At 61.0% G+C, this 96,305-nt stretch carries 76 protein-coding genes and 2 tRNA genes; 48 read left to right on the forward strand and 30 right to left on the reverse strand.

The window, feature by feature from the left end; genetic code table 11:
- Positions 1 to 439: 439 nt before the first annotated feature.
- The 6 genes from ACILSR_RS28355 to purB all read right to left on the reverse strand — a co-directional run bounded on the left by ACILSR_RS28355 (position 440) and on the right by purB (position 5,108).
- On the reverse strand, positions 440 to 688 hold the full coding sequence (locus ACILSR_RS28355; protein ID WP_395753191.1) for a hypothetical protein: 249 nt from the start codon (positions 686 to 688) through the stop codon (positions 440 to 442).
- A gap of 81 nt (positions 689 to 769) precedes the next feature.
- Positions 770 to 1,459 carry a hypothetical protein gene (locus ACILSR_RS28360; RefSeq protein ID WP_395753192.1) on the reverse strand — a complete coding sequence of 230 codons (690 nt, stop codon included), beginning with the start codon at positions 1,457 to 1,459 and terminating at the stop codon, positions 770 to 772.
- An 86-nt stretch (positions 1,460 to 1,545) separates the two neighbouring features.
- Positions 1,546 to 1,908, reverse strand: coding sequence for a hypothetical protein (locus ACILSR_RS28365; protein ID WP_395753193.1), 363 nt, complete (start codon positions 1,906 to 1,908; stop codon positions 1,546 to 1,548).
- Between the two features lie 187 nt (positions 1,909 to 2,095).
- The gene (locus ACILSR_RS28370) at positions 2,096 to 2,629 is read right to left on the reverse strand and encodes a TIGR03067 domain-containing protein (RefSeq protein WP_395753194.1); all 534 of its coding nucleotides are present in this window, start codon (positions 2,627 to 2,629) and stop codon (positions 2,096 to 2,098) included.
- 433 nt (positions 2,630 to 3,062) lie between these two features.
- On the reverse strand, positions 3,063 to 3,599 hold the full coding sequence (locus tag ACILSR_RS28375; RefSeq protein ID WP_395753195.1) for a hypothetical protein: 537 nt from the start codon (positions 3,597 to 3,599) through the stop codon (positions 3,063 to 3,065).
- An 81-nt stretch (positions 3,600 to 3,680) separates the two neighbouring features.
- On the reverse strand, positions 3,681 to 5,108 hold the full coding sequence (gene purB, locus ACILSR_RS28380) for an adenylosuccinate lyase (RefSeq protein WP_395753196.1): 1,428 nt from the start codon (positions 5,106 to 5,108) through the stop codon (positions 3,681 to 3,683).
- A 508-nt stretch (positions 5,109 to 5,616) separates the two neighbouring features.
- Between purB and ACILSR_RS28385 the strand changes: the two genes are divergently transcribed.
- Entirely contained in the window at positions 5,617 to 6,183 is a 567-nt protein-coding gene (locus ACILSR_RS28385; RefSeq protein WP_395753197.1) for a response regulator, read from the forward strand.
- A 267-nt stretch (positions 6,184 to 6,450) separates the two neighbouring features.
- On the opposite strand, the gene sufT is transcribed toward ACILSR_RS28385, so the two are convergent.
- From sufT to ACILSR_RS28405, 4 genes are all read right to left on the reverse strand, one after another.
- Positions 6,451 to 7,008 carry a putative Fe-S cluster assembly protein SufT gene (gene sufT / locus ACILSR_RS28390; RefSeq protein ID WP_395753198.1) on the reverse strand — a complete coding sequence of 186 codons (558 nt, stop codon included), beginning with the start codon at positions 7,006 to 7,008 and terminating at the stop codon, positions 6,451 to 6,453.
- A gap of 48 nt (positions 7,009 to 7,056) precedes the next feature.
- The gene (locus ACILSR_RS28395; protein WP_395753199.1) at positions 7,057 to 7,548 is read right to left on the reverse strand and encodes an iron-sulfur cluster assembly scaffold protein; all 492 of its coding nucleotides are present in this window, start codon (positions 7,546 to 7,548) and stop codon (positions 7,057 to 7,059) included.
- A gap of 9 nt (positions 7,549 to 7,557) precedes the next feature.
- Positions 7,558 to 8,121, reverse strand: a complete 564-nt coding sequence (locus ACILSR_RS28400; protein WP_395753200.1) for a rhodanese-like domain-containing protein — start codon at positions 8,119 to 8,121, stop codon at positions 7,558 to 7,560.
- 96 nt (positions 8,122 to 8,217) lie between these two features.
- Positions 8,218 to 9,786, reverse strand: coding sequence for a hypothetical protein (locus tag ACILSR_RS28405; protein ID WP_395753201.1), 1,569 nt, complete (start codon positions 9,784 to 9,786; stop codon positions 8,218 to 8,220).
- A 132-nt stretch (positions 9,787 to 9,918) separates the two neighbouring features.
- Here ACILSR_RS28405 and ACILSR_RS28410 point away from each other — a divergent pair, with 132 nt between their 5' ends.
- From ACILSR_RS28410 to ACILSR_RS28450, 9 genes are all read left to right on the forward strand, one after another.
- Positions 9,919 to 10,929: a BPSS1187 family protein gene (locus ACILSR_RS28410; protein ID WP_395753202.1), complete on the forward strand. Its 1,011-nt coding sequence runs from the start codon at positions 9,919 to 9,921 to the stop codon at positions 10,927 to 10,929.
- 213 nt (positions 10,930 to 11,142) lie between these two features.
- Entirely contained in the window at positions 11,143 to 12,060 is a 918-nt protein-coding gene (pssA, locus tag ACILSR_RS28415) for a CDP-diacylglycerol--serine O-phosphatidyltransferase (protein ID WP_395753203.1), read from the forward strand.
- A gap of 53 nt (positions 12,061 to 12,113) precedes the next feature.
- Positions 12,114 to 13,337 (forward strand): hypothetical protein, encoded by a 1,224-nt coding sequence (locus tag ACILSR_RS28420; RefSeq protein WP_395753204.1) that lies wholly within the window; start codon positions 12,114 to 12,116, stop codon positions 13,335 to 13,337.
- A 68-nt stretch (positions 13,338 to 13,405) separates the two neighbouring features.
- Positions 13,406 to 16,405: a PAS domain S-box protein gene (locus tag ACILSR_RS28425; RefSeq protein WP_395753205.1), complete on the forward strand. Its 3,000-nt coding sequence runs from the start codon at positions 13,406 to 13,408 to the stop codon at positions 16,403 to 16,405.
- A 75-nt stretch (positions 16,406 to 16,480) separates the two neighbouring features.
- Positions 16,481 to 17,488, forward strand: coding sequence for a succinylglutamate desuccinylase/aspartoacylase family protein (locus ACILSR_RS28430; RefSeq protein WP_395753206.1), 1,008 nt, complete (start codon positions 16,481 to 16,483; stop codon positions 17,486 to 17,488).
- Positions 17,485 to 18,756, forward strand: coding sequence for an MFS transporter (locus ACILSR_RS28435; RefSeq protein WP_395753207.1), 1,272 nt, complete (start codon positions 17,485 to 17,487; stop codon positions 18,754 to 18,756). The genes ACILSR_RS28430 and ACILSR_RS28435 overlap by 4 nt, the downstream gene beginning before the upstream one ends.
- Positions 18,757 to 18,768: 12 nt before the next feature.
- The gene (locus ACILSR_RS28440) at positions 18,769 to 21,405 is read left to right on the forward strand and encodes an alpha/beta fold hydrolase (protein WP_395753208.1); all 2,637 of its coding nucleotides are present in this window, start codon (positions 18,769 to 18,771) and stop codon (positions 21,403 to 21,405) included.
- Between the two features lie 12 nt (positions 21,406 to 21,417).
- Positions 21,418 to 22,917, forward strand: a complete 1,500-nt coding sequence (locus ACILSR_RS28445; protein ID WP_395753209.1) for a M81 family metallopeptidase — start codon at positions 21,418 to 21,420, stop codon at positions 22,915 to 22,917.
- A complete protein-coding gene (locus tag ACILSR_RS28450) occupies positions 22,914 to 24,047 on the forward strand; it encodes a mandelate racemase/muconate lactonizing enzyme family protein (protein WP_395753210.1) in 1,134 nt (377 codons plus the stop codon). Before ACILSR_RS28445 ends, ACILSR_RS28450 begins: the two co-directional genes overlap by 4 nt.
- Before the next feature lie 372 nt (positions 24,048 to 24,419).
- Here the strand turns inward: ACILSR_RS28450 and ACILSR_RS28455 are convergent, their stop codons facing one another.
- From ACILSR_RS28455 to ACILSR_RS28470, 4 genes are all read right to left on the reverse strand, one after another.
- Positions 24,420 to 24,719, reverse strand: a complete 300-nt coding sequence (locus ACILSR_RS28455; protein WP_395753211.1) for a hypothetical protein — start codon at positions 24,717 to 24,719, stop codon at positions 24,420 to 24,422.
- Positions 24,688 to 24,873: a hypothetical protein gene (locus ACILSR_RS28460; RefSeq protein ID WP_395753212.1), complete on the reverse strand. Its 186-nt coding sequence runs from the start codon at positions 24,871 to 24,873 to the stop codon at positions 24,688 to 24,690. The genes ACILSR_RS28455 and ACILSR_RS28460 overlap by 32 nt, the downstream gene beginning before the upstream one ends.
- 116 nt (positions 24,874 to 24,989) lie before the next feature.
- Positions 24,990 to 25,062: transfer RNA gene (locus ACILSR_RS28465), tRNA-Phe, on the reverse strand.
- A gap of 84 nt (positions 25,063 to 25,146) precedes the next feature.
- On the reverse strand, positions 25,147 to 25,518 hold the full coding sequence (locus tag ACILSR_RS28470) for a DUF423 domain-containing protein (RefSeq protein WP_395753213.1): 372 nt from the start codon (positions 25,516 to 25,518) through the stop codon (positions 25,147 to 25,149).
- 119 nt (positions 25,519 to 25,637) lie between these two features.
- On the opposite strand from ACILSR_RS28470, the gene ACILSR_RS28475 reads away from it, so the two are divergent.
- Positions 25,638 to 26,774 (forward strand): right-handed parallel beta-helix repeat-containing protein, encoded by a 1,137-nt coding sequence (locus ACILSR_RS28475; RefSeq protein WP_395753214.1) that lies wholly within the window; start codon positions 25,638 to 25,640, stop codon positions 26,772 to 26,774.
- Between the two features lie 963 nt (positions 26,775 to 27,737).
- Here ACILSR_RS28475 and ACILSR_RS28480 read toward each other — a convergent pair.
- Genes ACILSR_RS28480 through ACILSR_RS28490 form a run of 3 tightly spaced genes read right to left on the reverse strand, consistent with a single transcriptional unit; the run spans position 27,738 to position 29,554 of the window.
- Positions 27,738 to 28,403 carry an N-(5'-phosphoribosyl)anthranilate isomerase gene (locus tag ACILSR_RS28480; protein ID WP_395753215.1) on the reverse strand — a complete coding sequence of 222 codons (666 nt, stop codon included), beginning with the start codon at positions 28,401 to 28,403 and terminating at the stop codon, positions 27,738 to 27,740.
- Positions 28,393 to 29,007 carry a hypothetical protein gene (locus tag ACILSR_RS28485; protein WP_395753216.1) on the reverse strand — a complete coding sequence of 205 codons (615 nt, stop codon included), beginning with the start codon at positions 29,005 to 29,007 and terminating at the stop codon, positions 28,393 to 28,395. Before ACILSR_RS28485 ends, ACILSR_RS28480 begins: the two co-directional genes overlap by 11 nt.
- 10 nt (positions 29,008 to 29,017) lie before the next feature.
- Entirely contained in the window at positions 29,018 to 29,554 is a 537-nt protein-coding gene (locus ACILSR_RS28490; protein WP_395753217.1) for a hypothetical protein, read from the reverse strand.
- Positions 29,555 to 29,744: 190 nt separating this feature from the next.
- Between ACILSR_RS28490 and ACILSR_RS28495 the strand changes: the two genes are divergently transcribed.
- From ACILSR_RS28495 to ACILSR_RS28515, 5 genes are all read left to right on the forward strand, one after another.
- Positions 29,745 to 30,353 carry a hypothetical protein gene (locus ACILSR_RS28495; protein WP_395753218.1) on the forward strand — a complete coding sequence of 203 codons (609 nt, stop codon included), beginning with the start codon at positions 29,745 to 29,747 and terminating at the stop codon, positions 30,351 to 30,353.
- Positions 30,350 to 31,558: a serpin family protein gene (locus tag ACILSR_RS28500; RefSeq protein ID WP_395753219.1), complete on the forward strand. Its 1,209-nt coding sequence runs from the start codon at positions 30,350 to 30,352 to the stop codon at positions 31,556 to 31,558. Before ACILSR_RS28495 ends, ACILSR_RS28500 begins: the two co-directional genes overlap by 4 nt.
- A gap of 566 nt (positions 31,559 to 32,124) precedes the next feature.
- Entirely contained in the window at positions 32,125 to 32,250 is a 126-nt protein-coding gene (locus tag ACILSR_RS28505) for a hypothetical protein (protein ID WP_395753220.1), read from the forward strand.
- A gap of 9 nt (positions 32,251 to 32,259) precedes the next feature.
- Positions 32,260 to 32,880 carry a hypothetical protein gene (locus ACILSR_RS28510; RefSeq protein ID WP_395753221.1) on the forward strand — a complete coding sequence of 207 codons (621 nt, stop codon included), beginning with the start codon at positions 32,260 to 32,262 and terminating at the stop codon, positions 32,878 to 32,880.
- Entirely contained in the window at positions 32,877 to 34,361 is a 1,485-nt protein-coding gene (locus tag ACILSR_RS28515; protein WP_395753222.1) for an amidase, read from the forward strand. Before ACILSR_RS28510 ends, ACILSR_RS28515 begins: the two co-directional genes overlap by 4 nt.
- A gap of 445 nt (positions 34,362 to 34,806) precedes the next feature.
- Here ACILSR_RS28515 and ACILSR_RS28520 read toward each other — a convergent pair whose 3' ends face one another.
- The 3 genes from ACILSR_RS28520 to ACILSR_RS28530 all read right to left on the reverse strand — a co-directional run bounded on the left by ACILSR_RS28520 (position 34,807) and on the right by ACILSR_RS28530 (position 36,924).
- Entirely contained in the window at positions 34,807 to 35,229 is a 423-nt protein-coding gene (locus ACILSR_RS28520; protein WP_395753223.1) for a sigma-70 family RNA polymerase sigma factor, read from the reverse strand.
- A 368-nt stretch (positions 35,230 to 35,597) separates the two neighbouring features.
- On the reverse strand, positions 35,598 to 36,005 hold the full coding sequence (locus ACILSR_RS28525; RefSeq protein WP_395753224.1) for a sigma-70 family RNA polymerase sigma factor: 408 nt from the start codon (positions 36,003 to 36,005) through the stop codon (positions 35,598 to 35,600).
- Between the two features lie 157 nt (positions 36,006 to 36,162).
- On the reverse strand, positions 36,163 to 36,924 hold the full coding sequence (locus ACILSR_RS28530; RefSeq protein ID WP_395753225.1) for a helix-turn-helix domain-containing protein: 762 nt from the start codon (positions 36,922 to 36,924) through the stop codon (positions 36,163 to 36,165).
- A 72-nt stretch (positions 36,925 to 36,996) separates the two neighbouring features.
- Between ACILSR_RS28530 and ACILSR_RS28535 the strand changes: the two genes are divergently transcribed.
- From ACILSR_RS28535 to ACILSR_RS28555, 5 genes are all read left to right on the forward strand, one after another.
- Entirely contained in the window at positions 36,997 to 37,365 is a 369-nt protein-coding gene (locus ACILSR_RS28535) for a hypothetical protein (RefSeq protein WP_395753226.1), read from the forward strand.
- Between the two features lie 185 nt (positions 37,366 to 37,550).
- Positions 37,551 to 37,928, forward strand: a complete 378-nt coding sequence (locus ACILSR_RS28540; RefSeq protein ID WP_395753227.1) for a hypothetical protein — start codon at positions 37,551 to 37,553, stop codon at positions 37,926 to 37,928.
- A 171-nt stretch (positions 37,929 to 38,099) separates the two neighbouring features.
- Positions 38,100 to 41,255: a DUF1553 domain-containing protein gene (locus tag ACILSR_RS28545; protein WP_395753228.1), complete on the forward strand. Its 3,156-nt coding sequence runs from the start codon at positions 38,100 to 38,102 to the stop codon at positions 41,253 to 41,255.
- A 151-nt stretch (positions 41,256 to 41,406) separates the two neighbouring features.
- The gene (locus ACILSR_RS28550; protein WP_395753229.1) at positions 41,407 to 41,820 is read left to right on the forward strand and encodes a four helix bundle protein; all 414 of its coding nucleotides are present in this window, start codon (positions 41,407 to 41,409) and stop codon (positions 41,818 to 41,820) included.
- Positions 41,821 to 41,893: 73 nt separating this feature from the next.
- Positions 41,894 to 43,342, forward strand: a complete 1,449-nt coding sequence (locus tag ACILSR_RS28555; RefSeq protein WP_395753230.1) for a DUF1501 domain-containing protein — start codon at positions 41,894 to 41,896, stop codon at positions 43,340 to 43,342.
- Between the two features lie 24 nt (positions 43,343 to 43,366).
- Here ACILSR_RS28555 and ACILSR_RS28560 read toward each other — a convergent pair whose 3' ends face one another.
- The 5 genes from ACILSR_RS28560 to ACILSR_RS28580 all read right to left on the reverse strand — a co-directional run bounded on the left by ACILSR_RS28560 (position 43,367) and on the right by ACILSR_RS28580 (position 49,088).
- Positions 43,367 to 44,566: a hypothetical protein gene (locus ACILSR_RS28560; RefSeq protein WP_395753231.1), complete on the reverse strand. Its 1,200-nt coding sequence runs from the start codon at positions 44,564 to 44,566 to the stop codon at positions 43,367 to 43,369.
- A 123-nt stretch (positions 44,567 to 44,689) separates the two neighbouring features.
- The gene (locus ACILSR_RS28565; protein ID WP_395753232.1) at positions 44,690 to 45,952 is read right to left on the reverse strand and encodes an FHA domain-containing protein; all 1,263 of its coding nucleotides are present in this window, start codon (positions 45,950 to 45,952) and stop codon (positions 44,690 to 44,692) included.
- A gap of 9 nt (positions 45,953 to 45,961) precedes the next feature.
- A complete protein-coding gene (locus ACILSR_RS28570) occupies positions 45,962 to 46,225 on the reverse strand; it encodes a helix-turn-helix domain-containing protein (protein WP_395753266.1) in 264 nt (87 codons plus the stop codon).
- 50 nt (positions 46,226 to 46,275) lie between these two features.
- On the reverse strand, positions 46,276 to 47,700 hold the full coding sequence (locus ACILSR_RS28575; RefSeq protein WP_395753233.1) for a hypothetical protein: 1,425 nt from the start codon (positions 47,698 to 47,700) through the stop codon (positions 46,276 to 46,278).
- 662 nt (positions 47,701 to 48,362) lie between these two features.
- A complete protein-coding gene (locus tag ACILSR_RS28580) occupies positions 48,363 to 49,088 on the reverse strand; it encodes a helix-turn-helix domain-containing protein (protein WP_395753234.1) in 726 nt (241 codons plus the stop codon).
- A 157-nt stretch (positions 49,089 to 49,245) separates the two neighbouring features.
- Between ACILSR_RS28580 and ACILSR_RS28585 the strand changes: the two genes are divergently transcribed.
- The 8 genes from ACILSR_RS28585 (at position 49,246) to ACILSR_RS28620 (ending at position 60,973) form a co-directional block, all read left to right on the forward strand.
- Positions 49,246 to 50,151 (forward strand): dihydrodipicolinate synthase family protein, encoded by a 906-nt coding sequence (locus tag ACILSR_RS28585; protein WP_395753235.1) that lies wholly within the window; start codon positions 49,246 to 49,248, stop codon positions 50,149 to 50,151.
- 36 nt (positions 50,152 to 50,187) lie between these two features.
- Positions 50,188 to 51,999 (forward strand): sulfatase-like hydrolase/transferase, encoded by a 1,812-nt coding sequence (locus ACILSR_RS28590; protein ID WP_395753236.1) that lies wholly within the window; start codon positions 50,188 to 50,190, stop codon positions 51,997 to 51,999.
- An 11-nt stretch (positions 52,000 to 52,010) separates the two neighbouring features.
- Entirely contained in the window at positions 52,011 to 53,774 is a 1,764-nt protein-coding gene (locus tag ACILSR_RS28595; RefSeq protein ID WP_395753237.1) for a DUF885 domain-containing protein, read from the forward strand.
- A 117-nt stretch (positions 53,775 to 53,891) separates the two neighbouring features.
- Positions 53,892 to 54,755, forward strand: a complete 864-nt coding sequence (locus tag ACILSR_RS28600; RefSeq protein ID WP_395753238.1) for a proline racemase family protein — start codon at positions 53,892 to 53,894, stop codon at positions 54,753 to 54,755.
- Between the two features lie 103 nt (positions 54,756 to 54,858).
- Positions 54,859 to 56,655, forward strand: coding sequence for a hypothetical protein (locus tag ACILSR_RS28605; protein WP_395753239.1), 1,797 nt, complete (start codon positions 54,859 to 54,861; stop codon positions 56,653 to 56,655).
- An 11-nt stretch (positions 56,656 to 56,666) separates the two neighbouring features.
- A complete protein-coding gene (locus tag ACILSR_RS28610) occupies positions 56,667 to 57,242 on the forward strand; it encodes a hypothetical protein (protein ID WP_395753240.1) in 576 nt (191 codons plus the stop codon).
- Positions 57,243 to 57,436: 194 nt separating this feature from the next.
- Complete coding sequence (locus tag ACILSR_RS28615) at positions 57,437 to 59,740, forward strand: prolyl oligopeptidase family serine peptidase (RefSeq protein WP_395753241.1); 2,304 nt, start codon at positions 57,437 to 57,439, stop codon at positions 59,738 to 59,740.
- A 129-nt stretch (positions 59,741 to 59,869) separates the two neighbouring features.
- On the forward strand, positions 59,870 to 60,973 hold the full coding sequence (locus tag ACILSR_RS28620; protein WP_395753242.1) for a WD40/YVTN/BNR-like repeat-containing protein: 1,104 nt from the start codon (positions 59,870 to 59,872) through the stop codon (positions 60,971 to 60,973).
- Positions 60,974 to 61,236: 263 nt separating this feature from the next.
- Here ACILSR_RS28620 and ACILSR_RS28625 read toward each other — a convergent pair whose 3' ends face one another.
- Complete coding sequence (locus tag ACILSR_RS28625) at positions 61,237 to 63,051, reverse strand: NPCBM/NEW2 domain-containing protein (RefSeq protein ID WP_395753243.1); 1,815 nt, start codon at positions 63,049 to 63,051, stop codon at positions 61,237 to 61,239.
- 125 nt (positions 63,052 to 63,176) lie between these two features.
- On the opposite strand from ACILSR_RS28625, the gene ACILSR_RS28630 reads away from it, so the two are divergent.
- The 3 genes from ACILSR_RS28630 to ACILSR_RS28640 are packed head-to-tail and all read left to right on the forward strand — an operon-like array spanning position 63,177 to position 66,988.
- Complete coding sequence (locus tag ACILSR_RS28630) at positions 63,177 to 64,418, forward strand: NAD(P)/FAD-dependent oxidoreductase (RefSeq protein ID WP_395753244.1); 1,242 nt, start codon at positions 63,177 to 63,179, stop codon at positions 64,416 to 64,418.
- Positions 64,415 to 65,221, forward strand: coding sequence for a hypothetical protein (locus tag ACILSR_RS28635; protein ID WP_395753245.1), 807 nt, complete (start codon positions 64,415 to 64,417; stop codon positions 65,219 to 65,221). Before ACILSR_RS28630 ends, ACILSR_RS28635 begins: the two co-directional genes overlap by 4 nt.
- 30 nt (positions 65,222 to 65,251) lie before the next feature.
- Complete coding sequence (locus ACILSR_RS28640) at positions 65,252 to 66,988, forward strand: hypothetical protein (protein WP_395753246.1); 1,737 nt, start codon at positions 65,252 to 65,254, stop codon at positions 66,986 to 66,988.
- Between the two features lies 1 nt (position 66,989).
- On the opposite strand, the gene ACILSR_RS28645 is transcribed toward ACILSR_RS28640, so the two are convergent.
- Positions 66,990 to 67,751, reverse strand: coding sequence for a helix-turn-helix domain-containing protein (locus ACILSR_RS28645; RefSeq protein ID WP_395753247.1), 762 nt, complete (start codon positions 67,749 to 67,751; stop codon positions 66,990 to 66,992).
- Positions 67,752 to 67,874: 123 nt separating this feature from the next.
- Here ACILSR_RS28645 and ACILSR_RS28650 point away from each other — a divergent pair, with 123 nt between their 5' ends.
- The 8 genes from ACILSR_RS28650 to ACILSR_RS28685 all read left to right on the forward strand — a co-directional run bounded on the left by ACILSR_RS28650 (position 67,875) and on the right by ACILSR_RS28685 (position 82,785).
- Positions 67,875 to 69,158: a hypothetical protein gene (locus ACILSR_RS28650; RefSeq protein WP_395753248.1), complete on the forward strand. Its 1,284-nt coding sequence runs from the start codon at positions 67,875 to 67,877 to the stop codon at positions 69,156 to 69,158.
- A 7-nt stretch (positions 69,159 to 69,165) separates the two neighbouring features.
- Positions 69,166 to 70,782, forward strand: a complete 1,617-nt coding sequence (locus ACILSR_RS28655) for an arylsulfatase (RefSeq protein ID WP_395753249.1) — start codon at positions 69,166 to 69,168, stop codon at positions 70,780 to 70,782.
- Positions 70,783 to 70,790: 8 nt separating this feature from the next.
- Positions 70,791 to 74,063, forward strand: coding sequence for a DUF6797 domain-containing protein (locus tag ACILSR_RS28660; protein ID WP_395753250.1), 3,273 nt, complete (start codon positions 70,791 to 70,793; stop codon positions 74,061 to 74,063).
- Positions 74,060 to 75,289 carry a sialate O-acetylesterase gene (locus ACILSR_RS28665; RefSeq protein ID WP_395753251.1) on the forward strand — a complete coding sequence of 410 codons (1,230 nt, stop codon included), beginning with the start codon at positions 74,060 to 74,062 and terminating at the stop codon, positions 75,287 to 75,289. Before ACILSR_RS28660 ends, ACILSR_RS28665 begins: the two co-directional genes overlap by 4 nt.
- Before the next feature lie 29 nt (positions 75,290 to 75,318).
- Positions 75,319 to 76,935: a hypothetical protein gene (locus tag ACILSR_RS28670; protein WP_395753252.1), complete on the forward strand. Its 1,617-nt coding sequence runs from the start codon at positions 75,319 to 75,321 to the stop codon at positions 76,933 to 76,935.
- A gap of 15 nt (positions 76,936 to 76,950) precedes the next feature.
- On the forward strand, positions 76,951 to 78,486 hold the full coding sequence (locus tag ACILSR_RS28675; protein ID WP_395753253.1) for an arylsulfatase: 1,536 nt from the start codon (positions 76,951 to 76,953) through the stop codon (positions 78,484 to 78,486).
- A 1-nt stretch (position 78,487) separates the two neighbouring features.
- The gene (locus ACILSR_RS28680; protein WP_395753254.1) at positions 78,488 to 80,029 is read left to right on the forward strand and encodes an L-serine ammonia-lyase, iron-sulfur-dependent, subunit alpha; all 1,542 of its coding nucleotides are present in this window, start codon (positions 78,488 to 78,490) and stop codon (positions 80,027 to 80,029) included.
- Between the two features lie 398 nt (positions 80,030 to 80,427).
- Positions 80,428 to 82,785, forward strand: coding sequence for a DUF1592 domain-containing protein (locus ACILSR_RS28685; RefSeq protein WP_395753255.1), 2,358 nt, complete (start codon positions 80,428 to 80,430; stop codon positions 82,783 to 82,785).
- A 423-nt stretch (positions 82,786 to 83,208) separates the two neighbouring features.
- Here ACILSR_RS28685 and secA read toward each other — a convergent pair whose 3' ends face one another.
- Together secA and ACILSR_RS28695 are read right to left on the reverse strand one after the other, a co-directional pair.
- Complete coding sequence (gene secA / locus ACILSR_RS28690; RefSeq protein WP_395753256.1) at positions 83,209 to 86,421, reverse strand: preprotein translocase subunit SecA; 3,213 nt, start codon at positions 86,419 to 86,421, stop codon at positions 83,209 to 83,211.
- 80 nt (positions 86,422 to 86,501) lie between these two features.
- Positions 86,502 to 86,768 (reverse strand): hypothetical protein, encoded by a 267-nt coding sequence (locus tag ACILSR_RS28695; protein ID WP_395753257.1) that lies wholly within the window; start codon positions 86,766 to 86,768, stop codon positions 86,502 to 86,504.
- Positions 86,769 to 86,912: 144 nt separating this feature from the next.
- Here ACILSR_RS28695 and ACILSR_RS28700 point away from each other — a divergent pair, with 144 nt between their 5' ends.
- The 3 genes from ACILSR_RS28700 (at position 86,913) to ACILSR_RS28710 (ending at position 91,186) form a co-directional block, all read left to right on the forward strand.
- On the forward strand, positions 86,913 to 89,228 hold the full coding sequence (locus ACILSR_RS28700; RefSeq protein ID WP_395753258.1) for a hypothetical protein: 2,316 nt from the start codon (positions 86,913 to 86,915) through the stop codon (positions 89,226 to 89,228).
- The gene (locus ACILSR_RS28705; protein ID WP_395753259.1) at positions 89,225 to 90,226 is read left to right on the forward strand and encodes a hypothetical protein; all 1,002 of its coding nucleotides are present in this window, start codon (positions 89,225 to 89,227) and stop codon (positions 90,224 to 90,226) included. Before ACILSR_RS28700 ends, ACILSR_RS28705 begins: the two co-directional genes overlap by 4 nt.
- Positions 90,227 to 90,787: 561 nt before the next feature.
- On the forward strand, positions 90,788 to 91,186 hold the full coding sequence (locus ACILSR_RS28710) for a hypothetical protein (RefSeq protein ID WP_395753260.1): 399 nt from the start codon (positions 90,788 to 90,790) through the stop codon (positions 91,184 to 91,186).
- 15 nt (positions 91,187 to 91,201) lie between these two features.
- On the opposite strand, the gene ACILSR_RS28715 is transcribed toward ACILSR_RS28710, so the two are convergent.
- Positions 91,202 to 92,050: an aminotransferase class IV gene (locus ACILSR_RS28715; RefSeq protein WP_395753261.1), complete on the reverse strand. Its 849-nt coding sequence runs from the start codon at positions 92,048 to 92,050 to the stop codon at positions 91,202 to 91,204.
- Between the two features lie 97 nt (positions 92,051 to 92,147).
- Here ACILSR_RS28715 and ACILSR_RS28720 point away from each other — a divergent pair.
- The 5 genes from ACILSR_RS28720 to ACILSR_RS28740 all read left to right on the forward strand — a co-directional run bounded on the left by ACILSR_RS28720 (position 92,148) and on the right by ACILSR_RS28740 (position 95,833).
- A tRNA-Gly gene (locus ACILSR_RS28720) sits at positions 92,148 to 92,222 on the forward strand.
- A gap of 36 nt (positions 92,223 to 92,258) precedes the next feature.
- The gene (locus ACILSR_RS28725) at positions 92,259 to 93,110 is read left to right on the forward strand and encodes a 50S ribosomal protein L11 methyltransferase (protein WP_395753262.1); all 852 of its coding nucleotides are present in this window, start codon (positions 92,259 to 92,261) and stop codon (positions 93,108 to 93,110) included.
- A gap of 231 nt (positions 93,111 to 93,341) precedes the next feature.
- The gene (locus tag ACILSR_RS28730; protein WP_395753263.1) at positions 93,342 to 94,316 is read left to right on the forward strand and encodes an MBL fold metallo-hydrolase; all 975 of its coding nucleotides are present in this window, start codon (positions 93,342 to 93,344) and stop codon (positions 94,314 to 94,316) included.
- A 20-nt stretch (positions 94,317 to 94,336) separates the two neighbouring features.
- Positions 94,337 to 94,855 (forward strand): dihydrofolate reductase, encoded by a 519-nt coding sequence (locus ACILSR_RS28735; RefSeq protein WP_395753264.1) that lies wholly within the window; start codon positions 94,337 to 94,339, stop codon positions 94,853 to 94,855.
- Positions 94,856 to 94,921: 66 nt separating this feature from the next.
- Positions 94,922 to 95,833: a hypothetical protein gene (locus ACILSR_RS28740; RefSeq protein ID WP_395753265.1), complete on the forward strand. Its 912-nt coding sequence runs from the start codon at positions 94,922 to 94,924 to the stop codon at positions 95,831 to 95,833.
- The last annotated feature ends 472 nt before the right edge of the window (positions 95,834 to 96,305 follow it).

Raw genomic sequence — 96,305 nt, forward strand, 5'->3', positions numbered from 1 at the left:
GAGGCAGCGAGAAGCACAAACCCTTGATGGATAAAATATTGGAGTGGCAAAAACGAACTTCGCCGAAGCAGCCTCCCGACCAATTGCCCTCTCCAGACACAGATCTCAAAAACGCTGCTTAACTTCGGTATCCGGGTTAATCCACCTGCTTCAATTCGTCCTTTCGAGCCGCAATCAATTCAAAGGCTGCGTTTTCGATCTCCTGCTCGTGAGCATCTATCCATGCATCAAGGCCTGCTGCCCGATCCGGCCCATCCCAAGAAACGAGCGGCCATGAAAGCTCACTAGTTGATGAGAACCAACTGATTGGAAACCGCTAATAACACCAGGCTCGATGTCCTTGTCGAGGATGGACTCTACGAAGATCGTTCTGCGCGACAGACGCAAGCGGCCCAAGGCATTCAGCACGATTGGAACGAGCACAACAACGCTTCATTTTCTATACCCGGCGCTTCTTCCACGACATCCCCGCCGAAATCAGCAGGCCAAGAGCCAGACCGTTCAGGGCTGTTGCTGCCGCAATGTACAAAACAGGATACCCAATGTCGCAGAGAGGCGAGGACTTGAGCCACAATGAAAGAGGCAGGTTCAGCTTGAACCATACCATGCCCCACGTTTCACCGGCGACGGCATACGGCACAAGATTGATCGCCACCCAGGCGAGAATGAATCTCCACAACCATTTCATATTCGAATTCCAATGCTCGTCTCGGAGGTTCGTCAGCGGGTGAATGATGGCGGCAGGATGGCCGCCATCATTCACCCTCACTCACTTGCACTGCTTCTCCGATTTTCCCGGCACATCCACCCTCTCAATCTTCACGCTTCCCTCGGGCAGCACGATCATGATTCCCAGATGGATCTCGACCGGGATCAGCTTTTCACCGGAGCGCATCTGGGCCGAAAAATGCTCGAGTAAGAGCTCACCCTCCTTGTCCTTCTTGCCTTTGAGGAAGGTGTAGCGTGGATACACGCCATTGGGCCGGGGATTTTCGCGGGTTTGCTCAAAGGTAAACCGCTCGAAGCCGTCTTCCTTCTTTTGGGACACGAGCTTCCACACCGTCTTTCCCTGGCTGTTGTCCCGTGGGGTCGATTTCCCAAGAGGAGATTCCGCTACCTGGGAGAGCATCTCCATCCGGTCTTCCCAGTCGGGCTTGACCGGCTCGCCTGTCTTTCCCCAGTCCGCCGACTTCAGCCAGCCTTTGCCTTTGCGCTGCGCATAGGCGGTCCCGTCTTCTGTCGTGATCTGTTTGACGTCCGGATAGCGATCGTAGCGAAAACGCACAAACTGATCCTCTTCGACCTGCATCGAGACATCGGCGATGAGATGATTGTTTTCGGCCACACTGCGGGTGAACTCGAGGTTGTCAGGGGCCAGCTTTGGGTCTTGCCCATGAAGACCCTGCACAGGCGAGAAGAGCAAACCGAGTGTGAGAGCGACGATGGGTTTCAAGTTCATGAGGAGTTAGCGGAAGGCGGAGTGTCGGGGAGTCTGGGAGGTGAAAAAATCTCGGCAGATGAAGACACTTCAGCAACGACACATCATCAACCGTCCTTTTTTCCCAAATACCAGATGAGGCTAGCAACTGCTATGACGATCGCCACCTTCACGGGCCAGGGCGTTATGTAAAACACCGTGTGAGGTCCCGAAAAATGGAGCCTTGATCTGGACGGGTCATCTGGGGTAGGGCAAACAGCCTCCTGCATCGCTTCCTCCACACTGGCTTTCATCTGAGGGGTTGGCTTGGACTTATCCCCTTCGTCAGGCCCCATGAGTCGCCCTTGCTCGATATGCCGCTCCAAGGATCGAGAATCATCCGGCAGATCCGCCGATGCGATGCTGCCGACTACAGCCAAGAGCGCCATGAGCTTCACGAGGATGGGGCGCACATTTACCGGCTTTGGCATGAATCTCGCATCATAGCCTGACGAACCCTCAGCGGAAGAAACTTCCTCAAAAACCTCAAATACCTGGGGGGGGGGTAGATGCAAACTGGCCGCTGGAGGTGGAGAAAACCACGAAACTTCAGCAAATTCGGCTGGGGTTGTATTCGCGCAGCCGGACAGCCGATCGTTCAGCCAGGGTGGAGATGACTCAGGGCTTCTTCCTTTTGAAGACAGCCAGGACGGATTTCTCCCCCGCCTCGAAGGCGGTGGGTCGGGGTTCGCCTTCGTGGTGGGAGTGGCACAACTGAAACACATCGCCCTGGCATTGGTAGATGGCTGGCAGCACCACCTTGGTCCCGTTGTTCATGAAGGTGATTTCCATGGTGGCCGGTGACTGGCTGGGATCGAGCGCATAGGCGCCTTTGAGCGGAGCCTGGCCTTGGATTTGGATCGTGACCTCCTGTCCCTTAAATTCCAGGGAAGTCGCCAGTGCTTCCTTTTTACCAGCGGTGATGACTTCAGCGGTGGTCCAAGTGCCTTGCAACCTGGCCCTCTCGGCTTCAACTGCAGCTTCCGCTCCCGCTGTTTCATTCCCTGCGGCTGGCCTGCCACAAGGCACCGAAAGCATCAGCAGAATAAGCCACGTCAAAATCCCTCCCTGCCTTCCCAGTCCCCTGCCCCTCTGGCCTCGGCAGGTTTTCACTGGTTCATCGCAGCGGCTCTCCTGTTTCATGGTCCTCATGCTACCGCAAAAGCCAGTGATGGAAATGGGATTGCTGCCTATTTTAGATCCGGTTACTTAGTCCTGGCCTGCAAAACAGAAAGGGCGTTTCACTGAGAAAACCTTGTGTACCAAAGGGGCGGTAAAGGCCTTCAAACATCTTCACCCAAGGGCAGGCATCATTGATATCCTCCGTCCCTTTCTCCTCTGGGCATGCAAGCCGTGGGACGATACTGAGGCGGCCTGAGTACCATTCCTCCCTGCCTGGCGAACTGTTTCCAACGGTGCGTTTATTCCCACCCCGCCGAATTTGTTGAAGTTTCGGTAGTTTCCCTGATGGCAAGCTCTGTGCGCATGTCCCCCATCTGGGGAGATGGAGGAAGCCTAGTAACAGTTCAGCCTTTCCCAAGGGGTTTTGGCAGCGGCGTCAGGCGGCGGCTGGTGATGAGGGATTTTATGGTTTCAAATTTCTGGCTTCGTTTTCGTCACGAGCCTGCCGGTCCAGCATGATCTTCTTCATGCGCTCAAAGGACTGTACGGGATCAAGTTCGGGATCCTTCGAAGCCATAAATGATCCATCGGCGTTCCCGGTGATCACATCCCCAGACTGCTCATGAATTTGCCGCAGGTCTTCTGGTGTCAGAGATGACGCCCGATAATCCGGATCCACTGGCTCAATCTGCAACCCAGCGGGAACCTGGCGACGAAGTAAAAAGCCTGACAGCGATTCCCATCCGTCACGGGCCTGATAGTGTGACTTGACGTAAGGACGCCCACCGTCACATGGATCAAAATCTTGGCTCAAATAGGACCGCTCATCTTCTGCAAGCTCGCGAACGCTTCCATCCTGGTTCACATATACATACTCAAACCCAGACTCAGTCGGGCGCCGCGAGCGTCCAACCCAACAAAGCCGGTAAGCAATAAACAAGGCAAGAGCACCAATCGGCACTGCAACCAAAACTAGAATGAGTGTGAAAATGAAACTCATTTTGATGACTCATTAACAGACCGAAAGTTGCAGCCCGTCCAATGACTGCAACCTGCAAAATAGGGGCGCGTGATCCTTAACTCAAAGAATCACCCCCGGCTCATACCCCGCGCCTTCCGGGTACTCCTTCGCGATCGCTGCCACGCGGGCGCAGAAGGCGTCCACTTGTTCAGGAGCATCGCCGGTGTTGTTTTTGCCGGCATCGACGATGCGCTGCATGTCCTCGGTGGTGAGGGTGAGGCGGGAGTCGGTGACGAGGCGGGTGAGGAGGTCGTTTTCGCGGACTTTGCCAGTGCGCATGTCTTTGGCCACCTGCACGGCGTGCTCTTTGATGACTTCGTGCGCGGTCTCGCGGCCGGCGCCGGATTTGACGGCTTCCATCATCACGGTGGTGGTGAGGAGGAACGGGAGGTAGCGCATGAGTTCCTGCTCGATGACGGATTCGAAGACTTCCATCTGATTGAGGATGGTGAGGAAGGTTTCAAGCAGGCCATCGAGGGCGAGGAAAGCATCTGGCAGCATGACGCGGCGGACGACGGAGCAGGAGACGTCTCCTTCATTCCACTGATCTCCGGCCAGGCCGGCGGCCATGGCGAGGTAGCCTTTGAGGATGACGTGCAGACCGTTCACGCGCTCGCAGGAGCGGCTGTTCATCTTGTGCGGCATGGCGGAGGAGCCGACCTGGCCTTTGGCGAAGCCTTCGCTGGCGAGTTCCTGCCCGGCCATGAGGCGCAGGGTGCGGGCAAAGCTGGAGGGGCCGCTGGCCACCTGGCAAAGCGAGGCCACCACCTGCATGTCCAGGCTGCGGGGATACACCTGGCCCACGGCTCCGAAGGCGGCGGGCATGCCGAGGTGGTGCAAAATGCGGCTCTCCAGCTCGGAGGCTTTTTTGGCGTCACCATTAAAGAGAGTGATCTGGTCGAGCCGGGTGCCCACGGCACCCTTCAGGCCGCGTGCCGGGTAGGTGGCGATGACGTTCTGCAGATCGCCGAACGCGAGCAGCGTCTCTTCGCCAAACATGGCGAGGCGCTTGCCAAGGGTGGTGGCCTGGGCGGCGACGTTGTGGGTGCGGGCGGTGAGCGGGATGTCGCGGGTCTCGGCGGCGCGGCGGGAGATGCCGGCCAGCACGGCCACGGTCTTGCGACGGATTTCCAACAAGGCGCGGAAGACCTGAAGCTGCTCCACGTTTTCCGTGAGGTCGCGGCTGGTCATGCCTTTATGAATGTGCTCGTGCCCGGCGAGGTCGCAGAATTCCTCGATGCGCGCCTTCACGTCATGCCGCGTGACACGCTCGCGCTCCATGATGGAAGCGACGTTGATCTGATCCTTCACCTTCTCATAGGCCTCGATCACGCCGTCCGGCACAGGGATGCCGAGATCGCGCTGGCCTTTTAGAACGGCGATCCAGTAGTCGCGCTCGAGGCGGACTTTTCCCTCGGGCGACCAGAGGGCGCGCATGGGAGAGGTGGCGTAACGTTCGGCGAGGACATTGGGAATGGAATCAGACATGATATGAAAAGGGGAGGGTTTCTCTAGGCCATGCGCGGCGGCTTGGCAAATGGGTGGTGGTTGCCTTCACGGGCGCTTTTGGGCAATTTGGGAAGCTTTTCAGGGGGGCTTGGACGGCAAAACAGATGAGTGAAACCGCCCCCGAGGCTTCAAACGTAAGTCTTTGGAATACAAGCACCCATCGTAGCCGCCATGAAGAATCGCAGAAACGTGTGGACTGGCTCTATTACGCACGCTGGTTCTGCGTGTTCTGGCTGGATGGCAGTTGTATGAAATTCTTCAGGATTTCCGAAGTTTTTTAGTTAGCACGCACTTTTGATTTGCAATTGTGGCAACAAATCGCAAATCTATCTATTATCTCGAACCGCACATTTAGCTGAACGCCGATAAAGCCCTTGTAATAGTAGAAATTATAAACGACGTTTGTGAATAACTTCCCAGCGCGCGACTCAATTTCAATTTTTGAAAAGGACCGAATCTAGGCAACACGACACACTCACTCACTCCTATGGCCGACCTTGCAACACCCGAACTCATGACCGTGAAAGAGACGGCGGAATACCTCCGCATTCCTCTTCCAACGGTCTATTATCTCGTACAGCGCGGTCAGTTGCCTGCGGTGCAAATCGGTGGCCGCTGGCGTATCAAGCGCAGCCTGCTGGACCGCGATGTGCTGCGCAAGGAAGACGAGGCCGGCCAGCCCACCGTGATGGTGGTGGACGATGACCCTGCGCTTCAGGCCCTCTTCAAGCAGTTCCTCAAGAAGGCTGGTTTCGGCCGCCTCGTGGTGGGCACCGGTGCGGAAGCCATCGCCATGGCCAAGAAGCAGAAGTTTGACTTCGTCTTCCTGGACCTCAAGCTGCCGGACGTGCCCGGAGATGAAGTGTACTCCCAGCTCAAGGCCCTGTATCCGGATCTCCCCATCGTGGTGATCACCGGCTACCCGGACAGCGAAATCCTCAGCCGCATCCTCGGCCACGGACCCGTGACGGTGATCAAGAAGCCGATCGAGTACGACCAGCTCAATCTCGCCGTGAAGCAGCTCGGCCACAAAGGCGCCGAAGCCGCCGCCTGAGTTCAGCCCCAGTCACTCTCCCAAATTCGAAAGCCCCGTCAGCATCCCTGACGGGGCTTTTGTTTGGGCGTAGGTTGGGTGTGTTTGGCGTCGAAGGTGTCCTAAAGGCCCATCGAACGCTCCGCCAAACCGCCCGACTACGAGGGCGTTCGTGCGCCGATGTGTTTGCAATGCGCTCATAGACGGGCGGGCTGTCGCCACGCCCATCCTACGACCGGATATGTGTCAACGCAGGCCGGACCCAGTTGCGGCGCAACTGGGCAACTTTCAAATCATTCCCAGCTTCATCTTCCCCTCAATGCTGATCATGCCCTGGTTCCAGGCGGGGTCCCAGACGAGTTCGACGGCGGCGTCGTCCATGTCCTCGATGGTCATGATGCGGCTCTGGGCATCGGCGGCGATGGTGGGGCCCATGCCGCAGCCGGGTGCAGTGAGGGTCATCTTCACGATGGCTTTGTTTTTGCCTTCGGCATCGGCTTCCACCTTGCAGTCATAGACGAGACCGAGATCCACGATGTTGACGGGGATTTCGGGGTCATAGACGTTTTTGAGCTGGTTCCACACCTGGCCTTCGAGATCGCTCACGTCCGCTGGGATGTTGGAGGAGGTGCTGTCCTGCTCCTTTTTGCTCGCTTCGGGGTCGATGCCCAGCGCGTCCACGTCGGCAGCCTGAATGCGCGCCAGACCGAAGTCCGTGGCCACGGTGTAGGTGCCGCCGAGCGACTGCGTGATGATCACCTTCATGCCCATCGGCAGTTTGATCAGGTCACCGCTGGGAATCTGGACGGCATCGACTTCGCGTTTGAGTTCAAGGGAGGAGTGCATGGGGAAAATGAGGAATGACGAATGGAGAATGACGAATGCCTAAGGCTGCTAGCTAGTCAGGACGATTTTGATTTTGCCCTGGGTTTTGCCGGCGGCGCTGAGGGCGTCTGCGAGGGTGCCGGATTGATCGACGGCCATGGGGGCGGCGGGAGTGGTGGCTGCAGGCGCGCCTTTCTGCTCGGCTTCCAGCGCGGCGCGCAGGGCGCCTTCCACCATCTGGCCGCAGTGGATCTTCATGGGGGGAAGCGGACCGAGGGGCTTGCTGAGTTCTTCGGCGGAAAGGGAGAGCGCTTCCTCCTTGGTTTTGCCACGGATCAGCTCGGTGGCGATGCTGGCGACTGCGATGGCCGTCTGGCAGCCGAAGCTTTGGAAGCTCGCTTTGTCGATGACCTTCTTTCCGTCCTTGTCTTTGTATTTGATCCACAGGCGCACCATGTCCCCGCAGTCGGGGCTGCCCACGGTGCCCACGGCATCAGCGTCAGGCATTTCGCCGAGGTTTTGGGTGTCCGTGAGGGCTTGCTGGAGGGCGGCTTCGTCCATGGAGAATAATCAGTCTTCGATTTCGATACGATAGCGCGGAAGGCTTGGATCAACCTGCGTGCTGTAGGCGTCGATGCCGCCGGTGAGGCACTTGGTTTCGCCAAAGCCATGGCCGATGAAATACGCCGCCGCATCCAGCGAGCGCGAGCCCGTATGGTCATAGAGCACGATGGTCTTCGTCTTGTCGCCGCTGGTAAAAATATCCTGCACCAGCTCCTGCGTCAGCAGGCGTGCGCCGGGCAGTTTGACTGCGTCATGCTCCTCGCGCGTGCGCACGTCCAGCAGCACGAGATCGGGCATGTTGCGCTGCAGCACCTCCAGCTCCTGCGGAGAGATCTGCAGCGAGGCATCGCCCTGGTGGCTCTCTTGAATGTGCGCCACGGCTTCGGCCACGGGGATGTTTTCATTCCGCTCGCACACCTGCGCCAGCGTCTCGGCGGGCTGAAAGCCGCAGCTTTTGCAGCCGCCGATGTGATACTTCGCAAACAGCGCCCGCTGAGCCCCAGGGTAGGCCTGGAGCACCTGGCTCATGGTCATGTCGCCGGAGAGAGGCGGAAGGTCAGCAGTAGGCATGGTGGTAACAAACAACGGTCAAAACGGGCGGAAAGGATGCCATAATGGTAAAACGGGGCAATGCAAGCGGGAGGGGGGCCGCTGGATGAGCATCCGCTACTCCCCTGCTTTCTCCTCCTTGGCCTCCACCGCATCGTGGCCCCAGGGATGCTCCAGCAGCCAGGTGAGGGCCTTGCGAGCGCCTGTGTCTTTTTGCTGGCCGATCCACTTGCGCATTTCCTCCGGACGTATCACCGCCCACACTCGAAGGGCGCAGAAGGTGCGGTCAGTCATTCCACCCTGGTCAGGGAAAAGATCCTCGCCGCCGAAGAAGCGCAGCAGTTCGTCCCGAGGCGGCCAGTCCTGCTGCATGAGCTTTCGAAAGCCGTAGCGCGCAGCCTCTCCGACGTCCACATCCTTCCACTGCTCCATGACCCTCGTACATTCCTCCTCGAAAATCCGTCCGCGCATTTCTTTGGGCAGCCGGTGAAGGTCAAAAGAATCGATGAAGCCCAGTCCGGCATGAGATCTGTTCCAAGTAGTGCCGCCAAACCCGTACACTGAGGAGCCGACCACATCTTGGACCACATCCACATCCTGGGTGCGAATAGCACGTTCCATGGCCAGTTCAGGACTCCACGGGGCTAGGACGTCCAGCCGGTCATGTATTTGTGCGGGATCAATGGCCGCAATCCACCGATCGCGCGTATCTTTGTCCACCCGCGACATCATGATGCACCTGGCCAGCCATGCGGTCTTGGGCATGGTCTCTTGCGCCGCATCCGCCCATGCCATGAGAGAGGAGAGATCCACCTGCGACCACAGCAGCAGAAAATCCCTGGAAGCGACACTCTCATCTTCGTTAGCCGAAGGCATGGGGCCAGCCGCCCAAAATCGATACACCATACGCTGCACGATCCCAGGAGCTTCTGCCGGATGCTCGATGAGCCAGCGCCTCAGTCCCACCTGAAATGCAGCATCACTCATGTCAGCATTCGGGTTCACTTCTCCCCGCCGCAGCCCTTCATACGAGCCAGTATGAAACATGTCCAGCAGCCGCACCTCCTCGGGAGAGTAAGGAGGAGTCACCGTTCCGGGCCAGCATTGAAACCTTCTGAACCAATAATCCGCAAAGGCTTTCAGCAACCGCAGCTTTTCTTCCTTGGGCAGCTCAGATGCCTCCACACCGAGTGGGAACGTCAGCAACGCACGGGGCCGCAGCCAGTAGTGTGAATGCTGCAGAGCTGCTCGGTCCTGCACCTCAATCTTCGGCCGCCGAGTCCAGGAGTCGTAGCTCAGCACTCCCTCTTCAAAACCCACCAGCTTCGCCAGCTCCTGCGTGCGCTCCCAGGCCTCCTGCGGATCGCGCTCTGCCCAGATGCGGAGCATGAGCGATACGACGGCATCGGGTTTTTGTGTCCCCTCCAGCAGCACTGCGATGTCAAAGGCATACGCAAAGTGCAGCAGCGGCACCTGGCGCAGATACTCCGCCAGCACCGGATAGCGGATGGCGGAATTCGGTTCACGAAAGATGCGCTCCACGATCTTCGGCACCTCTTGCAGCTCCTTGTCCTTCCATGGCAGCTCATGCAGAGGCTGGAAATCTGTGGGCTTCCAGTGCAGCCGCTGCGTCTGCGCTTGAGCCATCACCAGCAGGAGGAGCCAGCATGCGGCGACCAGTTTCATGCGGTGGATTCTAAAAACAGGCGGCCCAGATGTCATCCGGAGATTTCAGCCGAGGCAGGGTTGTTTGCCCGTTGCCTGCGCCGCCCCTCTGCATAGCATGGCGCCATGTTGCAGACTTCCCGCCACTCTGTCTTGTATTCATGTCTCTGGCTGCTTGCCCTGGCCGCCGCGCCGCTGTGCCGGGCGCAGAATGGACGGATCACCGATGGTGTGAACTTCACCACCATCAAACCCAGCACGCTCAATCCGGACATCGATCCCCGATTTGACGAACCGCACTGGGTGTATGTGCAGCGGGAGATCGTGGTGCAGCACAGTCCCAAGCTGCCCGCGGACCGGCAGCAGCTGCTGCTCTTCCTGCCGGGCACCAAGGCTCCCGGCCAGAAGGATCCGGATCCGGGGAAGGTGCGCGTTTATGCCTCCCATACCTTTTGCCTCACGGCGGCATCGCTGGGCTATCACGTCATCTCCCTGTGCTACCCCAACACCGTGTCCGCCTCCTCCTGCAATAAAGAGGCAGATCCCGAAGCCTTTGAAAAATTTCGCCTCTGCATCATTCAGGGCGGCACATCCCCCTTCGTCTCGGTGAACCGTGCAAACAGCATCGAGAACCGGCTCATCGATCTCCTCGGTGCGCTGGCCAAACGCTATCCTCAGGAAGACTGGGGTGCCTACCGGAACGAGGATGGCACGCCGAAGTGGGAAAAGATCGCCGTGGCCGGCCAGTCCCAGGGCGGCGGGCATGCGGCCCTCCTCGGAATTCATCACCAGGTGCCGCGTGTCATCTGTTTTGGTGCGCCGAGGGATTACAGCGTGGCTCTGCAATCTCCCGCCGCCTGGTACCTCCGGCCGGGTGCCACGCCGAAGAGCGCCTACTTTGCCTTCAACCACGAGCAGGACCGCCAGGGCTGCTCCCCCGCGCAGCAGATCGCCAATCTGAGAGCTCTCAAGCTGGATCAGTTTGGCCCGCCCACCATCGTGGGAGACGCCGCCCCACCGTTTGGCGGCTCCCACATTCTCATGACCAACTATCCCGGCACCCCGGTGGACTCCCTCACCGCCCACGGCACCATGCTCAGCCCGAAGAACAAGGAGCGCTTTGGCGAGGTGTGGAAGTACATGCTGACGGCGGAGACGAAGTGATGGGGGGAGCGGTTAGAACCAAGCCGTCAAGGGTCAAGGATGGTCAAGAGGGGGCAAGGTTTGTCAAAAGGGGTCAAGGGTTGTCAAGAGTGGTCAAGTGTCGAGCCTTGACCCCTTGACCTCTTGCTCCCCTGATCACTCGACCGCCCCATCTCCTGAGGTCCCCTGCCCTCTTCCCATTCGACATTCGTCATTCTGCGTTCACTTTGACGCATGTCTCCCGATTACGAGCCACGCATCCCGGTCCTGCCCACTCTGATGACGGCGGGAAACATTCTCTGCGGTTTCGTCGCCATCCTGGAAATCTTCGATGGTCGTCATCTGGCGATGAACACGGTTCCGAACCACTATCAGCACTACCACTACGCCATCGTCTTCATTCTTCTGGCCTGTCTCTTCGATGCGCTGGACGGCCGCGTGGCGCGCATGGGTGGCACGGAAAGCCCCTTTGGCCGGGAGCTGGACTCGCTGGCGGACATCGTCTCCTTCGGCGTGGCCCCGGCGCTGCTGGTGCATGACATCGTGCTGCGGGAGATCGACACGCCCCGGGGCCTCGGCTGGCTGATTTCGTGTGTGTACCTCGTCTGCGGAGCCATGCGCCTGGCACGGTTCAACTGCCTGGCTGCGGCGGACGTGAAATGCAGCATGAAGGGCTTCCGCGGCTGCCCCATCCCGGCGGCGGCGGGTGTCATCTCCTCTTTGACGCTCCTCATCATCTGGCTGGACAGCACCGAGCGGGAGATCGGCAACTGGAAGTATGCTCTCGCGGGCCTCATGGCGCTGCTCTCCTACCTCATGGTCAGCAGCCTGGAGTACCCCAGCTTCAAAGCGGTGAACTGGCGCACCAAGCGCTCCTTCCACTGGGTGCTCATCAGCATTTTCGTGGTCGCCTTCACGGTGATGAACTGGCACTGGATGCCTGCGGTGCTGTTTGTGAGCTACCTGATGTACGGCCTCGTCCGCCCCTGGGTCTCGCGCAAATGGCGGCAGGAGATCGAGATCGAAGCGGAAACCCTGGACATGGATCCCGGCATGGAAACGCTGGCGCTCAACGGCAGCGATGGCGATTCCGAAAGCGAAAGGGGCGCCAAACCCCAGCGTCCCAGCAGCGACGCCACCGTGCAGATTTGAACATTTTCGTTTCGCTAGGCGCGGGGCCTGTGTAATTGAGGCACCCAACCCCCATGGCAGACTTCTATCAGCACGCGCGCGTGCCCACACTCCACCACCTGGCCCACGGCGACAGCTCCGCACGTGAAGAGGAGATGAGGGACTGGGCCAGCAACAAGCCCGTGGCCCTGCTCCTGCCCGCGCTCTACGCCGAGTGCGAGCGCCCCGCGCTGCCGCGCATTTTGGAGGAAGTGTCCCAGGCCGGCCATATCTCCGAAGTCATCCTCAGCATGAACGGCATGAACGCCGCGGAGCATGAGCGCGCGCTGGTGCTCATCCGCCAGAATCTCCGTGGCAAGAAGGCGCACGTGCTCTGGAATGACGGGCCGCAGCTCAGCCGGGTGTACCAGCGCATGGACGAGGCCGGGCTGGCCGGGCCGCATGCCGGCAAAGGCTCCAACATCTGGATGGGCATCGCCTTTCTGCACGCGCGCCGTTTTGACGGCATCGTCGTCAGTCATGACACGGACATCCTGAACTACAGCCGGGACATTCTCTGGCGTCTCTGCTACCCGCTGCTGCATCCGCGCATGGGCTACCGTTTTGCCAAAGGGTACTACAGCCGCGTCTCGGACCGCCTGTACGGCCGCGTGACGCGCCTGCTCATCTTTCCCCTCATCCAGGCCTGCCGGGACGTGCTGGGCAGCAAGCCGCTGCTGGAGTACCTGGACAGCTTCCGCTATCCGCTTTCCGGCGAGTTTGCGGCAGACATGCAGACGCTGGAGCACCTGAGCCTGCCCGGCGGCTGGGGTCTGGAGATCGCCATTCTGTGCGAGTCCTTCCGGCACCTGCCCTGTGAGCGGCAGTGCCAGGTGGACCTGGGCTTTCACTTCGAGCACCGCCATCGCGGCCTTTCGCCAGACCAGATAGGCGTCAATGAACCCGGCCTCATCAGCGCCGCCGCGGACGTGGCGCGCTGCCTGGCCTACCAGGTGCTGCGGGAGGCGGACGCCCGCTCTGCTGAGAGCCTCATGCGTCTCATCATCGAGCGCTACCGCCCGCGCGCCGCTGAGTGGCTGCAGCGCTATGAGCATGTGGCGCTGCTCAATGGCCTGCGGCATGATCCGGCGGAGGAGAGCGCCGCCGTCACCGCCTTTGGCCAGGCGCTGGACAGGCTGCTGCACAGCATGGGAAATGACGCGCTTCACGTCCCTGCCCTGCGGGACACTCCTTTCCGGACATTGGACAAGATCCCCCGGCTGGCGGAGGAGATCGTGGCCAGTTCCGTCACTGTTTAGACCATGCTTGCTTCGAGGTTCGGCAGTGCCTAGAATCGCCCCGGCTACATTCGGTGCCTGCCTCCTGCATGAAGAAACCTCCACAGACTGCGCCCGCCAGACGCAAAGCCGCCGCAGCGGCCGCATCTCCTGTGCGGGCCATGGCCGCGCCGCCCACTGCAGAACAGTTTGCCCAGCTCTACAATCATGTGGACGCCGCCCTCTTCAGCCTGGCGGTGGAGCCGCGCCAGCAGCTGCGCCTGGTCTTTGCCAACAGCTGCTTTCTCGCAACCGCGGGTCTGCAGGCAGACCAGATGATCGGCCGGAAGCTGGAGGAGTTCATTGAGGAATCCGCATGCGCGCGGGTGCTGAAGCATTGCCGCCAGGCCATCCGCACACGCGAGACTGTCCGGTGGGACGAGGTCTGCGTGCGCGACTCAGAAACCAAATACGGCAAAATCTCCGTCACACCGGTGATGGACGCAGCCGGGCGTGTGACCCACCTCTCCGGCAGCATCAATGACATCACCAAGCGCCGCCGCTCAGAGATCGCGCTGCGTGACAGCGAGGAGCGCTACCGCCAGATCGTGCAGACCGCGGAGGAAGGCATCTGGACCATCGATGCCGCGTCCCTCACGGACTACGTCAATCCCAAGATGGCGCAGATGATGGGCTACCGGCAGGAGGAGATGGTGGGCCGCCCGATCAGCGATTTTCTCGATGCCGAGGGCAAGGCCCTGCTGGTGAAGCACATCAAGAACCGCAGGAAAGGCATCTCCGCGCAGTTCGAGTTCAAATACATCCGCAAAGACGGCTCCGCGCTGTGGGCCTACGTCTCCACCAATCCCATTCACAACAGCCAGGGCGTCTATATCGGGGCGCTCGCGCTGCTCACGGACATCACCGCGCGCAGGGCGGCGGAGGAGGCCATGCGGGAGAGCGATGCGCAGTTCCGCGCCGTCTTTGAGCAGGCCGCCATCGGCGTGGCCCTCATCGACAGCAACACGGGACGCTTCCTCAACGTCAATGAGCGCGCCTGCGAAATCGCACGGATGAGCTGCAAAAAAATGACCGGCCTCACCTTTGCCGATCTCATTCATCCCGACGACCTGCAGGCGAATGTGAACCACATGCAGAGCCTGAAGGCCGGGCTGCTGCAGACTTTCACCATTGAGCAGCGCTGCGTTCACCGGGACCGCAGCATCACGTGGATCAATCTGACCGTCTCTCCTTTGTGGAAAAAGGGCGACCCGCCTTCGCGGCACATCGCCATCTTGAAGGACATCACGCAGCGGAAGATCACCGAGCAAAAGCTGGCCCGAACCACGGAGCTGCTGGAGCGCACCGGGGAGATGGCCAAGATAGGCGGATGGGAGCTGGACGTGACAACCCAGACCCTCTTCTGGTCGCTGGAAACCTGCCGCCTGTTTGAGATCGGCGTCAACAGCGCCCCCACACTGGAGCAGGCCATCGACTTCTACGCACCCGAGGCGCAGCCGCTCATCCGCGTGGCGGTGAAGGACGCCATCGCGCATGGCACCTCGTACGAGCTGGAGCTGCCCGTCATCACCGCGAAGGGCCGCCACTTCTGGGCGCGCTCCCAGGGCAGCGCCATTCAGCAGCATGGGAAGACCGTCAAGCTCATCGGCACTTTTCAGGACATTACCGCGCACAAGAAGGCGGAGCAGGACCTCATCGAGAGCGAGGTGCGCTTCCGCGCCGTCTTTGAGCAGGCCGTCGTCGGCGTGGGGCTCATTGATTTCGCAACGGGCCGCTTTGTGGACGTGAACAAGCGCTACTGCACCATCACCGGCAGGTCCCGCAAGGAGATGCTCAAGATCAGCTTTGACGAGATCACCCACCCGGATGACCGCGACAAAAGTCTCCGCCTGCACGAGCAGCTCAAGGCCAGCAAGTCCTCCGAATTTCAATGGGAGAAGCGCTACGTGCGGCCGGACGGCACTGTGGTCTGGGTGAATCTGAACGCCTCCCTGCTCAGCACCATGAGCGGGCGTCCCAATCAGGTGCTTGCCATGGTGGAGGACATCACCCGCCGCAAGCTCGCCGAGGACAACTTCCGCCGCGAGCAGGCCTTCAATGAAATCCTGGCCAGCCACACCTCCGCCATCATCATCCTGCTGGACCGCAACGGCCGCCTCATTCACATGAACGAGGCCACGCTGCAGATGCTCGGCTTCAAGCGCAAGGACCTCGTGGGCAAGCTCCCGCCGTGGGAGTCCAAGTTTATGGACCCTGCGGAAAAGGCGCGCTCCCACAAGCGCTTCAAGGAGATGCTCGCAGGCCAGAACATCCCCTCCAGGGAAGTCACCCTCATCGGCAAGGACCGCAGGCGCCACGTCGTCGCCCTTTCCAGCATCATCACCAAGACCCCGGAAGGCGCCGTGGACCGCATCATCGTCACCGGCACGGACCTCACGGAGCGCTACCGCCTGCAGAAGGAGATTCTCAAAATCTCCGAGCAGGAGCAGGCGCGCATCGGCCACAATCTGCATGACGGCGTGGGCCAGACCATGACCGGCGTCTCCAGCCTGATCGAAGCTCTGGAGTACGAGCTCAGCGGTGAACAGCGGGAGAGCGCCTCGCGCATCCACCACCTCATGCAGGACGCCATTCAGGAAGTGCGCCGCATGTCCCACAGCCTCTCGCCCGCTTCGGTGAAGAACCGCGGCCTCGGCGGCGCGCTGCAACTGCTGGCGGAAACCATCCGCACCAATCACCGCACCGCCTGCTCCTGCGAGGTCAATCCGGACATCCGCATTGAAGACCCGGAGAAGGAGACGCACATCTACCGCATCGCCCAGGAGGCTGCAAACAACGCCCTGCGCCACGGCCACCCCAGCCGCATCAAGCTCTCCCTGCAGCTCCGTGGCGAGCATGAAGCCGTGCTCAAAATTGAAGACAACGGCACCGGTCTGCGCAAGCACAGCCCGGGGAAGGAAGGCATCGGCCTGCGCGTCATGGACTACCGCGCCAATCTCATCGACGGCAGCCTCGTCCTCAAATCCCGCCCGCGTGGCGGTGTCAGTGTGATCTGCCGGTTTCCGTACGAAGGCAAGAGGAAGGCCTGAGCCTTCAGGCAAGCTGGGCGCACGCTCCGCCAAATTAGTTCGTGAGGCGCAGCTCCCTGGCACCGTAGGTGTCTCATGGTAATCACCTCCCTCGACTTCGGCAGACAAGGCAAGCAGCAGGGCTTCCTGCAAGTGCCTTATTCCCACAACCTCGGAGGCTGGGCGAATGTGATGATCCCCATCACCATCGTCGCCCGCGGCACAGGACCCACCGTTCTCGTGCTGGGTGGCAATCACGGGGACGAATACCAGGGGCAGATCGCGGCGATGAAGCTGGCACGAGAGCTGACGCCTGAGAAAGTCACGGGGCGCATCATCCTCATCCCTTCGCTGAACCTTCCCGCCGCGCGCGCGGCCACGCGGCTCTCTCCGCTCGATGGCATGAACATGAACCGCGCCTTTCCCGGCGATGCCGAGGGGCCTGTCACCAGCCAGATCGCGCATTACCTGCGCACCGTTTTGTTTCCGTTGAGCGATGTCGTCATCGACATGCACTCCGGCGGGCGCAGCATGGAGTTCGTCCCCTGCTCCCACATGCACCTGGTGGCGGATCGCGAGCAGCGGTCGCGCATGTTTGCCGCCATGCTCGCGTGGGACACGGAGTTCTGCTTCATCTATGCGGACATCGCGGGCACAGGCCTGCTGCCGGTGGAGGCGGAGAATCAGGGCAAGCTCGTGGTAACCACCGAACTCGGCGGCGGCGAGTGCATCCCCGCGAGTGTGCACCGCATCACGCAAAGCGGATTGAAGAATGTGCTCATCCATGTGGGCGCGATGAAAGGCCGGCTGCAGCCGCGTAAAACGAAACCGATCATTACGCAGGCGACGAACCGGGAGGACTACATCCTCGCGCCGGAGTCGGGCATTTTTGAGGTCACCGTGGATCTCGGAGCAAGGGTCAGGAAAGGCCAGACCGTGGGCCACATTCATCATCTGGAGCGGCCGGATCGGGAGCCGGAATCCATCATCGCGCAAAGCAGCGGCTACCTCATCACCATGCGTGCGCCCTGCCTCACCCAGCAGGGAGATTGCGTGGCCGTGATCGCCCGGCAGGTCAGCGAACGTGAAGTGCTGCGCGCATGAAGCCCGATCCTCAGCGATCCGATGCGCCACCGCAGACTGGGACGAGCGCCATGCTGCTCGTGGCCTTCATGTGGTTCGCGTATTTCCTCAACTACTGCGACCGCCAGGCGGTGTTCTCCATGTTTCCCGCGCTGCGGACGGGACTGCAGATGAGCGACCAGCAGCTTGGGCTCGTGGGCGCGGTGTTTCTCTGGGTCTATGCTTTCGGCTGCCCGGTGTCCGGCTATCTGGGGGACCGCTTCTCCAAACGCCTGCTGGTGGTGCTCAGCCTTGTGGTGTGGAGTGTCGTCACCATCGGCACCGGTCTCGTGGCCTCGGGTGCGGCGCTGCTGGCCATGCGCGCAGCCATGGGCGTCTCGGAGTCGCTTTACATGTCCAGCGCGGTGGCGCTCACAGCAGCGGCGTATCCCGCGGCACGGCGCTCGCGTGCGGTGTCTGTGCTCATGACGGGGCAGATCGCAGGCACGGTGGCGGGAAGCTGGTTCGGGGGATGGATGGCGGATCGCGGCCAGTGGCGCGTGGCGTTCTTTGTGCTCGGCGTGGTGGGTGTGCTGTATGCGCTGCCTTATTTCACGTTTCTGCGTCTCGTGGAGGAGCCACCGGCGGAGGCCGTCTCCGCCACCTCGGGGCTCACCTTCAGCGCGCTGCTGAAGTCGGGCACCTTTCTGCTGCTCTGCCTCGTGTTTCCCGTGTTCGTCTTCGGCATCTGGCTGCTGTATGGCTGGCTGCCGGTGTTTCTGCATGACAAGTTTCATCTGAACCAGGCGGACGCCGCCTTCAATGCCACCGTCTTCCTGCAAACCGCGACCTTTGCCGGAGTGATCGGTGGCGGCATGATCGCGGATGCCCTTTACCAGCGCGTCAAAACCGCGCGCTTCTGGCTGATGGTCTGCGGGCTGGTGCTTTCCGCGCCTTGCATTCATGCACTCGGCAACAGCGACACGCTGCTGGTCACCCGCATCGCGGCGACCGGCTTTGGGCTCTTCAGCGGCCTCTTCATCGCGAACATCTTCCCGGCCACCTTTGACATCGTCCCCTCCTCCGCCCGCGCCACGGCGGTTGGCATGCTCAATTTCTTCGGTGCCATCACCTCCGGCTTTGCCACGCTCTTCGGCGGCCTGTGGAAGCAGACGCTCGGCATCGACCGCCTGCTCTCCTTCACCGCGATGGCCTACATCGTGGCGGGCGCGGCCTTGGTCCTCGGCATCAGGACTTTGTTCCGACGCGACCTCGCTTCAAACCTCAACCTCCGTGTGGAAGAGGAATAACCTGTGAAACCGATGAGACCTTTCCTAGCCTTGCTCTTCCTCCTGCTGCCTCTGCTTGCCTCATTGCATGCCGAACCGCAGGACATCGCCTTCAAGTCCTCGCTCGATGGCACGGAGCAGCGCTATGTGGAGCTGCTGCCGGATTCGATGGAAGAACTCCTCGCGTGCGATGTGCTGATCGCGTTTCACGGTCATAGCTCCGACCGCTGGCAGTTCATTAAAGACGCACGCGGCGAGTGCAAAGGACTGCGCGATGTGGCGGAGAAGTTTGGCATGATCCTCGTCTCTCCCGACTACCGCGCCAGAACCTCGTGGATGGGACCTGCCGCCGAGGCGGATGTGGTGCAGATCATCACCGAGATCAAACAGCGCCACCATGTGAACCGCGTGTTCATCGCCGGTGGTTCCATGGGCGGCACAGCGGCGCTGACCTTTGCCGCGCTGCATCCGGAACTCGTGGCCGGTGTGTGCAGCCTCAATGGCATGGCGAATTTGGTGGAGTATGAAAAGTTTCAGGATGCACGCACTGCATCCTACGGCGGCTCCAAAACTGAAAAGCCCGAAGAATACCAGAAGCGCAGCGCGGAGCTCTGGCCGGAGAAGTTCACCATGCCCGTTGCCTTCACCACGGGTGGCAAGGATGAAGTCGTCCCGCCGCAGAGCGTGCTGCGTCTGGCCGAAACTTTGCGGCTGGCCAAACGCAAAGTGCTCAGCATTCACCGCGAAGCAGGAGGGCACTCGACCAACTACGAAGACACCGTCACCGCGATGGAGTTCGTGCTGCGTGAAGCTGGCGCGCTCACGGTCGAGCAAAAGGGCCTGTGGGCCGCGCAGCTCTCCACCACGCCGGTGCTGGGACGCACCGAGATCCAGCGTGAGCGGATCGGCGCGGACATCGGCATCTTCTCTGCAGGCGTGGAGCGTGCGCTGTCCTATGACACGGCCTTTTCACCGGCTGACATCCGCCTCATCGAACGTGCGGTAAAGCGCGATGCCGAGCGCTCCACCTCCACTTCGCTCGGATGGACCAGCAAGAAGGGCAAAGTCATTCGCGGATTCATCTCCGCCATCGACGGCTCGGTGCAGCCCTACGGCCTGATCATCCCGAAAAGCTACAACGCCGGCAAACCGATGCGGCTGGATGTGGTGCTGCACGGCAGCTCCAAACCGGTGGGCATGAGCGAGCTGAAATTCATCAGCCGCTTTGATGAAGGAGATGAGGACAAAGGCGGCGCGCCGGAGGTGGACTACATCGAGCTGCATCCGCTCGGCCGCGTGGAAAACTGCTACCGCTGGGCGGGCGAGACCGATGTGTTTGAGGCCATCGAAGCCGTCTGCAAAAACTACAGCATCGACCGCAACCGCATCGTGCTGCGTGGCATGTCAATGGGCGCGTCAGGCACCTGGCACCTTGGCTTGAAGCATCCCGACCGCTTCGTCGCCATCGGCCCGTATTGCGGTTATGTGGACACGCATCGCTTCTCCGAAACGCCCATCCCCGGCTTCATCAAAGTCGGCCCGCTGCCGCCGCACCAGGAGCAGGGGCTGCACATGCTCGACTCTGTGGACTACGCGGCCAATGCCGCCGTGGTACCGGAGATCGCCTGCATCGGCGAGAAGGATGTCTTCTTCCAGGCGCACGTGATCATGGGTGAAGCCTTCGCAAAGGAGGGCCTGCCGTTTACCAATCTCATCTCTCCGGGCACGGGCCATGTCATCGATCCCAAGACGCATGCGGAGCAGATGCGCCGCATCGGTGAATACGCCGCGAAGGGTCTCGATCATGATCCAAAGCAGCTCCGCTTCGTGACGTGGACGCTGAAGTACAACCGCTGCCACTGGCTGGAAATTCTCGGTCTCGAACAGCATTACGAACGCGCTGAATTCCGCGCCAGCATCACCGCAGACGGCTTGCGCGTGAGCGAGGCGCGCAACATCACGCGCTTTGCGATTCATCGCCCGGTGGAGAAGATGACCCTCAACGGCGTGGAGATCCCGCTGCCTGCGCAACCGGAAGGCAGCGCCCTCGTCTTCTCCAAATCCGGCGGCGTCTGGCGCTGCGAGGGCATGAGAGCGCAGGTGGAGTTCACGGGCAAACAACCCGGCCTGCAAGGCCCCATTGACGATGCCTTCACCACCCCCTTTCTCTGCGTGCGTGGCACCGGCCAGCCGTGGAATCCCAGCGTGAATGCCTGGGCGCATACGGAGCTGAAGCGCTTCGAGTACGAGTGGGCGCGCTACATGCGCGGCAGCCTTCCCGTGAAGGACGACAGCGACGTCACGGAGGAGGACCTTCGCAGCAAAAACCTCATCCTCTTTGGAGATCCCGGCAGCAACTCATGGATCGCAAAAGCGCTGCCGGAGCTTCCGGTGACATGGACACCTGATGAAGTCCGCCTGGGCGCGGAGGTGCAGTCGGCGCGGGATCATTCGCCCGCCTTCATCACCGCGAGTCCGCTGGCGAAAGGCCGCTACCTCGTCATCAACAGCGGCCACACCTTTCATGAGAAAGAGTTCGCCGCCTTCAACTACCTGCTCTTCCCACGTCTCGGAGACTGGGCTGTCATCAAGGTGGGTGCGGAGGGAAAAATCGTTCTCGCCGGTTACTTTGATGAAGACTGGCGGAAGGCGCGCGCCGTTGGACCGTAGAATAGCACTCCCATGCCCAAGATCCTCATCGCTGAATGCAAACAGGAAGTCTCCACCTTCAATCCCCACCTGAGCGGATACGAGGACTTCACGCTGCGTCATGGACAGACGATTCTTGATTATCACCGTCAGGTGCGCAGCGAGGTGGGCGGCGCCCTGAACGTGCTGGATGCAACACCGGGCGTGGAGCTGGTGCCCACGTGCAGCGCCCATTTCATCACCTCGGGTGGCACGCTGGCAGATGCGGCTTTTGAGCGCATCGCGGAGGAAATCCTCTCCAGCATCAAGTCAGCACCGCCGGTGGACGGCATCTACTTTTCCCTGCATGGCGCGATGGCGACTCAAAGCCTCGCCGATCCCGAAGGCTGGCTGCTGGAGCAGACGCGCAAGATCGTCGGCGAAACGGTGCCCATCGTCATCTCGCTCGATCTTCACGGAATCCTCACCGAGCTCATGCTGGAGCAGAGCGATGCCGCCGTGGCGTTTCACACGTATCCGCATGTCGATTTCTTCAGCACCGGCGAGCGCTCGGCCCGGCTGCTCCTGCGCATCGTGGCAGGCGCGGTGAAACCCGTCACCGCCTTGGTGCGTGTTCCGGCGCTGGTGCGTGGCGATGAGCTGATCACCGCATCAGGCTCCATCCGCCATGCGGTGGAGGCCGCGGTGGCTTTTGAGCAAAGCGCGGACGGACTCTCCGCGGCAATGATGTGGGGCAATCCTTTCACCGATGTGCCTGCGCTTGCCTCCAACAGCTTCGTCGTGACGGACAACGATCCCGCCCTTGCCGAGCGCGAGGCCCTGCGCATCGCCGGTTTGTTCTGGGAGCATCATGAGAAAATGCAGGTGCCGCTCACCAGCCTGGCGGATGCGGCGCAGCAGACGATTGAGAACACCTCCGGCACCATCGTGCTGGTGGACGCGGCAGATGCCACCAGCTCCGGCGCTTCAGGCGACAGCAATGCGATCCTGCGCGCCCTGCTCGATGCGGGCTATGCAGGCACCGCCTTGATTCCCATCGTGGATGCAGCAGCCGTGGAGGCGGCTTTTCGTGCCGGAATCGGCCAGGAGATCAGCACCACGGTGGGCGGCGCCTTGGATCCCGCACGCTTCAAACCGCTGCCAATCACCGGACGCGTGCGCATGCTCTCAGATGGCTGGTTTCACAGCGAGACCACGCGTGAGCTGTGGCAGGCCGGAAACACTGCTGTGATCCAGGCAGGCGGCATCACGCTCATCGTCACCAGCCGCGCCGTCAGCCTCTATGACCGCGCCTTGTTTTACGCGCATGGCTGCGATCCGCAGCACTTTGGTGCCGTGGTGGTAAAGTCACCGCAGTGTGAGCGCCACATGTTCAAAGACTGGGCCGCACGCTACATCGATGTGGATGCGCCCGGCTCCACCAGTGCCAATCTTCGCAGCCTCGGCCACACCCGCTGCGCGCGGCCGATGTTTCCGCTCGATCCTGAAGTCCCCTTTCAACCCCAAGCCCGACTCTTCCAACGCCACCCATGAAAATCCGAGAAATCCGCTGCGCAGGTTTGCGCGGAGCCACCCCTGAAGGCGGCTGGAGCAATGAGCTCCGGCCCGAAGACTGCGTGCATACCCTCATCGCCGTGCATACTGATGAAGGAGCGGTGGGCCTCGGCAGTGTGTTCACCAATGACGCGCTCGTGAGCTCCGCGCTTGCGGTGCTGGAGCCGCTTTACCGTGGCGAAAATGCTCTCGAACCCGAGCGCGTGAGCGAGAAGCTGCATCAAAACATGTTCTGGCTCGGCCGTGGCGGTTCCATCACGCACGCCATCAGCGGCATCGATATCGCGCTGTGGGATCTCCTTGGAAAAGCCACCGGACAACCTGTGGGACGGCTGCTCGGTGGGCGCTATCGCGAGCGCGTTCAGCCCTATGCTTCCCTGCTGATGGACGAGCCCGAGAAGCTGCGTGATCACCTGCTCAAAGTGAAGGCGCAGGGCTTCCGCGCCTTCAAGATTGGCTGGGGTCCCTTTGGCAGGCGCAGCGCGGCCACAGATGAAGCCATCGTGCACGCCGCCCGTGAAGCGGTGGGGCCGGACAACAAGCTCATGGTCGATGCCGGTGGCAGCGATGCGCACTGGACCAACGGCTACAAATGGGCGCTCAACACCGCCAAAATGCTCGCCGACTACGACGTGCACTGGTTTGAAGAAGCTCTCACGCCCGACTCGCTCGAAGATTTCGCCAAACTGCGCGAGCACTCGCCCGTGCCGATCAGCGGCGGCGAAGTGCTCACCCGGCGTCAGGCTTTCCAGCCGTTTCTGGAAGCGCGCGCGTTCGACATCATCCAGCCCGATGTCACCAAAGTCGGCGGCATCAGCGAAGAGCGCCGCATCGCCTGGATGGCGCAGGAGCATGGCGTGCAGTTCATCCCCCATGGGTGGAACACCGCCGTCGGACTCGCCGCAGATCTCCATCTCGCTTCTGCTTTTCCCGGCACGGACCTGGTGGAATACCTCACCGGCTCGCCCTTCATCGATGAGATCACCCTCGGCGGCTGGAAACTCGATGCCGATGGAATGCTCGCGATTCCGACGGCGCCCGGGCTTGGGCTGGAGCTCAATCCGGAGGCGGTGGAGAAGTATACGGGCGGAGAGAGGTTGCTTGGGTGAGTGTGGGAGGACAGCTAATCACGCAATGATGCAGTCCGCGTGGCTGGACTTCCAGCCTCACCAAAGCCCCCGTTTGCCCCTCCTCATCGACGGCAGCCTCGCGATGAAATCACGGCCCCTTGGTGACGTGACTGTGATCTGCCGGTTTCCGTACGGTGGGGAGAGGTAGGAACGCCGAGGGCCATGCCCTATTTTCCAAGCAGGCGAACCACCTGCCGGGGCCACAAGATCAAAACGAGCTTCACATGGAAGCTATCAAGGAGACTTTGGAGCTTCTTCTGATCCACGCCATAAACCAGTTTGTCAGAGGTCACGAGAACATCGCAATCACACAGCGCAGCTTCTGCAATGATGAAGCTGTCGTTTTTCTCTTCATCGGGCAGCAATCCCGCGCTCTACAATGCCGTGGCCTACGGGCTTTAAATCCAGTGGTTCAAAACCCCAGGAGAGCAACGATTGCAACGCATCCATTGCCAGCGCACGAACGGCCTTGGTTTTGCCGTCGTCAGCAAGGTGGGCGAGTTCTTGCAGCACCGTGGGCAGCACCACAAAACGGGGCACCTGACGGCGGCGCTTAAGCGCTTCCAAACAATCCCAGCAGTCCTCCACCTCGCCCGCCAGATCGAGCAGCACGTTGGTATCAACGGCGACGAGCGGGGACTTGAGGCGCATGGCTTCCGTAAATGAGGTTCATGGCACGGGTGGTCAGCTCGGCCCGCTGATCATTGGAAAGCTTGTTGCACTCCGAACGATTGGCACGGGCAATGGATACGCCTTTGGTGGGCGTGGGTGCTGCGGTGGCACTGGGCTTCTTGGCGGTGCTCATGGTACTGCTGAAATCATCCCATCTGGCCGACAAATCGCAACTTGAGATGTGCAAACCTTCCCTTCCCTTCCTTGCTCCTTGAGACTTTTTAACCACCTCTTGAATCATTCAAGAGGTGGCTCGGGACGGAATCGAACCGCCGACACGGGGATTTTCAATCCCCTGCTCTACCGACTGAGCTACCGAGCCTCTTTTTGGAAGGGCCGGTATAGGAGCAAGCTCCGACCCTGACGCAACGTGTTTTTCACACGCATTTAAGATTGCTGCCAAACCTCACTTTTTCTTCGCGTCAATCGCCAGCAGCAGCCAGCCCATCATGAGGCTCAGTCCGCCGATGGGAGTGATGGCTCCCAGCCATTTGATGCCGGTCAAAGCGAGCACGTAAAGCGAGCCGCTGAAGATCAAAATGCCCGCAAAAACCAGGCGCCAGGCCCAGACCATGGCGGGTCTTTCTCCAGCAAACAAAGCGAGCAGCAGCAGCACGACGGCGTGCGGCAGGTGGTACTGCACCGCCGTCTCCCAGGTGGCGATTCTGCCCGTGGCCGCCAGCCTGTCGTGCAGGAGATGCGCACCGAAGGCCCCGAGTGCGATGGCTAGAAAGCCCATGAGGGCGGAAAGGCGGAGGCGGAGGGGGGAAGGCTGCATAGACTTGATTCATTCAAAATGACGCATGCACGTGCCTGCACAAGCCCCGTCTTCACCACCCCGGCCGATACAGCCGCCGCAGGGGCCTGATGCGAATCTCAGGCAGCACCATGATCCCCATGCCGCTCTCGAAATCTCCCGCGCTTTCGTCGTGCGCGGCGCTGCTCTGGCTGTGGCTGACGCTTGCACTGGGATTCACCCCTGCCTGCCCGGCTGCGGAGCGGCAGACGATTCAGGTTCCGCCCGCGGCAGGCAGCGCGGGCATTAACAAAGCTCTGGCCGCATTGAAGGAAAGCGGTGGCGAGGTGGTGCTGAGCGCGGGCACTTATGTCATTCAGTCGCCGGTCATCATTCATTCGGATCGCATCACGCTGCGCGGGGCGGGGCCGTCCACGCTGCTGAGGCTGGCGGCGAAGGCGAACTGCCCGGTGGTGGTCATCGGCGATGAAGCCAATCAACCGCGGCACACCGTGCGCGGCGTGTGTGTGGCGGATCTCCGCATCGATGGAAACCGCACCCAGCAGCAGGGCGAATGCTGGAATGGTGTGTGCGATACCGGCCCCTCCACCGCCATCCGCAGCTCCGGCGTGGTGATCCGCCGTGCGCGGGACATTCTGGTGCTGCGCGTGTCCGCCAGCCGCTGCCGCAGCGGTGGCATGGTGACGGAAAAGGTGTGCCGACGCCTCGTGGTGCAGGATTTTTCCGCGAGCGAAAATGAATTCGACGGCCTGGCCTGCTACGAGACGGAGGACAGCACCTTCGCCGGCCTCGATCTTCATCACAACAAAAGCGCGGGCATCTCCACGGACATCCATTTCGACCACAACACCTTTTCCAACGTGCGAATGTTTCATAACGGCAGCCACGGCATCTTCATGCGCAACTCCAGCGACAACCGCTTCGAAAACATTGAGGTCCGGCACAGCGGCCGCGCCGGCATCTTCGTGGATCAGGTGGACGAGGGACGAAACACCGGCTCCGTGGGCAATCGTTTCAACAAGATCCGGGTCATCGCCTCCGGCGGCCCCGGATTTCAGGTGAATGCGGTCAGTTGCAAGCGCACGCAGCTGACGCACTCCGTGCTGGAGGACAATGCCAGCGGCGTGTGGGAGGCCGCGCCAAAGCTCGTCGTGCAGGAGGACGTGGTGGTGAGGAGCAGGGTCAGGGACAGGGGCAAAGCCAAGGGAGAAAGCGGAAGTGAAGGCGGAAGCAGTGGCGGTGGCGAGAACACGCCGCTGAAGGTGCGGCTGGAGTGATCCCATGAGCAGGTGGAAGTAGGTCTGGACGTATCGTCTCCTGCTGAGGCAGCGGGTATGAAAGGAAAGTGGCAGACTTTGCGGAGCGTTCCGGGACCAGGATGGTCCCGCTCCTGCCAGAGCTCGCCGCGCGGATGCCTTGGAGGAGAGGGTTCATCCTGATCCCTCAACGCTCCGCGATCGCCCAGCGTCCCGCGTGGGTGAAGGGTGAAAGCTGCGGGCCGCAGGTGCATCAGAGAAGCCGAGGCTACTTTTCAACTGCTGGTGGAATGGAAGTGGCTGACTTTGCGGAAGGTTCCGGGACCAGGATGGTCCCGCTCCTGCCAGAGCTTCGCCGCGCGGATGCCTTGGAGGAGAGGGATCATCTTGATCCCTCAACGCTCCGCGATCACCCGGCGTCCCGCGTGGGTGAAGGGTTAAGGGTGAAGGGTGAAGGAGTGAAAGCTGCGGGCCGCGGGTGCGCTGAAAATGCTGGGGCGTATGAACGTCCTCGCAGTCGGGCGGTTTGGCGGAGAGGCGGTGGAACATGGAATGCGATCGGCGCCAAACACGCCCAACCTACGGCCGGAATGCGCGTGCTCGAGAACAGGCCTGATGCGACTGGTATGCAGACCAGTTTTCAGCGGGTCGTGGCATTGCACCCGCAGGTGGTACCAAGCCGACACTGCAAAACCAAGAACTCACGCAGGAGGCGAAGCCGCCACGAAACCTGCAACCCGCAACCTGCAACCCGCAACCTGCTACTTGGAACCTGCTACTTGGAACCTGCTACTTGGAACCTGCTACTTGGAACCTGCTACTTGGAACCTGCTACTTGGAACCAGCAACCAGAAAACAGCAACCTGCAACCTGCAACCTGCAACCTGCAACCTGCAACCTGCAACCTGCAACCTGCTACTTGGAACCTGCAACCCGCAACTCGGAACCCGGAACTTGAAACCTTAAACCTCTAACTTCTAACTTCTAACTTCTAACCTCTCCCCACCCCTCCCTCGCCTCCGCGATGAACTTCGCTACCAGCAGCAGGTCCTTGCTGCCGGGCATGGATTCGACACCGCTGGCGACGTCCACGGCGATGGGCTGGGTTTGCTGCACGGCCTGCTTCACGTTTTCGGGGGTGAGGCCGCCGGAGAGGAGGATGTGCTTGGTGGGAAACATCTCCTTGGCGCGCACGGCCAGCTCCCAGGGGAAGGCGTGGCCGCCGCCGCCGTAGGTGCCGGGATTGTAGGCGTCCAGCAGGATGGAGTCGCAGGGATAGTCGCCGATCTGGGCCAGCGATGCCGCATCGCGCACCTGCAGGGCTTTGATCACGCTGACACCGCGCTGCATCACACGCTCCACATCGGCGGGCGTTTCATCGCCGTGGAGCTGCAGGGCCTGGAAGAGGCCGCTGGAGAGGGTGGCATCGAGCAGGGCGTCGTCCGGATTCACCAAAACGGCGACGAGAGCGTTTTTCGCGGCCACGTTTTGCAGTCCGCTCACCGCGACCTCCAGCGGCATGTGGCGCTTGGATTTCGGCCAGAGATTGATGCCCACGGCATCCGCGCCGAGGGCGAAGAGCACCGCCGCCTGCTGCGGCGCGGTGATGCCGCAGATTTTGACACTGTGACGCTCGGGATCAGGAAACATGCGCGGAAGGAGGAGGTGGGCTCAGAGGAGGAGGAGGAAACGAAGGCGGAAAGGCTAGGCCGCCCTCACGCTCTGGCAGCAGCGAGGCGGTGACAGACAGCAGCACATCCAACTTCGGCGGCAAGGGAATGCTGCCACGCACGCGCACATTCCGCTGCAGTTCCTGAAACTTCATCGCGTCTCCGGGCTGAATGAGGAAGACCACGGGCGGGGTGGTGTGCACGCCTTTGTGCACCAGCGGGTAGGCCTTGCCCAGCAGGCGGTCCAGCATGTCTCCCGCCATGTCTGGCAGGGGCAGCGAAAAGAGAAAGAGCGAGTACTCGCGCTGCAGCGCCAGCTCAAAGGCGCGCTCGCCGCTGGGCGCGTCATCCACCTCGCACAGGCGGAAGGCCATCAGCGCCTCGCGGATCACCCGGCGGTAGGGCAGGCTCTCCTCTGCCAGCAGCACACGCGGAATGGCGGGCGCGGGGGAGAGAGAGGGCGCGGACGACGGCACGGCAGAAACAGACAGCGCATGGTCCGCATCCGTGACGGGAGTGCCGCCTGCCCATTCACTGGCTGCCGTATGGTGGAACCCCGCGACCGGATATTGTCTTCGTTTCATGAAAGCTCCCTCAGCTTTCAGGATACACCGCCACGGCCATCACACCTTCACTGGGCAGCCAGCCGACGACTTCCACGCGCTTGACCGGCTTTGCGGTGGAGCCCATGCCTTTGCGCACGGTTTCCAAAACTTGCTTCTGCGTGTCCTCCGTGACCGTGGAGCCAAACAGTCCGGCCAGGTCCGAAAGCATCGGCGCGGGAGCGCTCATGCCACCGGCGGTGGTCACGGGCGTGCGGGTCTGACCGCAGGCGAGAATGGTGTCGCGAATGGCTTCCGGCGTCATCGTGCCCGAGACCACCACCAGCCTGCGCAGGCGCGTCTCCGAGGTGGGGGCCTGCACGATGGACGGCGCGGGCTGTGCCACCGAGGGCTCTGTGACCGGCGGTTTGATCGACTTTGAAGGCTTCAGAAAGCCGCGGGGCCCGTTGGCGGGAAAGGACGCCGAACCCTGAACTCCCAGAGCCTTGGGCAGCATCGGCTCCTCCGCACCCAGGGCGGCGGCCGAGACTAGAAGGGCTGTGACAAGACGAAGAGCGGACAATTTCACGAAAGAGGGGCGGTTTTTATCATGTCGGCTTCCCGGTGACAATGATAAAAGCTACGGAAGGCTGAAATTATGGAGCCGGAGTGTGAAAATGGCCGCTCCATCCCCTTCCTCATCGGGCCCTGCTCAATGCCTCCCTGCCAGCCTGCCAAAAGCCTCGACACCCTCCCGGCGGCCACGGTAACATCGCGCCATGAAGCCCGGTTTGCTCAGCCTGATCCTTACCCTAGCCTCCGCAGGATGGGGCTGGTCTGAGGACTGGGAGGCGTGGAGCATGCGATTGATGCAATTTTGGGGACTTCATTGGACGCATGATATTCCCTGGATTGCGGATCCCGTGCCTTCACTGCTGCAGGTCGCCACTCAGGCATCGGAAGAACGTCCGGTGCCACTTGAAGAATTGGACGGAAGTCTGCACGAACCTAGTGGATTCACTATTCTCTACATAACGGGCTTCTACCAATTTTCAGATTGGGAGATCGACAATAACGCTTGGTTCCAAACTGAGGATTTCCCAGACTTCTTTCCCATCATCGACTGGCCTAAGCCGAAGTACGCGGGAGCTTACTGGATTCGACCCCACAAGTGTGGGCCGTGGAAGTTGCCCGCCTTTGCTTCGAAGCCTGCCAAAAAAAGTGGCCCGATGCCTGCCTGGCTGAAAGGCCACCCCGTTCCTTCGGACCTCCGCACCTCCCTGCCTGACCGATTGCTGCTCTATCCGCCCTTGCCCTATCAGTCCCCCTTCGATGTGTCACGCTATTTCGTTCCCAGCGAGTTGCTGAAACCGCTACCACCTCCATGAACCGCCACCGCCTGCTCCTGCTGCTCCTCCCTGCCTGCAGCTGTTTTTCCCATGCGGCACAGCCCCAACTGGCGGCCCAGGCGGCCAATGCGCATGCGTTTGAGCTGTTCCAGCTTTTCCGCCCGATGACGGAGGGAAACTTCTGCTTCTCCCCCTTCAGCTCCCACCAGTTGGCCTCCCTCCTCATGACGGCGGCGGAGGGCGAGACGCGCCAGGAACTCGCGAAGCTGGCCCACCTGCAGGGCGGCACGGAGAAGGAGCTGGAGGACCTCGGCGCCATGCGCAGCGCCCTCGCGGCCACGGTGCGGCGCGGCTCTCTGACCCTGGAAATGACCCACTCCCTCTGGGCGACCGGCGCGGGCACCTTCGATCCCGCATTCCTCTCCTCCGCCCAGACTCTCTTCGGAGCCTCGCTGCAAAAACTGCCCGCCGCCGATGCCACCGCCTCGGCTGTGGCGGTGAACCGGTGGGTGCGTGAAAAGACACGGGGCCGCATCCCGCAGATCGTCGGCCCCGCCTCTTTCTCAGACCCCGCCAGATCCCTCGTCGCGCTCAACACCCTTTTCCTCAAAGGCCTCTGGCAAAGCCCCTTCGAACTGAAAAACACCAAGCCGCGCCCATTTCAGACGCCTGAAAAAGGCAGCGTCATGCTGCCCATGATGATGAAAACAGCGGAACCCTTTTATTACTCCGAGGCAGAGTCATGGCAGTGCCTCCAAATCCCCATGACCGACCACGAAGTCCACATGCTGGTGCTGCTGCCACGCGATGAAGCCGCACGCAAAAAGATCGAGGCCGGGCTCACGCTCGAAACCTGGAACGCCACGCACACCCAGCTCGCCGACTGCGATGTGAACCTCATGCTCCCCCGCTTCAGCTACAGCACGCAGCTCAGCCTGAAGGGGCTGTGGCAGACGCTGGGGGCGAAGAGTCTGTTTCAAAACGGCGCCGCCAATCTTTCCAAAGGACTGCCCGGGGGCGGTTATTTCATCAGCGACGTCGCGCATGAAGCCATGATCGAAGTCAACGAACTCGGTGCCGAGGCCGCCGCCGTCACCGCAGCGCCAGCGGAGCCGTTCGGTGCGCCGCCCGCCGCGCCCAAACGCCGGGTCGTCACCTTCAATGCCAACCACCCTTTCATCTGGGCTTTGCAGCACGACACCACCGGCCTGATCCTTTTCATCGGACGGTATGCAGGCTCTTAGGCCGTGTTTGAAAACCTGTTTCAAGCGGGTCTGGCGAAAGCGCTTTTGGAGCGCGGGCCTCCGAGCCCGCAGCACTTCGCAGCATCCAACAGCGCCGCACGTTCCTTCACGAGTCTCATCTGCACGCGACTGCCACTGCTCATGATGCTCGTGTTTGCGACCCGGCAGAAGCCATGCTCTGGCCGGGTGATGATTGCCACCTGCTGCGGGCTCGGAGGCCCGCGCTCCACGGAACGCAAGGGGAGCGCTCAGTCATCTGCTTTTCAAACACGACAAAGGGACAGCGTCTGAAAATCGCAGAACGACCGCTGCACCAGCAGCCCAAGGGGCGCGGACTTTAGTCCGCAGAACTCCGCAGAAACAAAGCGCCCCGAAGCCACCACGAGGCCCCGCCCCACCCAGCGCCACCGTGCTTGCGACATTCAGCCTAAACACACACGCCATGCGCGGACGACCTTCTGCGGACTAAAGTCCGCGCTCCACCGGACGCCTCCGCAACCAGCGCCGCGATACTTTCTTCCGGCAAATCATAAATCATAAATCGTAAATCATAAATCCCCCTCCCCATGAACCGCCGCCGCATGCTGCTCTCCACCGCTGCCGCACTGAGTCCGGCGTCATGGAAAATCGCTGCCCAGTGCCTCCCTGCCGCCCCGTCAAAAGCCTCGACACCCTCCCGGCGGCCACGGTAGCATCCCTCCATGAAGACCGGTTTGCTCCTCCTCATCCTTACCCTTTCCTCCGCAGGATGGGGCTGGTCTGAGGTTAGAACCGGAGAGCGAATGCCATCGAACAAACTTATATCTGTACATCCACTTTTATGGATGTATGCACTTTGCTGGCAGGCGGATCCCACACCTTCATTGCTGCAGGTCCCCACCCCTTCCCTGAATAAGCCGCCTGCGATCACGAAGGAATTGGACGGAAGCATCTACGGGCCCGGTCAGTTAAGCCTTCTCTACGTGCCCGGCATTGATCCGCCCCATGTTTGGGAGGAGGAGGACGCAGCTTCCATCAAAACCCAGGCATTGGATCTGCCCTCAGGCCTCATGCACATCTACGACCTGGGTCTGTTCACGGGAGCTTCATGGCTTCGACGCACTCCCTGGGGACCGTGGTTGACGCTCGGCTCCGATTCAAAGTCGGCGCGGAAAGTTGATCTGCCGCCTTCCTGGCTGAAAAGCCTCCCCGTTCCGTTGGACCTCCGCACCTCCCTGCCTGACCGATTGCTGCTCTATTCGCCTTTGCCCTATCAGTCGCCCTTCGATGTGTCACGTTATTTCGTTCCCAGCGAGTTGCTGAAACCGCTACCACCCCCATGAACCGCCGCCGCATGCTCCTTTCCACCGCTGCCCTGCTGAGTCCGGCGTCTTGCTCGCGAGTGTACAGTGACATCCACCCCTACTCCACGCTCACCCTTCTGTCCGGGATGCTCAAGGCGCGCGCGACCGAGCCTGCCCTGGTGCTGCAGCATTGCCTCAAACGCATCGTCGAAATCGACAAAACGGGTCCGTGTGTGAATGCGGTGCTCGAATTGAACCCTGCCGCGAAAGACCTGGCCGACCGCGCCCCTGCCGGCCCGTTGCACGGCCTGCCAATCCTGCTCAAGGACAACATCGAAACCGCCGATGCCATGCAGACCACCGCAGGCTCGCTGGCGCTGCTCAATCACAAACCGAAGGCCGATGCCCCGCTCGTTGCGCGACTGCGCGCCGCAGGGGCCGTCATCCTCGGCAAGACGAACCTCAGCGAGTGGGCGAACATCCGCTCTCCTAATTCCACCAGCGGCTGGAGCGCGCGCGGCGGGCTCACGCGCAATCCGCACCGGCTCACGCACAGCGCCAGCGGCAGCAGCTCCGGCTCCGCAGCAGCCGTGGCCGCAGGGCTGGCCCCGGCAGCCATCGGCACGGAGACGAACGGCTCCATCGTCAGCCCCGCCAGCGCCTGCGGCATCGTCGGGTTCAAGCCCACCGTCGGCCTCATCAGCGGCGCGGGCATCATCCCCATCACGCATCATCAGGACACCGCAGGCCCCATGACGCTCACGGTTGAAGACGCCGCGCTGCTCATGCAGATCCTCGCGGAAAACTTCACGGTCGATTTGAAACCAGATGCGCTCAAAGGCGCACGCCTCGGCGTCCTGCGCGGCCACTGCGGCAAAAATCCGGAGGTGCTCGCGCTGTTTGAAACCGCCCTGGAAAAACTCCGCGCCGCCGGTGCCATCATCGTCGATCCCGTCAAGCTCCCGAACTTCCGCGAAGCCGGAGCGCTCTCCTGGAAATCCATGCTCATCGAGCTGCGCACAGACCTCAATGCCTACCTGGAACAACGCGGCGGCGATGTGCGCTCCCTCGCCGAACTCATCGCCTTCAATGAAGCGCACCGCAGCGAAGAGATGCCGCACTTTGCGCAGGAGTTCTTCGAGCAATCCGAAAAACTCGGCACGCCCGAGATCATCGCCGAAGGAGAAACCGCCCGCGAAAAAGCCCGCCGCCTCGCAGGCCCCGAAGGCATCGATGCCGCGCTGCTGGAGCACCACCTCGACGCCCTCATCTGCCCCACGAACGATCCCGTGGGCCTCATCGATCTCGCCAAAGGAGACACCAACGAACGCGTCGCCAGCACCCCCGCCGCCGTGGCCGGTTACCCCCACCTCACCGTGCCGCTCGGCTTCGTGGAAGGCCTCCCCATCGGCCTCTCCTTCATGGGAACCGCGAATGCAGATGCCCGCATCCTCGCACTGGGGAATGCGTTTGAAGACATAACGAAAGCACGGAGGCCGCCGGGTTTTTTGGAAAAGTAGCCCGAGGTTTCGTCTCGCGGCTGCTCGAACGCTCGCTCTGGAAAAAGTAGTCCAGAGCTTTAGCTCGCTCCGGCCAGCGCCCACGCCACACCCAGCGCCACCAGCGCGCCGAACCCCGCCCCGTAGGTCGGACGTGTTTGGCGTCGAAAGTCACCCCACGCTCCAGCGTTCCATCCGCCAAACCGCCCGACTGCGAGGACGACCGTACTTCATAGCGGCCGCAGCACGCTTGCTGACAGAAGACGCAGCCCATGGGCGCCACGTTAATTCTACTTTGGTAACTTTTCAGGGCGTTCATGAAAGGCATCGGGAATTATTAACCCTTAGCCTCAGGCATCCGTGTCAATCCGTGTAATCCGTGGTCAACAATCCGGAAAACCAGCTTTGGCAGGCAGCAAATGGAACTTACCAAAGTAGAATTAAAAAGAGTGTGACCTCAGACGGATCACGCAGACAGCGCGAGGTCCTCTTCATCTCCCTCGGCTGGCATGGACGCGGGAAGGTGGAAAAACGGATTTTCCTCGATCACACGTTTGATGGACTGCCGAATCCACCAGCGGGCAAAGATGGGAAAACGCCCCTCCTTCCCGGGGTCAAACCGGTTCACCGCCTTCACCAGTCCGCAGTTTCCTGCGGCGATGAGGTCTGGAATAGGCACCTCGCACCAGTTCCGCAGTTCCTGCGCCAGCTTCACCACCAGCCACAGATTCGCCCGCACCATCTCCGCGCGCAGTTCGCGCTCCGCAGACTCATCCGTGTGCCCCGCCCCGGCCAGCGGAGCCGCCTCAGGCAGCTCATTCAGATAGACATCGAGCCCCTCGCCTCCACCGGGGCGAGCCTTTAAGTCATCGATGCGTTCTTGATTCAAGCCGTCCATGCGAGCACTACGCAGGCAATCCGCCTATCCTTACGGCTCTCTAGGCTTTCACGCCACTCACCACTGCCCGCCAGCCTACCTCCACGCACGTCCCTTGCCGGTGAGCACATTCAAGCGCGTTCCAACGCTCCCAAGCCCCCACCGCCAAACCGACCGACTGCGAGGATGTCCGTACGCCACAGCGCATGAGGCACGCTCGCAGACGCACGCGCTGTCGCCACACCCATCCTACGATCCAGCATGTGCCCCGTGTTTGAAGTTGGGGTGCTTGCTGGGAGACCTTTTTTCAACTGATCGTGGTATGAGACGAGAACGAATCTCCTGCCGGAAAAACATGACCTCCCGTCCAGCGAGCTTGCTCACGCAGGCAAAGCCAGATCCTCAGCGCTGCCTAGGTGTGGCTTCAGCGGCGCGCAGAGGTCCTGAAACTTCCCGGCCCGCTTCTTCACCTCACGCTTGATCGCCTGCCGGATCCACCATGCCGCAAACGCCGGAAGCGCCCCTTCCTTCTCCGGATCAAACCGCGCCACCGCCTTCATCAAGCCGATGTTGCCTGCAGAAATCAGGTCTAACATCGGGATCTCGCCCTGGGCCTGCTGCTCCTGCGCGATCCTCACCACCAGCCGCAGATGCTCCCGGATCATCTGGGCACGCACCTCACGCTCCCCCACCGCACCTTTCAGCGCAAGCAACCGCGCTTTCGCCTTCTCGATCTCGTTGAGATAGATCTCAAGACCTTCGTCTCGCTCGGGCATAGAACTGTCCATGGTGAGGCAACGCAGAGGGTCCACGTCTTCTTTGCAGTTTGCGAAACAAATCCCGCTTTCGCATGCGGTCCGTGGAGCGCTCTGGCCCGCCTCTCAGCACCCAGTGTTTCAAACACAGCGCAACTCACCCTCGGCTTCATCCTTCATAATTCATCCTTCATAATTCATCCTTCCTTCTCCCCTTCGGTACTCGTTCCTCCCGAAACTGCGCGGGCGTCATGCCCATGACACCACGGAAGCAGCGCGTGAAATGCGCGTGATCATAAAAGCCCAGCTCCACTGCCAGCGCGGCCACCGTCTCCTCCGTCTCCGCCAGTCGCCTGCACGCGGCCTCCACCCGCACGCGCAGCAAATACTGCCGCGCTGATGAGCCAAACACGCGCCTGAAGCTGCGGTCAAACTGGCTCTGCGAGAGGCCGCACACGCGCGCCATCTCCGCGCTGCTCAGTGCGTCCTCCGGGTGCTTGTGCATCTGCTCGATCACCCGTGCAAAACGCGCCTCTCCGGAACTGCGGCTGCGCACCTGATCCAGCTGCCGCGAAAAGCCCGCCACGCCGATGATGCGCCCCTCTGCATCGCGCAGCGGGATCTTGCTGGACATGACCAGACGCGGGCTGCCCTCCGCCTCCGGCGCGCTCTCCAGCCGGTTCACGATGGGCTTGCCCGTGCGCATCACGATCTCGTCATCCTTGCGGTACTCGATGGCACGGTTGCGGGGAAAGAAGTCATAGTCGGTCTTGCCGATGGCATCCTTCTCCTGCTTCACCCCGCAGTAGTCGCAGCTGCGCCGGTTCATCGCCATGAAGCGGCCCTGCGCGTCCTTGATGAAAAACGACATGTCCGGCAGCAGGTCAAACAGCTGCGCGAGCTCCGCGCCGCGTAACCGCCGCAAAAAGGCCTGTGGTGAAATCGCCGCCATAGTGCGCGTATTTTACACAAGGAAGCCATGCGCATGCAAGACGTCATTGCCCCGGCTGGCGTATTCTATGCCATGCGAAAAGCCCTCCATCCCCTGCTCCTGCCCCAGCGCCGCGAGCGGCTCCGGCGCGTGGCCGCCAGCCTGCACCGCGGCAACCTGCGCGATCTTCCCCTGCTCGATGAACTGCTCAGCGACGCGGAAGTGGTGGCCTCATACAATGACGAGGAATTGAAGGACCTCATCCTCGTGGTGAAGCATCACCGCCCCGATCTCGCGCTCAATCTGCTCACCCACGTGCGCGCGCCGAAGGAACGCATCAGCCTCGGCAACTGCCTCGCCGCCCTCTGGAGCCGCATCGACATCAATGCCGCGTGGAAGGCCATCACCGCCAGCAGCCTGCCGGAATCCGAGCGCCTGGCCCTGCGCAGCGCGATGGTGTGATGCCGCCTGAAGCCATGATCGCCTCACTCCTCATCACGTCCCAGCTTGCTCCGCTTGCTCATCGGGGAGTCGGCGCTGCTGGCGGCGCGCGCGGGGAAGACTGTAGGCGGACGTTGAGGCTGCAGCCTGCGCGATGGAGAGGCTTGTGTCTTGTGCGTCGGATATTGTCCGGCATCTTTGCACCCATGTTTGAAGTCCTGATGACAACGTTTTTGGCATGTTCGATTGCTGGAGGCGTCTTTGCTGTTCTGAGCTTTGCGATGTTTGACAGGCTTCTGAAACAGGTTTGGACACGCTCAGAGTCCGCGTGGACTGACCTTGGAAAGCCCGTAGGCTTTTTCTGGGTGCCACCGGGAACCAAGAACGCGGGGCTCACGAAGGCTGCCTTTGCGCGCAATGATCTTTTCAGCCAATGGTCCGCCGCAAACGGTGAATCTCTTTTGGAAGACAAACAAGGAGCCGCCAGGCTCAGGCGGTACCGTCGGATCTCCTCCTGGTGCTTCGCCCTCGGCGCCGTTCAGTTGGTCACCGCCGTCACGCTGTTGTTTAGCGGGCACGGGTGAGGCCTGTCGGTCTTGACCTTTTGCCACCTTGACCTCCTGACTCTCGCCCCCCTTCCCACGCCAGCATCCGCTCAAAACTTCGCCAGATTTGCCGTAAAATCGCAACCGCGAACCCCGTAAGCACATTCATACCAGTCCGAGACATTTCCATACCAAACCGCCCACCACCGCATGCGCCTCGATTTTACCCTGCTCCTCTCGCTTCTCGCCTCCTCCGCCGCGGCGACAGCAGCGCAGCCCATCGGCTTCAATAAAGACATCCGCCCCATCCTCGCGGACGCCTGCTTCCACTGCCACGGCCCTGACCCAGGAACGCGCAAAGCCGGACTGCGCCTCGATACCGAAGCCGGATTCTTCACCGCCAAGGAAGGCGAGCAGCCCACCGTCATCAAAAACAAGCCCGAGGTCAGCGCGCTGTTTCAGCGTCTCATCACCAAAGATGAAGACGACCTCATGCCGCCGCCGGATTCCCACAAATCGCTCAAGCCCGAGCAGATCGCGCTGGTGAAGGAATGGATCGCGCAGGGCGCACCGTGGCAGCCGCATTGGTCGCTCATCGCCCCGCAGAAGGCCCCGCTGCCTGCCGTGAAGGACAGCGCCTGGGTGAAGACTCCGGTGGACCGCTTCATCCTCTCAACCCTGGAATCCGCAGGCCTCACGCCTGCCCCGCAGGCGGAAGACCACGCACTCATCCGCCGCGTGTCTCTGGACCTCACCGGCCTCCCGCCTTCACCCGAGTTGATGGCCCGCTATCTGCCGCTCGATGAAAAGAAGTACTCCGCGCTGGTGGACGAGCTTCTCAAATCCCCTGCCTATGGCGAGCACCGCGCCCGCTACTGGCTGGATGCCGCACGTTACGCAGACACCCACGGCCTGCACTTTGACAAGCCGCGCGAGATCTGGCCCTACCGCGACTGGGTGGTGAAGGCTTACAACAACAACGAGCCCTTCGACAAATTCACCGTCGAACAGATCGCCGGAGACCTGCTGCCCAAGCCCAGCGAAGACCAGCTCATCGCCACCGGATTCCAGCGCTGCAACATCACCACCAATGAAGGCGGCACCATCGATGAAGAGAACCTCGCCAACTATGCCTCCGACCGCGTGCAGACCATGGGCTGGGTGTACTTTGGCCTCACCACGAACTGCGCACAGTGCCATGACCACAAGTTCGACCCGCTCACGCAGAAGGACTACTACTCCATGGCCGCCTTCTTCCGCAACACCACGCAGAAGCCGAAGGACGGCAATGTGAAGGACGGCCTCGGCCCCATCCTCGTGATTCCCACGGAGAAGGACCGCCCACGCTGGAACGCGCTGCCCACGGAGCTCGCCGCTGCCAAAGTGAAGCAGGACGGGGCGCGCAAAACCGCCAAGCCGCTCTTTGATCTCTGGCTCACCACCGCCAAGCCGGAAGACCTGGACAAGGATGTGCCCACCAAGGGCATCACCGCGCATCTGCCGCTGAATGAAGGCACAGGCGCTCAAGTCTCCGCCACCTGCGGCGAGGCCAAGACTTTCAAAGCCACCGGCGAAGTCACCTGGAAGCCCGATGGCAAACTCGGCCCCGCTCCAGTGATGAAACCCGGCAGCACCTTTGAGATCGGCGACGTGGGTGACTACGAAAAAGATCACGCCTTCAGCTACGGCGCGTGGATTCGCGCAGGCAAGGTCACCGGCATCTCCGGCAGCATCCTCAGCCGCATGGATTCCAAGAATGCCTTCCGCGGCTGGGACCTCTTCCAGAGCGATAATAAACTCTCCGTGCACATCGTCAGCAAATGGCCCGAGGACGCCATCAAGGTCAGCACCGCCAAGCCCGCCCTGCGTCCGAACGTTTGGCAGCATGTCTTCGTCACTTACGACGGCAAAGGCAAGGCCGGCGGCGTGCGCATCTTTGTGGACGGCGTGGAGACGCCCATCCGCCCGGATACGAACGCGCTCAAAGGCAGCATCAAGACCACCACGGCCACACGCATCGGCCAGCGCAGCGAAGGTGCTTTCTTCACCGACGGCGGCGTGCAGGATGTACGCGTCTATGACCGCCAGCTCACCGCCACGGAAGTGATGACCCTTTCCAAAGTCGGCCCGCTGCGCGCCATGCTCGCCGCGAAGAAGCAGGGACCCAAACAGCAGGAGGCGCTGTTTGAGCACTACCTCACCACTCGCGATTCCGCTTATCAAACAGCGCTCGCCACCAGCGCGAAGCTCACCGCCGAACAGGAAGCCATCAAGGCCCGCAGCCCCATGACCCACGTGCAGGAGGAGAAGATGGACACCAAGCCCATGGCCAACATCCTCATGCGCGGCCAGTATGACAAAGTGGGAGCCGCCGTGGAAGCCGCCGTGCCCGCCGCCCTCGGCAAGCTGCCCGCCGATGCACCGAAAAACCGCCTCGGCCTCGCCAAATGGCTCGTCAGTGACAACAACACCCTCACCTCCCGCGTCACGGTGAATCGCATGTGGCAGGAGCTTTTCGGCAGCGGTCTGGTGAAGACCAGTGAAGACTTCGGCATCATGGGCAGCGCCCCTTCCAATCCCGCCTTGCTCGACTGGCTGGCCGTGGAGTTCAGAGAAAGCGGCTGGGATGTGAAGCGCTTCTACAAGATGCTCGTCACCTCCGCCGCCTACCGTCAGGCCGCCGTCATCACGCCCGCAAAACTGGAGAAAGACCGCGACAACGCCCTCATCTCGCGCGGCCCGCGCTTCCGCATGGATGCCGAGATGATCCGCGACTACGCCCTCGCCGCCAGCGCCACCCTTTCCCCGCGCATGGGCGGCCCCGGCACCCTGCCCTACCAGCCGGAAAACATCTGGGAAGTCGTCGGCATGGGCACCGAGAAATACGTGCAGGACAAAGGCGAAAACTTGTATCGCCGCACCCTCTACGACTTCTGGAAGCGCATGGCCCCGCCCGCGAACATGGACATCTTCAACGCCCCCAGCCGCGAGATGAGCTGCGTCCGCCGCGACCGCACCAACACCCCGCTGCAGGCCCTCGTCACCATGAACGACCCCCAGTTCATCGAAGCCGCCCGCAACCTCGCCCAGCACGCCCTTGAGCAAGCCCAAGGAGACGACAACGCCAAATTCACCTACATCTACCAGCGCCTCCTCTGCCGCCCGCTGAAGGATGCCGAGAAGCCCATTCTCGCTGCGAGCCTCGCGGATATGCGCAAATTCTACGGAGCCAATGCTGCGGACGCCGAAGCGCTGCTGAAGGTGGGTGAATCGAAGGCCGATGAGAAGCTGCCGAAGCCGGAACTCGCTGCGTGGACCATGCTTTGCAATGAGGTGATGAATTTGGACGAGGTGCTGAACAAGTAGAACAAAGTTAAAAGTTTAAGGTTAAAAGTTTCAAGTTCTCTAACGCGAACACTCCATAACTAACAGGGAGCAACAGCCCTCATCTTTGAAAGCGCCCTCAAACTCGTTCTAATTTTTAAACCTTAAACTTGAAACTTTAAACTCTTCCCCCATGGCGAACATCGAACAATTCGAGGACATCCTCGCCTGGCAAAAAGGCCGAGAGCTGACTCGGCTTGTTTACAAAGCCTCCCGGAAGGGAGAGTTCGCGAAGGATTTTGCGCTGCGCGATCAAATTCGCAGCGCGTTGATCTCCATCACTTCAAACATTGCCGAAGGCTTCGAACGTGGAGGCACCAAAGAATTCATTCAATTTCTCGGTCACTCGAAAGGCTCATGCGGCGAAGTCCGCTCCCAGCTCTATGTGGCACTCGACGAAGGTTATATAACTCAAACCGAGTGGCAGGAACTCCACAACCGCTGCCTCGAAGTCAGCCGCCTTCTCGACGGCTTCATCAAATACCTTCGCCAAACCGAAATCAAAGGCCGCAAATTCCAAACCACCTCCGCAAGTCCCAAAGACTGACTCCGTCCCGACGCTCCACCACCCGCGAAGCGTCCCCAACTTGAAACTTTAAACCTTAAACTTTAAACTCTGTATGAGCATCCTCCACGAATGGGACACCCTTCAAACCCGCCGCCAGCTTTTCTCTCGCGGTAAGAACGTATTGGGCGGCGCAGCGCTCGCTTCCCTCCTCGGCGAATCCTTTGCGAACGCATCGAGCGGCGGTGCCATGGGACCGCACTTTGCGCCGAAGGCCAAGCGTGTGATCTACCTGCACATGGTCGGCGGTCCTGCGCAGATGGACCTCTTCGACTACAAGCCGGAGATGATAAAGTGGTATGACAAGGATCTGCCGCCAAGCATCCGCAATGGGCAGCGTCTCACCACGATGACCAGCGGTCAGGCGCGCTTCCCCATCGCGCCGTCGAAGTTCAACTTCGCGCAGCGGGGGCAGTGCGGCATGTGGATGAATTCGGACCTCCTCCCCAACCTTGCCAAAAACGCCGATGACATCTGCTGGATGCGCTCCCTGCACACGGAGGCCATCAATCACGAGCCCGCCATCTGCGCCATGCAGACGGGGAACCAGATCACCGGTCGCCCCTGCCTCGGCTCCTGGGCTTCCTACGGCCTCGGCAGCATGAACTCGAACCTGCCCACCTTCGTCGTCCTCATCGCCACACCGACGAACCGCGAGCAGGAGCAGGCCATCTCCTCGCGCCTGTGGTCCAGCGGTTACCTGCCCGGCGAGCACGCGGGCGTCTCCTTCCGCAGCAAGGGCGATCCCATCCTCTTCATCAACAACCCCGCCGGCGTGCCCAGCAGCGTGCGCAAGCGCACCATCGAAGGCCTCAACGCCCTCAACGAGATCAACTACAAGGAAGTCGGCGATCCCGAAACGCACACGCGCATCCAGCAGTATGAAATGGCCTTCCGCATGCAGGCCAGCGTGCCCGAGCTCACCGACATCAACAGCGAGCCCGAGCACATCTTCAAGCTCTACGGCGACGAGGCGAAGAAGCCCGGCACCTTTGCCAACAGCGTGCTCATGGCCCGCCGTCTGGCCGAGCGCGGCGTGCGCTTCACCCAGATCTACCTCAACAACTGGGACCACCACAGCAACGTCGGCGGCCGCATGCCCAGCCAGTGCAAGGACGTGGACCAGCCCTGCCACGCCCTCATCGAAGACCTCAAGCAGCGCGGCATGTTTGACGACACCCTCATCATCTGGGGCGGCGAATTCGGCCGCACCATCTACAGCCAGGGCGGCCTCACCAAGGAGAACTACGGCCGCGACCACCACCCGCGCTGCTTCAGCATGTGGATGGCCGGCGGCGGCTCCAAAGGTGGCGCCATCTACGGCGAGACCGACGACTTCAGCTACAACATCGTCAAAGACCCGCTCCACATCAGCGACTTCCACGCCACCGTGCTGAACCTCCTCGGCTACAACGCCGACCGCTTCACCTACAAGTTCCAGGGCCTCGACCAAAAGCTCATCGGCATCAATCCCGCCAAACCGGTGAAGGCGCTGATGGCGTGATAGTCCGCCACCGCCTCACCACCCTCACCGCCTCTGCGCAGTTCGCGTCTTCCATTTCTCCACGCCCAGGACCAAAAAGAAAAGGCCCAGCAGCAGCATGCCCGGTCCTGCAAAGGGCAGGAACTGAGCCTGGCTTGCCGCCCTCGACGCATTGAGCTGCGCCAGGGAGCGGTACGACTTGCCGTTCACCTCCAGCGTGGCCACCCGCATCGAGAAATCCCAGTTCCGCATCATGAGGGCTTCGTAGTTGTAGTCCTTCTTTAGGATGCCGATCTTTGCCACGTTTCCCGGCTCCTGCCATGCAGGGTCAAAGGTCAGGTCCTTGGGCAGATCCAGGATGCTGTGCCGGACGTGCCTGGCGTCCTCCCTATGCCCGAGAGACACGGCCCGTGACCAGGCCGAACGCGTGCCCGACCATGAATATTTGGGATCTTCCACCTGCCCTGCGACCACGATCTCGATCCCCTGGACTCCATCCAGGTAGCTCACATGATTTACCTCGCGCGGCACCTGCACTCCGCCGAAGATTTCAGCCTTGATGAAGACGAGATCCGTCGCCTTCACCGGCTTGATTTCTGGCGTCAGAAGCATCTTCGTCACCTGCACAACTCCGCAACCGAGCAGCAGCATGCCCAGCCCAATCAGCAGAAAGTGATCCCACCTGCCCTCCTTCGGGCGTCGTGCCAGGTCTTCGTTGGCAGGGGAATCTTCATACCCAGCCTGCTCATGTCCGGTCTCCGGCAGCGGCAGCGGCGGAGGCGGAGGCGGAGGCGGCAGCGGTCCTGAGGGCAGGCTCCACCCTCTCACTTCAGCGGCTTTCGCGCTCGGCGGCAGCGGTGGCGGAGTGCTCGGACCGGCCGTCGGCAGCCCCAGATGCAGCGAGGGGAAGGAATTCTTCGACATGCTGGCCTTCGCCTGTGCCATCGCCTGCGCCAGCGCCGCTTCCTGCTCATCGCGATACGTCAGCGTCAGTTGCCCTGCCACGATCTGGTCGCCGTCATGGATCTCCATCTGGCGCACCTCCCGCCCGTTCACTAGCACCGTCGCGCCCTCAAACGCCTCCAGTTTCCAGCCGCGCTCGCGTGGCGCGATCACAAAATGCCTGGGCAGCAGCCCCATCTCCCCACGCACCGGAATCTGCACCCCCGGGTCCGTCCCCACGTAGGTCTCCCCGCCCAACAAGGGCACAGAATGACCTGTGGTGGCGACCAGATAGCGCGACATCACGGAGCCTACATTCTACCCTTCACTTCGGCAAGCAAACCAGTATGGAATTTCTATTTTCTATTGTAAATAAGCTCACTCACCCCCCTCTTTCAACCCCTTAGTCTCCCACCCGCCTGCTCCCTACAGCCCCTGTTTCTTCCCCTTCCCGAAAGCCACGATCAGCAGAAACACACCCCCGATGACCATGCACGGTCCCGCCAGCGTGATGAGCTGGTTTTCTCCCTCCTGCACGGTGTTGTGCTTGGCCAGAGAGCGGTAGATTTTGCCTCCCACCTCCATTGTCACCACCTTCAGCGGAACCTGATTTCCCATCATGTTCAGGTGCTTGTCATCGTAGTATTTCTTCACGAAGCCGACCCTCGCCTCCGCCCCATGCCATGAAGGACTCACGGCGAGATCGTCCGGCAGTTCGATCACCCGCGACATGCCAGGTGCCAGCTTGATCTCCGTCCAGCTCGCCCCCTTTCGGCGATGATGCCGGATCGCGCTGACGATCCGTGCTTCCTTGATCTCCAGATCATGCTCCTTCAGCGGCCCCGGCAGTTCAAACATCGCCACATAGCAGGCGAAGAGGCCCATCCCCAGCAGCATCATCGCGAGAGCACCCGTCTTCAGTGCGCTCCATTTTTGCGGGTTGTAGCGGTCCGAGGCATTCCAGCTTTCCGCTGGCGCTGGCGTGGATCGTTTCGGCAGGTAAGCATCCCGGCCCGGGAGTCTGTAACCCGACGAGGCGGGCCTGTCCGCTCCCGGCCTCTCTGCGGGTACGCTTCCATTGTCCAAGTCCGCCCCCAGTCGCAAAGGGGGCGCTGGCAGTGGCACGATTGCAGACGGGTCAGCCATCGGCCTGGATAGCAGCGTCGGCTGGCCCGTCATCGGCGCTGCGCTTGGGGTCGCCGGCGACAGTGTCGGCGAAAAAGTCGCGCCAGCCATCGAAGCCGCATTTGTCGCGGCAGGCATCATAGGCACTTGGGGCCCACCTGGCATCATCAGCCCATGGGCCCCGGCAGGCATCGCAGGCACAAAACTCGCGCCCGGCATCAGAGTCATCGTCTGGGTCTTGGAGCCCTGCGGCACCGTCGCTGGCACCTGGGGCACGTCCACCGCCTGCTCATCCCTGTACGTCAACTCCAGTTGCCCAGCCACGATGCGGTCGCCATCATGCAGCTCCGTCATGCTCACCGGCTGCCCGTTCACCCACACCGCCGCACCCGTATATGCCCCGATGTACCAGCCGCCATCTCGCTCAGCCACAGCGAAGTGCCGCGGCAGCAGCCCCAGCTCCGCCCGCACCGGAATCTGCACGGACGGATCGGTCCCGACACAGATTTCCCCACCCGACAATGGCATGCGGTGACCCGTAGCTGCGACCAGTGAGCGCGACATCCCTGGACGCTACAAAAAGCCCCTCAAAGCGGCAACCGAATTAATATGGTTTTTATTGTTTTTATTAACATCAAACCTACGGCAGAGGTTAGGCGATTTTCGCCCTCTACTGGGCTTAGAGCCTACCCCATCAAGTCGCACCTTGTTCAATCCCCGAAACTTCCCCGGCGCCATCCCCGCATACCGGCTGAAGTGCCGCGTGAACGCACTCTGATCACACCAGCCCGTCTCGATGGCGATATCCGCCAGCGTGCGATCCGTCTCGCGCAGCAGGCGCGTGGCCTCTCCTGCGGTCGCTCACTGGGCAAACAAAAGCAACGCCGCTAACCACGGACATTCCCATTGACGTTGGCGTTCGGATTCGGGTTGGCATTGGCCTGCCCATCCTGCTTTTGGTTTGACCACTTGTAACCCACATAGGCCGTGGAGCTGATGCCCACAAGCGCGTTGAGATTCGGGTCAAAATCCGGCATCACCCAGTTCTCCAGCGTCTGCCAGACGAAGACCACGCCCAGCACACCATTCCACACCAGCATTTGCAGGCGAGATATCTCGGGCTCACCGCTCTCCGAGATGATGTCCGCAAGAAAGCCCTGCGTCGCCTTCTGTGGCTTCATTCCCCGGCTTGCTCCGAGGAATGAGGAAGCCGCCAGCGTCGTGCCGCTGATGCCCAGAAGTGTGGCCGCCGTGGCAGAGAGCACCTTCATCTCCCCCTTCATCGCCCACAGGAAAAGAAAACAGCTCGTGCAGATGGCCAGCCACCAGGCGAACACCAGCCGGGAGGCACTCCAAGGTGACTCTTCATAGCGTGTGACCAGGGTGTTGCCCACCTGCAAGGACTCCCTCAATACCGATGTTTGGACGCATACCAGCACAATAAACCACAGCACCCCGAACATGGCGGACCAGGCCAGCGCTCGCATCAACCGGGAACGCATCGGCAGACCAAAGTCTTCCTTCTCCCCGGACACCCCTTGGTTGACCAGAGTGGGCATCGTTTCCACTACTGATTTGGTATCGCCAAGTTGGATGGAAAGGCTGAGCGGGGCCGCGCACTCCAGCCCATGCGTCTGCACCAGGTGCTGCCAGACTTCCAGATCGTTTTTGTCTGGCTTGACGTTGGCAAAGGCGATTCGTTCCCAAGTGTCATCCTTGGTCTGCTGTGGCATTTCCACATCTGACAGCGCATGCTTCATACCAGGGGTGGGCGCAATGCTCGCCAGGTGCCTTCCTGCCACATTCAGGCGCAGCATGTCATAAACTCCTGCCAGCCATGCTCTGGCCCGCGCTTTTTCGTCTGCCGTCACCAACACGGCCATCTTGCCACGCTGGGAGAGAAAATTTTTGAGCGCATCTAGGCTCGTAAAACCGCTGCCCTCCAGAGAGCCAGGCGTCTTGTCCACATACTCCAAGAGAGCGCCATTCCATTTCGTGACTACCGCCGCTTCCACTTTGGCTGGCGGATTGGCATCGATGGCCAGAACCTGCTTCAGCAAACTATCGTCACCCATTTTGTCCGCAGTGAGAAGTCCTGGATTCGCCTTCACCTTGTCGCTCACCCATTTTTCGAACTTCTCCTCGTCCTCCTTCGTGTTGGCTGGCTGGCCAGGTATGTTGACCTTGTTTTTCTTCCAGGCTAGAAAGGTCGGCAGCTGGAAATCCGGATCTTTCAGCATCTCCTTCGGATGACGCTCGGCCATGTCGATCAGCCAGCCATCGGCGTTTCGAACCATCAACGTGATGTTCACGGCAATGTCGGATAGACAATTTATAACGCTGCCTCCCTTGCTTGGCAGCCCTACTTGGGCCCGGGCCACCACATTCTGCTGCGACGGCAACGGCGCGGGCAAATTCAGAGTGCCATCATTGCTACCACCAAAGGCCGCCAGATTCCAAATCAGCACCACAACCGGCACCCAGATCACCGCGAAGAACTTGGCCGACAAGTGAGCTGTTTGAGACGCAGGCGGCGGGTTGCCCTGCTGTGGGTTGCCTTGCTGTGGATTGCCCTGCTGTGGGTTGCCTTGCGGTGGGTTGCCCTGCGGTGGGTTGCCCTGCGGTGGGTTGCCCTGCGGTGGGTTGCCCTGCGGTGGGTTGCCCTGCGGTTGGTCGTTTTGGTCTGCCATTTGATTCAATCGTTGGTTGCACCATTCGCCTCACAGATCCAGCTCCCTGTTTAGCACGTCTTTGCGATGAAGTACTTCTGCATAAATGCCCGGGAGCCACCCCTTCAATTAAATAGACCAACTCATCCCTGAACAAGACTTTTCTACATTAAGTTCTCACAATTTAGGCATTTAAATCTAGATCCAGGCAGCCATACCTATATTTGTCGTAATATTTAGTTGCGTATCCAGATCATCTCACCGGGCCCTGCGCCCTGTTTGCGCAGGGCTGCTCTCGTAAAGGTTCACACCCTGTTCAATCCCCGAAACTTCCCCGGCGCCATGCCCGCATACCGGCTGAAGTGCCGCGTGAACGCACTCTGATCGCACCACCCCGTTTCGATGGCGATGTCCGCCAGCGAGCGATCCGTCTCGCGCAGCAGGCGCGTGGCCTCGTCCAGCCGCAGCTTGTGCAGGAGTTGCAGTGGGCTCATTTGAAACAGACGCTGCACCCGCTGCTCGAACTGATACACGCTCAGCCCCGCCTTCTTCGCGATGTCCTCGATGCGCAGGCTCTCCGCAAACCGCTGCTGCATGTGCTTCAAAGCGGCTGCCAGCTCCGCAAAACCGCCCGCCTTGTCGCTCGGTGCATTCAGATCCCGCGAGATTCCGGTCACGCCGATGATGCGACCCTTCACATCCCGCAGCGCATGCTTCGTGGTCAGGCACCAGCCCGCCTTGTGCCCAGGGTAAATGTGTAGCTCCAGCTGATGCTCCACCGGCTTCCCGGTTCTCAGCACCGCCTCATCCTGCCGCGCATAGCTCGCCGCCAGCGCCGCCGGAAACACCTCCTCCGGCCGCCTGCCCATCAGCCTCGTTTTGTCCCCTCCCGCGCAGCGATCCGCCAGCGTCTGATTCACCCGCACATACCGCCCCACCGCATCCTTCATAAAAAACACCACATCCGGCAGCGCATCAAACAGCGCCTCCGTCGTAGCGTGCTCGGAGAAAGGTCCCGTCGAATCCATCATTTTGACTGAATTGGCAGCCTCCCGCCCAAAAAGCAATCAAGACCCTCAGCCTCCTTTCCACCACCATCCACCCGTTTGATTCACCCGGACTAGCCACCCACCTCCGGACAAATCATAAATCGTAAATCATAAATCATAAATTTCCCCTTTCACACGCATGTCTCTCTCCTCCCTCCCCCGCTGGTCCGGCGTCTTCCCCGCTGTCGTCACTCAGATGCACGAAGATCAGTCCCTCGATCTCCCCTCCTCCGCCCGCCACTTCGAGGCCCTCATCCAGTCCGGCATCTCCGGCCTCATCGTCTGCGGCTCCCTCGGTGAAAACCAGTGCCTGCAGCCCGCTGAAAAACGCGCCGTCCTCAAGTGCGCCATCGAGACCGCCAAAGGCCGCATCCCCGTCGTCAGCGGCGTCGCCGAGATGAACACGCAGGCTGCCATCAGCTACATGCAGGACGGCGAAAAACTCGGCGCCGCCGGTTTCATGATCATGCCCCCCATGGTTTACAAGAGCGATCCCCGCGAGACCGAGCACTGGTTCCGCACCCTCGCCAAAGCCACGCCGCTTCCCTGGATGCTTTACAACAATCCCGTCGGCTACCACACCGACGTCACGCCAGAGATGTTCGCGCAGATCGCCGACATCGAAAACCTCACCTCCATCAAGGAAAGCAGCGCCAATCCCCGCCGCATCACCGAACTGCGCAATCTCGTCGGAGATCGCTACCAGCTCTTCACCGGCGTGGACGATCTCATCCTCGAGTGCAGCATCCTCGGCATCGACGGCTGGGTGGCCGGCAGCGGCATCGCCTTCCCGCAGGAAAATCAAAAACTCTGGGACCTCACCCGCGCCGGAAAGTGGGACGAAGCCCGCACCCTCTACCGCTGGATGCAGCCCCTCATGAAGCTCGATACGCACATCCACTTCGTGCAATACATCAAGCTCCTCTGCCAGGAGACCGGCCTCGGCAAAGAATGGTGCCGCGAGCCCCGCCTCCCCCTCTCCGGCACCGAGCGCGAGCAGGTCCTCAAGATCATCCGCGATGCCCTGGCCAAACGGCCAGCCTGACACCCCCAGGCCTCACGATAATTCCACCCAGCGCCCATGAAACGCCTGCTCATCCTCTGCCTTCTGGGCTCAGCACTGAGCGCCGCCGAGTCACGCCCAAACGTGCTCTTCATCGCCGTGGACGACATGCGCTGCGATCTCGGGTGCTACGGAGCTAAGCACGTCCTCACTCCAAACCTTGATCGCCTTGCCGCCTCAGGCGTGCTCTTCAACCGCGCCTACTGCCAGCAGGCGGTGTGCAATCCTTCGCGCGTCTCTCTCATGACCGGCATGCGTCCGGACACCACCAGGGTCTGGTATCTCTCCACAGAAATGCGCTCCGTCATGCCTGACGCGGTCACCCTTCCTCAGCACTTCCGCCAGCACGGCTATTCCGCGCTCGGCTTTGGCAAAATCTTCCACAATCCATGGCCGGACAATGTGTCGTGGGACGAGCCGCATGCCTGGCCCAGTCAGCCGCTCTGGTCCGCCAAAGCCACGGAAAACCTGAACGCCTTCCGTCAAAAAATGAACGCTGATGGCAAACCCAGGGCACGCATCGACCGCATGCGCGCCGTTGCCACGGAGGTGGTGGATGTTCCCGACACGGAACACCCGGATGGAGCCATGGCAGATCAGGCTCTCGCCGCCATGCGCAGGCTGGCTGGCGAAAAGCGCCCCTTCTTCCTGGCGGCCGGCTTCGTACGCCCGCACCTGCCGTTTGTCGTGCCCCGGAAATACTGGGATCTCTACGACCGCTCCAAGATTCCGCTCGCCACCAACAGCCATCTGCCGCACGGCGCGCCTTCAATGGCGTTTGGCGAATCTCAGGGCGGCTTCTACGAACTGCGTGACTACATGGACTACGCGGAGGCCCCCTGGCCCCGCGACGCCCCGCTGTCAGAGGCGCAGCAGCGCGAGCTCAAGCACGGCTATTATGCTGCAGTCTCGTTCACCGACGCGCAGGTGGGCCGTCTGCTCGACGAACTCGACCGCCTCGGGCTCGCCAGCAACACCATCGTCGTGTTCTGGAGCGATCATGGCTGGAAGCTCGGCGAACACGGCGGCTGGTGCAAACAGACCAATTACGAGATCGACACCCGCGCACCGCTGATGATCCGCATGCCCGGCGCAAAGGCGAACGGCACAAGCACGAACGCACTGGTCGAATTCGTGGACATCTATCCCACGCTAGCCGAACTCGCCGGCCTGCCCGTCTCCGGCAAACTCGAAGGCACCAGCCTCAAGCCTCTGCTCACCGGAACTGCCTCGCAGGTCAAAGACGCTGCCTTCAGCCAGTTTCCACGTCGTGAAAAAGATCACCATTACATGGGCTACGCCATGCGCACCGACCGCCATCGTTACATCGAGTGGCTGGATCTGTCCTCGCGGGAGATCGTCGCGCAGGAGCTCTACGATCACACCGTTGATCCCGACGAAAACGAGAACATCGCCACGCGCCCAGATCAGGCAGCACTGCTGGCTCAGCTGAACGCACAACTCTGGAAAACGCTGCCGCGCCCAGCTTTCAACTGGCAGGAGCCTGCGTCCGCCGCTTCAACAGCATCCACCACATCCCTGCCATGGCATCCTGCTGCAGACGGCGCATTACCAAAATCGGATCCGCAGGGTCCCAAGCTCGCCGTCACCTTTCAGAATCAGGCCCCCCAGGCCGTGGACCTCATCTGGGTCAGCAATCAGGGAGAAGAGAAGCATTTTAAGACGCTTGAGCCAAAAGACGTCTTCAGCATCCGCAGCAGCAGCGGTGCCCTGTGGCTGGTGAAAGACGCACAGCATCACCTTCTGGGACACTTTCAAATTCAGGGCACCGTGGACAAGCCCGTGCAAGCCGTCATTCCCGCTCCGTGAAGCTCCTTCCAATGAAATTTCCATCATCGCTCTTCCTCGGCTTAGGCCTCGCTCTCGCCAGCACCACGCCACTGCCAGCCCAAACCGCCGACGCCAAACTGGAAACCTTCTTCAAAACCTACCTTGAAGAAACCTTCCAGCTGCGCCCCATGGACGCCACATCCCTCGGCGACCACCGCTTCGACCACCTCCTCGACGACATCTCTCCCAAAGCCCGTGCTGGCTGGCTCGCCCACGCCAAGCGCACCCTTGAGACACTGCCGAAAACCGTCCCCTACGACCAGCTCTCGCGCAATTCACAGATCGACTTTGAAATCCTGCGCGATGACCTCACGCGCAGCATCTGGCTCACGGAAAACACGCACCCCTTCGAGGAAGATCCCCGCACCTACGGCGGCTACATCAGCGACAGCGTTTACACCCTCCTCGCGCAGTCAACCTTGCCGAAGGAGACCAACATCAAAAACGCCATTGCCCGCATGGCGCACATCCCCGGCATCGTCAAGGTCGCCCGCGAAACACTGCAGTCCATTCCGCAGTCCATCCTGGACACCGCCATCCTGCAAAACCGCGGTGCCATCTCATTCTACGAAGAAGAAGTCTTCACTCTCGCAGGCGAAACCCCGCAGCTCGCCGCATTGCAATCCGCCGCAAAACCCGTCGTCGCCGCGCTGAAAGAATACCAAACCTTCCTCGAAAAAGAACTCAGAGCCAAAGCCACCGACCACTGGCGCATGGGCAAGGAAAAGTTCTCGCGCAAACTCGAGCTGGAACTCGACACCGGCCGCAGCGCCGATGAGGTCCTGGCCGATGCCGAGGCGGAATTCGCCCGTGTGCAGAGGGACATGTACGTCATCGCCCGTCAGCTCTGGAGCCACTACTTCCCAAAGACCCCGCTCCCGCCCGATGACGACCAAGGCCGGCACGACGCCATCGCGAGCATCATTCGCGAGGTCAGCCATGAACACGGCAAACCCGAAAACCTCATCACCGACACCCGCGCCACGGTGGACCGCATCAAGGCCTTCATCAAAGACCACGACATCCTCCGCCTTCCCGAGCCCGACCGCTGCCAGATCCTCGAAATGCCTGAGTTCCGCCGTGGCAACTCCGTCGCTTATCTTGAGTCCGCGCTGCCGCTGGATCCCTCCGGCCCCAGCACCTACGCCGTCAGCCCGCCGCCATCCGACTGGAAACCCGAACGCGTGCAGACCTTCCTCGAAGAATACAACAAGCACATGCTCCAGGTGCTCACCATTCACGAGGCCTACCCCGGCCACTACGTGCAGCTTGAGTATTCCAACCGCTGCCCCTCGCGCATCCGCCTCATCCTCGGCTCCGGCACCTTCAAGGAAGGCTGGGCCGTCTATACCGAGCAGATGATGATCGACCAAGGCTACGGCGCTGGCGATCTCGCACTGCGGCTCAATCAGCTCAAATTCTACCTGCGCGCCGTCACCAATTCCATCCTCGACCACAAGATGCACTGCACCGCCATGACCGACGACGAGGCCCTGCACCTCCTCACCCACGGCGCGTTTCAATCCGAAGGCGAAGCCAAACTGAAAATCATCCGCTCCAAGCAAAGCACCGCGCAGCTCAGCACCTACTTCGCCGGGCGCATGGCCTTCTACCGCCTGCGCCAGCAGATCCAGCGCGAGCTTGGCGAAAAATTCGACCTCGGTCGCTACCACGAAGCCGTCATCGATCACGGCTCCGTCCCCGTCAAATACCTCCCCGAACTCGTCCGCACCCGCCTCGCGAATCCCCGATGAGCCCAAGTGATGCGGGCACTCCTGCCCGCAATCTGCCTCCGCCATCCCCCACCGCTCCGCGCCGTCCAAAAACCTCCCCCTCAACTTTAAACTTCAAACTTTAAACTCTTCCCCCGCGTGCTCCGCATCCCCATCATCGACTCCCACACCGGCGGCGAGCCCACCCGCGTCGTGCTCAGCGGCGTCACGCCTGACGACTTGGAAACCTACCGCCGCGCCATCATCTGCGAACCCCGCGGCCACGAGGTCATCGTCGGCGCTCTTCTCGTGGAACCGCGCGATGCCTCGTGCGCCGCCGGCGTCATCTTCTTCAACAACGTCGGCCTCCTCGGCATGTGCGGCCATGGCATGATCGGCCTCATCATCACCCTGCGCCATCTCGGACGCATCGCCCCCGGAGAGCACCGCATCGAGACGCCCGTGGGCATCGTCACCGCCACGCTGCATGAAGACGGCCGTGTCAGCATCCAGAACGTCCCCTCCTACCGCCACGCCAGGGCCGTTCAGGCAGGCGGAGTCACCGGAGACGTCGCCTATGGGGGGAACTGGTTCTTTCTGGTATCCAGCAACGGCCTCGCCCTCACCCGCGAAAACATTCCTGCCCTCACCCAGGCCGCGCTGGACATGCGCGCCGCCATTCACGCCGCCGGATACCCCGAAGTCGATCACGTGGAGCTTTTCGCCCCGCCACACGATCCCGCCAACCACAGCCGCAACTTCGTCCTCTGCCCCGGCGGCGAATACGACCGCTCCCCCTGCGGCACCGGCACCAGCGCCAAGCTCGCCTGCCTCGCCGCAGACAACAAGCTCGCCCCGGGAGCCATCTGGCGCCAGGAAAGCATCATCGGCAGCGTTTTCGAAGGCAGCTACGCCCCCTCCGGAGACCGCATCATCCCCACCATCAGCGGCACCGCCTTCATCACGGCAGAGACCTCCCTGCTGCTGGACCCCGCTGACCCCTTCCAGTTCGGCATTCGATAAAAATAAAAAATGATCTCCTGATGTCACGGCTTTCGGCTTTTTGTCTATTCCTAGGACAGCCAGGCTTCACCTACATCCGGGCACATCATTTTCATTTTTTCACATGTCGAAAGCACAAAAGATCGAGTCGGGGCTGGAGGTTCTTCAGGAACTGGCCTCCAATGCGGGCACCATTACAAGCACGCTCGCAGACACAACGAGTCAGGCGATCCCGGCTGCAGGAAGCATGGTCGTGGGCGGTTTCCTTGAAGGGGTGGAATTGATCAAAGCTGGCAAGGATCTCGCCCAGGACGCCGCCTCTCTCGCCAAACAGGCAAAACAAAAACTCGACTACAAGGCTGTACAAAAGGATCCGCAGATCCAGGCGCTGCTTGGCATGCGCTCCTACGCCAATGGCATGCTCAAACTGCAGCACGCTGCCGAAAGCCAGGCCCAGCAGCAAATGGCACATCTCGACGACGTCGCCGCACTCGGCGCCAAACTGGACGCCGATCCTGACACGAAGCTGCCCGAGGGACTGACTCCGGATGACGCAAAGGTTCTTTCCATGACTCCCGAGGAGCGCACCAAGGCCATCGACACTCGGAAACAGGACCTCGGAAAGAAAATCGAGAAGATGCAGGAGGCCGCCAATCAGCTCGACCAGGTGGTCAACGCCGTCAATTCCCACCCACGCATCAGCAGTGCTGCCTTCCGCAAGCTGGAGGCCAAGCACGATCTGGACAACAACCTCGGCAAAGCCGGGGTCAAGACCGTGCGCGACATGCTCAATGCCACCAAGGCGGGCGTAGGCCTGACCGGCAATGCCCTCGGAACTGCAGCCACCGTCGTAACCATCGCGGGTGTAGGCGGAGCCGTCGCTGCCACTGCGCTCGGGGCGGCATCCGCCGGAGCCACCATCGCTGGCGGAGCCATGATGGTCGCGGGTGGGACCGCAGGCATGGCCGCGGCTGCATACAAGCACCACGAACTTTCCAAACTCCAAAATGCCGCAAATGTGGCGGCCAAGGAAACCATGCAGGTGGCCCCAACCGCCGAAGATCCTGACCAGACGGTGCAGATGGCCTTTGCCCTGAGTTGCGTTGAAGACACCGCTCGTCAGGGCAAGAACATTGAGAAACTCAAATTTGTCCGCAATGCCGGTGTGGTCGTGGCAGGTGTCGGCGTCACCACCATGGGCACAGGCGCGCTGCTCACCGCCGCAGGTGCTGCCGGTTATGGGGCGGGAGCCACCCCGGGGCTCATTCTGACCGGGGTGGGCGGCGGCCTCGCAGCAGCCGGCGGTGGCGTGGCACTCAGCGCACAGATCGGCATCAACGTGTACAAAAAGTACGAAGGCAATCTTCAAAAGCAGGATGTCGCCCAGGCCCAGCTCGCCCTCGAAGCCCAGGACATCTTCGATCAGATGGCGGCTTCAGAAAGCTTTGACGAACGGGAGGATTTGGAATCCCGCCTGACCCCGAAACACTTCAAGGCCATGGAAGGCATGAAGGAGGGCTTGAAAACAACGCTCAAGGGCTTGGGCGTGCCCGACGATGTGATCGCCACGCAGTTGAACGATGCCAGCCAGGTCTCCAAGTTTGCCGCCTGCGTCATGATTCAGCGCGATCCCAAACTCGCCGCTGAAACCATCGCCAAGGCCGCCCTGAACGAGTGCCAGGGGGCCTTCCTCAAACGCGCTCAAGGCGGTGCCGTCGCCCAGGGTGCCGGAATGGCCGGTGGTGGCCGCGCAGTCAATATCGTCGAAGCCGACCTGCCGCAAAACACCCCGGCAATCAATGCTCTGCGCAAGCTCGGCATGGATGACCGCAAAATCGCCCAGACCATGAACGCCATGGCCAATACCGACACAAGAAAAATAGCCCAGAAAACTCTCCAGAAACAATCCGGCCTGAAATAAACCCCGCCACCATGGAATCCACCACCGCACCCGTCACCCGCCTTCGTTTCCTCTCCCAAATTCTCGCAGAAAGGCAGATCCCCGTCGCCTACCTTCCTCCTGATGAGGACACCGGAGAAATGCTGCTCATCACCGCCACCGTCATGAATGGCGCCGTGGTTCCGTTGCGTCTCATTCCGTTGAATGACATCACCCCCCAGGCCACCGAAGACATCGCCCCGCTCGCATCCTGGCTGCTGCATGCCTCCCTCGTCTTCCCCTTCCATGTGCCGGAGGACAAGGTCACTGAAGTCATGCGCGCCACCCAGCTCGTCAGCCGTGTGCTTCCGCTTTGCTCCCTGGGCGTCATCGAGCCGGAAGGCGGCTGCTATCTTCAGGCCTGCGTTGCCATCGAAGATGTGGATGCCATTCCCCGCACCGTTCTGCTGGATGTCATCGGCATGGCCCGCATGGCCGCCAGCACCTACGGCCCCGCCTTGGCGGACATTGCCTCCGGCTCCCTCACCTACGCTGGATTTGCCAAAGCCATGGAAGCCAGCGGCCTCATGCCACCGCCGCTCTTTGGATTGCCTGAAGAGCAGGTCTGAGTCATCTGGCCAAACCCGGGCACGGCTCGAGAGGTTCTCCATGCGCTGGCCGCATGCTGAATGTCTGCGTCTCCTGTGTATTGGCTGAATTGCCAGTCCCATCATCGCAATCTCGTCAAGAAAGCGCGGGCGAAGCGTGTATCCATGCCGCTATCCGCATGAGCACCCCATTCCGGCCCACGCCTCTTTTTTGCATGGCACTGTTTTGCCTGCCCGTTCAAGCCGCCGACTTTGAACGCGCACTCGCCTTTCCCAAGCGCACCGAGAACCTCGTCTTTCGCGATCACCTCAAAGCGAACTGGCTCCCTGACGGCAAATCATTCTGGTATCGCGTTCAGACCGGCCCGAAGGCCCACGAGTACGTCCTCATCCAGGCCGAAACCGGCGCACGCAAAACCGCGCCCACGCTCAAGGATCTCGGTCTCCCGGAGCAGGAAGCCCGCAAGTCCTCCACCACCCCAATCGAGCTCCGCAAGACCACCCGCACCGGCGCAGAATCCGGCCTCAAGTTCATCAATCAGCTCGATGCCGACGTCGACCTCTTCTGGATCAACAATGAGGGCGAGCACCAGAGCTACGGGCGCATCCGCGCGCACAGCGAGCGCGAGCAGCACACCTTTGAAGGCCACGTCTGGCTCATCACCAGCGCAACTGGAGAGCACCTTGCCATCATCGAGGCCTCAGCCCAGCCGCAGACGCTCATCATCGACGGCAAAGGCATCTCCAAAGAAAAGAAGGCCCCCGAGAAACAGGAGCGCGGCTCCAAATCTCCGGACGGCAAATGGTCCGCCATGACCGAAAAAGAGTTCGTCCTGCTGCACGATCGCACTGCCGACAAAACCCTGCGCTTAAAAATCGAGACCGCCGCAGCATCCCCCTTCACCAGCCGCGTTCTCTGGTCTCCCGACTCCAAGTCCTTCGTCGTCAGCAGTTGCGTCCACGTTCCCGTCCGCAAAATCACCATCGTCGAATCAGCGCCCAAGAGCCAGATCCAGCCCAAGCTCATCGAGCGCGATTACGCCAAGCCCGGCGATCCCCTGCCCAAGCCCTTCCCCGTCATCTTCACCCTCACCGAAAGCGGTTGCGAATGGACTCGCGTTTCATCAGACCTTTTCCCCAATCCCTTCACGCAAAGCGAAAACCTCGACATCCGCTGGTCACCTGCTGGCAGCGAATTCCATTTCGACTACAACGAACGCGGCCATCAGCTCTACCGCATCATCGCCGTCAATGCCAGGACCGCCGCCGCGCGCGTCGTCGTTGAAGAAACCTCCAAAACCTTCATCGACTACACCCAGAAAACCTGGCGCCATTGGCTCGACAAAACCGGCGAACTCCTCTGGATGAGCGAGCGCGACGGCTGGTGCCACCTCTACCTTTACGACAGCAAAACGGGCCAGCTCAAAAACCAGATCACGAAAGGCGCATGGCCCGTCCGCCAAGTTCTCCACGTGGACGATTCCAAGCGCGAGATCACCTTCCTCGCCTGCGGCCTGCGCAAAGAAGAAGACCCGTACCACCTCCACCTCTACCGTGTGAAGTTTGACGGCAGCGACTTCCAGCAGCTCACGCAGGGCGATGGCAATCACCACATTGAGTTCTCGCCCGATCGCGACACCTTCATCGACACCTGGTCCCGCGCCGATCTCCCACCCGTAAACGAGCTCCGCCGCAGCACAGACGGCTCCCTTGTCTGCGAATTGGAAAAGGCCGATGCCTCCGCACTCCTCGCCGCGGGCTGGACGATGCCCGAACGCTTCGTGGCCAAAGGCCGCGATGGAAAGACCGACATCCACGGCATCATCATCAAGCCCTCGCACTTTGATGCCACGAAGAAGTACCCCGTGGTCGAAGACATCTATGCCGGACCGCACGGTTCCTTTGCCCCCAAGGACTTTGATCGCCAGCTCCGCCTGCATCAGATCGCCGAGCTCGGTTTCATCATCGTCAAGATGGACGGCATGGGCACCAATCATCGCGGCAAAGCCTTCCATGATGTGTGCTGGAAGAACATCAAGGACGCCGGATTCCCCGACCGCAAACTCTGGATCAAAGCCGCCGCCAAAACCCGCCTCTGGATGGACCTCTCCCGCATGGGCATCTACGGCGGCAGTGCCGGTGGCCAGAACGCCATGCGTGCCCTGCTCGATCATCACGACTTCTACCACGTCGCTGTCGCCGACTGCGGCTGCCATGACAACCGCATGGATAAAATCTGGTGGAACGAGCAGTGGATGGGCTGGCCCGTGGACGACAGCTACAAGCTCAGCTCCAACACCGAAGACGCCCACAAACTCGAAGGCCATCTCCTCCTCATCGTTGGAGAACTCGACACCAACGTCGATCCCGCCACCACCACCCAAGTCGTCGGCGCTCTTCAAAAGGCCAACAAGACCTTCGACTTCATGCCCATCACCGGCACCGGCCACGGCGCCGCCGAGACGCCATACGGCTCGCGATTGAGGATGGAGTTTCTCGTGAAGCATCTGCGCCCGTAAAGCAGCCTTTTTCCTGCGGAACAAGGAACCGCTCCGCAAGCTCCAGGCCCCGTTAATGTCGGCATGTCCCTTGCCACCTCCACACCGTGCCTCAGTAAGTTGACGCAGTCCCATCTCGTTACACCCCGCATGATTCCACTCCGCATTTCAAACTCACTCGCGCTCACCCTCCTGTGTCTCGCCTCATTCCTCTCGGAAGCCACCTCTGCCGAACAACCCTCAAAACCGGAGCAGCCTGCTGACACCACTCCGTGGAAAAACATCTCCGACGAATTCTTCAAGAAGATCAAAGTACACGACATATCCCCGGCCCACTTGCGACGCTGCGTTGGGATGGCCGTGGCACCCACAGGCGAGGTTTTTATCGTGACCAGCAAGGGCAATGGCATTTGCAGCAGCAAGGATCAGGGCCAGACTTGGACAGTGATCCCTGGCAACAACATCACCGGTCGCTGCGAAACGGGATTTGGCTTCTCGATGGCCTATCCCTACGATGGGCGGCTGGCGTTCTTCACCATTGACGGCACAGGCGGAATAACCCTCGATGGCGGCGCATCCTGGCGGCCCTTCGGCAAGCTGCTCCGAATGTTGGAATACGCCGACGTAGATTGGAGCACCAGCAATCCACAAACCATCTTCGGCCTGCTGCATGAGCCTTACTTCACCGTCTTGAGCACCGACGGCGGCAGCAGCTGGCGGCAGATTTACAAAGACACTGAAAACCCCAAGGACTCAAAAATGGCCCTCGGCCAATACTACGGCCTCATGGACGCCAGCACCCTGTTGCGCGCTCATCGCGATCAAGCCGGCATCGGCCTGAGCACGGACGCAGGCAAGACCTGGACCGAGGTGGCAAAATACCGGGTGCTCGGACGCAGGCCCGTCCATTACGGCAAAAAAGCATTCTGGACCACCACCGAAGGCGTCGTCGTTTCGGAGAACGGCAAAGACTGGACACTGACAGGTAAAGGCCCGGAGAAAGCCATGTTTGGTCCCTACTTCGGCAGCACTGAGCAGGAGATGATGGTCGTCTCAGACAGGGCCTTTTTCATCTCTCGCGACGGTGGCAAGACCTGGAAAAACGTGGCTCCCGCCTTCTCCCCGCCCGATGGTTTTAAAAAAGGCATCAGTGCCATCGGCGCCTTCAACTACTTCGGCTGGGACGCCAAAAACAACCTGATTTACGCCTCAAGCCTCGGCGCTTCCGTTTACCGCCTTAAGTTGCAGCCATGATGCTTGAAAAGATAGAGGCAGCTCTTCTGGGTACGTAGTTCGGGCTTTAGCCCGTTCCGGAGGGCCCGCACCACCTCAAACCTGAAACCAGCCAGCGTACGCTTTGTAGTACCGGCTTCAGCCGGAATCTGAGTGCACGCAACCTGCTCCATCTCCGCAGCCCTCATTCCACTAGCAAGCCCCGTTTTGTCAGGTTCTCTGCGGTGCAAATGCTCAGGAAAAGCACTCCGAATTTGCCAAGCCGTCGTGATCGAATCTCACACCTACTTCCCCCCACGCCTCAGCACCGTCTCCCCCCACGCGCCCCAGGCACCGTTGATGCCATCCTTCCCTTCGATGCGCAGCGTGAGCTTCTTCACACCTCTGACCTCCACATCAAAAGCCGCCAGATCGCCCGCCTTCAGCACTTTCGATTTCCACAGCTCGCGGCCATCTCCCCAGATCGTGGCTTCCACTTTGCCAAAGCCGCCCTGCAGCACGCAGGCGCTGCCTGTGAAGCTGTCCCAGCGCCCGCCCAGCTCATACTCATACACAGAGTTTGCATGCGCATAGAGGCCTTGCTCAAACAAACCCTCGGGGCCTTGCAGGGGCCCGCCTTCCGGCGTGCGGTCAAAGTGCACGCCCGCCCAGCCCGTCTCCGCATGCAGCGGCTTGGCATCAGAAAGCACCAGCACTTTTCCCTCAGCCTCCGCAGGCGAGGTCTTTCCTTTCGCGTTGTCCGCCGCACGCAGCCGCCGCAGGATCCCCTGCACTTCCGGACTCAGCTTGGCCATCTCCTGCTCCGAAAGCTTCCCAGCACTGAACGCGGGCCATTGCGCATCAAGCTCCATCTTCTGCACCGCCTTGCTCACATCATAGGCCGACTCCGCTGTAATGCGCCCATTCATCGTCACCGCCTGCTCGGACCACACACTCGCGGTAGCCGCACCGTTCACACACACCGCCACAACGTGCAGGCTAACGCTTGTGTCCTTCTTTTCAGAACGCTGTAGCAGCAGCGAAAAGCGCCCGCCTTCTCCCGGCACGGCCACGGCGATCTGGCTGTCATAATCCCCGCCACCTGCCGGATCCGCATACGCCAGCACGGCATGCACCGGCAGATTGGCCTGCACGCTCCCGCTCACCGCCAACCCCTCCGCACGCGGCTCAAGCTTCCACCCAGCGAACGTCGCTTTCGCCTTCGTTCCCATCTGCTTCACCGAACCCGAAAACTGCGGATGCGCCGCCAGCTTCAGTGCATGCGACAGTGAGAGAAATGAGCCGCGCCCTTCACCGCGCAACTCCTCGCCATAGGTCCGGTTGCCGCTGCCCATCAGCGCCGTGCCGCGCAGCCTGCGCGCTGCGGCGCACTCCTTGCAGTGCGGCAGGCCCAGCGCATGCCCGATCTCATGACACACGCCGCCGATGAAGATGCTGTTGTACTTCCCGAGCGAGATCTTCCCATACTGCTTGTCTTGAATCATCTGATCCTTCACTGCGAGCGAGTCCGCATCCAGCAGCGGCGAGTCCACCTGCCACGCGGTGCCATGGGCGCTGTCCCCGCTCGCATAATACGGGCTGTGGTGCCCCATGGTGCGTTTCTCCGAGTCCCAGTCAGCCAGATTGCAGAAGATCACCATCGTCTCCTGCGCTCCATCGATGCCCGTCTCACGCAGCACCTTCAGGCAGTCCTGCTTGATCTCGCGCCCGTCTTTTTGATCGGACTCACTGCATTCCTCAGACTTCAGCCGCCCTTGCACCACATGCAGCTTCAGCAGGCCATCCGTTTCCAATTCGAGCTGAATCGTCCGCTCCGGAAATCCCCAGCTCGCCATCTCGCGCCGATAAAAATCCTGCACATGCTTCAGCACCCGCGTCAGCCGTGCGCGATACTCCGGCTGCGGCTCGCGGTCCGCCGGACTCCAGTAGCAGATGCGCATGACCCGCCGCGCCTCCTCCGGCGCGTCGTTTTCCCACTTCTCCAGCATCCCTTTCGCACGTCCCAGATCCTCCCGCGTCGGCTCTCCCGGCAGCAGTTCTTTGAGCTGGGCCGCGGCAAAGGTGGAGAGACAGAGCAGAGGAAAAAGAAGACGAATCATGGTGGCTTCAGGAACAACGCCGCAAGCCGCCCGTCCCATAGAAAAACCCGCGCCTTGTCGAAATTCGGCCCGCTTCAGCCTCGATTCGTTCAAGATGCGAACGCAAGCCCGCTGTATAGCCCTCCATGCCCTCCCATATCACCATCCTCGGCGCCGGAGTCATCGGCCTGAGCACGGCGCTCTACTGCGCCCGGCGCGGCATGCAGGTCACCGTCATTGAGCGAAATGCCTCGCAGCGCGAGGGCTGCTCCTTTGGCAATGCAGGCATGGTCGTCCCCAGCCACTTCATCCCGCTTGCAGCCCCCGGCATGGTCAGCCTGGGCCTCAAGTGGATGTGGAATCCCGAGTCCCCCTTCTACATCAAGCCCCGCCTCGATGCCGATCTCCTCTCGTGGGGACTGCACTTCTGGAAAGCCGCCACCAAGGCGCGAGTCGATGCCGCCGCCCCTGTCCTCCGCGATCTCAGCCTGTTCAGCCGCCAGTGCTTTGAAAACATCGGCCTCGACTTCGGTCTCGTCAAAAAGGGCCTGCTCATGCTCTGCAAGCAGCAGCACACGCTGGACGAAGAAGCCCGCATGGCCGCGCAAGCCAACGCCCTGGGCATCCCCGCAGAGGTGCTCGATGCCAAAGCCACCGCCGCGCTCGATCCCGCGGTGACCATCGACGTCTGCGGCAGCGTCTATTTCCCCAAAGACTGCCACCTCCCACCTTCACGCTTCATCGCCGCCCTCGAAGCAGAACTCGTCCGCCTCGGCGTGAAGATTCTTTGGGACACGGAGGTGCGTGGCTTTGAGGTGGAGAATGGGATCTTGAAGGCGGTCAAGACGTCAAGAGGTCAAGTCGAGGGTCAAGAAGTGGTATTGTGTGGTGGAGTCTGGTCTTCAGAACTCGCCCGATTCCTCGGCCTCAAATTACCGATGCAGGCCGGCAAGGGTTACAGCCTCACCTTGCAAAATCCGGCACAGCTTCCCGCCTTATGCAGCATCTGCACGGAGGCACGTCTGGCCGTGACCCCCATGGATGGCGCTCTCCGCGTGGGCGGAACCATGGAGATGGCCGGCATCGATGAATCCATCACCCAGCGCCGGGTGCGCGGCATCACGCGCGCGTTTCCACAATACTTCCCCGCATTCAAAGAAAGCGACTTCGCCGAAGTGAAACCCTGGAGCGGCCTGCGCCCGGTCTCGCCGGATGGCATGCCCTACATAGGCCGCACGCAGAAGTGGAAGAATCTCACCCTGGCCACCGGCCACGCCATGATGGGCCTCAGCCTCGCCCCCGCCACCGGGCAGATCGTCAGCGACCTGATCGCCGGAGAGAAGCCGCCTGTTTCGCTCGATTTGATGTCACCCGACCGCTTCGCATGACACCCATCTCGTTTACAGCATTCACAGACGCAGGCTGCATGGTCATTTTTGACCCAGCATCGGGATTCCAGCCGACAGATGAATGGTTGCACTGCATGAATCATTTCACAGATCCCGATGGACGCAGCCATTTGAGCTGCGATTATCCCGAAGGTGACTGGCAGGAAGTCTGGCAGCGAAACGTCTCCCATTTGCGACAATTGAGCAGCAATGGAGAATTCACTCTGCTGCTCTGCGAACAAGTTGAACATGCCTGCCAAATCTCTGACGAGCTGCCCAAAGTGGAGCAAGCACGGCTGCGGTGCAGCTTTGAAGAATGGGTCCATGCGCCGTCCGGTCGGGTAATCATAAGTGATCCGATGTCTGCATTCAGCGGACTCTTGATGGAAGACGAACCCTTCGTGGAATTGATGGTCACCCCAGGCTGGAACAAAGTAATTATCCATAGTCTGGCCGAGCCTCCCGATTTTGAAAATGTCGAAGGATTTGAGGGCAATGAAAAGTTTCCGGCATTGGTGTTTTGCATCTCCCCCTCAGCAATGCAGCCCACAGAAAAGCGTGATGGGCAGCTATTCCCAAGAATGCCTATCAGCCAGACGCGTTCGGCTGGCGGCTTATGCAAGGCTACTGTCATCGATGTAACGGAAGGCGTGGCAAAACTTCGGCTGCACGCGTCTGCGAGCACTACAAGCGGATGGGGCAGGTTGAAAAAGGCCGATTCCGCTCAGGTTCATGCAGGTGCTCACCTCACGGTCAGACTTGTCCAACATACAAAAGCCTATTGGCTCGTCGAAATGCCCTAACCCTTCGCAAGCATTGATGTACGCCTTCACATGAAAGCCCTGCTCATTCTCCTCAGCTGCATCGCCACACCGGCACTCGCCCTGGACCGCCCCAAGCTCCAGATTATCAATGCGGCGCCGAATGCGGTCGAAGTGTTTTGGATCAACCAAGAAGGCGCGCGCGTGCCGAATGGCAGGATCGAACCCGGAAAAGACAACATCATTGGCACGACGATTGGGCATCGTTTTGTCATCGAGGATGGCAAGCGTGAGACGGAGGTGGTGAGCAAAGTTCCAGTGCAGGGCTTCCGCTACGATCCCGCAACGCCAGACGGCGTGCCCGCGATCTACACGCAGCGCGAGAGCGCGCATGGTTTCCCGATTGTCGCCACGGCGAAGACAAATCCGTATGCGCTGAAGGAAGTCGCCTACCTGCTGGATATCATGCTGCAACATCGGCCCGACGTGCGGCAGGCGATGATCGACAGCGGCGCGCGCATGATCATCATGGCGCATGATGAATTCACCACGGACATGCCGGAGTTTGCCAGCATGGCTGCCGAGCCGATGAAGGGCTTTGAGAAGCTGTCTGGCAAAGACTACTGGGACACACGCGCACGCGGCCTCGGCGGCAGCAAGACGGATCCCTTCTGCTCCTGCGCGGAGGAGAATGTGCTGGGCTTCCCGGGAGATCCTTATGAGAAGGAGTGCATCGTCATTCACGAATTTGCACACGCCATCCATCTGCGTGGCATGGTGAATGTGGACCCCACTTTCGACAAGCGCCTGAAGGCCACCTATGACGCGGCGATGAAAGCAGGCTTGTGGCGCGGCAAGTATGCGAGTGTGAACCACAGCGAGTACTGGGCCGAGGGCGTGCAGAGCTGGTTTGATGACAACCGCGTGAACGACCACGATCACAATCACGTGCACCTTCGCACTCAGCTCATCGAGTATGACCCCGGTCTCGCCGCGCTATGCCGTGAAGTCTTCGGCGAAACCGAGCTGCACTACACCAAGCCGCCCACGCGGCTCACAGGGCACATGGCGGGTTATGATCCCGCCAAGGCCCCCACCTTTGCGTGGCCCGCGCCTCTGCAGGCAGCAAGAGAGTTGATCAAGCAGAAGGCCCAAAAGCGCGATGCAGACGCCAACGGTGCACGCGAGATCCGCAGCATCGAAGGCTGGAGCGTGAGCATCAGCCGCGAGCTGTTGCAGAAGGAGGCAGAGTTGACCGAGAAGGCGCTGAAGCTTCTGGCGCTGCAGTTGCAGGAGATCGTGCGCGTGGTTCCGGCCAAGGCGGTGACGGAGCTGCGGAAGGTGCCGCTGTATTTCAATCCCGAATATCCAAAGTCTCATCCGCGCGCCGAATACCACCCCGGCGCTGACTGGCTGAAGGACAACGGCCGCGATCCCGTGATGGCGAAGGGTGTGGAATTCACCAATGTGCGCATCTTTGAAGACGAGACCCGCCGCATGCCGAACTTCGCGCTGCATGAGCTAGCACACGCCTACCATGACCGTGTGCTGGGCTTTGAAAACGCGGAGATCGAGACCGCCTTCCAGGCTGCAAAAGCTGCGGGCAAATACGACAAGGTGCAGCGCCAGGATTCCGAAGGACGCAAACGCATCGCCAAGGCTTATGCGATGACGAATGCGAAGGAGTACTTTGCCGAGTGTTCGGAGGCCTTCTTCAGCCACAATGATTTCTACCCCTTCACCAAGGACGAGCTGAAACAGCACGATCCCGCGATGTATGCGCTGCTGGAAAAGCTATGGAGTGCATGACTCATCCCTGTCGCGAACGCCGCCGGTGCTCGGTGGGAGATTCACCCGTGACCGCACGGAAGGCACGTGTGAACGCGCTGTGATCCGCAAAGCCGCAGTCCAGCGCGATCTGGGCAATGGACGCATCCGTCTCCCCCAGCAGCCTGCTGCCGATGGTGATGCGCGTTTTCGTGATGAGCTGCATGGGGCTGATGCCGTGGATGCGCCTGACGATGCGTGCAAACCGCGCGGGAGTCATGCCCGCCTTCCGCGCGAGCGATGACGGGCTCACCGGATCGCCGCAGGAAGTTTCGAGGAGGCTCAGCACGCGTGCCACTTTGGGAGAAACATCATCGAGGCTCACCGGTGCCGAGAGATCTTTGGAAATACCGATGAGGCCGGTCACGCGGCCGTTTGCATCGCGCACGGGCAGCTTGCTGGTGAGGCCCCACACGGGCACGTTCGGCTTGCGCCAGAACAGCTCCAGACGCTCAACGATCGGCTGCCCCGTGCGCAGCACCTGCTCATCCTGCTCTGTGGGAATGCGTCCGTAATCACCGGGGCAGACTTCACAGGGCCGCCGCCCGAGCATCTGCGATTTATGCCTGAGCCCATGCCGCTCCACGAGCGACTGATTCACCACGAGATAACGGCCTGATGCGTCCTTGATGAAAAAAGCGGTGTCGTGCATCAGATCCGCGAGCTGCTCCACCACACGGGCGTCCACCAGCAGTGCGCCGTTGGCGGAAAGCAGGCCGGGGAAAGCTGAAGGGACTTTTTTCATGGGTCAGGGAGATGCCACACATTACGGCCGTCATCCAGACGACTTCCACGTGCTTCGTCATTATGCCGTTTTTGACAAAACACGGACACAGAAGACTCAAGACACCCAAACTTCCTATGCGCCATGATCATGCTGATGCACAAGCCCCCTTTCACCCTCCTGGCCGCATTGTTCATGTCCCAGACTCTTTTGCTTGCAGATGCCCCCACTCCGCTCAAAACGCTGCGCAGTCAGGCCGCTGAAGGAGACGCCAAAGCACAGCTGGATCTGGCCATTCGGCTTCGCGATGGCAAGGATGCCCCGAAGGACAATGACGAAGCGATGACCTGGGCGCATCGTGCAGCGGATGCCGGCAACGCCGATGCCATGGATTTCATCGGCTTTGCCTACCTGCGTGGTGCGGTGGTAAAGCGGAATCCCGCCATCGCCTTCGCTTACTTCAAGTCGGCGGCGAATGAATCCGCGCAGGCCGCGTTCAATCTGGGCCAGTGCTACTACGGCGCGCAAGGCACCGAGCAGGATTGCGCAAAGGCGCTCGAGTGGTGGAAAAAGGCCGCAGACGGGGGCCACGGTCGAGCCGCCGCAGCCGCTGCGATGGCCTATCACGCAGGCGAAGGAGTCAAGGCGGACGCCGCACAGGCCCGCCGCCTGGCAGAGCGCGCTGCGGAGCTGAACAATCCCTCCGGTCTGGTGCTGCTAGGTGAAATGCATTTCCAAGCGGGTGAAACAGAGGCCGCCAAAGCCAGCTGGACCAAGGCCGCAAAACTTCACCCCACAGGTGCCACCGGACATCCTTCGCAGCCGTCTGACATCGCCTCTGCACAGCAGGCAGCGGACCTGCTCAAGCTCATGAGCTATCGTGGGCGCAAGAACGAACCGGGAAAGTTTGCCTTCGTTCAGATGCCGCACATCCAGCAGGGCTACAACAACTGCGGCTCCACGGCCTGCGCCATCTTTGCCCGTTTCCAAGGCAGTGAGATCGGTGGCTGGGACTTCAAACGCCTGTGTCCCTCTCCTCTTGGCACCGGCACCGACTGGGGACATCTGCTGGATGCCTCGGCGAAGATCGGGCAGAAGTGGAAGCTCATCACCTTCACGCCTGATGACGCCGGTTTTGAGCAGGCCACCAGCATGCTCAAATCTGAACTCGATGTTGGACGACCAGTTGTCGTGGATTTCAAATACATCGGCCCGCAATATCCCGGCGGCAGCGCAGGTCACACGCTCAATGTCTGCGGCTACATTGCCGATGAAAATCTCTACATCCTCTGCAATCCCGCCGTCGCCACGCCCGGCATTCAGCTCATCACCGCCGACGATTTGAAGAACTTCTGGCGCTCCGACCACTATGGAGCGCTTTCAAAAGGCGTGCTTTCCCGGCCAGCTTTTGTCATTGACCACCGTTGAGACACTCATGAAAGCCTCCCTGCTTGCCAGCCTGCTGCTGCTTCCGTTCGCCATAACGTTCGCGGCCGACGCGAAACCGAACATTCTCGTCATTCTTGCGGATGATCTCGGCTTCGGTGATGTGCAATGCAACAATCCTGAGCGAGGGAAGATTCCAACGCCGAACATCGACAAGCTGGCAGCACAGGGCATGCGCTTCACGGACGGGCACTCCTCCTCCGGCGTGTGTTCGCCCTCCCGCTACACCCTCCTCACCGGCCGCTATCACTGGCGCACGCGATTGCAGAGAAGCATCGTCGGCGTGTTTGGCGAGCCTTTGATCGCGCCGGATCGCGTGACCATCGGCACGCTGGCAAAGCAGCAGGGCTACCGCACCGCCTGCATCGGCAAATGGCACCTCGGCTGGGACTGGCCCATCACGAAAGAGCAGCGCCCCTTGCTCACGCCTTCGAAGCAGCCGGACGATGAAGCGGGTAAGAGAGCAAATAAAGCAGCAGCAGCCGGAGCGGTGGCCACCGAGCAGCAGATCGCCGCCTGGCGCGACATCTTCTCGAAGCCTATTCCCGGCGGCCCCAGCACGCGCGGCTTTGATCTTTACTTTGGCACCGACATTCCAAACTGGCCGCCGTTTTGCTTCATTGAAAACGACCGCACTCTGGGGATTCCCACCGATTTTCTGCCGCGTGAATCCATGGCTAAAAACCAGGCGAGCAACCAGGGTCCTGCGCTCAAAGGCTGGAAGCTTGAGGGCATCCTGCCAGCGCTGGGAGACCGCACGATCCGGTTCATCGACGAGGCCGTGCAGAAGAAGGAACCCTTCCTCGTTTACATGCCGCTGACCTCGCCGCACACGCCGCTGGCCGTAAACACAGAGTGGAAGGACAAAAGCCACCTCAATCTCTTCGCTGATTTTGTGATGGAGACAGATGCCGTCGTGGGCCGCGTGCTGGATGCGCTTGAGAAAAGCGGCGCGGCGGAGAACACGCTTGTGATCTTCACCGCGGACAACGGCTGCGCGCCCTACATCGGCGTGAAGGATCTTGAACAAATGGGTCACTATCCCAGCGGCCCCTTGCGCGGCTACAAGGCGGATGCATGGGAAGGCGGACACCGCGTGCCGTTCATGGTGCGCTGGCCCGGCGTGGTCAAGCCGGGCAGCGTGTGCGGCCAGCTCGTGTATCAAGCCGACTTCATCCGCACCTTCGCAGATATCTTCGACGTCAAGCTGCCGGACAATGCCGGTGAAGACAGCTTCAGCCTGCTGCCGCTGCTCAAAGGCGGAGACAAACCCATCCGCGAAAACGCCGTGAGCGCCTCCATCGGAGGCATACCGGGAGTGCGCAGCGGCTCATGGAAATACATTCCTGCACCGGGGTCCGGCGGCTGGGGCAGCGGCGGCGATCAATCGCAGCCCGTGCAGCTCTACAATCTCGCGGAGGACATCGGTGAAACGAAGAACCTCGCGGCAATGATGCCGGAGAAGGTGGCCGAAATGAAAGCCCTGCTTGAGAAGCTCATCACCGATGGCCGCAGCACACCGGGTGCCCTGCAGAAGAACGATGTCGAAGTCGTGCGCTATCCGCGTCCAGAGGCTCCCAAGCGGAAGGCCAAAGCTAAAAAGTAGTCTCATCCATGCACCGCCTTCTCTTACTTCTTGCTCTTCAATCAACTGCCCTCGCCGCGGTTCCACGCGATGCCCTGCCGTTTGATGCGCCGGAGTGGCCGCTGAACTACCGCCTGCATCTGGATGGCGCTGCGAAGGTGAAGCTGAGCGATGATACGATCCTTTCCCTCGATGCGAAGGGGCCGCACGATATCGCGGTGGAACATCCGTCGGATGGTGCGCCTGTGCTTCGAGTGTGGAGTGCCGGAAAGCTAGTGCGCGGGCCGGAGGATGCACCGTCACTGGCGCAAACAGGCGCAAAGGATTTCGCGGATGCAAACCTCGACCTCGGCGCGGATTTCACGGCGATGGCGGAATTTGAGTCAAACGGCGATGGGACCTTGTTTTCAAAGTGCGCTCCCAAAGGCAAGTGGTCGCCCGATGCCAAGGCGCTCTTCATCCGTGGCGGGCGGCTCGTGTATGACATTGGCTGGCTGGGTGCGATGAACGGCGGCCCCAAGGTCAATGATGGCAAGCCGCATACCGTGGTGCTCACGGTGCGCGAGGGATTGGCAAAACTCTGGCTCGATGGCAAATCCATCGCGGAGAAGGCAGGCTTCACCAAGCCGGATCAAAAAGAGCATGTCTTTAAAGTGGGGCGCGCCGCACCGAATTTTGCGGGAGATTTTGCCAAAGGAAAAATCCACGCCGTGCGGGTGTGGAAGCGTGCGCTGCCGGATGCGGAGATGGCGCTGCTTTTCAAAAATGGTGGAACTGGCGCCAACACGCCGGACTTTGCGTATCAGCCGAAGGCAGGTGGCAGGCCTGTTGTGGAAGGCGGCAGCGGCTGGGTGCAGGCGCTGGAGCGGAGTGATCACGCGGAGATCGTGCGCGGCTGGAATGAGAAGACGCTGGAAGAGGGCGCCACCATCTACAAGACGCTCTGCGTGGTATGTCATGGCACCAAAGAGCAGCCGGGCTCCCTGCCCACGGCCCTGCGCTTTGCGGAAGGCCAGTTCAAGAACGGCTCGGACCCGTACTCGATGTATGTGACACTGACGAAAGGCTTTGGCCAGATGGTGCCGCAGCCGCAGTACACCACCGCGCAGAAATATGCGGTCATCCAGTACATCCGCGAAACCTTCCTGCGGCCGCACAATCCGTCTCAGTTCAAGGAGGCAGATCTTGCCATGCTGCCGCTGGGGCTGGTGCGTGCTGAGGCTGAGCGGCCAGACACCTCCCTGCCACCCTACAAGCGCATGGTCCTCGGCCCCGCGTTGTTTTGGACGCTGGAAGTTGCGCCGGAAAACATTGCTCAAAAGGGCATCGCCGTTCGCCTGGATGACGGTCCCGGCGGCGTGAGCAAGGGCCGTGCGTGGATGATCTACGACCATGACACGATGCGCGTGGCCACGGCGACCACAGGAGATTTTGTGGACTGGAAAGGCATCGCCTTTGACGGCAGCCACGGCACGCACACCGGCCTGACGGGCGAGCGCCATTTCATCAATCCGACTGGGCCGGGCTGGACTCTGGACAGCTTTGAAGACAAACGCGTCGCAGCGAAGGACGGGAAAAAATACGGCCCGCATGCCGGACTGAAGTTTGCCGGGATCTACACGCACCAAAACAAAGTGGTGGTGGCAGCGAACATTTTCGGCACGCGCGTGCTGGAGTCTCCCGCATGGCTGGACTACGGCAGCACACCGGTCTTTGTACGCACGGTGAACGTGGGCGAGGCAAAGCAGCCTTTGCTGCTGCGAGTGGCTCCTGAGAACGTGAACGTCTTTCTTCGTGGCGATGGCACGTTGAGCAAGACGGACGGCTTCTGGGTGGCCAAACTTCCCTCGGGAGCCAAAGCACAGCTTTTCATTTCACGCGTGGACGCGGGCTCTCTGGACACGCTGGCCAAAACCTTTGCGGCATCTACCGATCTCAAAGCTCTGACTCAGGGAGGGCCCGCGAAATGGCCTCAGACCGTGAGCACGAACTCGGTGGCAGGCAAAGAAGATGGCCCTTTTGCGGCAGATGATTTTCCGCTGCCAGTCGAGAACCCATGGCAGAGCTGGATGCGCCCGGGCGGATTTGATTTCACGCCGGATGGCAAGGCAGCCGTGGTGGCTCTGTGGAATGGAGACGTTTGGCGAGTGGATGGCTTGATGCAGAAGGCACCGGCCGCGCTGACGTGGCGCAGGATCGCCGCAGGACTCTTCCAGCCGCTGGGCGTGAAGTTTCGAGGTGAGGAGCTTTTCATCACCTGCCGGGATCAGATCGCACGGCTGCGGGATCTCAATGGCGATGGCGAGACGGACTTCATCGAATGCTTCAACGACGACGCACAGGTGACGGAGCACTTCCACGAATTTGCCATGGGCCTGCAGACCGATGCGGCTGGCAATTTCTACTATGCGAAGTCCGGCAGGCATGCGCTGGACAGCGTGGTGCCGCAGCATGGCACGCTGCTGAAAGTGAGCGCGGATGGATCGCGCACGGAGATTCTAGCCACCGGATTTCGTGCGGCGAATGGCGTCTGCCTCAATGACGACGGCACCTTTTTCGTCACGGATCAGGAAGGCTTCTGGACGCCGAAGAACCGCATCAACCGCGTGAGGGCAGGCGGCTTTTACGGCAACATGTACGGCTACACGAGCGTGACCGACAGCTCCGATTCGGCAATGGAACAGCCGCTGGTGTGGATCACGAATGAAAAGGACCGCAGCCCTGCGGAACTCGTGTGGGTTCCCAAGAATGCGTGGGGTGGTCTGGGCGGGTCGCTGCTGAATCTGAGCTACGGCACGGGGCGGATCTTTGTGGTGCCGCATGAGGAGGTGAACGGACAGTGGCAGGGCGCGGTGTGCGAGCTTCCCCTGCCCGCCTTTGCCACGGGCATCATGCGTGGCCGGTTCGGCGCGGATGGCGCGCTCTACACCTGCGGCATGTTTGCCTGGGCTGGCAATGCGACGTCACCCGGCGGCTTCCATCGCGTCCGCAGCACTGGCAAGGCAGCGCAGGTGCCGCTGGCCGTGCATGCCATGCAGGGCGGCCTGCGTGTGACCTTCAGCGATCCCATTGAGGTAAAAGACAAAGACTGCGCGATCAAGGTGTGGCACCTCCAGCGCAGCAAAAACTACGGCTCGAAGCACTACGATGAACACACGCTGAGCATCCGCGCCGTGCACCAGAGTGCGGACGGACGCAGCGTGACCCTGGACATCCCGGACCTCGCGCCGACGCAATGCTACGAGCTTAAAATCAACGACCGCATTCTCCACGGAACGATCCACCAACTCGCCAAACCATGAAACACACGCTCAAACTGCTGCCTCTCCTCCTATTAACAGCCCAGCTTCATGCGAAGCCGCTGAAGGTCTTCATCTTGGCAGGCCAGTCCAACATGGAGGGACACGCGAAGATCGAGACGTTTGACTACATCGGCGATGATCCCGCCACCGCTCCGCTATTGAAACAGATGCGCGGACCAGATGGTCAGCCTGCGGTGTGCGATCACACCTGGATCTCCTACCTCACCGGCAGATACGACGGCAGCTCGAATGGAGAGGGCACGGGCAAGCTCACGGCTGGCTACGGTGCGCGAGACGATGCCACGAAGTCGAACGGCAAGATCGGGCCGGAGTTCACCTTCGGCCTCACCATGGACGCCGCGCTGAAGGAGCCGGTGCTCATCATCAAGAACGCGTGGGGCGGCAGAAGCCTGAACACTGAGTTCCGCCCGCCGAGCGCGGGACCGTATGAACTCAATGACTACCAGAAGAAGCTCTACTATGGCCCGCCGGGCCACGGTGTGCCGAAGGACATGAACCAGTGGCAGGAGGAGAAGAAAAAGGAAACCGGGCGCTTCTATCGCTACATGATCGAGCATGTGAAACATGTGCTCGCAGATCCGAAGCGCGTGTGCCCGGCCTACGACGCCGCACAGGGCTACGAGATCGCGGGTTTCGTCTGGTTTCAGGGATTCAACGACATGGTGGACGGTCACACTTATCCCGATCGTGGCAAGCCCGGGCGGTTTGCGGTGTACAGCGACCTGCTGACCAAGTTCATCCGCGATGTGCGCAAGGATCTGGACGCACCGAAGATGCCGTTCGTGATCGGTGTCATGGGTGTCGATGGAAAGAAGGCCAACCCGGACAATTTCACCTTCCGCGAGGCAATGACCGCGCCCTCCTTGCTCCCTGAATTCAAAGGCAACGTCATCGCCGTGCAGACCGCGCCGTTTTGGTCTGAAGAACTCTCAGCCATCGACGAAAAGCGCGCCCAGGTGCGGCAGATGGGCTCCTTCCTAAACTCGAAGCACAAGGACCACGCCAATGCCGACGGTCACATGACCGAGGCCCAGAAGCGCGAGTATCTGAAGGAGTATGAAGCCAAGCTCATCTCTCCGGCGGAGGAAGCGCTGTGGAAACGCGGCGCCTCAAATGCCGGCTACCACTACCTCGGCTGCGCCAAAACCTTTGCGCTCATGGGCCGCGCCTTTGCCGAAGCAAACCTGTCGATGATGAAAAAGTGATCCCACCTGAAGCAACCGCACACGACCTCATGAAACGTCTTCTTCCTCTTCTCAGCACCGCATTGCTCACTCTTCCCTCTCCGGCATGGTCTGCCGAGCCGCAGCAGGGCGAGATGGCGGGCTATCTCTTTGCACCCACCGAACGGGTGCCGGAGGAGTTCAATGCGGGCTTCTCCCTTTACGCTGCCGCGTGGCCGCTGGTGGACACGTATCCGGGGCATCGATTTCAAACCGGGCTCTGCGGGACGTGGATGCATCCGCAGTATGAAGAAGGAAAAAAGCCGGAGGACAAATGCTACACGGACATCGAAGGCGGACTGGGCTGGTGGCGGGACACGCATTTCCCCACCACCACGCCGAAGTTCATCATGGGCGGAGTGGGGCCGAACTTTTCCTTCATCGCGAATGGTCCTGGCTACGGCGCGGGCACCTGGGAAAAGCCACGTGGGCAGTATGGTGTCGCACAGCTCAGCCCCTGGCTGCTGTTTCCGCTGGATGGTTTGAATCTGAAGCAGGGCACGCGCGGCGAGATGTTTGGCTACGGCTATCTGCCTCTGCCGCTGACGAATCCCAAGAGCACCACGGCGGGCAAAAACGTGCCCACGGGGAACCAGTGCTGGACGCTGTTTCTGAGCACCGGAAACTTCAAAGGTCCGGCGGCTTTCTTCACACCGTTCTTCTGGTCGCAGGCCAAGCTGGATCACCCTGAATGGGCGGAGATGCTGCTGGACATGCGCCCTGCCGGACCGAACAAGCCGATCCAGATGGAGACACAGCATGTGCCCGCCATTCTCACGAAGGATGCGAGCGGCAAGGAGTTCGCACGAGTCGCGCCCACGTCCTTCCCCGTTGGAGCAGACGGCACCTCCACGGTGCTGCATCGCCTGACCGCGTACAAGAAAGCGGCGCTTTGGGATGATGTGGAGAAGTGGTTTGCCGGTGGTGCGCCTGCGGATGGCGCGATCAAGGCGGACGCCTCAGTGGTGCATCCCTTCCGTTCGGGCGGCGGTTCCAACTGGAGCATCTATCCGCCGGGAACGAAGCGTGAGGAAAAAGTGCCTCTGGCCTGGAATGCCTTTGCCACTTCCTTCGCGCCCCAGCCGAACACCTTTGCCTACAAGTGGGATGCTCAAATGACACGCAGCGCTGCAGGACTGGTGACACTGCCGGAATATTTTTCTCTGGGCCTCAACGCCAACGGCAAAAAGCCGCAGTGGAATGTGCTGCCGCCGAAGGAGGTGCCTGCAGATCTGGGACTCACTCAGCACCAGTTCACCACTCCGGCGGAAAAACCGCAGGAACCGCGCACCACACCAGAAGATACCACGAGCTCATGGAAGACTCCGGGACCGAAGGCAGGCCCTTTCAAAGCCCGCCTGGGAGATGGCAGCGTGGTGACGTATTACTGGTATCGCTTCGCCGATCAGCCAGCGATGATGAACGCCGACCTCAGCGATGCGGAGCGCGAGGAAGTGCAGAAACGCGTCGAGAAGCTGCACCGAGCCTGGACGAAGGATCGCAACTATCTCACACCTCCCGATTTCGGCACGCTGGCAGACATTGATCCCGCGCTGATCCTCACTCCGCCGAAGGGGCTGGAGATCGGCTACGTGCCCATCGCGACTCGGCAGGAACTGGAGAAATAAGCGGTCGTGTTTTGCATGAAAACCCCACGCCTTATCTTCGCGCTGATCACACTTGGGTGCAGCCTGAGCATCGCTGCCGAACGGCCGAATGTCTTGCTGATCCTCGCGGATGATCTGGGGTATGGGGATGTGCGCTGCTACAATGCGCAGTCCAAGGTCGATACGCCGAACATCGACCGCCTTGCAAAGGAGGGCATGAGATTCACCGATGCACACAGCCCGGCCACGGTGTGCACGCCTTCACGCTACAGTCTCATGACGGGGCAGATGGCATTTCGTGTGCCAGGCGGTGGCACGGTGTTTCAAGGGGCGGGTGGTCCCAGCCTGATCGCACCCGGAAGGCTCACACTTCCGGCGATGCTGAAAAAGCAGGGCTATTCCACGGCGGCTGTGGGCAAGTGGCATGTGGGCCTGACCTTTCGTGACTCGGCTGGCGAAGCGATTCATAGTGGAAAACTGGACGATGCGCGGCGCATTGACTTCACACGACGCATTGAAGGCGGGCCGCTGGATCATGGCTTTGAGCGCTTCTTTGGCACGGCCTGCTGTCCCACCACGGACTGGCTGTATGCCTTCATCAATGGCGACCGCATCCCGGTGCCGCCGCAGGGCTCGCTGGACCGCTCCAAGCTGCCGAAGCATCCTTATGCGAATGACTGCCGAGGAGGTTTGATCGCGCCGGATTTTCCGATGGAAGAAGTGGACCTGCTCTTTCTGAAGAAGAGCCGCGAGTTCATGCAGGAGCACATGCGCCGCACGCCGGAGAAGCCCTTTTTTCTTTATCACGCCACCCAGGCGGTGCATCTGCCCTCGTTTGCTGCGCCGGAGTTTCAAAACAAAACGCAGGCGGGGCCGCATGGCGATTTCATCGGCGAGTTCGATCACATCGTGGGCGAGCTGATGAAGGAGTTGGAGAAACTCGGCATCGCGGACAAGACGCTGGTTCTGCTTTCCAGCGACAACGGCCCCGAGACCACCAGCATCGTGCACATGCGCGCGGATCATCATCACGATGGCGCGAGGCCCTGGCGTGGCATGAAGCGGGATGCATGGGAGGGCGGGCACCGCGTGCCATTCATCGTGCGCTGGCCGGGGCATGTGAAAGGCGGCAGCACCAGCGATCAACTCGCCTGCCTCACGGATGTCATGGCCACGCTCGCAGCCATCACTGGCGCTGAACTGCCGCGCGATGCTGCGGAGGACAGCTTCAATCTCCTGCCCGTGCTCGAAGGCAAAGCGTCTGCGCCTGTGCGCCCTTATTTGCTCATGCAGGCTTTTAGCGGTCAGCGCACGCTCTCCGTTCGGCGTGGAAATTGGAAGTACATCGACCATCGCGGCTCCGGCGGAAACAACTACACCTCGGGCGAGCTGAAGCCGTTTGCGCTGCCTGAAGCTTCGCCCGAAGCGCCGGGGCAGCTCTACGATCTGGCGGCCGATCCGGGTGAGACCACCAACCTCTATTTGAAGCAGCCTGCCGTCGCCGCCGAACTGAAGGCGCTGCTGGAACAATCCAAACGCGAAGGCCGCAGCACTGCGCCACCGCAGCCCTGACATGAGCACCGTTTCCATTTTCAATGACGTTATTGGTCCCGTGATGCGCGGGCCGTCGAGTTCGCACTGCGCGGCGGCGCTGCGCATCGGCAGGCTGGCGCGGGATTTGATGGAGGGAGACATCGCGGAGGTGCTGGTGGAGTTTGACCGCAGCGGATCGCTGCCCACCACGCATGAAAGCCAGGGCAGCGACATGGGACTCTTTGGCGGATTGCTCGGTTGGGACGCGGATGATGAGCGGCTGCCGGACTCTGCGCAGGCGCTGGCAGATGCAGGCATCAAACTGCGCTTTGAGACGGTGGACGTGGGGGATCCGCATCCAAACACTTATCGGCTCACGTTGCGGAACACGCGTGAAGAGCACTCGCTTATCGCCATCTCCACGGGTGGCGGAATGATCGAGGTGCTGAGCATCGACGGCACGGCGCTGAGCATGGATGGCGGGTATCATGAAACGCTGATCTGGCTGCCCAAAGGCACAGCGGCTGAGTTTGCGGCCGATGAAGTGACCCGGCATGACGCGGGCGAAAGCCAGCTCATCCAGGTGAAGGCGGCGGCGTTTGTGGAGCATCCTGCGGCGATTGCGGTGAGACGTCTTGCGCCAGTGCTGCCGGTGCCCTCGCGCAGAGACATGAGCGTGCCCTTCACCAGTTGTGCGGAAATGCTGGCGCAGGATGGTGAAACAAAGACAGCACTGTGGCGTCTCGCTGCGGCGTATGAGATGGCGCGGGGAAATTTCACGGAGCGCGAGGTCATCGACAAGATGATCGCCATTGTGCGCATTTTGAGGAAGTCGATCGCCAGTGGGATTGCGGGCACGCAGTATGAGGATCGCGTGCTGGGGCATCAGAGCGGGCGCTTTAACGAACTGATGCAGGCGGGAAGGCTGCTGGATGGTGGGGCGCTAAATCGAGTCGTGCTGTATGTCACGGCGCTCATGGAGGTGAAGAGTTCCATGGGAGTCATCGTGGCTGCACCCACGGCAGGTGCTTGCGCGGCGCTGCCAGGCGCGGTGATCGGTATGGCTGAGGCGATGGGGAAATCCGAGGAGGAAATGGCGCAGGCGATGCTGGCCAGCGGTCTCATCGGTGTCTTCATCGCCACGCGCTGGACCTTTGCGGCGGAGGTGGGAGGGTGCCAGGCGGAGGGAGGCGCTGCAGCAAGCATGGCGGCTGCGGCGCTGGTGACGCTGGCAGGTGGCACACGGGATCAGTCCATCGCTGCGGCCAGCATGGCATTTCAGAGCATGCTCGGTTTGATTTGTGATCCCATCGCGAACCGGGTCGAAGCGCCCTGCCTGGGCAAGAACGTGATGGCAGCGAGCAATGCGCTCTCCTGTGCCAACATGGCGCTGGCCGATTTTGATCCACTCATTCCGCTGGATGAAGTGATTGATGCTGCGAAGGCTGTGGCGGAGAGGATGCCGCGGGAGCATCGGTGCACGTCACTCGGAGGGCTGGCGGTGACGCCGACGTCGCTGGAGATTGAGAAGAAGCTGGGAGCGAAGAAGGCGAAGGGGTGCGGCGGGTGCGGGAGTTGCTGAAGGCCGAACTACGCACACTGAACCTGAGTGAAGAACGAGGGTAACTATTCAGGTCCGCAGTAATGAGACGGCAGCAGACAAAAAAGGCATTGTAACCGGCCCCTCACCCAGCCTCTCCCCGAAGTAACCCCACAGCTAAGAAGCCTGGGGCGGGGAGAGGGGATTCGCGCTGAGGCGCTTTACCACTCAATTGGAATCGCAACGCGTTCTCCTCTCCCCGCCGAGGCATTTATCGCCGGTAGATTCCTTCGGGGAGAGGCCGGGGGAGGGGGCACACAAAAACCTCTTCAGCTGTACTTCGTCCTTCCCAGGGATCTGAATAGTTACGAACGAGGAAGCCGGTTGAAAGAGGGTTGCTGTGAGAGGATTATTCTCTTAGCCAAGTTCTACCCCCTTTCATGGCTCGCCCATCCCCCCATTCTCATTTTTCCTGGCTCGCGCTGGGACTGCTCACGGCGTACGCTTCAGCGGCCGCGCCGGCGGAGCATCCCGGAGCCGTCATTTACCAAAAGATGTGCCAGGAATGCCATGGGACCAAGGGCCAGGGCGTGAAGGACAAGTTTGATGATCCGCTGACGGGCGACCTGACGCTGGAGGCGCTGACGCGCAAGATCGAACGCACGATGCCGGAGGACAAGGAAGGCACCTGCGTGGGCGAGGATGCGAAGAATGTGGCTGCGTATATTTATGACGCGTTTTACTCCGGCGCAGCACAGGCGCGCAGCCATCCGCCAGACCAGGATCTGAGCCGCCTGACGATTGCGCAGTATCGCACATCGGTGATGGATCTGATCGGTCGCTTTCGCATGGGGCCGGGGTTTGACCGTCCGGTGAATGCGGAGACGGGGCTGAAGGCGGTGTATCGCGGCGTGGAGCTGCCGAAGCCGGGAGAGCCTGTCGTGGACACGACGCCGAAGAAAGGCATCAAGGCGAAGCGGCCGAACTACAAGCTGGAGCGCGTGGACCCGCAGGTGGCGTTTCACTTTGGCGCGGACAGCCCGGACAAGGAGAAGATGGAGGCGGAGCAGTTTCAAAATTCCTGGACCGGGAGCGTGATGGCGGAGGAGACGGGCGTGTATGAGTTCATCCTCAAGACCGAGAACGGCGCGCGCCTTTGGGTGAATGACATGAATGAAAGCGATGCGCTGATCGACGCCTGGGTGAGCGCAGGTCCGACGGTGCGGGAGGAAAAGAAGAGCCTCTTTCTCGTGGGGGGCCGCGCTTATGCGTTGAGGCTGGACCATTTCAAATTCAAGGAGAAGTCCGCGTCCATCGAACTGTGGTGGAAGACGCCGCACGGCGTGGCGGAGATCATCCCGCAGCATGCGCTGCGGACGGACAGGCCGCGCGAGCTCATGGTCGTGCGCACGAGTTTCCCTGCGGATGACCGCAGTGTGGGCTATGAGCGCGGCACCTCCATTTCCAAAGCCTGGGACCAGGCCACCACGGACGCCGCCATCTCCACGGCGGAGGACGTGCAGGAAAACCTGAACGAACTCGCCGGCACCAAAGACGGAGCGCCGGACCGCGTGGAGAAGCTCAAGAAATTTGCCTTCACGTTTGTGGAGGCCGCCTTCTGCCGCCCGCTGACGGAGGAGCAGAAGCAGCTCTACATCGAGGCGCAGTTCAAGACCGCCAAAACCCCGGAGCAGGCGGTGAAGCGGGTGGTGCTCTTCACGTTGAAGGCGCCGCAGTTTCTCTACCCTGAACTGCGGGAGGCCGAGGAGCCGGACGACTACGCCTATGCTTCACGTCTGGCGCTGGCGCTGTGGGATTCCATTCCCGACAAGAAGCTGATGCAGGCCGCCGCGGCGGGCAAACTGCGCACACCGGAGCAGATCCGCGCCGAAGCGCAGCGCATGCTGACCGACACGCGCACCAAGGCGAAGATGCACGGCTTCTTCCACCATTGGCTGGAGCTGGAGCGCGCCGAGGGCAATGCGAAGGACATGAAGATCTTCCCCGGCTTTGACGACAGCGTGCTGGCGGACCTGCGCGAATCTCTCTTCGTGTTTCTCGACCAGGTGGTGTGGAGTCCGCAGTCAGACTACCGGCAGCTGCTGCAGGCGGACTACCTGCTGCTCAATGACCGCCTCGGCAAATTCTATGGCAAGCCGGTGCAAGGCGGAGAATTTCAGCAGGTGTCGTTTGATCCGAAACAGCGCGCGGGCGTGGTGACGCATCCGTATCTGCTCGCCTCACTGGCCAGCAGCCGGGCGACCTCGCCGATTCATCGCGGGGTGTTTCTGACGCGCAACATCGTGGGCCTCTCGCTGCGCCCGCCACCGATGGCGGTGACCTTTGATGAGAGCCACTTCAATCCGAAGCTGACAATGCGCGAGAAGATCACCGAACTGACGCGCAATAACTCCTGCATGTCCTGCCACTCCACGATCAACCCGCTGGGTTTCAGTCTGGAGAACTTCGATGCCATCGGCCGCTGGCGCACGAAGGACAACAACAAGCCGGTGAATGCGGACGGCGAATTCTCCGATGATGAAGGCCGCAAGGTGCACCTGACCGGGCCGCGCGACATCGTGAACTATGTGGCAGGCAGTCCCTACGGGCACCGCGCGTTCATCCGCCAGGTGTTCAACCACTTCGTGAAGCAGCAGCCGCTGGCCTATGGGCCGCAGACGCTGGAGGACCTCCAGAAGAGCTTTGCGGCATCGAGCTGCAACGTGCAGAAGCTGCTGGTGGACATCGCCATGGTGGCGGTGATGAACGGCAAGGATGCGGTGAAGGCGACACCGTGAGGGTGTGCACCGACTGAGCGAAGATTATGATATCACTGGCCTTTGAAGTCGGATCCTTTCGGTGACCAGGCGCTCCGGTCGTAGGTTGGTTGTGTTTGGCGTCTGGAGCGTTCACACGCTCTGACGTTTCATTCGCCAAACCGACCGACTGCGAGGATGCTCCTACGCCCTTGCGCTTGCGTCATGCTCACAGACAGGAGGGCTGCCGCCACACCCATTGTATGATCCAGCATGTGCCCTTTGGCTGAAGTGTGAGCGGTTGCTCATCGCTATGTTTTCAGCAGAACGTGGAACGAGGCATCCGCTGAGAAAACGAGGAGCACCCGCATCACTGTTGGCGATTCCGATGTGTTGGGACGTTCGCTCTTGCGGGCAGGAGTGCCCGCATCACTTCAGACCCAGTTGCGGCGCAACTGCGCTACTTTACGCGATGCGGCCGCAGCACTGCTTGTACTTCTTCCCGCTGCCGCAGGGGCATGGGTCGTTGCGGCCGATGTTGGCGGTGGGCTTGGGGCGGGCGGGAACACTGCTGGGGAGGATGAGGCGTGGGCCGTCCTTGGCGGGATCAGGGAGAGCGGCGGGCTTCTCCTCTTCCTCCTCCTGCTCCGGGATCATCATCGGCATGCCCTGCTGCAGGGCCATCTGGGCAAGGAACTGCTCGAAGGCGGCCAGCTGCTGGGTGCTGCGGAAGAGATTGGCGAGGACCTCTCCGTTGATGTTGTTCATCAGTTCCGCGAAGATGGTGAAGGCTTCCTGCTTGAACTCGATGAGCGGGTCTTTCTGGCCGTAGGTGCGGAGGTTCACGCCTTCCTTCAGGGCGTCCAGCGCATACAGATGCTCCTGCCAGAGACGGTCGATGGCATTGAGGAGGATCATCTTTTCGATCTCCTGAAGGGCGGTCGGATTGGCGGTGCCCACCTTCACGTCGTAGGCTCCGAGGATCTTCTCCTTGAGGTAGGCGGACTTGGCTTCGAAGTCGAGCTTCTTGAACTGTTCGTCGAACTCACGCAGGCCGATGGGGAAGGTCACGTTCACCCAGGCGAGGAGACCTTCGTAGTCAGCCTCATCATCCTTGATGTCCTTGGAGACAAAGGCTCCGAGGCGTTCGGTGATGCCCTTTTCCACCGCCTCATTGATGAGGATGCGGGTGTCGTTGCTGTTCAGCACGTCGTTGCGCCATTCATAGACGACTTCGCGCTGCTGGTTCATGACGTCATCGTATTCGAGGACGCGCTTGCGCCAGACGTAGTTGCGCTGCTCCACGCGTTTCTGCGCGGTTTCCACGGAACGGTTCAGCCAGGGGTGCTGGAGCTCCTCGCCCTCCTTCATGCCAAAGCGCTCCATCATCTTCGTCATGCGCTCGGCGGCGCCGAAGTTGCGCATGAGGTCGTCTTCAAAGCTGAGGAAGAACTTGCTCTCGCCGGGGTCTCCCTGACGGGCGGAACGTCCGCGCAGCTGGCGGTCCACGCGGCGGCTTTCGTGGCGCTCGGTGGCGAGCACGAAGAGGCCGCCGAGTTCGGCAACGCCTTCGCCCAGCTTGATGTCCGTACCACGACCGGCCATGTTGGTGGAAATGGTCACGGCACCGCGATGTCCGGCACGGGCGACGATCTCGGCTTCCTGGCGGTGATACTTCGCATTGAGCACGTTGTGGGTGATCTTCTGCAGCTTCAGCATGCGGGAGACCATTTCAGAAGCTTCGACGCTGGCAGTACCCACAAGTATGGGCTGGCCCTTGGCGTTGAGTTCACGGATCAATTCGATCACTGCGGTGAATTTTTCGCGGCGTGTCTTGTAGATGCTGTCGTTGTGATCCTGACGCTTCACCGGACGGTTGGTCGGGATGGTGAGCACGTCGAGATTGTAGATGTCGTGGAACTCTGCGGCGTCGGTTTCCGCGGTTCCGGTCATGCCGCCGAGCTTTTGGTAGAGGCGGAAGTAGTTTTGAATGGTGATGGTGGCGAGCGTCTGGGTCTCGGCGTCGATCTGCACGCCTTCCTTGGCTTCCACGGCCTGGTGCAGGCCATCGCTCCAGCGGCGGCCGGCCATCTTACGACCGGTCTGCGCATCGACGATGACGACCTTGTTCTCCTCGACAACGTATTCCACGTCCTTCTCATAGAGGCAGTAGGCACGCAGAAGCTGGCTGATCTGGTGCACTCGCTGCGCCTGGTGGGAGAGGCGGTCCATCATCTCGCCCTTCTTGCGGGTGCGGGCGTCTTCGGAAAGCGTCATGTCACCATCAATCTCAGAATAGACGGTGGCGATGTCCGGCAGCACGAAGGCATCCGGCTCGTCGGGGTTGAGGAAATTGCGGCCCATCTCGGTGAGATCGGCGTCGTGGGATTTTTCCTCGATGAAGTAGTACAGCTCTTCCTTGAGCTTGAAGAACTCGACCTTCTGCGTGTCGGCGTAGAGGGAAAGCTCGGCCTTCTCCATGGCGCGGCGGAGATCAGGCTCCTCCATGGCACGCATGAGGGCGCGGTTTTTCGGCTGGCCCATGTGCACCTGGAAGAGCTTCAGACCGGCCTGCTCCATTTCACCTGCGGCAGCGGCTTCCTTGGCATCGGTGATCAAACGGTTGCACAGGGTGTTCTGGCGGCGCACGAGCTGCTCCACGAGGGGCTTGTAACGCTCATACTGGTGATTGCTCTCGGCGGCCATGACGGGGCCGCTGATGATGAGAGGCGTGCGGGCTTCATCGATGAGGACGGAGTCCACTTCGTCCACGATGGCGAAGTAGTGGCCGCGCTGCACCTGCTGCTCCTTGCTGGAGGCCATGCCGTTGTCTCGCAGGTAATCAAAGCCGAACTCGCTGTTCGTGCCGTAGGTGATGTCGCAGAGGTACTGCTCCCGGCGGATGTGGCTGGGCTGGTCGTTCTGGATGCAGCCGACGGTGAGGCCGAGGTACTTATAAAGGCTGCCCATCCACTCGCTGTCGCGGCGGGCGAGGTAGTCATTAACGGTGATGACGTGCACACCGCGCCCGGTGAGGGCATTGAGGTAGGTCGGCAGAGTTCCGACGAGGGTCTTGCCTTCACCGGTGGCCATTTCGGCGATCATGCCTCTGTGCAGGGCCACACCGCCGATGAGCTGTACATCGAAGTGCACCATGTTCCAGCCGAGGGGCTGGTCGCAGACGATGATCTCGCGGCCACACATGCGGCGCGCGGCGTTTTTCACCACGGCGTAGGCTTCGGGAAGGATCTCATTGAGAATCCTCTGCTCAATGGGGGCAAAGTCAGGCTGGATGGCGTTCCAGGCCTCGCGGGCGCGGTCGATGCGTGCCTTCTTGTCATCCAGGGAGGCACCGTTCCAGGCGGCGCTCTCAAGGTAGTCCGTTTCCAGCGCTGGGAAATGCGTCTTCAGGTCGGTGAAATACTTCTGCACGGACTGCAGGCAGGCGTCCACGTCAGATTCGTTTGCAATGCGCAGGCTCACACCGCCGAGGAACGGAGGCGTATGGAAGGCACGGAACTGCGCCTGCCATTTCTGCGTGCGTTCGCGCAGCGACTCCTCGGATTCGTTTTGAAGCCGGGCTTCGATCGCGTTGATCTCGACCACCACAGGTTGAAGCTTGCGCACGGTGCGCTGGTTCTTGGTGCCGATGATTTTTTTAATGATCCAGTTGAACATGGGAAATGGGAATACGCCTCCCGGCCCATTTTGGCCGAGGGGAGGCCGAATGTGGCGGAAGTCAGGCTAGGTGCAAGGACTCAAACAGGCTGTCTCGCCGGGGTGGAGCGGGCCACCAGCTCCTTCACGCGGCGCGGAATCATGGCACTTTTGACCACTTCCGGCTGCACGCTGCGCAGGAAATCGAGCAAAATGACGGGAGACTCCACGATCATGCGCTCGATCTGGTCGCGCCGGTGGGTCCAGCGGGAGTTGCGGTGGAGGTACTCGAGATCGGCGAGGATTTCCTCAACGTCAGCCTCGCTGAAACCGGCGAGCTGAAACGCGTATGGATCGAGAAGTGGCATGGGAATGCGGGCGGTGAACGGGCGCAGATGAAATCGAGGATGCGTGAACCTACAAGCGCTTCCATGTTCATTTTTTGGCAACAAAGATAAATGACGGCGGTTGAGATGTAGCTTTTCGCCGCACACCACGTTTACTGGCAGCTCATGCCCCGCATTCTCTGGCAAAACACGGACATCACCTGGCTCGCCGCCCTGGTGGTCGTTCTTGTCCTCGGGCTGCTATGGCTGGGCTACCGCCGCTCCCAGCTTCGCGGCTGGCGCAAACTGGCCGCGATGACGTGCAAGCTGGCCGCTCTGGCCCTGCTGGCGCTGTGCCTGCTCGATCCGCTGTGGACGAAGCAGCAGCCGAAGAAGGGCGAAAATGAAGTCGTGGTGCTGGTGGATACGAGCGCCTCTTTGGAGACAGCGGAAAAGCCGGGAACTCCCACCCGTGCCACGCAGGTCTCCGCGGCGCTGAAGTCCGGCGACCAGGACGCGGAGTGGATCCGCACGCTGGGAGACGATTTCCGCCTGCGCCTCATGACGGCGGGCACGCAGACGCAGAGCGTGCCGCATTTCCGCACGCTGAAGTTTGACGGTACTCGCTCGGACCTGTGCCGCACACTCATGACGCTGCGCAGCGGCGGCACCAACCTCGCCGCGGTGGTGGTGGTCAGCGATGGCAATGCGACTGACGCCTCCACGTGGAAGGCCGAGGCGAAGGGCGCGCCCATTTTCACCGTGCTGGCCGGCAAGAACACCCCTACCCCGGATCTCGCGATCCTGGATGCGACGGTGGCGACGAGCCCCTTTGAAGATGCGCCCATCACCATCACTTCGCGCGTCTCCGCACATGGGCTGAATGGCAAGCAGGCCACGCTTTCCGCGCTGGATGAGCAGGGCAAGGCCATCGTGACGGAGAAGGTCACCTTCAATGGCGACTCCCCGCAGACGGTGCGCCTGCGCATTCCGGTGGCCAAGCCGGGGGTGTCATTTCACAAACTGGAGCTCAAGACCGAAGGCGTGCAGGAGGCCACGCTGGCCAACAACACGCGCCTGCTGGCTGCGGACCGCGGCGCGGGGCCGTATCGCGTGCTGTATCTGGCGGGCAGGCCGAACTGGGAGTACAAATTTCTGCGCCGTGCGATCGCAAGCGATGACGACATCCAGATGCCGAGCCTGGTGCGCATCGCCAAACGGGAACCGAAGTTTGAATGGCGTGGGCATGCCGGTGAAAGCGCCAATCCGCTCTTCCGCGGCTTTGGCGCGAAGGAGGGCGAGGAGGCGCAGCGCTATGACCAGCCGGTGCTGATCCGTCTGGGCACACGGGATGCCAAGGAACTCAGCGATGGATTCCCCAAAGCAGCGGAGGATTTGTTCAGCGAGTATCGGGCGATCATCATCGATGACCTGGAAGCCGGCTTCTTCACGCAGGAGCAGATGCACCTGATCCAGCGCTTCGTCAGCGAGCGCGGCGGCGCGCTGCTGATGCTGGGCGGGCAGGAGTGCTACCAGGCGGGCGGCTATGACCACACGCCCATCGGCAGCATGCTCCCGGTGTACCTGGACCGCACGACCACGGCGGGGCCGATGCTGGATGCGCGCTTTAATCTGACACGCGAAGGCTGGCTGGAATCCTGGATGCGCCTGCGCACGGACCGCGCGGAAGATGAGAAGCGGCTGGCGGCGATGCCTGCGTTTTACGCCATCAATAAAACGTTCTCGATCAAACCGGGCGCGAGCATTCTGGCAACCGTGTCCGACAGTTCGCAGACGACCATGCCGGCCATCGTCTCGCAACGCTTTGGCGAAGGGCGCGTGGGCAGTGTGATGGTGGCGGATCTTTGGCGCTGGGGCATGCACGATGAAGATTCCCGCAAAGACATGGAACGAGCGTGGCGGCAGCTCATGCGCTGGCTGGTGGTGGACGTGGCGGATAGCATCACCTTCAATGCGGAGACGGATGCCGCGGATCGCGAGCGCGTGAAGCTGTCTGTGCGCGTGCGGGATCGCGCCTTCAAGGCGCATGGCGATGCCCTGGTGAAGATCGAGGTGACGCAGCCGGATGGGAAGAAGTCGCAGCTTTTTGCAGAGCCGAGCCTGAAGGAGGCGGGGCTGTTTGAGACGGAGTTCTTTTCTGCGAACTCGGGGAACTATCGTGCGGTGGCAAGCGTGGAGGACATGGAAAAGCATGCGCCGCTGGGCAGCAAGATCGCCGGATGGACCTACGGGCCGCAGGCGGAGGAGTTCAGCAGGCTGGCACCGGACAAAGCCTTCATGCAGCGCATCGCCACGGAGACCGGCGGCCGGATGCTGGCGCTGGAGGAGATCGGCAAGCTGCCTGAGCTGCTGAAAAACATCCGAGTGCCGGTGGAGGTCACGCTTTCCACGCCGCTGTGGCATACGCCGTGGATCTTCCTGGCGCTGCTGCTGCTGCTGGGCGCAGAGTGGTTTTTGCGGAGAAAAGGAGGCATGGCATGACGACGAAAGTAGTTGAGAGCTTCAGCTCGGTCTGGAGCCGCATTCGCTTCGCCACACCTTGTCTGAACGAGCTAAAGCTCTGGACTACTTTGGGCTTCGCGCTGCTCGCTCCCCTGCTCTATGCCGCGCCGCGTGCGCTGGATGTAGTCATCGTCGTCGGCGCTTCGGGCACGGAGGAGTATGGCAAAAAATTCAAGACGCAGGTGGACGCCTGGACGGGCGCCTGCACCAAGGCCGGAGTGACCGCCACCCTCGTGCGTGGAGAGAAGACCACCGAGGAGCTCGCGAAACGCCTGAGCAGCGCGGATCCCGCGCACTCGCTGTGGCTGGTGCTCATCGGCCACGGAACCTTTGACGGACGCGAGGCGATGTTCAGCGCGGAAGGGCCGGACTTTGACGCCAAGCAGCTCGCAGCATGGATCAAGCCGCTGAAGCAGGAGGTGGCGGTCATTCACACGGCCTCCTCCAGCGGCGGCTTTTTGAAGGCGCTCTCGGGCAAAAACCGCATCGTCATCACTTCCACCAAAAGCCCCGATGAGGTGTTCTATGCGCGCTTTGGCGAATACTTCGCGGAAGCCATCGGCGGAAAAGAGGAGGCGGATCTGGACCAGGACAAGCAGGTGTCCCTGCTGGAGGCCTTCCGCCATGCCAGCAAAGCCACCGCGACCTTCTACGAAAACGACGGCCGCCTGGCCACCGAACACGCCCTGGTGGAAGACAACGGCGATGGCGTAGGCACCCGCAGCGAAGTCTTCGGCGCCGATCCTTCCGCCACCAACGGCATGACGATCGATGGCGAGCGCGCCGCGCAGATGGTGCTGGTGCTGAGCGAGGAAGAACAAAAGCTCACCGATGCTCAGCGCAGCACCCGCGATGGCCTGGAGCGTGAATTGAAAGCGCTGAAGGAGCAGCGGGCCAAGATGAACGAAGACGAGTACTACACCAAGCTGGAAACGCTGATGGGCAAGCTGGGCGAGGTGTATGAGACGAAGTCATGACTTAGCACCCAGCGCCTTTTGGAGTACGGTCGCGAAGTGAAGAATGAACGCAGCTACCGCTTTCGCCGTGGTGGACAGTGAAAATCAATCAGCATACCTTACGAAGGCGGGAGCATGTGGAGGCTCTTTCCCTCAGGGCCTACGCAAGCCACGAGACCCTCGAAGCGATAGCTGCACTCGTTCCGCGACCACACTCCAAATCAATCCCGCACGGCGCGCAAAGCACGCCCCTCCAAATCACGCCTCAAGGATCATCCCGCCCCGCCACGAAATCCAGAAACGCCTGCACCACGCGTTTAGCCTGCATTTCTCACACCCCTGGGAATCTGCGAACAGCGTGTTGCACGCCTGGATGTAGCGCGGAATTCCGATTCCGCGACGGTGCCGACTCGGTATCGGAATACCGAGCTACATCCCCGCATATCAGCGTTGGGAGTGTTAGAAGTGCAGGTTAGTGATGGCACTGTCCAATCCGGGGCGAGTCTTGCCAAAAGTGAGGCAAGGACGTATTAAGTTGATGGTGGAAGTGCTTCGCCAGCGTCAAAACCCGCATACCCCGTCATGAACAAAACCATCCAAGGCTTTCGCGAGAAGGACTACGGCATGTTTATCGACCTGACGGATGCGATGAGCAGTGTAACTGTTGATCGCAAGACGGGGAATCTGGTCTTGCAGGAGGGAGCAGGGCAGGACCGCTTCAACGGCGCCTTGATCACCTCTGATTTTTGCCACGGTTTCACGCTCAGCTCGGCCCCTGGTGGCAACTGGCTTGTGGCACTTCGATTTGGTGACAACAAATCTCACGTGCTGGGCGCTACCAATGACGAGGCCGGAGCGTTGCAATGGCTGAAAAAGGCGTGGGATGTCATTCGGTCTAACCAGTCTGCCGAACACTCCACGGAAATTATTTTTGCATCTGCACCATCCAACCCTGCGCAGGACTGCCTTTTGCAGCATTGATCAATGGGCCATGCCTCACGGATCATCCCGCCCCGCGACGAAATCCCGGAATGCCTGCGCCACGCGCTGAGTAACGGCGCCCTCCACGCCGGGCATGGGGCGTTGATCGATCTTTGCCAGCGGATGCACATCGCGGGTGCTGGAGGTGAGGAAGGCTTCGTCGCAAGTTTTCAGGGCGGCGATGGGAATGGCGACCTCTTCCACGGCGATGCCAGCGGCGGCGCAGGCTTCCAGCACCAGGCCGCGAGTCACACCTGCGAGACAGCCGGAGCTGAGCGGTGGTGTTTTCACCACACCTGCGGTGACGATGAAGATGTTGGTGCCAGTGCCTTCGCAGAGTTCGTCGCGGGTGTTGGCGAAGATCGCCTCCCCTGCCCCTTCGGCATGGGCGAGGGCCAGTGCGCGCACGTTGCCGGCATACGAAGTGGACTTGATGCCTGCGAGGGCGCAGCGCTCGTTGCGCGTCCATGGCACGGTCATCACCGTATCGGTGGGCGGCCAGGGTTTGAGCGGCGTGACTGCCACGGTCATCGTGGCCATGGAGTCGCCGCGATCAGAGCCGAGCGGGCCATCGCCACTGGTGAGCGTGACGCGCACGCGGGCATCGCTGAGTCCATTGGCCTGCATGGTGGCCAGCATGGCGTTCAGATAGGTGTCATAATCGGGAGGCGTGATGTTCATGGCCTTGCATGAGTCCACCAGACGACGCCAGTGCCGCGTGGGCGTGAAGGGCCTCCCGCCACGTGCCACGAGTGTTTCAAACACACCATCACCTACCAGAAAGCCGTGATCGAAAGGTGAGATGCGGGCCTCGGCTGTGTGGCTGATGTGGCCGTTGATCCAGATATGCGTGGGAAGATTCACGAGCACAGCATGGCGTGAATAAAAACATTCTCAACATATGCACTTTATGCTTGCACGATGTTCGGGGATGCGCCAGAATCTCCGTCCCAAAGCAAAAGCGGGTGTAGCTCAGTGGTAGAGCACTTCCTTGCCAAGGAAGATGTCGCGCGTTCGAATCGCGTCACCCGCTCCACCTCTCACACGAGAGGTTCCTTCCAAAAAATGGCTCATGTTTGTCTGGTCAAAACTCACAGCTTCACGTTCGGCTGACTCCTGGGAAGAACGATTCGCGGATAACACGGACGGCACCCTCGTCATCACCAGTTTTCCGGGTCGCAAAATGGTGCGCCTGGAATTTTACAGCGAGAATCAGGCCCCGGTGAAGGCGGCGCAGAAACAATACGGCGGCACGACGAAGCGCCTCAAAACTCAGAACTGGGCGGCCCATGCCTCTCAAACACCTCCGCCAGTGAAAGTGCGGGACACCTTTGTCGTCTGCGCGGTCAAGACGGACGCGGAGATCGAGAAAGCACGCGCGAAGTTTCCCGGGCGCGAAATCATCGCCGTGCCGGCGGACATGGCCTTTGGCACCGGACACCATGCCACGACGGCCACCGTGCTGCGCCTGCTGGTGGATGCTGCAAAGCCGCTGCAGGCCGGAGGAAAACCCTGGAGCATGGCGGACCTGGGCTGCGGCAGCGGCATCCTGGCCATCGCCGCTGAAAAGCTCGGCGCAAAGCGTGTGTGGGGCTGTGACTATGATCCCGCCGCCGTGACGATCTCAAAGGAAAACGCGGAACGCAACGGCACCCTCAAGGCGCGCTTCACCAAGGTGGACGTGCTCAAGTGGGAGCCAAAGCAGACCTGGGACATCGTGGCGGCAAACATCTTCTTTGATGTGCTGGAGGCGGCTTTCCCGCAGTTGGTGCGCTCCGTGGCACCGGGCGGCGTACTGATGCTCTCCGGCATTCTCAAGTCTCAGGCCAAGGCCTGTCTGGCCGCCGGCAAACGCGCGGGCTTCGTGGTGGAGAAAGTGGTGACGAAGGGCAAGTGGGTGACCGCGATGGGGACGGTGAAGTAGAGTCTGCGGCGGGTGGAAAAGATGGCACCTGGGCAAAGGAACTGACCAGACCGTCAAAGGGTCAAGGGCGGTCAAGAATCGTCAGGGGTCGGGCTTTGCCCTATCTTGCCTTTCACCCCTCCGTCTTCCCCCTGCCCGGACATCAGCCCCCTCACCTATTTATGGTAGGCACTTAATTCTTGAGTTTGCCGCTGCGGGCGGTTTATTATTCACAAGAGCCAAGCAGCACCCATGCTCTTCGATCCCGCTTCCCCATCCACCGGGGCTGGAAAATCCAGTCCGCCGAAAAAGCGTGGCCTGCTCAGAAAGGCGCAGTCCGAAGGAAACCGCATCGGGCTGCTGCCCACGGAAGGCTGGCGGAAGCGTAACTTCCAGTTTCTCAATGAAGTACTCATCCCCACCCTGCTCTCGCCGCGCAAGCCGGGGCAGAATTTCGGACTGCTGCCGGTGGCGAAGAACAATGAGATCGCCGTCACATGGCTGGGGCACGCGGGTTTTTTTGCCCAAGTCGGCGGAGTGAATATCGCCATCGACCCCAACTGGGCACTGTGGCATGGCCCCGTGAAGCGGGTACGCCACCCCAGCGTCTGGGCCAATGACCTGCCGCCCATCGATCTCGTGCTGGTGACGCACGCGCATTACGATCACCTCCACCTGCCGAGCCTGCGTAAACTGGCGGCGGCGCAGCCCATCATCGTGCCGGAGGGCGTGGGCCGGGTGGTGCGGCATTGCGGCTTCGGCCACATCGTGGAGCTGAAGACCTGGCAGAGCGCCACTTTTCAGGACCTGCGCATCACCCTCACACCGGCGCGGCACTGGGGCGCGCGCATGATCCACGACACGCACCGTCAATTCGGCGGCTATTTGATCAAATCCCCCGAGCGCTGCCTGTTTCACTGCGGAGACAGCGCCATGTTTGACGGCTTCCAGGAGATCGGCAAGCGGGCGAACATCGATCTGGCGCTCATGCCCATCGGCGCCTATGACGCCCCCAGCGGCCGGCAGGTGCACATGAACCCCGAGGAGGCGCTGGACGCCTTTGAAATGATGGGGGCGCAGGCCATGATCCCCATGCACCACGATACCTTTCCGCTCGGTGGCGAGCCGATGCATGAACCCGCCGAGCGCCTGATGAAGGCCGCCCGCGAACGGGGGCTGGAAAACCGGGTGCGGCTGCTTGGCGAGGGAGAATCCGCCGTCTATTGAGTGCGCTCACGCCCTGACCCGTGAGCACCCGCCCCATCGTCACCCTCATTGCCGTCGTCTCTGCGGATGGCTTCATCTCCCAGGGAGAAGGTGTGCCGTGGGACCTGCCGCGGGACAAAGAGCACTTCCGCCGCACCACGCGCGGCCAGTGGCTGCTGCTCGGCCGCCGTACGTATGAGGAAATGATCGGCTGGTTTGAGGATCGCCACCCCTTGGTCATGACCCGCCAGAGGGATTTCGTGCCCCCGGTGGGCGAAACCGTGGCCGGTGTGGAGGAGGCCCTGGCACGCGCCCGTGCGGCCGGAGTGCGGGAACTGTTCGTGTGCGGCGGCAGCGCTGCCTTTGATGCCGCCATGCCCTGGGCAGACTGTTTGATCCTGACCCATGTGGACCAGGCGCTGGGAACAGGCGTCCCCTTCCCCACGGTGGATCCCGCTGAATGGCAGCGCATCTCCCACCAGCACTTCCCTCCGGACGCCGCGCATGCCCATGGCCTGACCTTTGCCACCTATGAACGCTGCCACCCTCTCCCTAGGTGACGGAATAGAGATTATAGTAATTTCAAGATGAGCAAAATCGCCTTTGGGTGTATCTAAGACCCGCAGATGACTTCTCTACTACAGTTTAAGACCCGTTCCGCCGTCGCTTCGCTGGCGATAGCTATAGCTCTGCTGGGCGTCGGCTGCGCCAGCCTGAACACCCCCGGGACGGCCGGCAAGACCGCCTCCGCCGAGAAAGACAAGGACAAAGACAAGGCAGCCTCCGGCATGAAGGAGGTTTCCATGACCAAGTCTCCCACGGATCTGAGCTTCCTGCTGAGCATGAGCTTCACGGAGGCCAAGAGCATCTCCACGCAGCAGCTGGAATTTCCGCCCTACCTCAAGATCGCCGCAGACTCGATCCAGGTCTTCAAATACTCCGCCGATGGCAAGCCGCTGAAAGTGCGCGCACGTGGCAAGGTGTTTGTGGAAATGGACTTCAGCGAGCCCGCCAAGGCGCTGTGCCAGGAAGCCTTCATCACGCAGGATGAAATCATCCTGCGCGGCAGCCCCATCCTGCAGCGCGGCGGCAGCATGGTGGAAGGTCTGGACGATAGCACCATCTTTTACATGTTTGGCACCTCGCTGCGTGTGATCGGCCTGCACAAGGTGAACAATCAAAACGAAATCGCCTCCATGATGCCGACGCTCGGCACCTGGGCCTCCGGACCGAATCCGCTGCTGCCACCGCTCACCGAGAGCGCCGTGCCCTCCAGCATCCGCGACTCCATGCAGCGTGCGGCTGAAGCCGAAATGATGCACCAAAAGACGCGTGAGCTCTACGGCCCCGCCGACTCACCGCCGCCTCCGCCAGCCACCGTCTCCCCCGCCAAGCCGGAAAAGGAAGCCGAAAAGCCCAAGCCAGCGCCGCAGCCCTCCTCCAAAACGAAAAAGAGCCCCATCGTGGAAATCCGCCGCGCCGTGCCCAACAAGAAATCGTTCTGGAGCCGCTTCCGCGCGGACAAGAGCCGGGCGTGAGGTGAGTGTGCGGAGCGCGGGAGTGAGTCAGGAACGCATCTGCCATTTCCAGCTCAGCACGTTGCCTGGATGCCCCCTCAAAACCCTCACGAAATACCGCGCCATCCAGAGCTGGTAGGGACGCGCTGCGTCGCGTTCCCTAGAATCCTCGTCCCAGCGTGGACTGCCGCCCCACAGCATTCCACCTTTTCTGCTGATCACGACCCTCAGCGCATTCCTCCATGCCTGAGCTCTTCAAATCTGCGCAGCTTGGCCGCCCTTGTTCTTCTGTCGAAAACGTCAAGGACGGCGCACCATTTTGAGCGCCTGTGAAGCCATAGCCCCGAAACCACGGACCCGACGCAGCCTAACTTTTACCCACAAGTTTAAGAAACCCGGCCTGTACAAAAACCATAACGACTAAACTGTGGGTGATGATATCAACAGCGTCATCGCAAGGTTTGGGCAAGGGACAGGCAGAGATGCCGGGCTG

This window comes from Prosthecobacter sp. (genome assembly GCF_044222565.1).
In the GTDB taxonomy this organism is placed as follows: domain Bacteria; phylum Verrucomicrobiota; class Verrucomicrobiia; order Verrucomicrobiales; family Verrucomicrobiaceae; genus Prosthecobacter.

Bases quoted from the DNA above. Each gene is read 5' to 3' on its own strand.
- ACILSR_RS28355 (WP_395753191.1), bottom strand. From the start codon at position 688: ATGAAATGGTTGTGGAGATTCATTCTCGCCTGGGTGGCGATCAATCTT.
- ACILSR_RS28360 (WP_395753192.1), bottom strand. From the start codon at position 1,459: ATGAACTTGAAACCCATCGTCGCTCTCACACTCGGTTTGCTCTTCTCG.
- ACILSR_RS28365 (WP_395753193.1), bottom strand. From the start codon at position 1,908: ATGCCAAAGCCGGTAAATGTGCGCCCCATCCTCGTGAAGCTCATGGCG.
- ACILSR_RS28370 (WP_395753194.1), bottom strand. From the start codon at position 2,629: ATGAGGACCATGAAACAGGAGAGCCGCTGCGATGAACCAGTGAAAACC.
- ACILSR_RS28375 (WP_395753195.1), bottom strand. From the start codon at position 3,599: ATGAGTTTCATTTTCACACTCATTCTAGTTTTGGTTGCAGTGCCGATT.
- purB (WP_395753196.1), bottom strand. From the start codon at position 5,108: ATGTCTGATTCCATTCCCAATGTCCTCGCCGAACGTTACGCCACCTCT.
- ACILSR_RS28385 (WP_395753197.1), top strand. From the start codon at position 5,617: ATGGCCGACCTTGCAACACCCGAACTCATGACCGTGAAAGAGACGGCG.
- sufT (WP_395753198.1), bottom strand. From the start codon at position 7,008: ATGCACTCCTCCCTTGAACTCAAACGCGAAGTCGATGCCGTCCAGATT.
- ACILSR_RS28395 (WP_395753199.1), bottom strand. From the start codon at position 7,548: ATGGACGAAGCCGCCCTCCAGCAAGCCCTCACGGACACCCAAAACCTC.
- ACILSR_RS28400 (WP_395753200.1), bottom strand. From the start codon at position 8,121: ATGCCTACTGCTGACCTTCCGCCTCTCTCCGGCGACATGACCATGAGC.
- ACILSR_RS28405 (WP_395753201.1), bottom strand. From the start codon at position 9,786: ATGAAACTGGTCGCCGCATGCTGGCTCCTCCTGCTGGTGATGGCTCAA.
- pssA (WP_395753203.1), top strand. From the start codon at position 11,143: ATGTCTCCCGATTACGAGCCACGCATCCCGGTCCTGCCCACTCTGATG.
- ACILSR_RS28420 (WP_395753204.1), top strand. From the start codon at position 12,114: ATGGCAGACTTCTATCAGCACGCGCGCGTGCCCACACTCCACCACCTG.
- ACILSR_RS28425 (WP_395753205.1), top strand. From the start codon at position 13,406: ATGAAGAAACCTCCACAGACTGCGCCCGCCAGACGCAAAGCCGCCGCA.
- ACILSR_RS28430 (WP_395753206.1), top strand. From the start codon at position 16,481: ATGGTAATCACCTCCCTCGACTTCGGCAGACAAGGCAAGCAGCAGGGC.
- ACILSR_RS28435 (WP_395753207.1), top strand. From the start codon at position 17,485: ATGAAGCCCGATCCTCAGCGATCCGATGCGCCACCGCAGACTGGGACG.
- ACILSR_RS28440 (WP_395753208.1), top strand. From the start codon at position 18,769: ATGAGACCTTTCCTAGCCTTGCTCTTCCTCCTGCTGCCTCTGCTTGCC.
- ACILSR_RS28445 (WP_395753209.1), top strand. From the start codon at position 21,418: ATGCCCAAGATCCTCATCGCTGAATGCAAACAGGAAGTCTCCACCTTC.
- ACILSR_RS28450 (WP_395753210.1), top strand. From the start codon at position 22,914: ATGAAAATCCGAGAAATCCGCTGCGCAGGTTTGCGCGGAGCCACCCCT.
- ACILSR_RS28455 (WP_395753211.1), bottom strand. From the start codon at position 24,719: ATGCGCCTCAAGTCCCCGCTCGTCGCCGTTGATACCAACGTGCTGCTC.
- ACILSR_RS28460 (WP_395753212.1), bottom strand. From the start codon at position 24,873: ATGAGCACCGCCAAGAAGCCCAGTGCCACCGCAGCACCCACGCCCACC.
- ACILSR_RS28470 (WP_395753213.1), bottom strand. From the start codon at position 25,518: ATGCAGCCTTCCCCCCTCCGCCTCCGCCTTTCCGCCCTCATGGGCTTT.
- ACILSR_RS28475 (WP_395753214.1), top strand. From the start codon at position 25,638: ATGCCGCTCTCGAAATCTCCCGCGCTTTCGTCGTGCGCGGCGCTGCTC.
- ACILSR_RS28480 (WP_395753215.1), bottom strand. From the start codon at position 28,403: ATGTTTCCTGATCCCGAGCGTCACAGTGTCAAAATCTGCGGCATCACC.
- ACILSR_RS28485 (WP_395753216.1), bottom strand. From the start codon at position 29,007: ATGAAACGAAGACAATATCCGGTCGCGGGGTTCCACCATACGGCAGCC.
- ACILSR_RS28495 (WP_395753218.1), top strand. From the start codon at position 29,745: ATGAAGCCCGGTTTGCTCAGCCTGATCCTTACCCTAGCCTCCGCAGGA.
- ACILSR_RS28500 (WP_395753219.1), top strand. From the start codon at position 30,350: ATGAACCGCCACCGCCTGCTCCTGCTGCTCCTCCCTGCCTGCAGCTGT.
- ACILSR_RS28505 (WP_395753220.1), top strand. From the start codon at position 32,125: ATGAACCGCCGCCGCATGCTGCTCTCCACCGCTGCCGCACTGAGTCCG.
- ACILSR_RS28510 (WP_395753221.1), top strand. From the start codon at position 32,260: ATGAAGACCGGTTTGCTCCTCCTCATCCTTACCCTTTCCTCCGCAGGA.
- ACILSR_RS28515 (WP_395753222.1), top strand. From the start codon at position 32,877: ATGAACCGCCGCCGCATGCTCCTTTCCACCGCTGCCCTGCTGAGTCCG.
- ACILSR_RS28525 (WP_395753224.1), bottom strand. From the start codon at position 36,005: ATGGACAGTTCTATGCCCGAGCGAGACGAAGGTCTTGAGATCTATCTC.
- ACILSR_RS28530 (WP_395753225.1), bottom strand. From the start codon at position 36,924: ATGGCGGCGATTTCACCACAGGCCTTTTTGCGGCGGTTACGCGGCGCG.
- ACILSR_RS28535 (WP_395753226.1), top strand. From the start codon at position 36,997: ATGCGAAAAGCCCTCCATCCCCTGCTCCTGCCCCAGCGCCGCGAGCGG.
- ACILSR_RS28540 (WP_395753227.1), top strand. From the start codon at position 37,551: ATGTTTGAAGTCCTGATGACAACGTTTTTGGCATGTTCGATTGCTGGA.
- ACILSR_RS28545 (WP_395753228.1), top strand. From the start codon at position 38,100: ATGCGCCTCGATTTTACCCTGCTCCTCTCGCTTCTCGCCTCCTCCGCC.
- ACILSR_RS28550 (WP_395753229.1), top strand. From the start codon at position 41,407: ATGGCGAACATCGAACAATTCGAGGACATCCTCGCCTGGCAAAAAGGC.
- ACILSR_RS28555 (WP_395753230.1), top strand. From the start codon at position 41,894: ATGAGCATCCTCCACGAATGGGACACCCTTCAAACCCGCCGCCAGCTT.
- ACILSR_RS28560 (WP_395753231.1), bottom strand. From the start codon at position 44,566: ATGTCGCGCTATCTGGTCGCCACCACAGGTCATTCTGTGCCCTTGTTG.
- ACILSR_RS28565 (WP_395753232.1), bottom strand. From the start codon at position 45,952: ATGTCGCGCTCACTGGTCGCAGCTACGGGTCACCGCATGCCATTGTCG.
- ACILSR_RS28580 (WP_395753234.1), bottom strand. From the start codon at position 49,088: ATGATGGATTCGACGGGACCTTTCTCCGAGCACGCTACGACGGAGGCG.
- ACILSR_RS28585 (WP_395753235.1), top strand. From the start codon at position 49,246: ATGTCTCTCTCCTCCCTCCCCCGCTGGTCCGGCGTCTTCCCCGCTGTC.
- ACILSR_RS28590 (WP_395753236.1), top strand. From the start codon at position 50,188: ATGAAACGCCTGCTCATCCTCTGCCTTCTGGGCTCAGCACTGAGCGCC.
- ACILSR_RS28595 (WP_395753237.1), top strand. From the start codon at position 52,011: ATGAAATTTCCATCATCGCTCTTCCTCGGCTTAGGCCTCGCTCTCGCC.
- ACILSR_RS28605 (WP_395753239.1), top strand. From the start codon at position 54,859: ATGTCGAAAGCACAAAAGATCGAGTCGGGGCTGGAGGTTCTTCAGGAA.
- ACILSR_RS28610 (WP_395753240.1), top strand. From the start codon at position 56,667: ATGGAATCCACCACCGCACCCGTCACCCGCCTTCGTTTCCTCTCCCAA.
- ACILSR_RS28615 (WP_395753241.1), top strand. From the start codon at position 57,437: ATGGCACTGTTTTGCCTGCCCGTTCAAGCCGCCGACTTTGAACGCGCA.
- ACILSR_RS28620 (WP_395753242.1), top strand. From the start codon at position 59,870: ATGATTCCACTCCGCATTTCAAACTCACTCGCGCTCACCCTCCTGTGT.
- ACILSR_RS28625 (WP_395753243.1), bottom strand. From the start codon at position 63,051: ATGATTCGTCTTCTTTTTCCTCTGCTCTGTCTCTCCACCTTTGCCGCG.
- ACILSR_RS28630 (WP_395753244.1), top strand. From the start codon at position 63,177: ATGCCCTCCCATATCACCATCCTCGGCGCCGGAGTCATCGGCCTGAGC.
- ACILSR_RS28635 (WP_395753245.1), top strand. From the start codon at position 64,415: ATGACACCCATCTCGTTTACAGCATTCACAGACGCAGGCTGCATGGTC.
- ACILSR_RS28640 (WP_395753246.1), top strand. From the start codon at position 65,252: ATGAAAGCCCTGCTCATTCTCCTCAGCTGCATCGCCACACCGGCACTC.
- ACILSR_RS28645 (WP_395753247.1), bottom strand. From the start codon at position 67,751: ATGAAAAAAGTCCCTTCAGCTTTCCCCGGCCTGCTTTCCGCCAACGGC.
- ACILSR_RS28650 (WP_395753248.1), top strand. From the start codon at position 67,875: ATGATCATGCTGATGCACAAGCCCCCTTTCACCCTCCTGGCCGCATTG.
- ACILSR_RS28655 (WP_395753249.1), top strand. From the start codon at position 69,166: ATGAAAGCCTCCCTGCTTGCCAGCCTGCTGCTGCTTCCGTTCGCCATA.
- ACILSR_RS28660 (WP_395753250.1), top strand. From the start codon at position 70,791: ATGCACCGCCTTCTCTTACTTCTTGCTCTTCAATCAACTGCCCTCGCC.
- ACILSR_RS28665 (WP_395753251.1), top strand. From the start codon at position 74,060: ATGAAACACACGCTCAAACTGCTGCCTCTCCTCCTATTAACAGCCCAG.
- ACILSR_RS28670 (WP_395753252.1), top strand. From the start codon at position 75,319: ATGAAACGTCTTCTTCCTCTTCTCAGCACCGCATTGCTCACTCTTCCC.
- ACILSR_RS28675 (WP_395753253.1), top strand. From the start codon at position 76,951: ATGAAAACCCCACGCCTTATCTTCGCGCTGATCACACTTGGGTGCAGC.
- ACILSR_RS28680 (WP_395753254.1), top strand. From the start codon at position 78,488: ATGAGCACCGTTTCCATTTTCAATGACGTTATTGGTCCCGTGATGCGC.
- ACILSR_RS28685 (WP_395753255.1), top strand. From the start codon at position 80,428: ATGGCTCGCCCATCCCCCCATTCTCATTTTTCCTGGCTCGCGCTGGGA.
- secA (WP_395753256.1), bottom strand. From the start codon at position 86,421: ATGTTCAACTGGATCATTAAAAAAATCATCGGCACCAAGAACCAGCGC.
- ACILSR_RS28695 (WP_395753257.1), bottom strand. From the start codon at position 86,768: ATGCCACTTCTCGATCCATACGCGTTTCAGCTCGCCGGTTTCAGCGAG.
- ACILSR_RS28700 (WP_395753258.1), top strand. From the start codon at position 86,913: ATGCCCCGCATTCTCTGGCAAAACACGGACATCACCTGGCTCGCCGCC.
- ACILSR_RS28705 (WP_395753259.1), top strand. From the start codon at position 89,225: ATGACGACGAAAGTAGTTGAGAGCTTCAGCTCGGTCTGGAGCCGCATT.
- ACILSR_RS28710 (WP_395753260.1), top strand. From the start codon at position 90,788: ATGAACAAAACCATCCAAGGCTTTCGCGAGAAGGACTACGGCATGTTT.
- ACILSR_RS28725 (WP_395753262.1), top strand. From the start codon at position 92,259: ATGTTTGTCTGGTCAAAACTCACAGCTTCACGTTCGGCTGACTCCTGG.
- ACILSR_RS28730 (WP_395753263.1), top strand. From the start codon at position 93,342: ATGCTCTTCGATCCCGCTTCCCCATCCACCGGGGCTGGAAAATCCAGT.
- ACILSR_RS28740 (WP_395753265.1), top strand. From the start codon at position 94,922: ATGACTTCTCTACTACAGTTTAAGACCCGTTCCGCCGTCGCTTCGCTG.